94 protein-coding genes, 1 tRNA gene and 1 pseudogene (1 of these 96 running past the window's edge) are annotated in these 115,343 nt (G+C 71.7%); 60 read left to right on the top strand and 36 right to left on the bottom strand.

Features of this window, described 5'->3' with window-relative positions; genetic code table 11:
- From ABZ693_RS12825 to ABZ693_RS12815, 3 genes are all read left to right on the top strand, one after another.
- Positions 1–228, top strand: the final stretch of a protein-coding gene (locus ABZ693_RS12825; RefSeq protein WP_359875889.1) for a hydrolase. The gene continues 435 nt to the left of window position 1, outside the view; only the last 228 of its 663 coding nucleotides appear in the window; its start codon lies beyond the left edge, outside the window; it ends in the stop codon at positions 226–228.
- An 82-nt stretch (positions 229–310) separates the two neighbouring features.
- A complete protein-coding gene (locus ABZ693_RS12820; RefSeq protein WP_359875904.1) occupies positions 311–865 on the top strand; it encodes a DoxX family protein in 555 nt (184 codons plus the stop codon).
- A gap of 2 nt (positions 866–867) precedes the next feature.
- On the top strand, positions 868–2,508 hold the full coding sequence (locus ABZ693_RS12815) for an MFS transporter (RefSeq protein WP_359875888.1): 1,641 nt from the start codon (positions 868–870) through the stop codon (positions 2,506–2,508).
- Between the two features lie 59 nt (positions 2,509–2,567).
- On the opposite strand, the gene ABZ693_RS12810 is transcribed toward ABZ693_RS12815, so the two are convergent.
- From ABZ693_RS12810 to ABZ693_RS12790, 5 genes are all read right to left on the bottom strand, one after another.
- Positions 2,568–3,671, bottom strand: a complete 1,104-nt coding sequence (locus ABZ693_RS12810; RefSeq protein ID WP_359875887.1) for a helix-turn-helix domain-containing protein — start codon at positions 3,669–3,671, stop codon at positions 2,568–2,570.
- 94 nt (positions 3,672–3,765) lie between these two features.
- Positions 3,766–4,518 (bottom strand): carbohydrate ABC transporter permease, encoded by a 753-nt coding sequence (locus ABZ693_RS12805; RefSeq protein ID WP_359875903.1) that lies wholly within the window; start codon positions 4,516–4,518, stop codon positions 3,766–3,768.
- A 110-nt stretch (positions 4,519–4,628) separates the two neighbouring features.
- Entirely contained in the window at positions 4,629–5,543 is a 915-nt protein-coding gene (locus ABZ693_RS12800) for a carbohydrate ABC transporter permease (RefSeq protein WP_359875886.1), read from the bottom strand.
- Positions 5,544–5,604: 61 nt separating this feature from the next.
- Positions 5,605–6,915 (bottom strand): ABC transporter substrate-binding protein, encoded by a 1,311-nt coding sequence (locus ABZ693_RS12795; protein ID WP_359875885.1) that lies wholly within the window; start codon positions 6,913–6,915, stop codon positions 5,605–5,607.
- A gap of 160 nt (positions 6,916–7,075) precedes the next feature.
- Positions 7,076–9,991 carry a helix-turn-helix transcriptional regulator gene (locus tag ABZ693_RS12790; protein ID WP_359875884.1) on the bottom strand — a complete coding sequence of 972 codons (2,916 nt, stop codon included), beginning with the start codon at positions 9,989–9,991 and terminating at the stop codon, positions 7,076–7,078.
- Between the two features lie 524 nt (positions 9,992–10,515).
- On the opposite strand from ABZ693_RS12790, the gene ABZ693_RS12785 reads away from it, so the two are divergent.
- Entirely contained in the window at positions 10,516–11,352 is an 837-nt protein-coding gene (locus ABZ693_RS12785) for an alpha/beta fold hydrolase (RefSeq protein WP_359875883.1), read from the top strand.
- On the top strand, positions 11,349–11,612 hold the full coding sequence (locus ABZ693_RS12780) for a hypothetical protein (RefSeq protein WP_359875882.1): 264 nt from the start codon (positions 11,349–11,351) through the stop codon (positions 11,610–11,612). Before ABZ693_RS12785 ends, ABZ693_RS12780 begins: the two co-directional genes overlap by 4 nt.
- Before the next feature lie 147 nt (positions 11,613–11,759).
- Here ABZ693_RS12780 and ABZ693_RS12775 read toward each other — a convergent pair whose 3' ends face one another.
- A complete protein-coding gene (locus ABZ693_RS12775; RefSeq protein WP_359875881.1) occupies positions 11,760–12,407 on the bottom strand; it encodes a TetR/AcrR family transcriptional regulator in 648 nt (215 codons plus the stop codon).
- 130 nt (positions 12,408–12,537) lie between these two features.
- Here ABZ693_RS12775 and ABZ693_RS12770 point away from each other — a divergent pair, with 130 nt between their 5' ends.
- The gene (locus ABZ693_RS12770; protein ID WP_359875880.1) at positions 12,538–13,989 is read left to right on the top strand and encodes an MFS transporter; all 1,452 of its coding nucleotides are present in this window, start codon (positions 12,538–12,540) and stop codon (positions 13,987–13,989) included.
- Between the two features lie 117 nt (positions 13,990–14,106).
- On the opposite strand, the gene ABZ693_RS12765 is transcribed toward ABZ693_RS12770, so the two are convergent.
- A complete protein-coding gene (locus tag ABZ693_RS12765; RefSeq protein ID WP_359875879.1) occupies positions 14,107–14,679 on the bottom strand; it encodes a GNAT family N-acetyltransferase in 573 nt (190 codons plus the stop codon).
- A 159-nt stretch (positions 14,680–14,838) separates the two neighbouring features.
- Between ABZ693_RS12765 and ABZ693_RS12760 the strand changes: the two genes are divergently transcribed.
- The 5 genes from ABZ693_RS12760 to ABZ693_RS12740 all read left to right on the top strand — a co-directional run bounded on the left by ABZ693_RS12760 (position 14,839) and on the right by ABZ693_RS12740 (position 25,270).
- Complete coding sequence (locus ABZ693_RS12760) at positions 14,839–15,933, top strand: PucR family transcriptional regulator (RefSeq protein ID WP_359875878.1); 1,095 nt, start codon at positions 14,839–14,841, stop codon at positions 15,931–15,933.
- A gap of 485 nt (positions 15,934–16,418) precedes the next feature.
- The gene (locus ABZ693_RS12755) at positions 16,419–18,449 is read left to right on the top strand and encodes a flotillin family protein (protein ID WP_359875877.1); all 2,031 of its coding nucleotides are present in this window, start codon (positions 16,419–16,421) and stop codon (positions 18,447–18,449) included.
- A 208-nt stretch (positions 18,450–18,657) separates the two neighbouring features.
- A complete protein-coding gene (locus ABZ693_RS12750) occupies positions 18,658–23,721 on the top strand; it encodes a DNA repair ATPase (protein ID WP_359875876.1) in 5,064 nt (1,687 codons plus the stop codon).
- 56 nt (positions 23,722–23,777) lie between these two features.
- Entirely contained in the window at positions 23,778–24,467 is a 690-nt protein-coding gene (locus ABZ693_RS12745) for a ScbR family autoregulator-binding transcription factor (protein WP_359875875.1), read from the top strand.
- 116 nt (positions 24,468–24,583) lie between these two features.
- Positions 24,584–25,270, top strand: coding sequence for a ScbR family autoregulator-binding transcription factor (locus tag ABZ693_RS12740; protein WP_359875874.1), 687 nt, complete (start codon positions 24,584–24,586; stop codon positions 25,268–25,270).
- A 95-nt stretch (positions 25,271–25,365) separates the two neighbouring features.
- On the opposite strand, the gene ABZ693_RS12735 is transcribed toward ABZ693_RS12740, so the two are convergent.
- Positions 25,366–26,640: a M6 family metalloprotease domain-containing protein gene (locus tag ABZ693_RS12735; protein ID WP_359875873.1), complete on the bottom strand. Its 1,275-nt coding sequence runs from the start codon at positions 26,638–26,640 to the stop codon at positions 25,366–25,368.
- A gap of 208 nt (positions 26,641–26,848) precedes the next feature.
- On the bottom strand, positions 26,849–27,337 hold the full coding sequence (locus ABZ693_RS12730) for a MarR family winged helix-turn-helix transcriptional regulator (protein WP_359875872.1): 489 nt from the start codon (positions 27,335–27,337) through the stop codon (positions 26,849–26,851).
- Between the two features lie 132 nt (positions 27,338–27,469).
- Between ABZ693_RS12730 and ABZ693_RS12725 the strand changes: the two genes are divergently transcribed.
- A complete protein-coding gene (locus ABZ693_RS12725) occupies positions 27,470–28,285 on the top strand; it encodes a dioxygenase family protein (RefSeq protein WP_359875871.1) in 816 nt (271 codons plus the stop codon).
- Between the two features lie 348 nt (positions 28,286–28,633).
- Positions 28,634–29,635: a sigma-70 family RNA polymerase sigma factor gene (locus ABZ693_RS12720; protein WP_359875870.1), complete on the top strand. Its 1,002-nt coding sequence runs from the start codon at positions 28,634–28,636 to the stop codon at positions 29,633–29,635.
- A 129-nt stretch (positions 29,636–29,764) separates the two neighbouring features.
- Here the strand turns inward: ABZ693_RS12720 and ABZ693_RS12715 are convergent, their stop codons facing one another.
- Complete coding sequence (locus tag ABZ693_RS12715; RefSeq protein ID WP_359875869.1) at positions 29,765–30,721, bottom strand: helix-turn-helix transcriptional regulator; 957 nt, start codon at positions 30,719–30,721, stop codon at positions 29,765–29,767.
- A 61-nt stretch (positions 30,722–30,782) separates the two neighbouring features.
- On the opposite strand from ABZ693_RS12715, the gene ABZ693_RS12710 reads away from it, so the two are divergent.
- Positions 30,783–32,414 carry an MFS transporter gene (locus tag ABZ693_RS12710; protein WP_435842407.1) on the top strand — a complete coding sequence of 544 codons (1,632 nt, stop codon included), beginning with the start codon at positions 30,783–30,785 and terminating at the stop codon, positions 32,412–32,414.
- A 179-nt stretch (positions 32,415–32,593) separates the two neighbouring features.
- Here ABZ693_RS12710 and ABZ693_RS12705 read toward each other — a convergent pair whose 3' ends face one another.
- From ABZ693_RS12705 to ABZ693_RS12690, 4 genes are all read right to left on the bottom strand, one after another.
- Entirely contained in the window at positions 32,594–33,373 is a 780-nt protein-coding gene (locus tag ABZ693_RS12705) for a DUF6227 family protein (RefSeq protein WP_359875868.1), read from the bottom strand.
- Positions 33,374–34,053: 680 nt separating this feature from the next.
- Positions 34,054–34,893 carry an SDR family oxidoreductase gene (locus ABZ693_RS12700; RefSeq protein WP_359875867.1) on the bottom strand — a complete coding sequence of 280 codons (840 nt, stop codon included), beginning with the start codon at positions 34,891–34,893 and terminating at the stop codon, positions 34,054–34,056.
- A 227-nt stretch (positions 34,894–35,120) separates the two neighbouring features.
- Positions 35,121–37,829 carry an ATP-binding protein gene (locus ABZ693_RS12695; RefSeq protein WP_359875866.1) on the bottom strand — a complete coding sequence of 903 codons (2,709 nt, stop codon included), beginning with the start codon at positions 37,827–37,829 and terminating at the stop codon, positions 35,121–35,123.
- A 30-nt stretch (positions 37,830–37,859) separates the two neighbouring features.
- Entirely contained in the window at positions 37,860–39,065 is a 1,206-nt protein-coding gene (locus ABZ693_RS12690) for a low temperature requirement protein A (RefSeq protein ID WP_435842405.1), read from the bottom strand.
- Here ABZ693_RS12690 and ABZ693_RS12685 point away from each other — a divergent pair.
- From ABZ693_RS12685 to ABZ693_RS12670, 4 genes are all read left to right on the top strand, one after another.
- A complete protein-coding gene (locus ABZ693_RS12685; protein ID WP_359875865.1) occupies positions 38,947–40,647 on the top strand; it encodes a recombinase family protein in 1,701 nt (566 codons plus the stop codon). The two genes, ABZ693_RS12690 and ABZ693_RS12685, sit on opposite strands and share 119 nt — an antisense overlap.
- A gap of 407 nt (positions 40,648–41,054) precedes the next feature.
- Positions 41,055–42,683, top strand: a complete 1,629-nt coding sequence (locus tag ABZ693_RS12680; protein ID WP_359875864.1) for a phage major capsid protein — start codon at positions 41,055–41,057, stop codon at positions 42,681–42,683.
- A 676-nt stretch (positions 42,684–43,359) separates the two neighbouring features.
- Positions 43,360–43,764 (top strand): hypothetical protein, encoded by a 405-nt coding sequence (locus tag ABZ693_RS12675; protein ID WP_359875863.1) that lies wholly within the window; start codon positions 43,360–43,362, stop codon positions 43,762–43,764.
- A complete protein-coding gene (locus ABZ693_RS12670; RefSeq protein WP_359875862.1) occupies positions 43,761–43,943 on the top strand; it encodes a hypothetical protein in 183 nt (60 codons plus the stop codon). The genes ABZ693_RS12675 and ABZ693_RS12670 overlap by 4 nt, the downstream gene beginning before the upstream one ends.
- A 91-nt stretch (positions 43,944–44,034) precedes the next feature.
- On the opposite strand, the gene ABZ693_RS12665 is transcribed toward ABZ693_RS12670, so the two are convergent.
- Positions 44,035–45,228 carry a helix-turn-helix domain-containing protein gene (locus ABZ693_RS12665; protein WP_359875861.1) on the bottom strand — a complete coding sequence of 398 codons (1,194 nt, stop codon included), beginning with the start codon at positions 45,226–45,228 and terminating at the stop codon, positions 44,035–44,037.
- Positions 45,229–45,570: 342 nt separating this feature from the next.
- Between ABZ693_RS12665 and ABZ693_RS12660 the strand changes: the two genes are divergently transcribed.
- The 3 genes from ABZ693_RS12660 (at position 45,571) to ABZ693_RS12650 (ending at position 47,711) form a co-directional block, all read left to right on the top strand.
- Positions 45,571–45,801: a DUF7848 domain-containing protein gene (locus ABZ693_RS12660; protein WP_359875860.1), complete on the top strand. Its 231-nt coding sequence runs from the start codon at positions 45,571–45,573 to the stop codon at positions 45,799–45,801.
- 471 nt (positions 45,802–46,272) lie between these two features.
- Positions 46,273–46,728: an NUDIX domain-containing protein gene (locus ABZ693_RS12655; RefSeq protein WP_359875859.1), complete on the top strand. Its 456-nt coding sequence runs from the start codon at positions 46,273–46,275 to the stop codon at positions 46,726–46,728.
- 23 nt (positions 46,729–46,751) lie between these two features.
- A complete protein-coding gene (locus ABZ693_RS12650; protein ID WP_359875858.1) occupies positions 46,752–47,711 on the top strand; it encodes a hypothetical protein in 960 nt (319 codons plus the stop codon).
- A gap of 120 nt (positions 47,712–47,831) precedes the next feature.
- Here ABZ693_RS12650 and ABZ693_RS36165 read toward each other — a convergent pair.
- Positions 47,832–48,281 (bottom strand): annotated as a pseudogene (locus ABZ693_RS36165) (low temperature requirement protein A); the annotation flags it as partial.
- 473 nt (positions 48,282–48,754) lie between these two features.
- Here ABZ693_RS36165 and ABZ693_RS12640 point away from each other — a divergent pair.
- The 10 genes from ABZ693_RS12640 (at position 48,755) to ABZ693_RS12595 (ending at position 59,222) form a co-directional block, all read left to right on the top strand.
- Positions 48,755–50,182 carry an MFS transporter gene (locus ABZ693_RS12640; RefSeq protein ID WP_359875857.1) on the top strand — a complete coding sequence of 476 codons (1,428 nt, stop codon included), beginning with the start codon at positions 48,755–48,757 and terminating at the stop codon, positions 50,180–50,182.
- 218 nt (positions 50,183–50,400) lie between these two features.
- On the top strand, positions 50,401–50,565 hold the full coding sequence (locus ABZ693_RS12635) for a hypothetical protein (RefSeq protein WP_359875856.1): 165 nt from the start codon (positions 50,401–50,403) through the stop codon (positions 50,563–50,565).
- Positions 50,562–52,832 carry a formate C-acetyltransferase gene (gene pflB / locus ABZ693_RS12630; protein WP_359875855.1) on the top strand — a complete coding sequence of 757 codons (2,271 nt, stop codon included), beginning with the start codon at positions 50,562–50,564 and terminating at the stop codon, positions 52,830–52,832. Before ABZ693_RS12635 ends, pflB begins: the two co-directional genes overlap by 4 nt.
- 152 nt (positions 52,833–52,984) lie before the next feature.
- Complete coding sequence (gene pflA, locus ABZ693_RS12625; RefSeq protein WP_359875854.1) at positions 52,985–53,797, top strand: pyruvate formate-lyase-activating protein; 813 nt, start codon at positions 52,985–52,987, stop codon at positions 53,795–53,797.
- 68 nt (positions 53,798–53,865) lie between these two features.
- On the top strand, positions 53,866–55,008 hold the full coding sequence (locus ABZ693_RS12620) for an MFS transporter (protein ID WP_359875853.1): 1,143 nt from the start codon (positions 53,866–53,868) through the stop codon (positions 55,006–55,008).
- Positions 55,005–57,302, top strand: a complete 2,298-nt coding sequence (locus ABZ693_RS12615) for a molybdopterin oxidoreductase family protein (RefSeq protein ID WP_359875852.1) — start codon at positions 55,005–55,007, stop codon at positions 57,300–57,302. The genes ABZ693_RS12620 and ABZ693_RS12615 overlap by 4 nt, the downstream gene beginning before the upstream one ends.
- 8 nt (positions 57,303–57,310) lie before the next feature.
- Positions 57,311–57,910, top strand: coding sequence for a 4Fe-4S dicluster domain-containing protein (locus ABZ693_RS12610; protein WP_359875851.1), 600 nt, complete (start codon positions 57,311–57,313; stop codon positions 57,908–57,910).
- On the top strand, positions 57,907–58,545 hold the full coding sequence (locus tag ABZ693_RS12605) for a QcrA and Rieske domain-containing protein (RefSeq protein WP_359875850.1): 639 nt from the start codon (positions 57,907–57,909) through the stop codon (positions 58,543–58,545). The genes ABZ693_RS12610 and ABZ693_RS12605 overlap by 4 nt, the downstream gene beginning before the upstream one ends.
- Positions 58,542–58,949, top strand: coding sequence for a hypothetical protein (locus tag ABZ693_RS12600; protein WP_359875849.1), 408 nt, complete (start codon positions 58,542–58,544; stop codon positions 58,947–58,949). The genes ABZ693_RS12605 and ABZ693_RS12600 overlap by 4 nt, the downstream gene beginning before the upstream one ends.
- A 57-nt stretch (positions 58,950–59,006) precedes the next feature.
- Positions 59,007–59,222: a hypothetical protein gene (locus ABZ693_RS12595; RefSeq protein ID WP_359875848.1), complete on the top strand. Its 216-nt coding sequence runs from the start codon at positions 59,007–59,009 to the stop codon at positions 59,220–59,222.
- Positions 59,223–59,241: 19 nt separating this feature from the next.
- On the opposite strand, the gene mscL is transcribed toward ABZ693_RS12595, so the two are convergent.
- From mscL to ABZ693_RS12565, 5 genes are all read right to left on the bottom strand, one after another.
- Positions 59,242–59,766, bottom strand: a complete 525-nt coding sequence (gene mscL, locus ABZ693_RS12590) for a large conductance mechanosensitive channel protein MscL (RefSeq protein ID WP_359875847.1) — start codon at positions 59,764–59,766, stop codon at positions 59,242–59,244.
- Between the two features lie 114 nt (positions 59,767–59,880).
- Positions 59,881–60,417, bottom strand: coding sequence for a CpaB family protein (locus ABZ693_RS12585; RefSeq protein WP_359875846.1), 537 nt, complete (start codon positions 60,415–60,417; stop codon positions 59,881–59,883).
- 565 nt (positions 60,418–60,982) lie between these two features.
- A complete protein-coding gene (locus tag ABZ693_RS12575) occupies positions 60,983–61,294 on the bottom strand; it encodes an FmdB family zinc ribbon protein (protein WP_359875845.1) in 312 nt (103 codons plus the stop codon).
- Positions 61,295–61,362: 68 nt separating this feature from the next.
- Positions 61,363–62,667: an MFS transporter gene (locus ABZ693_RS12570; protein WP_359875844.1), complete on the bottom strand. Its 1,305-nt coding sequence runs from the start codon at positions 62,665–62,667 to the stop codon at positions 61,363–61,365.
- A gap of 267 nt (positions 62,668–62,934) precedes the next feature.
- On the bottom strand, positions 62,935–64,491 hold the full coding sequence (locus tag ABZ693_RS12565) for a potassium/proton antiporter (RefSeq protein WP_359875901.1): 1,557 nt from the start codon (positions 64,489–64,491) through the stop codon (positions 62,935–62,937).
- A gap of 260 nt (positions 64,492–64,751) precedes the next feature.
- Here ABZ693_RS12565 and ABZ693_RS12560 point away from each other — a divergent pair, with 260 nt between their 5' ends.
- Positions 64,752–67,607, top strand: a complete 2,856-nt coding sequence (locus ABZ693_RS12560; protein ID WP_359875843.1) for a penicillin acylase family protein — start codon at positions 64,752–64,754, stop codon at positions 67,605–67,607.
- Positions 67,608–67,694: 87 nt separating this feature from the next.
- Here ABZ693_RS12560 and ABZ693_RS12555 read toward each other — a convergent pair whose 3' ends face one another.
- Positions 67,695–68,357 carry a 5-formyltetrahydrofolate cyclo-ligase gene (locus ABZ693_RS12555; RefSeq protein WP_359875842.1) on the bottom strand — a complete coding sequence of 221 codons (663 nt, stop codon included), beginning with the start codon at positions 68,355–68,357 and terminating at the stop codon, positions 67,695–67,697.
- 118 nt (positions 68,358–68,475) lie between these two features.
- Between ABZ693_RS12555 and galU the strand changes: the two genes are divergently transcribed.
- The 7 genes from galU (at position 68,476) to ABZ693_RS12520 (ending at position 74,010) form a co-directional block, all read left to right on the top strand.
- Positions 68,476–69,390, top strand: coding sequence for a UTP--glucose-1-phosphate uridylyltransferase GalU (gene galU / locus ABZ693_RS12550; protein WP_359875841.1), 915 nt, complete (start codon positions 68,476–68,478; stop codon positions 69,388–69,390).
- A gap of 169 nt (positions 69,391–69,559) precedes the next feature.
- A complete protein-coding gene (gene glp, locus ABZ693_RS12545) occupies positions 69,560–70,843 on the top strand; it encodes a molybdotransferase-like divisome protein Glp (RefSeq protein ID WP_359875900.1) in 1,284 nt (427 codons plus the stop codon).
- Positions 70,844–70,900: 57 nt separating this feature from the next.
- Positions 70,901–71,386: a cyclic pyranopterin monophosphate synthase MoaC gene (gene moaC, locus ABZ693_RS12540; RefSeq protein WP_359875840.1), complete on the top strand. Its 486-nt coding sequence runs from the start codon at positions 70,901–70,903 to the stop codon at positions 71,384–71,386.
- A 5-nt stretch (positions 71,387–71,391) separates the two neighbouring features.
- A complete protein-coding gene (locus ABZ693_RS12535) occupies positions 71,392–71,958 on the top strand; it encodes a MogA/MoaB family molybdenum cofactor biosynthesis protein (RefSeq protein ID WP_359875899.1) in 567 nt (188 codons plus the stop codon).
- Positions 71,955–72,578, top strand: coding sequence for a GNAT family N-acetyltransferase (locus tag ABZ693_RS12530; RefSeq protein WP_359875839.1), 624 nt, complete (start codon positions 71,955–71,957; stop codon positions 72,576–72,578). The genes ABZ693_RS12535 and ABZ693_RS12530 overlap by 4 nt, the downstream gene beginning before the upstream one ends.
- Positions 72,579–72,724: 146 nt before the next feature.
- Positions 72,725–73,840 carry a divisome protein SepX/GlpR gene (gene sepX / locus ABZ693_RS12525; RefSeq protein WP_359875838.1) on the top strand — a complete coding sequence of 372 codons (1,116 nt, stop codon included), beginning with the start codon at positions 72,725–72,727 and terminating at the stop codon, positions 73,838–73,840.
- Between the two features lie 96 nt (positions 73,841–73,936).
- A tRNA-Ala gene (locus ABZ693_RS12520) sits at positions 73,937–74,010 on the top strand.
- Between the two features lie 236 nt (positions 74,011–74,246).
- On the opposite strand, the gene ABZ693_RS12515 is transcribed toward ABZ693_RS12520, so the two are convergent.
- Positions 74,247–76,070 (bottom strand): hypothetical protein, encoded by a 1,824-nt coding sequence (locus ABZ693_RS12515; RefSeq protein ID WP_359875837.1) that lies wholly within the window; start codon positions 76,068–76,070, stop codon positions 74,247–74,249.
- On the opposite strand from ABZ693_RS12515, the gene ABZ693_RS12510 reads away from it, so the two are divergent.
- Entirely contained in the window at positions 76,052–77,389 is a 1,338-nt protein-coding gene (locus ABZ693_RS12510; protein WP_359875836.1) for a helix-turn-helix domain-containing protein, read from the top strand. The two genes, ABZ693_RS12515 and ABZ693_RS12510, sit on opposite strands and share 19 nt — an antisense overlap.
- Before the next feature lie 203 nt (positions 77,390–77,592).
- Here the strand turns inward: ABZ693_RS12510 and ABZ693_RS12505 are convergent, their stop codons facing one another.
- On the bottom strand, positions 77,593–78,135 hold the full coding sequence (locus tag ABZ693_RS12505; protein WP_359875835.1) for a hypothetical protein: 543 nt from the start codon (positions 78,133–78,135) through the stop codon (positions 77,593–77,595).
- 187 nt (positions 78,136–78,322) lie between these two features.
- On the opposite strand from ABZ693_RS12505, the gene ABZ693_RS12500 reads away from it, so the two are divergent.
- A complete protein-coding gene (locus ABZ693_RS12500; protein WP_359875834.1) occupies positions 78,323–79,204 on the top strand; it encodes a barstar family protein in 882 nt (293 codons plus the stop codon).
- A gap of 39 nt (positions 79,205–79,243) precedes the next feature.
- On the opposite strand, the gene ABZ693_RS12495 is transcribed toward ABZ693_RS12500, so the two are convergent.
- The 4 genes from ABZ693_RS12495 to ABZ693_RS12480 form a co-directional block, all read right to left on the bottom strand.
- Complete coding sequence (locus ABZ693_RS12495) at positions 79,244–79,732, bottom strand: DUF4265 domain-containing protein (protein WP_359875833.1); 489 nt, start codon at positions 79,730–79,732, stop codon at positions 79,244–79,246.
- Positions 79,733–79,763: 31 nt separating this feature from the next.
- Positions 79,764–80,348, bottom strand: coding sequence for a hypothetical protein (locus ABZ693_RS12490; protein ID WP_359875832.1), 585 nt, complete (start codon positions 80,346–80,348; stop codon positions 79,764–79,766).
- A 250-nt stretch (positions 80,349–80,598) separates the two neighbouring features.
- Positions 80,599–81,414 (bottom strand): hypothetical protein, encoded by an 816-nt coding sequence (locus ABZ693_RS12485; RefSeq protein ID WP_359875831.1) that lies wholly within the window; start codon positions 81,412–81,414, stop codon positions 80,599–80,601.
- Complete coding sequence (locus ABZ693_RS12480) at positions 81,407–82,501, bottom strand: hypothetical protein (protein ID WP_359875830.1); 1,095 nt, start codon at positions 82,499–82,501, stop codon at positions 81,407–81,409. The genes ABZ693_RS12485 and ABZ693_RS12480 overlap by 8 nt, the downstream gene beginning before the upstream one ends.
- Before the next feature lie 233 nt (positions 82,502–82,734).
- On the opposite strand from ABZ693_RS12480, the gene ABZ693_RS12475 reads away from it, so the two are divergent.
- Entirely contained in the window at positions 82,735–83,886 is a 1,152-nt protein-coding gene (locus ABZ693_RS12475; protein WP_359875829.1) for a hypothetical protein, read from the top strand.
- A 42-nt stretch (positions 83,887–83,928) separates the two neighbouring features.
- Here the strand turns inward: ABZ693_RS12475 and ABZ693_RS12470 are convergent, their stop codons facing one another.
- Complete coding sequence (locus ABZ693_RS12470; RefSeq protein ID WP_359875828.1) at positions 83,929–84,420, bottom strand: GNAT family N-acetyltransferase; 492 nt, start codon at positions 84,418–84,420, stop codon at positions 83,929–83,931.
- Positions 84,421–84,480: 60 nt separating this feature from the next.
- Between ABZ693_RS12470 and ABZ693_RS12465 the strand changes: the two genes are divergently transcribed.
- Positions 84,481–85,284, top strand: coding sequence for an exodeoxyribonuclease III (locus ABZ693_RS12465; protein WP_359875827.1), 804 nt, complete (start codon positions 84,481–84,483; stop codon positions 85,282–85,284).
- A gap of 68 nt (positions 85,285–85,352) precedes the next feature.
- On the opposite strand, the gene ABZ693_RS12460 is transcribed toward ABZ693_RS12465, so the two are convergent.
- Positions 85,353–85,955: a MerR family transcriptional regulator gene (locus tag ABZ693_RS12460; RefSeq protein ID WP_359875898.1), complete on the bottom strand. Its 603-nt coding sequence runs from the start codon at positions 85,953–85,955 to the stop codon at positions 85,353–85,355.
- Positions 85,956–86,257: 302 nt separating this feature from the next.
- Between ABZ693_RS12460 and ABZ693_RS12455 the strand changes: the two genes are divergently transcribed.
- From ABZ693_RS12455 to ABZ693_RS12435, 5 genes are all read left to right on the top strand, one after another.
- On the top strand, positions 86,258–87,781 hold the full coding sequence (locus ABZ693_RS12455; RefSeq protein ID WP_359875826.1) for a flavin-containing monooxygenase: 1,524 nt from the start codon (positions 86,258–86,260) through the stop codon (positions 87,779–87,781).
- Positions 87,778–88,779, top strand: a complete 1,002-nt coding sequence (locus ABZ693_RS12450) for an alpha/beta fold hydrolase (protein ID WP_359875825.1) — start codon at positions 87,778–87,780, stop codon at positions 88,777–88,779. The genes ABZ693_RS12455 and ABZ693_RS12450 overlap by 4 nt, the downstream gene beginning before the upstream one ends.
- Complete coding sequence (locus ABZ693_RS12445; protein ID WP_359875824.1) at positions 88,776–89,657, top strand: SDR family oxidoreductase; 882 nt, start codon at positions 88,776–88,778, stop codon at positions 89,655–89,657. The genes ABZ693_RS12450 and ABZ693_RS12445 overlap by 4 nt, the downstream gene beginning before the upstream one ends.
- A gap of 175 nt (positions 89,658–89,832) precedes the next feature.
- Complete coding sequence (locus ABZ693_RS12440) at positions 89,833–90,021, top strand: hypothetical protein (RefSeq protein WP_359875823.1); 189 nt, start codon at positions 89,833–89,835, stop codon at positions 90,019–90,021.
- A gap of 156 nt (positions 90,022–90,177) precedes the next feature.
- Entirely contained in the window at positions 90,178–90,723 is a 546-nt protein-coding gene (locus ABZ693_RS12435; protein WP_359875822.1) for a GNAT family N-acetyltransferase, read from the top strand.
- Here the strand turns inward: ABZ693_RS12435 and ABZ693_RS12430 are convergent.
- Positions 90,666–94,259 (bottom strand): S41 family peptidase, encoded by a 3,594-nt coding sequence (locus ABZ693_RS12430; protein WP_359875821.1) that lies wholly within the window; start codon positions 94,257–94,259, stop codon positions 90,666–90,668. The genes ABZ693_RS12435 and ABZ693_RS12430 overlap by 58 nt on opposite strands.
- Positions 94,260–94,515: 256 nt before the next feature.
- Here ABZ693_RS12430 and ABZ693_RS12425 point away from each other — a divergent pair, with 256 nt between their 5' ends.
- Positions 94,516–95,088: a TetR/AcrR family transcriptional regulator gene (locus ABZ693_RS12425; RefSeq protein WP_359875820.1), complete on the top strand. Its 573-nt coding sequence runs from the start codon at positions 94,516–94,518 to the stop codon at positions 95,086–95,088.
- A 102-nt stretch (positions 95,089–95,190) separates the two neighbouring features.
- Positions 95,191–97,443 (top strand): MMPL family transporter, encoded by a 2,253-nt coding sequence (locus ABZ693_RS12420; RefSeq protein ID WP_359875819.1) that lies wholly within the window; start codon positions 95,191–95,193, stop codon positions 97,441–97,443.
- A 205-nt stretch (positions 97,444–97,648) separates the two neighbouring features.
- Here the strand turns inward: ABZ693_RS12420 and ABZ693_RS12415 are convergent, their stop codons facing one another.
- Positions 97,649–98,035: an SsgA family sporulation/cell division regulator gene (locus ABZ693_RS12415; protein ID WP_359875818.1), complete on the bottom strand. Its 387-nt coding sequence runs from the start codon at positions 98,033–98,035 to the stop codon at positions 97,649–97,651.
- A gap of 150 nt (positions 98,036–98,185) precedes the next feature.
- Between ABZ693_RS12415 and ABZ693_RS12410 the strand changes: the two genes are divergently transcribed.
- The 8 genes from ABZ693_RS12410 to ABZ693_RS12375 all read left to right on the top strand — a co-directional run bounded on the left by ABZ693_RS12410 (position 98,186) and on the right by ABZ693_RS12375 (position 108,400).
- On the top strand, positions 98,186–99,268 hold the full coding sequence (locus ABZ693_RS12410) for an energy-coupling factor ABC transporter permease (protein ID WP_359875817.1): 1,083 nt from the start codon (positions 98,186–98,188) through the stop codon (positions 99,266–99,268).
- A gap of 1 nt (position 99,269) precedes the next feature.
- Positions 99,270–100,031 (top strand): cobalt ECF transporter T component CbiQ, encoded by a 762-nt coding sequence (gene cbiQ / locus ABZ693_RS12405; protein ID WP_359875816.1) that lies wholly within the window; start codon positions 99,270–99,272, stop codon positions 100,029–100,031.
- Positions 100,028–100,834: an energy-coupling factor ABC transporter ATP-binding protein gene (locus ABZ693_RS12400; protein ID WP_359875815.1), complete on the top strand. Its 807-nt coding sequence runs from the start codon at positions 100,028–100,030 to the stop codon at positions 100,832–100,834. The genes cbiQ and ABZ693_RS12400 overlap by 4 nt, the downstream gene beginning before the upstream one ends.
- 106 nt (positions 100,835–100,940) lie before the next feature.
- Positions 100,941–102,182, top strand: a complete 1,242-nt coding sequence (locus ABZ693_RS12395; RefSeq protein WP_359875814.1) for a serine hydrolase domain-containing protein — start codon at positions 100,941–100,943, stop codon at positions 102,180–102,182.
- Between the two features lie 7 nt (positions 102,183–102,189).
- A complete protein-coding gene (locus ABZ693_RS12390; RefSeq protein WP_359875813.1) occupies positions 102,190–102,981 on the top strand; it encodes an SDR family NAD(P)-dependent oxidoreductase in 792 nt (263 codons plus the stop codon).
- 326 nt (positions 102,982–103,307) lie between these two features.
- Positions 103,308–105,014, top strand: a complete 1,707-nt coding sequence (locus tag ABZ693_RS12385; RefSeq protein ID WP_359875812.1) for a hypothetical protein — start codon at positions 103,308–103,310, stop codon at positions 105,012–105,014.
- A 204-nt stretch (positions 105,015–105,218) separates the two neighbouring features.
- Positions 105,219–107,396 (top strand): NAD(P)/FAD-dependent oxidoreductase, encoded by a 2,178-nt coding sequence (locus ABZ693_RS12380; protein ID WP_359875811.1) that lies wholly within the window; start codon positions 105,219–105,221, stop codon positions 107,394–107,396.
- Entirely contained in the window at positions 107,393–108,400 is a 1,008-nt protein-coding gene (locus tag ABZ693_RS12375; RefSeq protein ID WP_359875810.1) for a formyl transferase, read from the top strand. Before ABZ693_RS12380 ends, ABZ693_RS12375 begins: the two co-directional genes overlap by 4 nt.
- 49 nt (positions 108,401–108,449) lie before the next feature.
- On the opposite strand, the gene ABZ693_RS12370 is transcribed toward ABZ693_RS12375, so the two are convergent.
- The 4 genes from ABZ693_RS12370 to ABZ693_RS12355 form a co-directional block, all read right to left on the bottom strand.
- A complete protein-coding gene (locus ABZ693_RS12370) occupies positions 108,450–109,322 on the bottom strand; it encodes an EamA family transporter (RefSeq protein WP_359875809.1) in 873 nt (290 codons plus the stop codon).
- Entirely contained in the window at positions 109,319–109,810 is a 492-nt protein-coding gene (locus tag ABZ693_RS12365) for a YbaK/EbsC family protein (RefSeq protein WP_359875808.1), read from the bottom strand. The genes ABZ693_RS12370 and ABZ693_RS12365 overlap by 4 nt, the downstream gene beginning before the upstream one ends.
- 83 nt (positions 109,811–109,893) lie before the next feature.
- Entirely contained in the window at positions 109,894–111,555 is a 1,662-nt protein-coding gene (locus tag ABZ693_RS12360; protein WP_359875807.1) for a penicillin-binding transpeptidase domain-containing protein, read from the bottom strand.
- A 181-nt stretch (positions 111,556–111,736) separates the two neighbouring features.
- A complete protein-coding gene (locus tag ABZ693_RS12355) occupies positions 111,737–113,491 on the bottom strand; it encodes a dolichyl-phosphate-mannose--protein mannosyltransferase (RefSeq protein WP_359875806.1) in 1,755 nt (584 codons plus the stop codon).
- A 147-nt stretch (positions 113,492–113,638) separates the two neighbouring features.
- Here ABZ693_RS12355 and rsmI point away from each other — a divergent pair, with 147 nt between their 5' ends.
- Positions 113,639–114,514: a 16S rRNA (cytidine(1402)-2'-O)-methyltransferase gene (rsmI, locus tag ABZ693_RS12350; protein WP_359875805.1), complete on the top strand. Its 876-nt coding sequence runs from the start codon at positions 113,639–113,641 to the stop codon at positions 114,512–114,514.
- Between the two features lie 153 nt (positions 114,515–114,667).
- Positions 114,668–115,111: a hypothetical protein gene (locus ABZ693_RS12345; RefSeq protein WP_359875804.1), complete on the top strand. Its 444-nt coding sequence runs from the start codon at positions 114,668–114,670 to the stop codon at positions 115,109–115,111.
- Positions 115,112–115,343 lie beyond the last annotated feature (232 nt).

The following is a 115,343-nucleotide window of genomic DNA, read 5'->3' as shown; positions in this document are numbered from 1 at the left end:
GCGTCCGGCGGCGTGAGCCCGCAGGCCCACGAGCACGCCATCCAGCGCATGGTCCAGGCCGGCGTCGTCCCCGTCACCTGGGTGCAGGTGCTCCTGGAGCTCCAGCGCGACTGGGCCCGCGGCGAGACGTACCTGCCGGTCATGGACGTCGTGAAGGAGCACGCGGGCGCGTACGGCCTCGGCGTGGTCTACGCGCAGGCCGTCATCGGGGAGCACGCCGCCGGCTGATCCGGCCCGTGCGTCAACCACCAGGCCGCACCGGCCGCATACGGGGATAGTCGGGAATCGGGAACAGGCAGGCAATCGGATGATGGACGCGGGACTGCTGGTCCTCCGGGCGGTCATGGGACTTCTCGTCGCCGGACACGGGGTCCAGAAAGTGAGTTTCCGCCTCGGCGGACACGGACTGGCGGGCGGCACCGAGGAGTTCCGGCACGACGGGTTCCGCGGGGGGCGGCTGACCGCGGTCGTCGCGGGGGCCAGTCAGATCGGTGCCGGCCTGTTCCTGGCCGCGGGCCTGCTCACGCCGCTGGCGGCGATGGCCGCCATGGGCGTGATGACGGTCGCGGGCACCGTCAAGTGGCGGCACGGCCTGTGGGTGCAGAACGACGGTTACGAGTACCCGCTGGTCCTCGTTGCCGTCTCCGGCGCGCTCGCGCTCACCGGGCCCGGCCGGTGGTCGCTCGACCAGGCGCTGGGGCTGCCGGCCTGGCCGTGGTGGGTGGTGCTCCCGGCGATCGCGGCCGGGCCGGTGAGCGGCCTGCTCACCCGCGCCGTCCTGCACCGCCCGGTGCCGGGCGGCCCGGCGGCCGAGGGCGCGGCGACGCCCGGCGGCGGCCCGGCCCAGCCCCGTACCCCGGCCTGACCATGACGACGACCTCCAAGCCTCCGGAGCGTGAAGTCACCTCCGCCTGGGCGCCGTTCGCGGTGCGCGTCTTCCGCGCGCTGTGGATCGCGCAGCTCGCCTCCAACGTCGGCAGCTGGATGCAGACCGTGGGCGCGCAGTGGCTGCTGGTCGGGGAGAGCGCCACGCTGGTGACGCTCGTGCAGACCGCGTCTAGCCTCCCCGTCATGCTGCTGGCGCTGCCCTCGGGCGTCCTCGCGGACCGGTTCGACCGGCGCGGGGTGCTGCTGGCCGCGCAGTTCGCCATGCTCGGCGTGTCCACCACGCTCGCCGTCCTCGCGTTCGCGGACGCGCTGACGCCCGGGCTGCTGCTCGGCCTCACCTTCCTGATGGGCTGCGGCACCGCCCTGATGGGCCCGGCCTGGCAGGCGATCCAGCCGGAGCTGGTGGACCGCGCCCAGTTGGGGCAGGCCGCCGCGCTCGGCGCGGTGAACATGAACCTGGCCCGGGCGGCCGGACCGGCCCTCGGCGGCGTGGTCGTCGCGGCGGCGGGCGTCGGCTGGGTCTTCGCCTTCAACGCCGTGTCGTACCTCGGTATCGCCGCCGTCCTCCTGGTCTGGAAGCGGCCCCTGGCCCCGGCCGCCGGGGGCGAGAGGCTGCGCGAGGCGCTGCGGACGGGCCGCCGGTACGTCCGGAACGCGCCCGGGGTCCGCCGGGTCCTGCTGCGCACGGTGCTGTTCGTGCCCGGCGGCGCGGCGCTGTGGGCGCTGCTTCCGCTGGTCGCGAGCCGGTCCCTGGGCCTGGGCCCGGGCGGGTACGGGCTGCTGCTCGGCGCGGTCGGGGTCGGCGCCGTGGGCGGCGCGTTCGTGCTGCCGGCCGTACGGCGCCTGCTCGGGCCCAACGGCACCCTCGCCGCGGGCGCCGTCGTCTACGCCGGCGTGCTCGCGGTCCTGGCCGCGGCCCCCGCCCCCTGGCTCGCGGTCGTCGTGCTGCTGCCCGCCGGACTGGCCTGGATCGGCGTCCTGTCGACCCTGAACGCCACCCTCCAGACCCGGCTGCCCGGCTGGGTGCGGGCCCGCGGGCTCGCCGTCTACCTGCTGGTCTTCCAGGGCGGCCAGGCCCTCGCGGCACCCGTGTGGGGCGCGCTCGCCGCGGGACCCGGACCGGCCGTCTCGCTCCTGACGGCGGCCGGACTGCTGGTGGCCGGCGCGGTGAGCGTGCGCTGGTGGCCGCTGTACGACGCGGACGCCATCGACCCGACGCCGTCCGGCCACTGGCCCGTACCGCCGCTGGTGTTCGAACCGGGCCCGGCCGACGGTCCGGTCCGGATCTCCGTGTCCTACCGGGTCGCCCCGGAGAACCGCGCCGCGTTCACCGACGGGATGGCGCACGTGGCCCGGTCACGACGGCGTACGGGAGCCCTCGACTGGGGGCTCTACCAGGACGGCAACGACCCGGAAGGGTTCGTGGAGACGTACGTCGTCGGCTCGTGGGCGGAGCACCTCGCCCAGCACCGGGGCCGGCTCACGGCCACGGACCGCGAGCACGAGGAACGCGCCCGCGGCCTGCTGATGCCGGGTACGGCGCCGGAGGTGACGCACGCGTTCGACGTCGCCGCCGGGCCGGTGGTGGTACGGCGCGACGCGGCGGAGTCACCGGGATGACGCCCTACGGGGTCCGGCCCCCGGACCCCGACGCCTCACCCCCGGCCTCGGAGGCGGTCTCAGGGTTCGACGAGCTGGACGGACGCCGTCCCCGCAAGCGACGCCTCGCCGCTCTCGCGCCATTCCCTGGGGGACATCCCGTACGCGGCCCGGAACACCCGGCTGTAGTGCGCGGCGCTGGTGAACCCCCACTGGTGCGCCACGGCCGCGATCGTGACGTTCCGGTGGAGCGCGAGGTCGCGCCGGGACCGGTCCAGGCGGCGCCGCTGGATCCACCGGTTGACGGTGGCGTCCTCGTTCTCGAAGAGCTTGTGCAGATAGCGCACGGAGATGTGGTGGGCCTGGGCGATGGCCCGCGGGGTCAGCCCGGGGTCCGCGAGCCGGCGGTCGATGAACGCCTGGATCCGCAGGCGCAGCGCCCGGTTCCCGCGGGGCGGCTCCCCGGCCGCCGCGGTCCGGCCGGTCACCTCGTCGTTGAGGACCCCGAGCAGGTCCACGAGGCCGCGGGCCAGCACCTCGACGACCCGCGGCGGGTACGTGCCGGCCCCGTCCACGAAGCCGCAGAGGAAGGGGGACAGCAGCCCGGCGAGCGGGGTGTCGCTCGGGAGGCGCCGGGCGGTGAGGCGGGCGAGGTCGCACTCCTTCAGGCCCAGGATGTCCTTCGGCAGGATCACGGACTTGGTGCGGGACGGTTCGGGGAGATCCAGCCGGACGGGCCGCCCGAGGTCGTAGACGACGATGTCCCCGGGCCCGAGGACCGCCGTCCGGCCGTCCTGTTCCAGGCGGGCGACTCCCTGTTCCAGCAGTTCGACGACGACGTAGCGGTGCCGCTCGCCCCGGGGTACGCGCAGGCGCGTACGCCGGAGGTCCTGACGGTCGCCGGCCACCGCGACGGACCGGACCCGGCTGAGCGGCCGCACCCGGACCCGGCCGTGGGGCACCCCGTCGGGGACGGGGGCGGGGACGTCCGTGGCGCCGTTCACGTCCCCGAGCGTCCGGGACCGGGGCTCGCGCCGGTACGCGCGCCCGCGCGGGGCGGGCAGGACGGCGGCGAGGTCGAATCCGCGGGGGGCGCGCCCCTCCGGGGTCGTCAGGAGGCCCGTGAGCCACGGGGATTCCATGACGGCCGGGATGTCCAGGATCTCCAGGGTCTCCGGAGCCATGCGCGTGTGCCTTTCGACGGGAGTGCCTTCGTACCCACCGTGCCAGCCGGCCTCGTCCGGCACATCACGTGAACCCGCTAGATAGGCGGACTGCCTATCTGTCGGCTCCCCGGGTCGCTCCGGAGGTGACGAATCGCTGGGCGACGACCAGCAGCAGCGCGGCGGGGACGGACGCGAGGACCGCCGTCGCCATGACGGCGTTCCACTGGCCGGTGTGCGCGCCGAGGTAGTCGTAGACGCCCAGGGTGATCGGCCGGACCGGCCCGGAGGTGGTCAGGGTGAGCGCGAACAGGAAGTCGCCCCAGGTGAAGAGGAAGGTGAAGACTCCGGCGGTGACGAGCGCGTTGACGCTCAGCGGGAGCACCACCGACCGGAACACGCGCAGCCGCCCGGCGCCGTCCATCCGGGCCGCCTCGACGATCTCCCGGGGGATGGTCCGCATGAACGTGTGGAGGACGACGATCGCGAAGGGCACCCCGGCGGTGGAGTCGGCGAGGACGAGCCCGGGGGACGAGTTCAGCAGCCCCAGCTCGGCATATGCCCCGTAGAGCGTGTCGGCGACGACGATGCCCGGCACCATCTGGGTGACCAGGACGCCGAGCAGGACGAGCCGGGTGCGGCGCGCGCGGAGCAGGGTCAGCCCGTACGCGGCCGGCGCGGCGAGCCCGAGGCTGAGCGCCACGCTGCCGAGGGACACCACGAGGCTGGTGACCAGGTGGCCGCCCTGGTCGCGCAGCGCCGTCGCGTACCCGCCGAGATCGGGGGCGGCGGGGAACCAGTCGCCCCGCACGATGCCGCCCGCGGGTTGCAGGGAGGTGTTCACCATCCAGTAGACGGGGAACAGCATCACGGCGAGCAGGACGATCCCGACGACCGTCGACGGCAGGCCGCGCCGCCCCGGCGCGCGCCTCGCCCCGCGCCCCGCGCCGGGCCCCGGCCCGCGCTTCTCCCCACGCCTCACGCGGACACCGCCCGGCCGCCGCCGGCCCGGAGCCGCCGCAGGTGAAGGAGGGCGAACAGGGTCGAGACGGCGATCAGGACGTTGCCGAGCACGGCGCCGTATCCGAACTCGTACCGCTGGAAGGACAGCTCGTACGCGCGCGTGGCGAGGGTCTGTGTGGCGCCGGCCGGGCCGCCGCCCGTCAGCACGAGGATCAGGTCCGCCGTCTTGACCGTGTAGACGACGCCCAGCAGCACGACGACGCGCGCCACGGGCCGCAGCAGCGGCCAGGTGAGATGCCGGAGGATCCGTACCGGCCCGGCGCCGTCGAGCCGCGCCGCCTCGTACAGATGCGGGGGGATGTCCTGGAGTCCGCCGTACAGGAGCGCGGTGGTGAAGGGGACGCCCACCCAGATGTTGACGACGATGACGGACACCAGCGCCTCGGTGGGGCCGGTGAGCCAGGGGATGCCGGACGAGGTGAGGTGGAGGCCGCGCAGCAGCGCGTTGACGGGGCCCGTGTCGGGGTCGAGCATCCACCGCCAGATCGCCCCGGACACCACGAGCGGCAGCAGCCAGGGCAGCAGGAGGAGCGCGCGCAGCGGCCCCGCGAGGGGGAAGCGGCGCTGGAAGAACAGGGCGAGGGCGAGGCCGATCGTGAACTGCCCGAGGACCGATCCGGCGGTGAACAGCGCCGTGTTCACCGCCGCCTCGGAGAACAGCGTGGAGGACAGGACCGCCGCGTGGTTGCGCAGGCCGGTGAAGGGGGCGTCACCCGTGGCGAAGCCGGTGGCGTCGTACCGCCGGAGGCTCATCACGAGGTTCTGGACGAGCGGGCAGCCGAGGAAGAGCAGCAGGTACGCGGCGGCGGGCAGCACGAACAGCCAGGCGGCCGGCCGTTCCCGGGCGCGCCGCACACGCCTCCCGTTCACCCCGGCTGTCCCGGCTGTCCCGGCTGTCCGGGATGGCCGGGGTGACCCGCCCGGCCCGCCGTCAGAGCCCGGCACCGGTCGCGATCCGCTGCGCGTCCTTCAGCGCTTCCTCCGGCGTCTGCCGCCCGGTCAGCGCGGACTGGATCGCCGTGTAGATCCCGGTGGCCGCCTGCGGCCAGCGGACGCCGAGCCGCGCGGTCCGTACGCGCGCGTCCTTCACGCTGTCCACGAAGACGGACATCGACGGGTTCGCCTGGGCGTACTCGGCGGCGACCCCGGCGCGGGAGGGCACGGTGAGGTGCTGGGCGGCCAGGGCGCGCGTGTTCGCGGGAGTGTTCAGACAGCCGAGGACCTGCGCGGCCTTCTTCTGCCGGGCCGTCGAGTCGCTCCGCGGCACGGTCCACACCTCGCCGCCGAGCGGGGTGACCGGCGGCTGCCCGGCCCGGGGGACGGGGACGGGGGCCACGCCCCACTTCAGCTTCTCGTCCGCCTTCAGCGCGGGGATGCGCCACGGGCCGTTGATCATCATGGCGGTCCGGCCGGCGGCGAACTGGTCGTGGACGTCGGCCTGGTTCCAGTTCAGGACCGACGCCGACATCGACCCGCTCTTCACCAGGTCGACCCACAGCCGCAGCGCCTGCGCGGCCTCGGGGGTGTCGAGCTTCGACTCGTCGCCGCCGTTGGACCACAGGAACGGCAGGAACTGCCACGTCCCCTCGAAGGTCGCGTTGGCGTCGACGGCCATGCCGTACCGGCCGGGCCGGGTCAGCCGGGCGGCGGCCGCCCGCAGCTCGTCCCAGGTCCGCGGCACGGCGACGCCGGCCTCGGCGAGCATGTCCTTGTTGTAGAAGAGGGCGACCGTGCTGACGTACGGGGCGAGCCCGTACACCTTCCCGTCGTACGTGCCCGCCGACAGGATGCCCTCGGTGACGTCCCGGGTGTCGATCCCCGACGCGGTGCCGGACGTGGCGCCCTTCGTCGCGCCGTTCAGGGGGCCGAACGTGTCCAGCGGGGCCAGCGCCCCGGTCCGGGCGACCTGCTGGAGGTCGGCGTTGTCCAGCATCAGCAGGTCGGGGAGGGTGTGCGACGACGCCTGCCGCAGCACCTGGGGGACGAGCGACGCCGGCGGGACGCTCGTGTGCTCGATACGGACGCCCGCGCGCCTGCCGCAGGAGGCGAGCGTCTCGGTCCACTGCTGATGCTCGGGGGCGTCGGTGTAGTAGTCGAGCACGGTGAGGGAGGTGGCCTCGGCGTCGGAGTCGTCGCCTCCGCCCGTGCCGCCGGCGCAGCCGGAGGCGGCGAGCACCAGAGCCATCGTCGCGGTCATTCGGGCGGCGACGTGCCGCGCCGGCCGGCGGGCCGGAGAGATCATGCTGGTGCCTTTGCAGAGGAACAGTGGGGGGAGTGCGGGGGTGTGGGGGTGGGGCGCCGGAGCCAGGCCGGACCCCCAGGGGCTCGCCTCTCCGCTTCCGGCCGCATGCATCTTAAGCAGCGCTGTCCGGCCCGTCGCCGGGCGGGACGAGGCCCCTTTCTCAGTCGTCGGGCAAGGCCGTCACCAGGTTGGCGAGCTGCACCCGGGAGTTGACCGACAACTTCCGGAAGGCCGAGGTCAGATGGGTGTTGACGGTGTGTGGGGAGAGGACGAGCAGATCGGCGGCCGACCGGTTGGTGTGGCCCTGGGCGATCAGGCGCGCGACCTTCTTCTCCGAGGCGGTGAGCGCCTCCCAGCCCTGGACGGGACGCGGCCCGGCCGTCACCCTGCGGCCACCCGACCCCCGCACCGCCCCCGATCCCGAGTCCGACCCCGACCCCGACCCCGACACCGTACGGTCCAGGGCCTGCTGCGCCCGTGCCGCGCCGGCGTGGGCACCGGCCTCGGCGAACGTGTCGCGGGCCCGCGCCAGCGCGGCCGCCGCCCGGCTCCGGTCGCCCGCCGCCAGGAGCGCCCGCCCCAGATCCACGTCCGCGTCGGCCCGGACCAGCGGGCGCGGGCCCGCGCCGAGCAGTTCCGTCGCGCGGACGAGGAGGGCGGAGTCGTCCCGTACGAGGCCGAGGGCCTGCGCGGCGAGGCCCGTGGCGGTCGGCACGGCCGGGTTGAGGTCCGCGTACGTCCCGGCCTGCGCCGCGAGGTCCTCGGCGAGCGCGCGGTCCCCGGCGCGCAGGGCCGTGCGCACGGCGGCGGCCACGTACACGCGCAGCAGCCGCCAGCGCATGAAGGAACCCTCCCGCTGGACGTGCCGGATCCGGTCGACGGCACGGTCGAGGTCCCCGTCGGCCTCGGCGTGGATGGCTTCGAGGAACCGTACGGCGGCCGTGTTGCCCGGGTTCGGCTTGGCCGCCAGCCGCTCCCGCGCCGCGTCCAGGTGCGCCCGCGCCGCGTCCCCGTCGCCGCGCAGCAGCGCGATCCGGGAGCGGAGCACCCGGCCGTTGAGCTGCTGGACGGACACCCGCACCTCGTTCTCGAGGCGTTCCATGGTGGCGAAGCCGGCGTCGGCGTCGTCGAGCCGGCCGATCCCCAGATCGTGCTGGCCCTGGGCCCACTGGAGCATCGCCTGCCGGGTCTCCGTGACGTCCCGCGCCCGCGCGAGCAGCCGCTCGGCGGCGGCGAAGTCGTCCGCGTGCAGGTGCGCGACGATCTCCTCGGGGAGGAAGGCGGAGTCGAGGGTGCTCAGGGCGGCGAATCGTTCCCTCGCCACCATGCTCTCGCCCGCGTTCTGCGCGATCTCGCCGAGCCCGGACAGGGCGAGGACGTGCGCCTCCCGGTCGCCGATGGCGAGCGCGCCGCGCAGCGCGTCCTCGCCGGCCTCGCGCGCCGCGACCAGGTCCTGCTCGCGGGACAGGGCGAGCGCGCGCAGGGCGGTCAGCCGCGCCGCGATCTCGGGGGCCACGCTTCCGGTGGCGAGCGCGGCCTCGGCCCGGCGGCGCAGCTCGCCGGCGAGGTCCATGCTCCACAGCGTCCCGCCGAGCGCCGCCTGCAGCCGGCCGAACGTCTCCAGCGGCGGCCGCCCGGCCAGCAGCCGGTCGCCCATCGCCAGGGCCTCCAGGTTCCGGCCGGCCCGGGTCAGGCAGAGGATCGCCTGCTCACCGACGGAGAACCACAACGGGCGTGTCGGCGGTACGAGTTCGAGGGCGCGCGTCATCAGGTCGGCGGCCAGGTCGGGGGTGACGGGCAGCACGTCCTCGGCCGCGCGCCGCAGCAGCGCCACGGCCTCCTCGTCGCCGGGCACGGCTCCCAGGAGGATGTGCGGGACCGCGTCGATCGGCCGGTGTCCGGCGGCGACCAGGATCCGGGCGGCCTCCCGGTGCAGGGCCTTGCGGGCGGACGGGGAGACGTCGGCGTAGACCGCCTGGCGCAACAGGTCGTGCCGGAAGGCCAGCCGGTCGCCGTCGTCGTCGAGGAGACCGGTGCGGACGGCCTCGTCGAGTGCGGTGATCAGCTCCGCGGCGGGCAGGCCGCGGAGCGCGGCGGCGTCCTGGAAGCCGAACCGGCGGCCCAGCACCGCGCCCATCTGCAGGAAGCGCAGGGTGTCGGGGCTCAGGGAGCGGAGCCGCCCGCGTACACCGGTCACCAGCCCCGGGGGTATGGACTCCTCGCCCGAAGTCCCGGTGACGTCAAGGGCGTCGGCTCCGCCGCCGCCCTCGACGGCGGTCGTGGCGGCGGCCCCGTCGCTCCGCAGCCCCGCGAGCAACTCGACGGCCAGGAACGGGTTTCCGCCCGCTCCGTCGAGCAGCTTCCGTACGGGCCCGTCGACGTCCGACCCGAGGGTGTCGCCGGCGAGCTGGGAGACGGCGGAACCGGACAGCGGCCCCAGTGGCAGGGCGACCGTCGGCAGGTTGCCCGCCGCGGCGGCGACGATCTCCTCCGCCGGTCCCGCGGGCTCCGGCCGGCTGGTCAGGATCCACAGCACCGGGGAGGTCCGCAGCCGGGCCGGCAGCTGCTGCAGGACGAACCGGCTCAGCGGGTCGGCCCACTGGACGTCGTCCAGGCTGATCAGCACCGGCGTGCCGGCGGCCCGGGTCTCGATCGCCTCGGCGAGGCGCTCCACCAGCCAGATCCCCTGGTCGTGGTGGCGGGCCAGTTCGGCGAACGCGTCCCCGGACAGCAGCGGCCGGCCGCCGTCGGGGGTGCCGTCCGGGCCGTCGTACAGGACGCCGTCCAGGGCGACGTCCGGGTCGCCGTACACGACGCAGGCCGCGAGCGAGGAGAGCGGCACCAGGTGGTGCAGTTCGTCGGCGCGGCCGACGCAGACGGAGAACCCCGCCGCGCCCGCCTTGGCGGCCGCCTCGGTGAGCAGGGTGGTCTTGCCGATGCCCGGCTCGCCCTGGATCAGGGCCAGCGCGCCGCTGCCGGTGTCCGCGACGGAGGAGATCAGCGAGGCGAGCGTCCGGAGTTCGGCTTCCCGGCCGCGCAGACCGGTACGGGACAGGGGGCCGTCCATGCCTGTCATGCCCGCCCCGCTCCGTCCGTCCTCGACGGGCCCGTCCGGCCTCGTCCGTTCTCGCTGGTCCTCGTCCGTCTTGGTCCGGACGTTGTCTCTCCGTGCACTCTAAACCGTTCCCCGCGTGCACAGGGATCGTGATCATCGCAGGTCAGGGCGCTGCGGTACGGCCGGACAGAAGCTGGACAGATGCCGGACAGAAGCGCGAAAGATGCCGGACAGAAGCGCGAAAGAAGCCGGACAGAAGTGGGAAAGAAGCCGGACGGAAGCCGGGCCGAGGCCGGTCCGGGGGCCTGCCGAGCCACCTCGCACGTCCAGGCAAGAAGCGTGCACACGAGGGCAACACGCGGCGGATCACCCGCCCTAGCGTGAATCTCGTTGGTGCCGCGCACGCCGCGAACGCGGTGAATGCCCGGGCCCCGACCGACGGCGAGAGCCGGCCCCGTCCCCACGGCGGCCGGCCTCGTCGAACCGGAGCACCGTGCCGCGCGTGCGCGCACCGGACCACCGCAGACCGAACGAAGGAAGAGACCATGCCGTACATCACCGTGGGCCAGGAGCACTCCGCCCCCATCGACCTCTACTTCGAGGACCACGGCACCGGGCAGCCGGTCGTCCTCATCCACGGCTTCCCGCTCGACGGCCACTCCTGGGAGCGGCAGAGCGCCGCGCTCCTGGACGCCGGCTACCGCGTGATCACGTACGACCGCCGCGGCTTCGGCCAGTCCGACCAGCCGACGACCGGGTACGACTACGACACCTTCGCGGCCGACCTGAACACCGTGATGGAGACCCTCGACCTGCGCGACGCCGTGCTGGTCGGCTTCTCGATGGGCACCGGCGAGGTCGCCCGCTACGTGGCCCGGTACGGCTCGGCCCGCGTCGCCAAGGTCGCGTTCCTGGCCTCCCTGGAGCCGTGCCTGCTGAAGACCGACGACAACCCCGACGGCGTCGCGCCGAAGGAGTTCTTCGACGGTGTCGTCGCGGCGGTCAAGGCCGACCGCTACGCCTATTACACCGCCTTCTACCAGGACTTCTACAACCTCGACGAGAACCTCGGCAGCCGGATCAGCGAGGAGGCCGTGCGCAACAGCTGGAACGTCGCCGCGCGCGGCGGCTTCTTCGCCGCGGCCGCCGCCCCGTCCACCTGGTACACCGACTTCCGGTCCGACATCCCGGCCGTCGACGTCCCCGCCCTGATCCTGCACGGCACGAGCGACCGCATCCTGCCGATCGAGGGCACCGCGCGGCCGTTCCACAAGGCGCTGCCGGCCGCGGACTACGTCGAGATCGAGGGCGCCCCGCACGGTCTGCTGTGGACGCACGCCGAGGAGGTCAACACCGCGCTCCTCGCCTTCCTGGCCAAGTGACCGCGCCCGCGGGCCCGTTCGGCGGGCCCGCGGCGCCACACTCCTGGGCGCGCCCCGGCCGGGCCGAGGCCGCGCTGCCGGCCGGGTGCGCCCGCCGGATGGGGTCGACCGCTCCGTACCTCACGGTCCGGGTCGACATCGCCTCGTGGGACGAGGAGACGATGAAGCCCGCCCAGCGGGCCGCGGTGAACCGCGCCGACCAGACCGTGCTGCGCGAGGCCGTCACGAAACTCACCACGCTTTACGCGTGCGGGACTTGAGCGCCCCGCGTGCCCGCCGGTCCGTGACCGGGGGTCCACGGACCGGCGGGCCGCTCCACGGTCCGTGGCCTGACGGCCGGGCCGGTCACCCCTCCCGCGCGAGGAGAAGGGCCGCGGCCTGAAGTCCGCCGGTTCCAGGGGGCGGCGTCAGGCGGACTCGGCGCGCCATACACCGGCCCGGGCCGCCTCGGCGGCGCTCCGGGCGGCCGCCACGGCATCCCGGTCGCCGGGTGTGCGGCCGAAGTTGAGCAGGGCGTAGTAGAGCGGCGCCGAGACGGCGGCGATGACGGCGTGCGGATCGGTGCCGGCCGGGATCTCGCCGCGGTCGACGGCGTCGCTGACGCAGCCGGCCCACTCGGCGACGCGTACCTCGTAGAAGCGGTGCAGGGCCCGGGCGGCCTGCTCGTCGCAGAGGGAGGCGGCGATCAGGGAGACGAAGAGGGGTCCCTGGCGGGCGTCGGCGAGGGTCCGCACGACGAGCCGGGCGTTGGCGAGGAGGTCGCCGTCGAGGGTGCCGGTGTCGGCGCGGGGCAGGGAGGTCTCCGCCATGTCGGTGAGGAGGTCGGCGGCGAGGGCGCCGGGGGTGCCCCAGCGGCGGTAGACGGTCGTCTTGCCGACGTCGGCGCGACGGGCGATCTCGGCGAGGTCGAGGGCGGCGAAGCCCTCGGCGGCGAGGGTGTCGCCGGCCGCCTTGAGTACGGCTTCGCGGACGCGCGCGGTCCGACCGCCGGGCCGCACGGTGCCGGCGGGGGCCGCGTGGGCGTCGGCCGGCGGGGGAGTGGAGGGCGTGGGCACGAGGGACTCCTGGGGGCGGCGCGGGCGGGACGGGACCAGCTTATCGGAACTCTGGTTCCCATTATGTCGAACGGGTGCTACCTTCATGGCCGTAACGGAACCCCAGACCCATTAGAGCCGGAGTCCAGTCATGTCCCCGTCACTCGCCACGCCCGAGACCACCCCCGACCTCGCGCACTCTCCCACTCCTCAGCCTCAACCGCCCCACCTCACCGGCCGGTTGAAGCTGATCCTGGCCGTTCTCCTGGTCACCCAGTTCATGCTGGCCGTGGACTTCTCGATCCTGAACGTCGCGCTGCCCGCCATCGGCGACGGCCTCGGCTTCTCGCTCTCCGACCTCCAGTGGATCGCCACCGCGTTCGCGCTGTCGGCGGCCGGCTTCACCCTCTTCTTCGGGCGGATCGGCGACCTGATCGGCCGCAAGAAGATCTTCATCGGCAGCCTGGCGCTCCTGGGCCTCTCCTCCCTGCTCGGCGGCCTCGCCACGTCACCCGAGGCGCTGCTGATCGCCCGCGTCGCCCAGGGCCTCGCGACCGCCGCCGCCACCCCGGCCGGACTCGCCCTGCTCACCACCTCGTTCCCCGAGGGGCCGCTGCGCCAGAAGGCGCTCGGCATCAACGGGGCGCTGATGTCGGCCGGCTTCACGGCGGGCGCGATCCTCGGCGGCGTGCTGACCGACGTGCTCTCCTGGCGCTGGGCGTTCTTCGTGAACGTGCCGGTCGCCCTCGCCGTCGTCGTCATCGCCCCGGCCGTGATCAAGGAGTCCCGCCCCACGGTCCGCCCCCGCCTGGACCTGCCCGGCGCGCTCACCGTCACCCTCGGCCTGCTCGGCGTCGTCTACGGCCTCACCCAGGCCGGCGAACACGGCTGGACCGACGCCCACGCCCTGGCCGGCCTGCTCGGCGGCGCGGTCCTGTTCGCCGCGTTCTTCCTGATCGAACGCAAGGTCGCCGAACCCCTCGTCCCGCTGAAGACCCTCGCCCGCCGCACCGTGGCCTGGGGCAACGCGCTCGGCCTGCTGGCCTTCGTCACCGAGACCTCCCTCGTCTACCTGCTCACCCTCTACCTGCAGAAGACCCTCGGCTTCTCCCCGCTGAGCGCCGGCGTCTCCTTCGGCGTCCTCGGCGTCGGCACCGTCATCGGCGGCCTGATCGCCCCCCGCGTCATCGCCCGCACCTCCACGCGCACCGCGCTGATCGCGGGCGGCGCCGTCCAGGCCGTGTCCACCGGAGCGCTGCTCTTCCTCGGCACGACGACCGGCCCGGCCCTGGGCCTGCTGCTGCCCGCCACCTTCCTCGGCGGCATCGGCAACATGCTCGTGATCGTCGGCTTCATGGTCACCGCCACCAGCGGCCTCCCGGACAAGGAACAGGGCCTGGCGACGGGCCTCGCGTCGATGTCCCAGCAGGTCGGCATCACCCTCGGCACCCCGATCATGTCGACGGTCGTCACCGCCACCACGGCGGGCGCGGCCACGGCCTCCGCCGTCCACCACGGCGTCACGATCGCGATCGCGGTCAACACGGCCCTGGTCCTCGCCGGAGTCGCCCTCGCGGCCTTCTTCCTCCGCCCCCGCCGCTAGTGCGATATCCACCCCCAAACTGGAAGAGGGGCCTGGAAAGCCCCCTCACACCCCTCCCCGACCCCCGCGCCACCGACCACGAACCTCAGCGCACCGCCCCGCGCCCCGCACCCCACCTCACAACCCCAGAACCATCTCCAGCTCCGACTGCCTCACGTCCAACGGATACCGCTCCGTCCGCCCCGTCAGTACGAACCCGCTCCGCCGGTAGAACCCGATCGCCCGCCCGTTCTCCTCGTGCACGAGCAGCGTCAGCCGCTTCGCCCCCGTCTCCTCCCGCGCCCACCGCACGACCTCGTCCAGCATCCGCGCCGCGAGCCCCGCCCCGGTCCCACCGGCGCCCCGATGCCCCGGCTCCAGCCACACCCCCCCGAGCTTCGCCGTGTCCGGCGCCGGCAGGAACCCGTTCATGACGCCGACCCACGCGCCGTCGGGCCCGACCGCCGCGACCCCCACGTTGCCCGGCCCGGCGGCCCGTGTCGTACGGAACCGCCACTCGGACTCGGGGAGGGCGAGCGCGTCGTCGACGGTCTCCAGGTAAGCGAGCGGGGTGTCCCGCAGCATCGCCAGGCGTATGGCCCGGTACGCGGGCCAGTCCTCGGGCTGTAAGCGATGCAGGCTGTAGTCCGGGTTCGGGTCCAGGTTCAGGTTCAGGTTCAGGGCGAGCGATCTTCGCAGGGCACCGCGCACGTGTCAGCGGGACAAGGCCGCCGATATCCGCTGTCCGCGGTTTGACCGTGCCCGGTGCATCCTTTACGACTTCTTAGCGGTCACGTTCAGAGAAGAGAACCGCACGGAATTCGGCGGGCACTCGGCGGGCAGACGGCGGGGAGAGGGCGGGGCGGCACGATGACGGACACGTACGAGCGCGAGCGAGACCGTGAGTACGGGCGTGAGCACGAGCAGGAGCACGAGTACGGGCCGCTGCTGGCGGACGTCGCGGGGAGCGGGCGGCGGCTGACCCGGGACGAGTTGCTGCGGCTGCGGGACTCGGGCGAGCGGGCGGCGGGGGACGGCGAGGCGCTGCGGGCGCTGATCGGCCGCCATCTGGAGGCGGTGCGCACCGCCTGGCCGGAGCGTTCGCTGTCGCGGCGGACCACGCTCGATCTGCTCGCGGTCGTGGAGCAGTCCATCGACGCCCTGTCCGGCGGGTTCGAGCGGGCCCAGCGGCTCGCGGTGCGCCAAGAGGAGGCGGAGCGGCGCGAGTTCATCGACGACCTGCTGCACGGCCGCAGCGACCTGGGCCGGATCGCCGCCCGGGCGGAACGTTTCGGCCTGCACCTCTCCCACGCGCACGCGGTCGCGGTGGCCTGCGGCCCGCGGTCGTACGGCGAGGCGGACCTCGCGCCGCAGCAGGTGGAGCGGGCGATGATCGGCCGGTTCGGCGACCGGAGCATCCTGGTGACGACGAAGGACGGCCGGATGGTGTGCGTCGCGCCGGGCGACCAGCGCGACGTCCTCGCGTACTTCGCGAAGCAGGCGTTCGCCGCGACCGGCGGCGGCCAGGCGGCGGTCGGCCGGTCCCAGCCCGGGGCCGGCGGCGTCGTCCACTCGTACGAGGAGGCCCTGCGCGCCCTGGAGCTCGCCGACCGGCTCGAACTCGACGTGCCCGTCCTGTACGCGGCCGATCTGCTGGTCTACCCGGTGCTCACCCGGGACCGGCAGGCCATGGAGGACCTGGTGGTCAGCGTGCTGGGGCCGTTGCGGGCGGCGCGCGGCGGGGCGGAGCCGCTGCTCGACACGCTGACGGCGTTCTTCGACAGCGGCTGTGTGACCACGCAGACCGCCCAGCGGCTCAGTCTGTCGGTCCGGGCGGTGACGTACCGGCTGGACCGGATCCACCGGCTGACCGGCGCGGATCTCGCCGATCCCACGAGCCGTTACACGCTCCAGACCGCCGTGATCGGGGCGCGTCTGCTCGGCTGGCCGGCGAAGCAGATCTGAGCGCGCCGGCGACGCGGGAACGGCGCGAGGGGCACGCGGGGGCGCGAGACGGCGCTAGAGGGGCGTGAAGTCGGCATAAAGAAGTCGTAAAAACTGCCGGACTCCGGCAATGCGCCGTGCCATGTCGGCACGTCAGAATGGCAGAGGCGAAGGCGCGGAAGCGCCTTCGCTGCCGGGCGCCGGAAGTGTGGAAGGGGAAGGTGGAAACGGCCCGGCGACGGAGCCGGTCGCCGCCTTCGCGTCGTCCGTCCGTCGGGGCGTCATCACGCCTCAGCGCTGTCGCGAACCCGCGTTCTCGCGTATCGCGTACGCACCGTGTCAACAGCTGTGACGTCGGCGCGCACGCTTCCGTTCCCGCTCCTGCCCCCGTCCTCGGTCCCGCCCGCGCTCTCGCGGTCCCCGCGAGCAGCCGACCCGGCGCGTGTCCGTGCGGACGAGCCGTGCGGGGACGACCGTCCTTCTCCGATCGTCAGGGGGGTCCTCACATGGATGCCATCACCTCAGGCCTGGGCGTACTCGTCGTCATGGTCCTGGTCGTCGCCCTCGTCGTCCTGTTCACGATCAGCCGCCTGTTCCGCAAGGTGGAACAGGGCAAGGCGCTGATCGTGTCCAAGATGCGCAAGGTCGACGTCACCTTCACCGGGCAGGTCGTGCTGCCCGTCCTGCACCGGGCCGAGATCATGGACATCTCGGTGAAGACCATCGAGATCTCCCGCACCGGCCGCGACGGCCTGATCTGCAAGGACAACATCCGGGCCGACATCCGGATCACCTTCTTCGTCCGCGTGAACAAGACCGTCGCGGACGTCGTGAAGGTCGCCCAGGCGATCGGCACGGCACGGGCGAGCGACCAGGCCACGCTGCAGGAGCTGTTCAACGCGAAGTTCTCCGAGGCGCTGAAGACCGTCGGCAAGCAGATGGACTTCACCGACCTGTACACGATGCGCGAGGAACTGCGCTTCCGGATCATCGAGATCATCGGCGTCGACCTCAACGGCTACAGCCTGGAGGACGCGGCGATCGACTACCTGGAGCAGACGCCGCTCACCCAGCTCGACCCCGACAACGTCCTCGACGCGCAGGGCATCCGGAAGATCACCGAGCTGACCACGGTCGAGCACGTGCGGACCAACGAGTTCCGGCGCACCGAGGAGAAGGAGATCACCCGGCAGAACGTCGACGCCCGGGAGGCCATCCTGGAGCTGGAGCGCCGTCAGGCCGACGCCGAGATCAAGCAGAAGCGCGAGATCGACACCGTACGGGCGCGGGAGGAGGCCGAGACCGCGCGGGTCGCGGAGGAGGAGCGGCTGCGCGCGCAGAGCGCCTTCCTGCGTACGGAGGAGCAGCTGGGCGTCCAGCGGGAGAACCAGGCCCGTGAGGTCGCGGTCGCCCAGAAGAACCGCGAGCGCGTCATCGCCGTCGAGAACGAGCGGATCGAGAAGGACCGCCTGCTCGAGGTCATCGCCCGCGACCGGGAGACCGAACTGACCCGGATCGCCGCCGAGAAGGAGGTCGAGGCGGAGCGCCGCGAGATCGCCGAGGTGATCCGCGAGCGGGTCGCGGTGGACCGTACGGTCGCCGAGCAGGAGGAGTCGATCAGGCGGCTGCGGACGGTCGAGGAGGCCGAGCGCGAGCGGGCCGCGATCGTCATCGCCGCCGAGGCGGAGGCGCAGGAGAAGCTGGTCAAGGACATCAAGGCGGCGGAGGCGGCCGAGCAGGCGGCCGTCCACAAGGCGGCCGAGGAGCTGACGCTCGCCGAGGCCCGCAACAAGGCCGCCGAGCTGGAGGCCCGCGCCAAGATCCGGCTCGCCGAGGGCATCGAGGCCGAGGCCGCCGCCGAGGGCCTGGCCGCCACCCGGGTCCGGCTGCAGGAGGCCGCGGCCATCGAGAAGACGGGCCGCGCGGAGGCCGACGCGACCGAGGCGCGGCTGCGCGCCGAGGCGGAGGGCCTGCGGGCGAAGGCGCTCGCGGAGGCCGAGGCGATCGGCGAGAAGCTGAAGTCGGAGGCCGCGGGTCTCACCGAGAAGGCCGCCGCCATGGCCGCGCTCGACGAGGCGTCGCGCGCCCACGAGGAGTACCGGCTCCGGCTGGAGGCCGAGAAGGACATCCGGCTCGCCGGGCTCGACGTCCAGCGGCAGGTCGCCGAGGCGCAGGCCACGGTGCTGGCGACCGGTCTGGAGAACGCGGACATCAACATCGTGGGCGGGGAGTCCGTCTTCCTCGACCGGCTGGTGCAGTCCATCTCGCTCGGCAAGGCGGTCGACGGGTTCGTCGACCACTCGCAGACCGCGCAGGCCCTGGCGAAGCCGTGGCTGAACGGGGACGGGGCCTTCACCGAGGACCTGACGAAGGTGCTCGGCTCGCTCTCCACGGCCGACGTGCAGAACCTGAGCGTGTCGGCGCTGCTCTCGAAGGTCATGCGGTCCGGCGTCCTGGACGCGGGGGCGCTCGTCCCGGCCCAGGCCGCGGTTCCGGTCGCCGCCGAGAGGAACGGTGCGGCCCCGGCCGCGAGCTGACCGCACCACCCGGACCGGGGGACACGGGGGACGTGACCAGGGGCCGGGGGAAACCGGGGGCCAGGGGGAGACCCGGGGTCCGGGGGAAACCGGAGCCAGGGGGGAATCGGGGGACGGGGGCCGGGAGGCCGGTGCCGGGTACGGGGGTTCCGGCACCGGCCCCCGGGCCTCCCCGCACGGCGCGGAGGAACGAGAGAGGTACGGCGGGATGAACACCACGACACCCGAGCAGCAGCAGGACACCGGCGCCCGGCGCGCCGCCGCCCACGGAGTCGACGAGGACGCGTACGCGGTGCTGCGCGACCGGCTCACCGCCCAGGCGGCCGAACTCGCCGCCCGTACCGAGGTGTTGAACGAGGCCCGGACCCGCGCCTTCGGCTCCGGCGACCTGGAGCTCACCGGCACCGGGCAGCTGCGGACCGCCGACGCCTGCGTCCTGACGGACCTGGTCGCCGTCGACCCCGCCGCCGGTCTGCTGCTGGCCGGCCGGACCCGCCCGGCCGCCGCCCGGAGCGGCGGCGAGCCGCGCGTCGCCGACGTCTTCGCCCTGTACGACCGGGAGTTCGCCGAGCGGCCCGAGGACGCCGTGCCCGGTCTCCTCGACGACCCGGCCTTCGTCCGCGAGTTCACCGCCCTGCACCGCTACTTCCAGGGCGCCCGGCTGCTCCGCCTGCGCCGTACGGAAGGACGCCTGCTCGCCGTCTTCGGCACGGGCAAGACGAGTGCGGGCAAGGCGGGTTTGGGCGCCGCGACCGGCCCCGGGGGCTCCGCGGACGGTGCCGAGGACCTGCGGGTGCTGCGCTGGGAGGCCGGCCCGTCCGGCACATACCGCTTCATGGACGCCCAGGGCGAGCGCGACCTCGTGGCCCTCGCCCCGCCCGCGCAGGAGGTCGACTGGCGGCAGACCGGCCGCGACGACCACGTACCTGGCCGGCATCCGCACATCTCCCTCGGCGGGCGGCTGTTCGTCTCCACCGTCGGCGGCACGCTCACCCTGAAGACGGCGGACGACACCGAGACCCGGGAGGGCGTGTACGCCGAGCCGGTCGACGAGCCGCTGCAGTCGCTCGCCGACGCCGAGGTCGCCCACGCCTCCGTCGGCCCGCTGCTCCTCGTCCGGGTCCGCCCGTACAAGGAGGAGACCGTCCGCCACCTGGTCTTCCACACCCTGACCGGCGAGACCGTCCGGCTCGACGGCCTCGGGCAGGCGTGCCTGCGGCTGCCCGAGGACCGGGGCGTCGTCTTCCCCGGCGGCTACTGTCTCGCCGACGGCACGGTGCGGACCTTCGACACGGACACCGCCGGGCTCGCGTACGACGGGTCCGTCACCTCCCCGCACGGCGAGGACGTCCTCTACACGTTCCGCGCGCCGGACGACGGGCGCAGCCTGCTGCTCCCGTACAACCGGGTCCGCGAGTCGGTCGACCGCCCGGTCGCCGGGCGCGGGCACGCGCTGCTCGACGACGGCACCATGGTGGTGCTGCGCGCGGGCGGCACGGAGGCGGGCCGGGTGCACACCGCGCAGGTGTGGCGGACCCCGTTCACGGCCGACACCCACACGGCTCCGGCCGGCACCGGCCCGGACGCCGACGGGCCGCTCGCCCGGATCGGCAACGCCGACCTGATCCGCGGCATCTCCGACTGCTTCGCCGTCGCCCGCCTGGCGACCGAGACCACCCCCGCGAACACGGGGGACCACCCGGCCTCCGGCCAGGCGTACGAGGCACTGGCCGCCGCCTGCGCCCGGGCCGCCGACGCCCACCACTGGCTCGGCGACCCGGACACCGGCGACCTGGCCGCCCCGCTCGACGCGGTCCGCGTGACCGCCGGCCAGGTGCTCGCCGAGTTCGAGACGGTGACCACCCTCGCGGCCCGGGCCGCCGACGCCCTCGCGGAGGCCGAGCGCGCGATCACCAAGCTCGTCCGGCAGGTCCGCGGCGAGTCCCCGGCCGGCGCCGAGGAGTGGATCGCCCGGCTCACCGCGCTGCGCCGCGCCCAGGGCCGGCTGCTCTCCGTACGCGAACTGCGGTACGCCGACACCGAGGCCGTCGACGCCCTGGCCCGCCGCACCGACGACGACCTCGCCTCCGCCGCCCAGCGGGCCGTCGCCTTCCTCCGCCGCGACGACGCGTTCACCGCGCAGGCCGCCGAGGCCGACCGGCTCGCCGCCGCCGCGGCCGAGGCCCGGACCGTCGCCGAGACCCGCGCGCTCGCCGAACGCCTCGACGAGCACGCCGCCGGGCTGCGCACCCTCAGCGAGGTCGTCGCCGGCCTCGACATCGCCGACGCCACCGTCCGCACCGCGATCCTGGAGCGGATCGCGGACGTCCTCGGCGGCGTCAACCGGGCCCGGGCCACGCTCACTTCGCGCCGAGCCGAACTCCTGGAGCACGAGGGGCGGGCCGAGTTCACCGCCGAGTTCGCCCTGCTCGCCGAGTCCGTCACCGGCGCCCTCGCCGACGCCGCCACCCCCGAGGACTGCGACACCCGGCTCGGCGCGCTGCTGCTCCAGCTGGAGAACCTGGAGTCCCGCTTCGCGGAGCACGACGGCTTCCTCGGCGAACTCACCGAGAAGCGCACCGAGATCCACGACGCGTTCGCCGCCCGCCGCCAGACCCTCACCGACGCCCGCGCCCGTCGCGCCGAGCGGCTCGCCGAATCGGCCGCCCGCATCCTGGAGTCGGTCGCCCGGCGGGCCGCGCAGCTCGGCGGCGACGACGACGTCCACACGTACTTCGCCTCCGACCCGATGGTCGCCAAGGTCCGCCGCACCGCCGACGAACTGCGCGAACTCGGCGACCAGGTACGGGCGGAGGAGCTGGCGGGCCGGCTCGCGGCCGCCCGGCAGGAGGCCGGGCGCGCGCTGCGCGACCGGGCCGAGCTGTACGCCGACGGCGGCGAGACCATCCGGCTCGGCCGGCACCGCTTCGCCGTCCAGCGCCAGTCGCCCGAACTCACCCTGGTCCCGCACGGTGACACCCTCGCCTTCGCGCTGACCGGCACCGACTACCGCGCGCCCGTCGACGACCCGGAGCTGGCGGCGGCCCGCCCGTACTGGAACCGCGCGCTGCCCTCCGAGTCGCCGGACGTCTACCGCGCCGAGTACCTGGCCGCCCGGCTGCTCGCCGAGCACGGTGCCGACGCGCTCGCCGCCCTGCCCGCCGACGCCGAGGCCGCGGACGGCGCGACGACGGACAGCCTGGCCGCGCTGGTCCGGCGGGCCGCCGAGGCCGCGTACGACGAGGGGTACGAGCGCGGGGTCCATGACCACGACGCGACGGCCGTCCTCGCCGCCGTGCTGCGGCTGCGCGAGGGCGCCGGAGTGCTGCGCCACCCGGCGGCGGCGCGGGCCGCCGCCCAGTTCTTCTGGGCGCACACGGCCGACGAGGAGTCGCGTACCCGCTGGCAGCGGCGGGCCGTCTCGCTCACCCGGGCCCGCGACCTGTTCGGCGCGGCCCCGGCCCTCGACGTGCTGCGCGCCGAACTGGCCGAGGAGACCGGCGACCCGGCCGCCGCCGCGTACCTCGTGGAGGAACTGGCCGCCGCCCCGGCCGGGTTCGCGGTCTCGGCCGAGGCCCGCACCCTCCTGGAGAAGTTCCGCCGGGCCGTCGGCACCACGGCGTACGACGAGGACGTCCGCGCCCTGCCGGACCTCGCCGCCCGCCGCCAGCTCGTCGAGGGCTGGCTGCACGCCTACGCGACCGCCTCCGGCGAGCCGGACGAGACGGCCGGCAGCGGTGTCCTGGCGGAGGCCGCCGCCGTCGAACTCTGCTCCGTACTCGGCCACTACGACGTCGACGGCGCCACCACGGCCACCGTCACCGGCCTGCTCGGCAGCCATCCCCGCCTGCACGGGCGGACGTTGGAGCTGCGGCTCGCCGAATTCCTCCACCGCACGGCCGAGTTCACCACCCAGGACGTCCCGGCGTTCCGCGCCTACCAGCGCCGCCGCGCCGCGCTCGTCGCCGACGCCCGCGGACGGCTGCGCCTGGACGAGCACCGGCCGCGCGTCATGTCGTCGTTCGTCCGCAACCGGCTCGTCGACGAGGTGTACCTGCCGCTGATCGGCGACAACCTCGCCAAGCAGCTCGGCGCGGCGGGCGACGCCAAGCGCGCCGACACCCACGGCCTGCTGATGCTGCTCTCGCCGCCCGGCTACGGCAAGACGACCCTCGTCGAGTACGTCGCCGACCGCCTCGGCCTGCTCCTGGTCAAGGTCGACGGCCCCGCCCTCGGCCGCGCCACCACCTCCCTCGACCCGGCCGAGGCGCCCGACTCGGCGGCCCGGCGCGAACTGGAGAAGATCGCCTTCGCGCTCGCCGCGGGCAACAACGTGATGCTGTACGTGGACGACATCCAGCACTGCTCGCCCGACTTCCTGCAGAAGTTCATCCCGCTCTGCGACGCCACCCGCACCCTCGCCGGGCACGACCTGCGCGGCAAGCGCTTCGCCGTCTGCATGGCCGGCAACCCGTACACCGAGTCCGGCGGCCGCTTCCGCGTCCCCGACATGCTCGCCAACCGCGCCGACGTGTGGAACCTCGGCGACGTCCTGACCGGGAAGGAGGAGGCGTTCGCGTTCAGCTTCGTGGAGAACGCCCTCACCTCCCACCCCGACCTCGCCCCGCTCGCCGGCCGCGACCGCGCCGACGTGGAACTCCTCGCCCGGCTCGCCGCCGGCGACCCGCTCGCCGACCGCTCCCGGCTCCGGCACCCGTACGCGCCCGTCGAGTCGGACCGCGTCCTGACCGTCCTGCGGCATCTGCTCACCGCCCGCGCCACGGTGCTCGCCGTGAACGAGGCGTACATCGACTCCGCCGCCCAGACCGACGAGGCGCGCACCGAACCGCCGTTCCGGCTGCAGGGCTCGTACCGCAACATGAACAAGATCGCGGCCCGGATCTCCCCGGCGATGAACGACGCCGAACTCGCCGCCGTCGTCGACGACCACTACACGGCCGAGGCCCAGACCCTCACCGGCGACGCCGAGGCCAACCTGCTCCGGCTGGCCGCGCTGCGCGGCACCCGGACGCCCGAACAGACCGCCCGCTGGCGGGAGATCGTCGCCGCGACCGGCCGCACCCGCGCGCTCGGCGGCGCGGCCGACGACCCGCTGGGGCGGGCGGTCGCCGCCCTCGGCCTGCTCGCCGACCGGATCGCGGCCGTCGAGACCGCGATCACCCGCGCCGCCGACCCGCGCATGCTGCTCGCGCGGCCCGACGGGCCCGCCCGGCACGCGCGGACGCCGGAGGGCGAGGACGGGACCGGCTGACAGCCGGTGGCCTTATCGTGTCTCCCGACCGTGAGGTACGGAGGGGAGGCGGCGCAGTGGCACGACAGGAACGGGCCATCCGCACACGGCAGAAGATCCTGCTGGCCGCGGCGGGACTGTTCGACGAGGTCGGCTACGAGGCGGCGACGATCGCGGAGGTGCTGCGGCGCTGCGGTGTCACCAAAGGCGCCCTGTACTTCCACTTCACGTCCAAGGAGGAGCTGGCCCAGGAGGTCCTCGCCGCCCAGATCGCGATGCTCCCGCCGGTGCCGCCGCGGCCGCTGCTGCTCCAGACCCTCACCGACGAGGCCCTGGTCCTGGCCCATCTCCTGCGGGTCGCAGATCCGTTGGTGCGCGGCAGCGTGCGGCTCACGGTGGACCAGGGCTCGCCGCACGACGGCCTCGACCGGCGGATCCCGATGCGCGGCTGGATCGACCGCACGGCGGAGGTGTTCACCCGCGCCCGGGCGGCCGGCGAGCTGTTGCCGCACGTGGACATCCCCGCCATGGCCCACCTGTTCACGGCCTCCTTCACCGGCGTGCAGGTGCTCTCCAAGATCATGACGGGGCACGCCGACATGGTCGAGCGGGTCTCGGACCTGATGCGGACGACCATGAGTTCCGTCGCCGTCCCGGGCGTCCTCGTCCGCCTCGACTTCTCCCCGTCCCGCGCGCGGCCCGCCTACGAGGAGGCCCTGCGGGCCGGCGGCACCCGCCCGCCGGCCCCGGCCCCCGCGAGCGAGTGACGTGGTGTCAGAAATCGGGTTCTCCGAGGCCGGAGGCGACTGGGGCGGTTTGTTACAGTGCGCGACATGTGCCACGAAGGCGTGGGCATCCCCAACGGCGTGGTGACGGAGACCTCTTGGCCAGGCAGATGCGGGCGGTACGGACGCGCGACGCCCTCGTCGAGTCGGCGGCCGCGCTCTTCGACCGGGACGGCTTCGACGTCGCCTCGCTCGCGGCCGTCAGCGCCCGGGCCGGGGTCAGCAGCGGCGCCCTGAACTTCCACTTCCCCAGCAAGGTGGAGCTGGCCGAGGCGGTCGTCGCGGCCGCCGCCGAACGGCTCGTCCGGATCATCCGGGACCGCGAGGCGCCGACACTCCAGTCGGTGATCGACGCCAGCCACGAACTCGTCCGGGGCCTGCGCGGCGACGCCGTCCTGCGGGCCGGCTTCGCGCTGAGCGGCTGCCGCCGGGCCCGCCGCCGCTGCGACGCCGCGGGCGACGGCCCCGGTACGGATCTGCGGCGGCTGTGGTGCGGCTGGGTCGAGTCCGTCGTCGCCCGGGCCGAGCGCGAGGGCCAGCTGGCGCCGGACGTGACGGCCGAGGAGGTGACCGAGACGGTCGTCGCGGTCGCCACCGGGCACGCGGTCCTCGGCACCCAGGACCCGCGCTGGCTGGAGGGGGCCCCGCTGACCCGGTTCTGGGCGCTCCTGCTGCCCCGCGTGGTGGGCGCGGCCCGGGCCGGGCTCTTCGTGGCCGCGGGGGCGCGGGGGACGGAGCCGCTCCACCCCCGGCCGGTGGCGGTCACGGTGGGTGGCGAGGTCTGACGTAGGCCGGAAGGCCCGTCCGTACATTCCGATCCCCTGATCCGTTCACCCCGATCCGCACACCCTGACGCGTACCCCCGGAGACGGCCCGGGGATCAGCGCCGGCTCACCCGGACCCGGTAGCCGCCCGACTCCTCGTCCTTGTCGAGGACGGTGATCCGGACGCCGTCGGTCCGGTCGACGAAGGACTCGCCCGGCCCGTACGGGGCGTCCGACAGCTCCGCGTGGACGTTGGGCCGCCGCGTGCAGCCGGCGCTGCCGTGGGTGCTGTCGGTGACGGTGACCGGCCCGTGCCCGGTGTCCACGTCCGTGTCGACCCGGTAGACGAGGACGCCGGGCTTGCAGACCGCCTCGTCGTTGCCCCCGCGGGTGCGCACCTCGACCGCGTACCCGGAGGTGGCGGAGAGCGGCACGAAGATCAGCTTGGGGCCGCCCTCGACGGCCAGCGGGGTCAGCGTGTACGCGAAGTCGCCGGGCCGGGCGGCGCAGTGCACCTGGTCGTTGTCGAGCCAGCCGAGCTTCCACTTGTGCCAGCCCAGCAGGTCGTTGTTGGCCCCCCAGTCCTCCGACATGATGTCCCAGTGCCCGACAGTGCCGCCGCCGTCCGGCGTGTAGAGGTCGGGCAGCCCGAAGACATGTCCGTTCTCGTGCGGCAGCACGCGGTAGCCGGTCTTGCCGTACGCGCCGGAGCCGTCGTCCTGCCGGCTGTAGACGAAGGACGTGTTGGACAGCGCGACCCCGTCGGCGTAGGGCGCCTCCTCGTTGCCGGAGAAGGTGACGGACAGGACGGTGTCCAGGGCGGACGGCCCGGCGTTCGGTGTGACGAGCACGTTGACCAGGTCGTACGCGCTGAAGTCCACCCGCCCGTCGGCCGCCTTCACGATGTCCTCGACGAGCGTGCGGTAGCCCGGCTCGTAGGGGGAGCCGCGCCCGACCGCGTACGACGAGAAGGGGTGGGGCATCCGCAGCCAGTCGGGTATCGGGGCCTCGGCGCGGTAGTGCAGCCGGCCGTAGGAGCTGACCTCGAACCACTGGGCGGTCTGCGGGAAGAACTCGCGGAAGCGGCTCATCGCCGTGCCCTGCCCGGGCGCGTCCGGGAAGTCGACCATCAGGCTGAGGGCCCGTACGGACCCGGTGGAGTGCACGTAACCGGGTGCGGTGGGCACCCCTTCCGACATCTGCACACCCATCGTCGTGGCGATCCGGCACGGCACCAGCGACTCCTTCCCGTGCCCGGTGGCCACCGGCCCCGCGGAGGCGGGGGCCGGGCCGGGCAGGGTGGCGCTGGCCGTCGCGAGGGCGGCGAGCGCGAGCGTGGCCGCCGAGGCCAGGACGACGGGTCTGCGTATCCGACGGCGGGTGTCCTGCATCCGGTCGCCTCTCGCCTGTCACAGACGGTCGACCGCGGGCCGCGCGTGCGGGAGCTCCGGGGTGTGCGGGACGCGCGTGCGCCGCGGGCGCCGCGGACGACGCGGCGCTTCGATCAGCCTGTGACGCGGGGGCCCGGTACGCGCGCGGGGTGGGCCGACCGGGCGATACGGGACGGGGCGCGGGAGCCGGCGTGGGCAGGGGAGCCGGTCAGCGCAGCCAGGGTAGATCGGCGTCCGGGCCCTCGGGCTGGAGCCCCTCGGCGACGGACCGCATGATCGCGCCGAGCTGCTCGGCCTGCTCCGGCGTGAGCCGGTCGAAGAGCGCCTGCCGTACGGCCCCGACGTGCCCGGGCGCGGTCCGGCGCAGCACCTCGGCCCCCTCGTCGGTCAGCGCGGCGAACTGGCCGCGCTTGTCGGAGGGGCAGGTCTCGCGGGCGACCCAGCCGTTCTTCTCCAGGCGGGCGATCGCGTGCGAGAGCCGGGACCGGGTGATCTTCGCGTCCTTGGCCAGCTCGGTCATCCGCAGCCGGCGCCGCGGCGCCTGGGAGAGCTGGACGAGCAGCGCGTAGTAGAGGTGCGGCATCCCGGCGTCGCGCTGCAGCTGGCGGTCGAGATGGTCCTCCAGGAGGGTGGTGGCGTGGAGGTAGGAACGCCAGACGCACTGTTCCTCGTCACTGAGCCAACGGGGTTCGGTCATGGCCCCATGCTACGACCAATCCTTGAAAGTTGAACTAGATCAGGTCTAAGCTGAGCAGAAAGCTTGAACTTTCAAGAGAACTTCGAAGGCCCCCCGGCCCGAACCCGTCACCCAAGGAGGCGGAGGCCCGCCATGGACGCAGCCACCGGCACCACGCTCGACCACCCCACCCCGGCCCCCGCCCGGATGCCGGCCCTCTATCTCTCACACGGCGCCCCGCCGCTCGCCGACGACGCCGTCTGGCCGGGCCAGCTGGCCGCCTGGTCGGCCGGCCTGCCCCGCCCCAAAGCCGTCCTCATGGTCTCCGCGCACTGGGAGGAGGCCCCGCTGGCCCTCGGCGCCACCGAGACCGTGCCGCTCGTCTACGACTTCTGGGGCTTCCCCGAGCGCTACTACCGCGTGCGGTACGCGGCCCCGGGCGCGCCGGCGCTCGCCGAGTCCGTCCGCAAGCTGCTGCGCGCCCCCGGCTCGCCCGTGCAGGACACGCCCGACCGGGGCCTCGACCACGGCGCGTACGTGCCGCTCGTCGAGATGTACCCGGACGCCGACATCCCCGTCCTCCAGATCTCCCTGCCCACCCTCGACCCGCGCCGCCTCATGGACATCGGCCGCAAGCTGGCCCCGCTGCGCGACGAGGGCGTGCTGATCGTCGGCAGCGGCTTCTTCACCCACAACCTGGCCGCCCTGCGGCACGCGGGCGTGCCCGGCTGGTCCGTCGAGTTCGACGCCTGGGGCCACGAGGCGCTCGCCGCGCAGGACGTCGACGCCCTGCTCGATTTCGAACACAAGTCCCCCTCCGGCCGCCTCGCCCACCCGCGCACCGAGCACTTCGCCCCGCTCTTCGTCGCCATGGGCGCGGCGGACGCGGCCGGCGACCTCGACGAGCAGCGCAGCGTCATCGACGGCTTCTGGATGGGCCTGGCGAAGCGCTCGGTCCAGTTCGGCTGACCGTCGCGCGTGCCCTGAGCAACCCGGCGGCGGCCCAGGTCGTCTTCACGGCGGGAACGGAATCCGGAGGCCGCTACTCCAGTGATGTGACCGAGGTCTCACCAGCCCAGCGTCGCGGATCTTCGTCAAGGGGGCGAAAACCCCCTTCACTCAGGCCCTGACCTGCGCGTCCGTGGCTTCCGGGCCCCCCTCCCTCCGCCCTCCCGACGACGCGACGGCGGCGCAGGATACTGCATGATCACGAAAATCCTGTGCCGGGTGGGAATTCTGTCCTGATTCCAGTCGTTGTTTCCGTCGGATGCAGGGCACCCGAAAAGGTGTCGCGACCTACTCAGCAAGGGAGCACGCATGGCAACCCGTGCCGTCGCCCGTCGTCAGTCCTCCGCCAAGAGCGGAGCCGGCCGGGCCAGCAGCGTTCGCGTCGTGGGCGGGGAGATCGCCGACCGCGACCTGGTCGGCATGTACCTCGACGAGATCGCGCGTACGCCCCTGCTCGACGCCGCCAAGGAAGTCGAACTCTCCCAGACCATCGAGGCGGGCGTCTACGCCCGGCAGATCCTCGACGGCGAGGTGGAGACCAAGGCCGGCGGAGCCTCCCGCGAGGAGCTGGAGGCGCTGGTCGCCGAGGGCGAGCGCGCCAAGGACCTCTTCATCAAGTCCAACCTCCGCCTCGTCGTCGCCGTCGCCCGCCGCTACCCGCGCAGCGGCCTGCCGCTGCTCGACCTGATCCAGGAGGGCAACGCGGGCCTGGTGCGCGCGGTCGAGAAGTTCGACTACGCGAAGGGCTTCAAGTTCTCCACGTACGCCACGTGGTGGATCCGCCAGGCCATCACCCGCTCCATAGCCGACCAGTCCCGCACCATCCGGCTCCCCGTCCACCTGGTGGAGGAGCTCGGCCGGATCCGCCGCGTCCAGCGCGAGTTCAACCGCGAGCACGGCCGCGAGCCGGAGCCCGCCGAGATCGCCACCGAACTGGGCTCCACCCCGGAACGCGTCACGGACGTCCTGGACTGGGCGCGCGACCCGGTGTCGCTCAACATGTCGGTCGACGACGAGGGCGAGACGCAGTTCGGCGACCTGCTGGAGGACACCTCGGCGGTCACGCCGGAGCAGTCCGTCCTCACCCTCCTGCGCAGCGAGGAACTGGACGACCTGATCGACAAGCTCGACCACCGCACCGCCTCCATCATCCGGATGCGCTACGGCATCGAGGACGGCCGCGAACGCACCCTCACCGAGGTCGGCAAGGAACACGGCCTCACCCGCGAACGCATCCGCCAGATCGAGAAGCACGCCCTCCTGGAACTGAAGAAGATGGCCCACGACACAGGCTTCGACGCCGTAGCGTGAGCCGCATGAGAAAGCCCCCTCCGCCAGGGAGGGGGCTTTTTTCGTGCCCTCTCCTCCCCACCCCTTTCCCCCCCCACAGGCCGGAAAGTGGCCCCGGACCCGCACCCCTCACCCCTCACCCCGCACCTCTCACCCCACAGACGCCCCCAACCGACCCGCCACCTCCCTCACGTACCCCACCAACGACTCCGGCCCATGCACCCGAAACCCCACCTCCACCATCGCCAACCGCGCCACCAGCCACTCCGCCGAATCCACCGTCCGCACCCGCAGCCGGCACCGCCCTTCCCCCTCCGCCACCGGCACCAGGTGCGCCGGCAACCGCGCCGCCACCACCTCCACCGGCGCCTCGAACGTCACGTCCAGCTCCAGTTCCGGCTGCGCCCGTGACATGGAGCGCGTCATGAACTCGGCCACGTCCCCCGCGGGCAGCTCCCGCGGCGTGTAGCGCGCGCCGGTCGGGAAGGGGTCGCTGACCCGGTCGACGCGGAAGGTCCGCCAGTCGTCGCGCCCGAGGTCGTACGCGACGAGGTACCAGCGCCGCCCGGTGGACACGAGCCGGTACGGCTCGACGAGCCGCTTCGTCTCGGCGCCGTCGCCCGCCCGGTACCCGAACCGCAGCCGTTCCTGCCCGGTGACCGCGCCGGCGAGCGTGGTGAGCGTCTGCGGCGCGACGGTGGCGCCGTCGCCGCGGGTGAGCGGGATCGTGGCGTTCTGGAGGGTGGAGACGCGGTGCCGGAGGCGGGACGGGAGGACCTGTTCCAGTTTGGCGAGGGCGCGTACGGACGCCTCCTCCACGCCTTCGATGGCGTGCCCCGCCCCGGCCCGCAGCCCGACGGCGATGGCCACGGCCTCCTCGTCGTCGAGGAGGAGCGGGGGCATGGCGGTGCCGGCGACGAGCCGGTAGCCGCCGAGTGCTCCCTTGGTCGCCTCGACGGGGTAGCCGAGGTCGCGGAGCCGGTCGATGTCCCGGCGGATGGTGCGCGGCGAGACGTCGAGCCGGTCGGCCAGTTCGCTGCCGGGCCACTCGCGCGGGGTCTGGAGGAGCGACAGCAGATTCAGGAGTCGTGCCGGAGTGTCCGTCATGGCTCCAGGATGAGGGCAAACGAGGACACGACCTGACCTATATGACCTCTAGATTCTTCCTATGAGTTCACAAGCCGCCGCTCAGGCACCGAACCCCACAGCACCCACCGGCACCACCAGTACAACGGGCTCCACCAGCTCCACCAGCTCCACCAGCTCCACCAGCTCCACCGGCACCACCGACCCCGCGGACCGCCGCCGCTGGATCGCCCTCGCGATCGTCATGACCGCCGCGTTCATGGACCTGGTCGACGCCACGATCGTCAACATCGCGATCCCGAGCATCGAGCGGGACCTGGGCGCGACGTTCGGCGCGATCCAGTGGATCACCGCCGGGTACGCGCTCGCGTTCGCCGCGGGCCTGATCACCGGCGGCCGGCTCGGCGACATCTACGGCCGCAAGCGGCTCTTCCTGACCGGCACCGCCGGCTTCACGCTGGCGTCCGCGCTGTGCGGTGTCGCCGCGAACCAGGAGATGCTGGTCGGCTCGCGCCTGCTGCAGGGCGCGGCGGCGGCGCTGATGGTGCCGCAGGTGCTGTCGATCGTGCACGTCACCTTCCCGGCGCACGAGCGCGGCAAGGTCTTCGGTCTGTTCGGCGCGATCATCGGGCTCGGCGCGGTGTCGGGCCCGCTGCTCGGCGCGCTGCTGACCCAGTGGAACATCGCGGGCCTGGAGTGGCGCCCGATCTTCCTCATCAACCTGCCTGTCGGCGTCGCCGCCCTCATCCTGGGCCGCCGCTTCATCACCGAGTCCAAGGCCCCGAAGGCGCTCCGCCTGGACCTGGTGGGCGTCGTCCTGGTGACCGGCGCGCTGCTGATGCTGATCTACCCGCTGACCCGCGGCCGCGAGCTGGGCTGGCCGCTGTGGGGCCACCTGATGATGGCGGGCAGCCTGCTGGTCTTCGGCGCGCTCGTCGCGTACGAGAAGCACAAGGCGCGCAAGGACGGTTCGCCGCTCGTCGAGCTGTCGCTGTTCAAGGTGCCGTCGTTCGCGGCGGGCATCGCCGTCCAGCTGACGTTCGGCGTCGTGATGGGCATCTTCTTCCTGGTCTGGACGCTCTACATGCAGATCGGCCTGGGCTGGAGCCCGCTGAAGGCCGGCCTGACGGGCGTGCCGTTCTCGGTGGCCGTGTCCGTGGCGGCGGGTCTCTCGGTGCAGCAGCTGGTGCCGCGCTTCGGCCGCAAGGTGCTGCAGACGGGCGCCCTGACGATGGCGACGGGCATCCTGATCTACCTCTGGGAGGCCGGGCACTACGGCACCGGCATCGCGCCCTGGCAGATGATCCCGCCGCTGGTGGTGATGGGTCTGGGCATGGGCCTGATCGTGGCGCCGCTGACCGACGCGGTGCTGTCCGGAGTGCCGCGCGAGCACGCCGGATCGGCCTCGGGCCTGATCAACACGACCGGGCAGATGGGCAACGCGCTCGGCCTCGGCCTGGTGTCGGTGGTGTTCTTCGGCGCGATCGACGAGAAGCGGCTCGCGGTGATGCCGCAGGAGACGGGCGACGCGTTCGTCCGGGCGTTCCAGAACTCGCTGGGCTGGACGGTGGCGGTGCTCGCCGCCATCTTCCTGGTGATGTTCGCGCTGCCGGCCAAGACGCGGCAGCACCTGGAGGGCGGCGACGACGAGGAGCCGGGCACGGCCGCGGCGGGCGACGCCGAGGCGGCGAAGGAGCCCGCCCTGGTCTCCTGACGGAGCCCGACAGCCTGAGCGGCTGAGGAACCGAGGGGCGGCGCGCCATCACCGGCGCGCCGCCCCTCACCCGTTCTCCGGCACCCCGCGCCCGGCGCACGCCCCGCACGACGCGCGCCCCCGCGTGATCCCCGCCCCGTCCGGTGCCCGCCCCGCACACCTCGCGAGCGAAGGGGGTGTCAGCGGACCCGGGAGCGGGACTCCATCGCGTCGCGGGCGGCGCGCTCGCTCTCGTACACCTCGCACATGTGCCGGCCGTCGGGGGTCGCCGTGTGCTCGACCTCCCACAGGCTGACCTCGCTGCCGTCGAGCAGCAGGAACTGGTGCTCGTAGAGCGTGAAGCCGGCGTCCCGGCCGCCCTCCAGCGGGCACTGGCGTCCGAGCGCCTGCGTGATGTGGTGCGCGAACGCGAGCCGCAGCCGGCCCGCCATCGCCTCGCCCGGCCGGTCCGCGTTCTCCGCGCGGCGCAGCACCCGGCGGGCGTGGTCGTCGGAGTTGTCCGGCACGTACATCCGGGGCTGGGCGGGTATCGGGCGGGCGAAGAGCGAGCTCAGCAGCTCCAGGTCGCCGTCCCCGGCGGACGGCGTGCCGCCGTCGCGGTCCCCCGACCAGTCGGGCGACGGGCCCTCCGGCAGCCGGGACACGGCGAGCCGGACCTCGGCCTCCTCCGTGTACAGCTCGTGCTGCTCGGCGCCGCCCCGGCCGGAGTTGTGCACGAGCTCCCAGAGGCCCAGCGCGGAGCCGTCGGGGAGGAGATAGGTGTGGCGGTACGTGGTGCGGTGCAGCGCCGCGCTGTGGTGCGAGGAGTACAGCGCGGTGGAGTGGGCCAGGGCCGTCTCCAGCCGCTCGATCACGGAGTCGGGCAGATCGAAGGAGTTGAGCGCCCGGCCGAGGAGTCGCTCAAGGTGGGTCTCGGTCGTCTCGTACGGATCGTGGGAAGGATCCTTCGGATCGTTCAAGAGGGTCTCCAGGCCGTCGCCGCATGTCACTTGGTGCTTGCTCAACGTAGCCCTTGGGGCTGACATCGTGTCCGGCGTTCGGAAAAACGAGGGGGGCACACGACGAGTTCCCGCGCCCCCCGTGCGTCTTCTTCAACTTCCCTTGGTATACCCCCAGTCGGCTTCCGCGGCTAGTCGCCGGACAGCGCGCCGCGCGTGTCGTCCGCGTGTCGTCCGGATGTCGCCCGGTGTTCCGCCTGATCCGGGATACGGGGCCCGGTTCGGCGGCCGGCCGCCGGGTCGTGGCGGCCCTCGGGGTACGCGGGGAATCCGGCTCCCGGACCGGAGCCGCAGGTGAGCGGGGTGGGCGGGGCGCGGACGAGGGCCCGGACGGCCGGTGCGGCGCCCGCCGCGGGGATCACGTCGCGCGCGAACGTCCCCGGCGCGGGCGGATGTTCACGCGCCCCCGGCCCCACGAGGGCGAAGGCCCTGTCCCCGTCGGGGTGGAGGGGGCGGAGCACACGGCGCGCGCGATGCCCGTGTGCGCCGTCTCTGCGACCTTCCGCGCCTGCGCGCGGGGCGGCACCGTTGTGCATCGTTACGCGCGCGTGACCGGCCCGGAGGCCGGCCACGCCCGTCGGCCCACCCGTCGCTCCGTCAACAGGCTGATATTCGGTCATACCGACGGTGGAGTGCCGGGGTCAGAATTTGGGGCCGAGGTACGTACCGCCCGATGCGTCGATCACGGTGCCGGTGATCCAGCGCCCGTCCGGCGAGGCCAGGAACGCCACCGGATCGGCGATGTCCTCCGGCTGCCCCACCCACGGCAGCGCCTGCCCGGCGATCATCAGGTGCTCCAGCTCCGGCACGGCGGCCAGCCGGGCGGTGAGCGCGGCGGTCTCCGTGGGGCCCGGCGCGACCGTGTTGACGGTGATCCGGCGGGCGCCGACGACATTCGCGAGGGTGCGGGTGAAGGTCTCCATCGCGCCCTTCGTCATGGCATAGGCCAGCTCGTCGGCGAGCGCGATCCGGGTGACGCCGGACCCGATGTTCACGATGCGGCCCCCGTCGCGCAGCACCGGCAGAAGCTGCTGCACCAGGAAGAACGGCGCCCGGACGTTGACCGCGAAGAGCCGGTCGAAGCCCTCGACGGTCTCGTCCTGGAGGTGCCCGCCGGAGGTGGCGACGGCCGCGTTGTTGACCAGGACGTCCAGCGGGGCGCCCGAGTCCGCCGTACGCCCGGTGTGCGCGGCGAGTCCGGCCCGTACGCCGTCCACGAGCGTCAGCACCCCGTCGTACGAGGCCAGATCGGCGCCCACCGCGAACGCCCGGCCGCCGGCCGCCGCGATCAGGTCCACGGTCTCCTGCGCGGCCGCCGCGTCCGACCCGTAGTGGACGGCGACGACCATCCCGTCCCGGGCGAGCCGCCGCGCGACGGCCCGCCCGATGCCGCGCGAGGCGCCGGTGACCAGGGCGGTACGGGTGGTGCCGGCCTCGGAGTCGTCGTCGAAGCCGTCGTCGAAGCCGTCGTGGGTCCGCATGGTGATGCTCCTGTCCGTCCCGGGCGTTCGCCGGGAACAGGACCGAGCGTCGCGGGCCCCGCTGACGAACCGCGCACGAGCGGCTGACGGACACCGACGGACACCGACGGACACCGACGACGCACCGGGAGCCAGGTGGCCGGAGGACCGCCGGAGCGCGCCGGACCCGGCGATTCAACGCCCGGGCCCGCTCGTACGGGTCCCGCGGTGGACGACTCGGCGCCTGGTCAGACGGGTGCCGGCAGCCCCGCCCGGCGGGCGACCCGCGCCGCCCGGGCCCGGTCCGCCGCCGCTTCCTCCACCTCGCCCGCGGCCTCGTGGACGGCGGCGCGGCGGACGAGCAGGTCGACGATGTCCTCCGCGACCCCCAGGGACTCGAAGAGGGCGAGGGCCTCGCCGAGGAGCGGCAGCGGGTCGGGGGAGAGCGCGGCCAGGCCCTCCAGCGCGGTCGCCGTGCCCCAGCGCTCGCCAAGGGCCCGGAAGCCGGCCAGCGCCGCGGTGAGCGCGGCCCGCGCCGCCTCGCGGTCGCCCCGTTCGAGCGCCAGATGCCCCTGCCCGGCCTGCCCCAGCGCCCGCGACCACGGGTCGTCCGGCACCGGGAGCCGCACCTCGGGCCCGACCGCCGTGGCCCACAGGAAGGCCGTGAACGGCTGCCGCAGCGGCTCCGCGCGCGTCGTGAGCAACGTGCGCGCCCGCGCGAGGCGTTCGGCGCACGCGCCCGAATCCGGCCCGGTGGCCGGGGCGTTCGCCGCGAGGACGCCCAGCACGTACTCCTCGCCGAGCCCGGCCGCCACCGGGTCGAGCCCGGCCCGGTCGGCCGCGTCGAGGAGGTCCCGCGCGAGTCCGGCGACCTGGCCGCGCAGCCCGCGGAGCCACCAGTACGGGGTGAGCGCGGCCACCAGACGGAGGCCGTCGTCCGGGGCGTGCGCGATGGCCCGGCGCAGGGCGGCGCGGAGGTTCGGCTCCTCGGCGTCGAGCCGGGCCAGCCGGTCGAGCTGGTCCGGTCCGCGCAGCGCGGGGTCGGCGGTCCGGGCGAGGGCCAGGCAGTGGGCGGTGTGCGCGGCGGGCGCCGGGTCGCCGGCGGGCAGCCGGCCGGCCGCGTAGGCCCGTACGGTCTCCAGCATCCGGTACCGGACCGGCTCTGCCCCGCCGTCCACGACCACCGCCTCCACCAGCGACTTCTCGGTCAGGGACGCCAGCAGCTCCTCCGCGTCCGCGCGGTCCGCCCCGCACACCCGGGCCACGGCGCCGGCCGTCGCCCCGCCGCGGAACACCGAGAACCGCGCCGCCAGCCGCTGTTCCACCGCGTCGAGCAGGTCCCAGCTCCACTCCACGACCGCCGCCAGCGTCCGGTGCCGGGCGGGCGCGGTGCGATCGCCCCGCGACAGCAGCCGGAACCGGTCGTCGGGGTGGGCGCGAGGAGCGTCGAGCGGCCCACCCGGCCGCTCACCCGACCGCTCGCCCAGCGGCCCACCCGGCCGCTCACCCGACCGCTCGCCCAGCGGCCGGCCCATGCGCTCGCCCAGCCGGTCGGCCAGCTCGTCGACGCCGAGCGTCCGCAGCCGGGCCGCCGCCAGTTCCAGGGCGAGCGGCAGCCCGTCCAGGGCCGCGCACACCTCCGCTACGCGCGCGTGCCCCGCGAAACCGGGCCGGGCGGCCGCCCCACGCCGCACGAACAACTCCACCGCCGCCTTTGGCGCGAGCGCCCCGAGCGGCAGCAGCGACTCGCCCGTGAGGCCCAGCGCCTCACGGCTGGTGGCGAGGACCCGCAGCGCCGGGCAGCCGGTCAGCAACGCCCGTACCAGCACGGCGGCCTCCGCCACCACATGCTCGCAGTTGTCGACGACGAGCAGCACCGGCCGGTCCGCGAGCGCCCGTACGAGCGCGTCCGGCGCCGCGTCCCGTACCCCGAGGGCGCGCGCGAACGCCCCCGCCGCCTCACCGGCCCCCACCGCCCCCAGGTCCACGAACACCGCTTCCCGCCGCGCGCGCCCCTCCCGTACGCCTTCGAGCGCGAGCCTGGTCTTGCCCGCGCCGCCCGGCCCGACCAGTGTCACCAGGCGCGCGGAGGCCAAGAGAGCGCGCAACCACTCCCGTTCGGGCGCGCGTCCGACGAACTCGGTGAGCGGGGCGGGCAACGGCCGGGCGGCGGGCACGCCTCCCTCGGCGCCCCGCTCGCCCCGCAGGACGGCGAGATGCGCCGCGGCCAGCTCCGGCGACGGATCCGCGCCCAGCTCGTCGGCGAGCGCCCCGCGCACCTCCTCGTACACGGCGAGCGCCCGCGCCTGCCGTCCCGCGCCCGCGAGCGCTCGTATCTGGAGCGCGCGCAGCCGCTCGCGCAGCGGGTGGGCGGCCGCTGCTGCCTCCACCTCCCGTACGAGCGGGGCGGGATCGCCGCCCGAGGCGAGCAGCGCGGCGGCCCACTCCTCCAGGGCGTCGAGCCGGAGGCCGTCCAGCCGGGCGGTCCGCGCCGGGGCGTACGGGGCGTCCCGCACGTCCGCGAGGGCCGGGCCGCGCCACAGCCCCAGGGCCTCCCGCAACAGCTCCTCGGCCCGTACGGGATCGCCGGCCGCGGCCGCCCGGGCACCGTACCCGGCCAGTCGCTCGAAGCGGAGCACGTCCACGGTGTCCGGACCGATACCGGCCCCGCCCCCCGTACCGGTGCCGGTGTCCGGCCCGGTCAGGCGGTACCCGGCGGGGGAGTGGTCGACCCCGTACCCGTCCGGGAGCGCCCGCCGCAGCCGTGAGACCTGGGACTGGAGGGCACCGGCGGCCCCGGCCGGGGGCGTGTCACCGTACAGGCCGTCGACCAGCCGTACGGCCGAGACGGCCCGCCCCGCGTCGAGCAGCAGCAGCGCGAGCAGCGCCCGGACCCGTGGGCCGCCGGTGACGGGCGAACCGGAGACGGTGAGCGGGCCCAGCAGCCGGAACATCATGCGCGGCATTCTCGCCGACGCCCCGTCCCCTCAGGAGGAGATTCGGGCGGTGGTACGCGCGGCGGACCCGGAGGCCGTCAGGGCGACCCCCAGCGCGACGGCCGCGGCCGCGACGAGACCGGCGGCGAGCACCGCCCAGCGCCCCGCGAACGTACACAGCAGGACCGCGAGCGCGGCGACGGGCAGCACGGCCTGCTGAACGAAGCCGGTCTTGAACCGGCGGGCGTGCAGGAGCCACACACAGAGGAGGAAGAGCGCCGAGGGGATGGTCACGGCGGCGGCCGCCGCGACGGCGGACAGGTGCGTCTTGCCGACGGCCTGCTCGACCGCGATCTCGATGCCCGCACCGATGGCGGCGGCCGAGGTGAAGATCAGGAAGTGGCTGTACCCCCACAGGAAGCCCTGCCGGCTGGAGGTGAGCCGGTCATGGGCGGGCACGACGAAGTAGATCCACCAGGCGGCGAAGACGATCAGCAGCCCGCCGGCGGCGATCGGCAGGACCTCGCCCAGGGCGTCGTTCTCGCGCACACCCGACTTCACGGCGACCGTCGCCGCCGCGATCGTCTCGCCGAGCACGATGATCGTGAACAGGCCGTAGCGCTCGGCGATGTGGTGCGGGTGCCACTGGCTGGGCTGGTCCTTCTCCGCGTACACCGGGACGGCCATCTCGGCGAGCACCATCACCAGGAACACCCACGGGCGGGCGTCGAGCGGGGCGATCAGCAGCGCGATCCAGCCGACCTGGCAGGCCAGGACACCGGCCGCGTAGCGGCGGCACAGGGTCCGCTCGACGGGGTCGGCGGCGTGGTGCGCGGCGCGCAGCCACTGCGAGGCGAGGGCGAGCCGCATGACGACGTAGCCGATGTAGACAACGAGGAAGTCGTGCGTCTCGAACGCGCTGGAGACCCCGGCGGCGAGGACGAGGACACCGGCGATCTGGACGAGGGCGACGACACGGTAGAGGACGTCGTCGTTGTCGTACGCGGAGGCGAACCACGTGAAGTTCATCCAGGCCCACCCGTGAGCCAACGGTCCAACACCACTCCCACCTGGGGAAACGGGCCGCAAGGTCACCGAACCCCTTCTGGGGGTGTGATACCGACCTTGAAGGGGACCGATGGAACGCCACGACCGTCCGACGCTGTGTGCGCTGGGCTTCGAGGACGACGAGCTTTCCGCCCTGGGGCTGCGGGACGTACCGACGGGCGACCCGACCAACCTGGCTGAGGCGTACATCAGGCGGAGCAAGAAGAGCGACGACCTTGCCACGCTGCGCGCCCACGTGCGGGACGTATGCCGAGCGGCGCTCAATGACGGGAAGCGTATTCGCCATGTGTGGTTCGAGCAGAAGAGCGCTTCAAAGGCGTACGTGAAGCGCGAGGAATTCGACAACGCTGTTTCCGCCGTGAAGGCTGGTCTGTCCAAGACGCTGTACATCTGGAAGACCGACCGGCTCAGTCGTCGCGGCATGGGACATGTCGGTTTGCTTCTTGACGAGTTCGACAAGCGTGCTGCGCGCATCGTGAGCGTCACTGAGGGGCTGGACTCCTCCAAGGGCTCGCGAATGGTGTTCGCGATTCTCAGCGAGCGGGCACGCGACGAAGCGAAGGACATCGCTCTCCGCACGAAGAATGGGATGGACGCGCACAAGTCCGAGGGCAAATGGATGGGAGGTGTCACGCCGTATGGCCTCTATTGCCTGCGTGGAAAACTTCTCCACGAGGCAGCGGAGTACCCGACGTCAAGGCGAATTGCAGAATTGTTGCTCAAATCTGCGACGCCCACGGAGATTGCAGAGAAGTTGAACAAGGAGAATATCCGGACCCGTAAGGGCAAGCAGTGGCGTGCGCAGACGATAATTCACCTCGCACATTCACCCTCCTGGGCTGGGCTCATCCCGAACCGCGAACGTTCCACCGACGAATTTGGCCAGCCGCTCGACAAGTGGCACCGGGGCGGGGAACCGCTTATGGGGACGGACGGGCATCCGATCAGTTGTGGTGACGGCGTCGTCACGTACGCCGAGTGGGTTCGTATCAATGAACTGATCAGCGGGCGAAGCCGTCCAGGAACCACGATTGGTGACCGCACGCGCGGTATTCGCAAGGCATCGACCATTATGACGGGAATTCTTCGCTGCCCGCACTGTAAGGGGCCCATGGGGAATGGCGGGCGCAATTACCGTTGCCAGGCTCGAATCAGTCAGGGTCCGTCTGTCTGTAAGGGTGTAGCCAGTGAGCGGACCCGGATTGACGACGCAATGGGGATGCTGTGGATCAATCACGTGTTGAGGCTGAGTCCTGAAAGTCCCACAATTCACAACATTGCGCGCCGCTTCTTGAACTATCAAGATCCGGAGAAGGAGGCGCGAAAGCGGGCGGTTTCGGCAGCACTGGACAGTGCGGTTAGCCGTGAATTTCGCCTGAATAAGGAGTTCTTCGTCGGCGGGATGGAGGAAATTCAGTACGACGCTCTGCGGAAAGACTTGGACGCTCAGATCGCCTCACTGAAAGCCGAATTGACGGAATTGGGTAAGGGTGCGAATCTCACGCCTCTCATGAGTTCCGAAGCGTTGGCGGTGCTGTGGGAATCGGAGGGATTGGAAGGGAAACGTGCGCTTCTGTCGGCAGCTCTGAAGAGCGTGACCATTCTGCCCGCGAAATACAAAGGCGATAGGACTCCGATCGCTGAACGGCTGGTGCTGGACTGGCGCGACACAGACGGCATGTCGGAAGACGTTCTTGAAGGCTCACGCAAGACCATGCAGCGCCGCTGGGCGCGAAAGCAGGCGGAACGCCCGGAAGCTCTGAACGTGTAGTCCACAGGCAAGCCCCCGACCGTTCTGCCGGTCGGGGGCTTCTGTATGCCTTGTGCAGCGCCACGCAGCGGCAGGCTTCTGACCTGCGGTATGTGACGTAGTGACGAAGTGACTTGTTTTCAGAACACACATAGAAAACTTATAGGGTAATCCAGGGTCCGAGTCATTTCGTCACAACGTCACCCGCCGCCGTGGCTCGCTGGTCACCGACTCCCTTCATATAGGTAGAGGGGTGCTTACGCCCCTGCGGGACTGCCACGATTCCCCGCCCCCATGAACCCGCCGTGTGCCGGTGGCCTTGATACTCAGGCCAATGCTCACAGTCAGCCCCCTTCCGGGTCGAGCCTCCATTTCGCGTGTGGCAGCGCGTTTTGGTAGCTCCCTGGAAGGGGGCTTTTTGTTTTCCCATGCAGGCACCCATTCAAGCTGCCACTGAGAAGGGAGTCAGCTTGCTTGATATTGAAACCAGGGCGGCGCCACAGCCGCTCGACGCGAACGGTGTCCGAAAGCTGAGCGGGTATGCCGTCGTTTTTAACTCGCCTACCACGATTGGCGCGTTCACAGAATCGATCGCACCCAACGCATGGTCTAACGCTGGCGACGACGTGCTTGCCACCTGGAACCATAATCCGGACAACGTGCTTGGGCGCACGCGCTCCGGCACGCTTAAGCTAAACGTGGATTCCACAGGCATTCACTACGTTGTCGAACTTCCTGATACGGAGCTTGGGCGTAGTGTTCATGAGCTTGTGAAACGGGGCGACGTGTTCGGCTCCTCTTTCACTTTCATCGCTGACGCCGACGAGTGGGACTACAGCGGCGATTTTCCGCACCGCACCGTTACCGCAATGCGGGTCATTGAGCTTGGCCCTGTTCACACCCCCGCGTACCCGGACGCGACCGTGAGCGCCCGCGCACTTGAAAGAGGAAACATGAGCAAGATTGATATTGACGCTGCCCGTAAGGCGTACGTCGAGTCGGAGCGAGCCGCTCAGCTTCGAAATGACCTTCGTTCCGCCGAAGCGTCTGGCGAGAAGCGAGGGGCGGAGCTGGATGAAAAGCGTGCAGAGCTTAACGCGTACGACGTTCAGCGCTCCGCTTCACTTTTCGCTATGAAGTCTCCCTCTGAGCGCTCAGCTATCGGGCGTAAGGCTTCCGCAGGCGATCTCCTCCACGCGAAGATTTCCGAGTCTCGGAATCTAACCTCTGCCGGCACTGCCGGGGCTTTCACTCCGGCGGAGCACAGCAAGTCCTTCATTGACCTGATGGCGCCGAGTTCGGTCGTGCTTTCCAGCGGCGTTAACCGAGTCGCAACTAATTCATCTGAGTGGAAGACGCCGGTTGTCACTTCCGACTTCACCCCGGCCTTCGTCGGTCCGCTTGCCGATCTGCCGACCGGTGGTTTTGCGGCTGAGCTTCTGACCGTGAAGCCCATGAAGATTGCCACTTCTGAAATGCTTTCGAGCGAGTTCGTCAACGACTCGGACGGTGTTTCGCTCAACGCCATCTCCAAGAGCATGCTTCGCACTCTTGCCCTGGGGTTTGACAAGCAGGCTCTTACTGGCACTGCGGGCGCCGACGAGTTCGCTGGAATCATTAACACCTCTGGAATCCAGAACCTTGCGCTCACCGATGAGCCGACCGACCTGTCCCCGTTCGCTGCGGCGTTCGGAATGCTCGAAGACGTTTCGGCCAATCCCAGCGTCGTCGTCATGAACCCGACCCGTTGGGCTCAGCTCCTCGGGCTGAAGGACACGACCGGGCGTCAGCTTCTCAGCGCGGGTGCAGGCTCCGGTACGGACGGCGTCTCGCGCAGCATCCTGGGGGTTCCTGTGAAGGTTTCCCCGTACGTGGATCCGAACACGGTCCTTGTCTACGACGCTTCTGAGATTTACGCGGTCATCCGGCAGGATGCGCGCTTTGAGACCTCTTCGGACGCGGGCTTCTTCAAGGATGGTATCGGCGCTCGCGCCATCATGCGCGCGGCTATCGCCGTTCCGAATGCGGCGGCGGTCGTCAAGATGGCCATTGCGTAATGGTGCTGGGTGAACTGTTCACGGACAGCACCCGACCAAAGTACGTCGAGGTAGGGGCCGGACTTCTCATTGATGGGAAGCCGGTCCCTTCCGGCGTTCGGGTGCGCGTTCCCGCTGACGTTGCTGCATATCTGATCGCACAGCGGTGGGCGCGCGAAGTGGATAGGGGGCATCGAACCCCTAGGGGGGTACTTGAGTGGCACCCGGTGGGGGGTATACCGGGGGTGGGGGTAAACCTGGACGAATGGCCCAGTCATATGCGCCCGCTTTGGATGCGTGCGGAGGGGCGTGTCAAGCGCTCAGCTGGATTGCCGCACACCGTGCCGACCTATTGCGCAAGATGCGAGCGCGTCGCCTATCAGCGTCAGCGCGATGACGCCGAGAGCGCACGTGGTGTTCAGCGGGTTGTGTGCAATCGCTGTATTGAATCTTCAGGGCATGAGTAGGTCGAGATCTCTTCGTCTTCGTGCTAGCGAGTCGAAAGACCGTCAGGCGTGAGCCGGCTTCGAGTGCTTCAGAAAGGCTGCTGCGCCCTCTCCGGCCCTCAGCTTTGCTTCGCGGGGGCGGGTATCGGGTCAGAAGTTCGACGGAATGCGTCCTGGCGATCCCGGCCCCAGCTCGAAAAACGCACGCGTCGCGCAGCCCTTTGCTCGGGGCGACGGAAGGAGGGTTTCAGGTGACCAAGAGCTGTTCAGTTTGTGGCGCGTCGTTCAAGCCAATGAAGTCCCACGGTGAATACTGCGGCAAGCCGTGTCGAGACAAGGCGTATCGGTCCCGCAAGGCCGCTGAGGCGCCGCGTAAGCCCCTCGGAGGCATCCGGGGCGTTCCAGTGCCAGACGATGACCGCGAAGCGCTCAGGGAGCTTTACAGGGCAGCGATCGCCCGCATACTCGCGGACGGGCTTGTCGTTCCCGGGCGGCGCGGTGAAGCTGACGTTGCCCACCCGCTAGCCCGATTTGTTGGGCAGTGGTTTAGCGCCCTGGGGCACATCGCGAAGCCTGCCGACCCCGAGGGCGACGACCTCGACGCGCTGATTGCTTCGCTGCTGAAGAACACGGACGACGAGGGGCGGCGAAAGTGATCCTCAAGAGCGCGACGGCGGAGCTTGCCAACCGGATTGCACGGGCTTCTTCCTCCCACGCCGAAGCGGAGGAACATCCGCTTTTCTCGACGTTTCGTCTTGCGTTCGCCCGGGATTTAGGTCGACTCCCTGCGGGGGCCGATGCGTTCAACGCCGTTAGCGCGCCAGACATCTTCTGAGTACCCCCGCGAATCCCTAAAGCCCCTAGCACCTAGTGACGTCACTAGGTGCTAGGGGCTTCTTTGTTTTCTCGGTCATATGCCTGTGCCACTACAGTTCAGGCATTAGCCCCGAGCGCTTGGCAAGGTTCATCAAGTCCGGTCGGGATCGCTGGTGAAGAATGAACAGCACCCGCAGTACTTCGCGTGCCATCGGGTGGACTTCCGCCATCTGTGGTGAGACCTCGTGGGCGCGTTTCAACGCTGCCTCTGCGCCCCGGATGTCGTTGAGGTCGAGCCGGGCGCGGGCAGTGTCGATGCACAGTCGTCCGATGCGGCTAGCGCCTAGCCCTGCGGGTGGCGTTCGCATCAAGGGTTCTGCCATCTCTGATGCCTTGTCGGGGCGCCCGAGTTCAACGTGTGCCGCTAGTTCGTAGAGCGCAGCGTTTCCGGGGCCGAAGGTGAGGTTGTGCCGCAACACATCGCCGCCCGGGAAGCGTTCGGCAAAGACCTTCACCTGCTCGTGGTGGGCAGCCCAGGCGTTGTGGTCCTTCGCGCGACTGGCGAGCACTACGCCCCGAAGATGCAGAGAACCGAGCGCTACGGCCGCCTCAGGGGTGCCCGTACGGCCGCCTTGCTCGTAGCGAACAATCGCCCGGTCCACGATCGCTAGCCCGTCGCTGTACTCGCCCGCCGACTGGTACGTGCCCGCCTCATTCCATGCGGCCCCCGCTTCCGCCTCGGGGTTCCACGTGCGCTGTGCAGCCCACTGCTGACGGCTCACGATCATGTCGGACAGGTCGGCTTGTCCGAGCCGGTGGGCGACTGCGTACGCGCACCCGTATAGGTCGGCAAGCTGCCCCCACGCTGTCGCATCGCCGCCCGCCTGGAGCGCGACGGCGGACGCCTGTTCCAGAAGCTTTGGAAGCTTACGCAATAGCTCCAAGTAGCGCGTGTCTGCGCGCAGTTGGGCTGCGTCTGCCAAGTCGACGGCAAGCTTGCCGAGTGGGGGGACGTCCTCCCTGGGAAGCGTGTGCCGGCGCACGGTCGACCGCAGCGCGTCGAGGAGCCCTTGGGCTTCCCCAGGGTCGCTGAACGGCGTTCCGTAGATGCGGGCTGTCGTGACGTTCATGGCCTTTGCCGCTTGGGCCACGGTGGGCGGGGTGGCCGTGCGTGTGCCGTCTTCGATCTTGCGGAGGAGCGACGCCGAGATACCCATTCGCCGCGCTAGGTGCTCCTGCCTCCATCCGAGGGTTTTGCGTAGTACCTGGATGTTCTGTCCGGCGGTGGGCGCTGAATCGCTCATGTAGCCAAGTCTCCACGTTGCCCTGTACGCCGTCACTCCAACTCCCTTGAGATGCACGGCGCATGTGGCACTTTTGTGTTAACTGATCTTGGTCGGCTCGCGTTGACTAGGTGTCAGTTGGACGACGCACCGAGGAGGGTCCGGAATGAGTCTCAAGCCTGACGCCAAGATCGGCCACGCGCGGCCGATCTTGTGTGCCGTCTGCGAGACCCTGTGCAAGCGGCAGGATCAGGCCAGGAAGGGAGGGGACTTCTCGGGGGAGGTTGACGCCCGAGTCCTCTACCGGCGTCACATGCTGAACAAGCACGGTCAGCGACTGCCCTCAGCTATCTGAGAGGGAGCATGACGACGGTATTCCAGTTCGCTGCGCACAAGATCGCGAAGGCTCCGGAGAGCGAAGCGACCATGACAGCCCACTGCCTGACGCCTGGGTGTGGGTGGACGCTGGCGCCTTCTGCGGACTTCGACGCGGCCAGCGACGCGGTCATGACCCACACGGGCTTGAACGCCACCCACACCACGTTCGTCCGTGAGTGGTCGGACGTGGCGGTCGTGCGGCGTCTCGACACCTAAGCCCCGGTCCGGTGAGTTTCGTTTGGTCGCGGTTCCTCACCGGACCGGCCCCGCCCCGCGCGTTCATCGCCCCCGACAGCGCGCGGAGCACCCCCGGACCGGCGGTCTTCTTCTCCTTGTCCCGCCGGGTCGGTCCAGCTCCGCCTACCTCTTGCCTGTCCGTCGGGAGGTAGGCGGAGCGCCCAAGTCCCGGTCCGGTGGTTTTCTTCGAGGTCTACCGCCGGACCGGTCCGCCCCGGTACGGCCCTGCGCTGGGGAGTTCAGGCCGCACTGGGTCGCCCCGGCTCTTCGCCCCACACCGAAGAGCCGGGGCCCCTGCCGGGCGAAGCCGAAATTCGATGCTCTCTAGCACGTTATTCGGAATCCCGGCAGGGGTGGGCCTTGAATCCTTGGGCGTAACTAGTACCCCACAGCATAGGTTGAGCCATCGTCGCAAGCGCCGGACGTGCTTGCCCTGTCGAAAGGGTGCGTATGAAGAAAATTGTTGCCCGCGTATGGAAGCTCATTCGCGGCCCCCTGCAATGGCGGGTGCTGTGGTTCGCGCACGCCAAATTCATGGTCGGCGTGACAGGCGTGGTGCGCAACGAGGCAGGAGAGGTTCTGCTGCTCAAGCACCGCATGTGGCCAGCCGATCGCCCGTGGGGACTGCCCACCGGCTATGCGATCAAGGGTGAGGAATTCCCCAAGACCATCGTTCGAGAGGTCCGGGAAGAAACCGGCCTCGCCGTTCACCCGGGACGCCTGGTTCAGGTGACCAGCGGCTACAAACTCCGTGTGGAGATCGCCTACGAAGCGCTCCACGTGGGGGGAACTATCAAGCTCGACAGCTTCGAGATTCTGGAGGCGAAATGGTTCAGCCCGGACGCGCTCCCGGAAGGGATTCAGGAGTCTCACATTCAGCTCATCAAGGCGGGCGTGGCGAGTTAGCAGCGCTGGCCCCGAACGAGACGGTGACCGGCCCCCGGGCCCTGGCGGCGCTGGAAGCCATGCGTGCCGATGCCTCCCCGCTCACCAGTAGGCACCCGGACCACGTGTTCCTTCCCTTGAGTGAACTCCTCGCTAACTGGGAGGAGTTGGGAGTCGGCACCTCTTCCTTCCGTGCTGGCGTCGAGCTGGCTGGCCGTCGGTACGCGGGGTACGGGCTCGGGCGAATGCTGCCGCTCGATCGCGTGTTGGTCGGCTGTGACTCCTCGCGCGCCGGGGCTTTCGGCGGTTTCCACCATCCGGATCAGGGCTACCGGCACTTCCAGATGGTGGCTGTCATCACCATGTACGGGCCCATGGGAGGCCGCACCCCCGAGACTCCCTCGCTGGCCCTTCTGGACCTGCTGCGCGCCTACGCGCACGACTGCCTTCACTACGGCTCGCGTCGGCGGTACGTGGACGTGGCGGGCGCGCCCGTGCGCACTCAGTACGGGATCAACTTCCGCCGGACCAACGGGCATTCGTACTCGCCGGCCGACAAGCAGGGAAGTCGGCACACGCGAAATCTCGGGATCGTCATGGAGGGCGCGTGTGACAGAGAGGCGCGTTCAATCGCTCGGCACACAGCGGAGCGCTTCGGCGTGTCGGAACCCTCGGACGCTCTCAGCGGGCTTGCGTTCCGGGACGTGACGGGCACGCTGTCGAACGGTGACACGTGCGATGCGGGCGCCCTGGAGAGCGAGGAGAGGGCACGCTACGTGGCGTCCCTCAGAGGCTACGAGCGGGGCGTGAACCGCCGCTACGCGCACTTCCTGGAGGAGTTCGCCCCCGGGGAAGAGCGCGAGTGTCACTCCCTGATTCTCGAAGCCATGATCAGCGGCGGCATGTACACGCTGGGGGCGTGGCTGGATGAGCGGCACGGCCCCGGAACCTTCATGGGCCTGTTCCGCAGCCCTGGGTACTTCGATCCTGGCCTGACCGCGTAAGCGGCGACCACCTGAACCGCCCCCGCCCGTTCCCTACCTGTCCGGGGGATGGGCGGGGGCCTTGCGCATGTGTCCCCGCTGGTCAGACGTCCCGCGATAAGGTGTTGGAGCGTTGGTTCACGCCCACCAGATGGCCCAGAACACCATCAGGTAGTTGAGGATCCCGGAGCCGGTGTGTCCCTCGACGACCGCGTGGACGAGTTCGAACCCCGCCTGCGCGACCGCGACGACGAAACAGAGGTCGAAGAACAGCTCCAGCGGCGTGGCGACCCGGTGCTCCTCGTCGCGGGGCCGGGCGGTGAGGGGGAGGAAGGGCGGCTGCGTCATGCCCTCATGGAACAGCAGAGTCCCACGCGCCCCGGCGCACGCGGCGCGAGCGTTTCGCTCCAGGACTCCTGTTGGGCCCCCACGGACAAGCGCGCGCCCGGCTTCGGTCGCGGGGTCGTGGAGTCGCGGGGTCGCCGACGGGTCGGTGGGCTGACGGGCCGACGGACCCACGGACCGGTGGGCCGTCGTGGCTGCCGTCCCGGAGGCCGGCCTGACCGTTTGACCTCCAACCCGGGACCGCAGCCCTTGACGCCCCTTCCCTGAGCGGAGGACCGGGGCCGTGACGCCGGTGTCGTACGCCGTCACGGCCCCCCGTGCCACGTTTCACGTTACGCCCGCCCCCAAGGCCGGCCACCCCGCCGCCCGGCCCTCCTTCCTGGGCCACAAGTCCCTTTCCCGGGGCCCCCACACGGCAGCGGGGGAGGGGGGCCTCGCTCCCGTCCGGGACGACGCATCCACCCGTACGCCGCCGGTGCCGCGCCCCGGACCGCCAGGGCCGACCGACCCCGTACCCGAGGGGGTTTCCGTCCCCGCCCACGGGCCGCCCTGCCCGAGCCGACCGTCCCCGAACGTCTGTCCTACGTCCCGGAATTCCCAGGACCAACGCCCGCGCCCCCGGCGTCGATCGGCTCTCACGGCCCCCGGTCCACGAGCGGAGCCTGGAAGGGCACAGCCAGCCCCGTTCCGGGGATGTTCAGGGAAGTCAGGGAAGCGCCATGGGTTCCGTCATCCACAGCACCCGAACCAAAGACGGGCCCGTACCCGTCTCGTACGACACGGACCAGTACCGGCCCGGCAGGGCGATCACGGACTGGGAACCGGAGAACGAACTCTTCTGGAAGTCCTTCGGCAAACGGGTCGCCGCCCGCAACCTGTGGATCGCGGTACCCGCGCTGCTCGTCGCCTTCGTGGTGTGGCAGGTGTGGTCGGTCACCGCGACCAACCTGAAAGACGTCGGCTTCTCCTACTCCACCTCCCAGCTGTTCTGGCTGACGGCCATCCCCGGCCTGACCGGCGGCACGGCCCGGATCTTCTACACCTTCCTCGGCCCGATGGTCGGCCAGCGCCGGTTCACCGCCCTGTCCACGGCGGTCCTGGTCGTCCCGCTGATCTGGCTGGGCATCGCGATCCAGGACCCGGCCACCCCGTACGGCGTGATGGTGGCCATCGCCGCCCTCTGCGGCATCGGCGGCGCCAACTTCGCGTCCTCCCTCGCCAACATCGGCTTCTTCTTCCCCAAGGCGAAGAAGGGCAGCGCGGCCGGCATCAACGGCGGTCTCGGCAACCTCGGCGTCTCCGTCGTCCAGCTCCTCACTCCGATCGTCATCACCTGGTCGGTGATCGCGATCGGCTCGGCCCAGCACAAGGCCGACGGCACCGCCGTCCACCTCCAGAACGCGGCCTTCATCTGGGTGCCGGTCCTCCTCGTCCTGGCCGCCGTCGCCTGGTTCGGGCAGAACGACCTGAAGGTGGCCTCCACCCCGTTCAGCCGGCAGAAGATCATCTTCAAGCGCAAGCACACCTGGCTGATGACCTGGCTGTACGTCGGCACCTTCGGCTCCTTCATCGGCTTCGCCGCCGCCCTGCCGATGCTGATCAAGACCACCTTCCCGGACTACTCCGTCGCCACCTACGCCTGGATGGGCCCGGCGGTCGGCGCTCTCTCCCGGTGGGCGGGCGGCTGGATCGCCGACAAGTGGGGTGGCGCGCGCGTGACCATCCTGTCCTTCGTGGGCATGGCGGCCGCCATCGGCGGTGTCATCTCCTTCCTTCCTCCCTCGGGTGGTGACGGCGGTTCGTTCCCCGGCTTCTTCCTCTGCTTCCTCGCGGCCTTCTTCTTCTCGGGCATCGGCAACGGCTCGACCTTCCGCCAGATCCCGGTGATCTTCCGCACCACCAGCCTGAACGGGCTGACCGAAGGCACCCCGGAGTACGCCGGGGCCCTGAAGCAGGCGGAGATGGAGTCGGGCGCGGTGACCGGCTTCACCTCGGCCATCGCCGCCTATGGCTTCTTCTTCATCCCGGCCCTCTTCGGCTCGGTGGCCGTGACCAGCGCGATGTGGGGCTTCGTCGCCTTCTACCTCAGCTGTGTGGTCGTGGCCTGGTGGTTCTACGCCCGCAAGAACGCCGAGGCTCCCAGCTGACGCTCCTTGCGGGGCAACGCCGGCCGGTCCGGGCCGGGACGGGTAACACACCCGCCCCGGCCCGCTTCGGCGTTTCCCCCCGCCCCCGCCCCCCAGCCGTCGCGACCGGTCCGCGAACGGCCCCACCCATGCGGGGCCTTCGCACAGGTCCGGAACAGGACCAACGGCCTTCCACAGGTGCCCAATGCCGCCCCCTTTGCCCGCTCCACCGGAGTGCAATGGAGGCAGGCAACGAGCTGGAGCGAGCGTCCTCGCCCCCGCGCACCCGCACCCCTGCGGGCCACCGGTCCCTCGGCCCATCGGTGCTCCACCACACCGGTGCGACGACGGGGCGACAGGGCGACGCGACAGCGATCGAGAGCGAGAAGGCGGTGCGGCTGTGACGGCGACCCCTGCGGAATGCACGGTGAACGAGCGGGCCTGGAAGGGCTTCAAAGGCGGCCTCTGGCGGGACGCCATCGACGTCCGCGACTTCATCCAGCAGAACTACACCCCCTACGAAGGCGACGCCTCCTTCCTCGCCGGCCCCACCGACCGGACCCGCGCCGTATGGAAGACGATCACGGACAAGTTCCCGGAGGAGCGGGCCAAGGGCGTGTACGACGTCGCGTACGACATTCCGTCCACCATCACCGCCCACGCCCCCGGCTACATCGACCGCGACAAGGACCTGATCGTCGGTCTCCAGACGGACGCCCCGCTCAAGCGCGCGATCATGCCGAACGGCGGCTGGCGCATGGTCGCCGGCGCCCTGCGGACCTACGGCTACCCGGTCTCCGAGCGGCTCGAAAAGGTCTTCACCGAGTACCGCAAGACCCACAACGCCGGTGTCTTCGACGCCTACACCCCCGAGATCCTCGCCGCCCGCAAGGCCGGCGTCGTCACCGGACTCCCCGACGCCTACGGCCGCGGCCGCATCATCGGCGACTACCGCCGCGTCGCCCTCTACGGCGTCGACCGCCTCGTCGAGGTGAAGCGGGAGGAGAAGAGCGAGCTCGACTCCCTTCCCGCCGGCGACCGTTCCCTGGAGGAGACCCTCCGGCTGCGCGAGGAACTGGCCGAGCAGATCCGCGCCCTCGGCGAGCTGAAGACCATGGCCGCCGCGTACGGCCACGACATCTCCGGCCCCGCCACCACCGGCCACGAAGCCATCCAGTGGCTGTACTTCGCCTACCTCGCCGCCGTGAAGGAACAGAACGGCGCCGCGATGTCCCTCGGCCGCACCTCCACCTTCCTCGACGTCTATCTGCAGCGCGACCTCGCTGCCGGGCACATCGCCGAGGAGCAGGCCCAGGAACTCGTCGACGACTTCATCATCAAGCTGCGTATCGTCCGCTTCCTGCGCACCCCCGAGTACGACGAACTCTTCTCCGGCGACCCGACCTGGGTCACCGAGTCCCTCGCCGGCATCGGCGAGGACGGCCGTCCGCTGGTCACCCGGACCTCCTTCCGCTATCTGCAGACCCTGTACAACCTCGGCCCGGCCCCCGAGCCGAACATGACCGTCTTCTGGTCGCCGCGACTCCCTCAGGGCTTCAAGGAGTTCTGCGCCCGCGTCTCCATCGACACCTCCTCCGTGCAGTACGAGTCGGACGAACTGATGCGGCCCCGCTTCGGCGACGACACCGCCATCGCCTGCTGCGTCTCCGCGATGCCCGTCGGCAAGCAGATGCAGTTCTTCGGCGCCCGGGTGAACCTCGCCAAGACCCTCCTCTACGCGATCAACGGCGGCCGCGACGAGCGGTCCGGCCTCCAGGTCGGCCCCGACACCGGCGCCGTCACCTCCTCCGTACTCGACTACGACGAGGTGCTGCGCAAGCTCGACGCACAGATGGACTGGCTGGCCGGCGTGTACGTCCACGCGCTGAACGTCATCCACTACATGCACGACAAGTACGCCTACGAGCGCGTCGAGATGGCCCTCCACGACCGCGACGTACGCCGCACCATGGCCTGCGGCATCGCCGGCCTCGCGGTCGCCGCCGACTCGCTGTCCGCCATCAAGTACGCCCGGGTCACCGCCCTGCGCGACGAGACCGGCCTGGTCACCGACTACGACATCGAGGGCGACTATCCGGCGTACGGCAACAACGACGACCGCGCCGACGAGATCGCAGTCCGGCTCGTCGAGGAGTTCATGCGCAAGGTGCGCGCACACCCGACCTACCGGAACGCCGAACACACCCAGTCCGTCCTGACCATCACCTCCAATGTCGTCTACGGCAAGAAGACCGGGAACACCCCAGACGGCCGCCGCGCCGGCGAACCGTTCTCCCCGGGCGCCAACCCGATGAACGGCCGCGATACCCACGGCTACGTCGCCTCGGCCCTGTCCGTCGCCAAACTCCCGTACCGGCATGCCGAGGACGGCATCTCGCTGACCAGCACCGTCACCCCCGACGGCCTGGGCCGCACCCCCGAGGAACGGATCACCAACCTCGCCGGTGTCCTCGACGGCTACACGGCCGGCGACGGCTTCCACATGAACGTCAACGTCCTCAACCGCGAGGTGCTGACGGACGCCATGGAACACCCGGAGAACCATCCGCAGCTCACCATCCGGGTCTCCGGATACGCGGTGAACTTCGTCCGGCTCACCCGCGAGCAGCAGCTCGACGTCCTGAACCGCACCTTCCACGGCTCCCTCTGATCCCGGGGCCGGTCCCGCACTCCGGCTCCCCGCCGACCGCGCGGTCTCCGGGGCCCGTATCCCTCACCCTCACCCGGGCCCCGGAGCCGCGCGCACCTCCCCCTCATGTCTCCGCACGTCTCTTCGCTCCTCTTTGGACAGGAGGCCCTGCCATGGCCGCCGCACTCACCGGCTCGGACCTGCCGCCCCTACCCGCCCCTCCGGCCACCCCGGCCGCCGCGGCGACCCACCGGACCTCCTCGGGATTCCTGCACTCCTGGGACCTGTCCACCGGCGTCGACGGCCCTGGTACCCGCTTCGTCGCCTTCCTCTCCGGCTGTCCGCTGACCTGCCTGTACTGCCACAACCCCGACACCTGGCGGATGCGCGACGGCACCCGCACCTCCGCCGACGACGTGATCGCCGAAGCGGGCAAGTACACCCGCTTCATCGCGGTCTCCGGTGGCGGGGCCACCGTCTCGGGCGGCGAACCCCTGCTCCAGCCCGTCTTCACCGGCGAACTGCTGCACCGCATGAAGCACGAACTCGGACTGCACACCGCCCTCGACACCTCGGGCTTCCTCGGCGCCCGCGCCACCGACGCCCTGCTGCGCGACACCGACCTGGTGCTTCTCGACATCAAGTCCTGGGACCCGGACACGTACAAGAAGGTCACCGGCCGGCCGGTCCAGCCGACCCTGGACTTCGCCCGCCGTCTCGCCGGCCTCGGCAAGGAGGTGCACGTCCGCTTCGTCCTCGTCCCCGGACTGACCGACGCCCCCGCCAACATCGAGGGAGTCGCCGCCTTCGCGGGCGGCCTCGGCAATGTCTCCCGTGTGGACATTCTCCCCTTTCACAAGCTCGGTGAGGCGAAATGGCGGGCACTCGCCAAGCCGTTCCCCCTCCGTCACCTCCCGACGCCGACCCCCGGCCAGCTGAATGCCGCACGGGCGGTCTTCCAGGCCCACGGGCTGTACGCCGTCTGAGCTCCCGCGCTCACCCAACTGAATCGCAAATCGGGCGAAAGGGTGATCTGCCGCCCTAAGGTGGCCGCGTGATCGAGCCCCAGCAGGCCTCCGCAGAGCCCCCGCCCGCCCCGGCCGCATCCCCGCCGATCCCGGGGGACCGGCCACCGCAGACCCCCGCGCAGGTGCGCCGCCGGGCCACCCTCGCCGGGGTCGCCGTCTCCGTCCTGCTGATCCTCGCGATCGTCTTCGGCAGCCGGCTGCTCCGCGACTTCGACTCCGCCCTCCTCCCATACGCGGTGGCGACCGTCTTCCTCGCCTTCGGCGTCGCCTACCGCTACACCGTCTGGGTCTCCGCCCCCGGCGCCAGGCGCCTGTTCACCCAGGGCTGGCGCGCCTTCTTCTCCCCCCGGAACTTCCGCAAGGCACCCACCGCCCTGCCCCGGATGATCGCCACCTACCTCGGCTTCCAGAAGTTCCTCGGCGCCCGCTCCCACGGCCGCTGGGCCGCCCACCAACTGATCTTCTGGGGCTGCGTCCTGGCCGCCCTGATCACCTTCCCGCTGACCTGGGGCTGGTTCACCTTCACCTCGTCCACCGGCTCGGGCCCCGGCTACGAGATGCGTATCTGGAGCTTCAAGATCATCGGCTTCGACTCGCTGAACGTCGTCGGCTGGCTCATGTTCCACGGCCTGGACATCGCCGCCGTCCTCGTCATTCCCGGCGCCTGCTACTTCCTGTGGCGCCGTATGAAGGACCGCGGCGCCATCACCGGCCAGCGCTTCGGGTACGACCTGGTCCCGCTGATCGCCCTCATCGTCATCTCCGTCACCGGTCTGCTGCTCACCTTCTCCTCGATCTTCCTGCACGGTGGCGGCTACCAGTTCCTGGCGATCCTGCACATGGTGGCGGTGGTCTTCACCCTCATCTACATCCCCTTCGGGAAGTTCTTCCACATCGTCCAGCGGCCCGCCGCCGTCGGCATGCAGCTGTTCAAGTACACCGCCCGCCGCAAGGACGGCACGCTCGCCGCCGACGGCTCCGGCGCGGGCCTGCTCGCCTGCCGCCGCTGCGGACAGCCCATCGACACCACCTCCTACGTCGAGAACCTCCAGGGCACCATGCGCGACCTGAGGCTCGACTTCGACACCTGGGCCGAGTACTGCCCCCGCTGCAAGCGCGTCCTGCGGGGCAACGCCTACCTCGCGCACGTCAAGAAGGGCTACAAGTGACCTCCCCAGTGCCCCTTGACCCGTCCGTCGCCCCGCCCGGCACCCGTGAATTCCGCGACGCCGGCGGGATCCCCGCGGACCGCTGGCACGCCGACCAGAACGGCGAGACCCTCGTCCCCACCCACTGCTGCTTCTGCGGCGTGCAGTGCGGCATGTATCTCCGGGTCGACCGCGGCGGCAAGGTCTTCGGCGTCGAACCGCGCAACCACGACATCAACCGGATGCGCCTCTGCCCCAAGGGCATCAACGCCTACCAGCAGGTCAACCACCCCGACCGGCTCACCGCCCCACTGATGCGGCACAACCGCGACCAGCCCTTCCGCGAAGTCGGCTGGGACGAGGCCCTCGACTTCACCGTCGCCGAGATCCGCCGCATCCAGACCGAGTACGGCAAGGACGCCTTCGGCCTGCTCGGCGGCGCCAGCCTCTACACCGAGAAGACCTACCTCGTCGGCAAGTTCGCCCGGGTCGCCCTCAAGACCCGGCACGTCGACTACAACGGCCGGCTCTGCATGGTCTCCGCCGCCGGCGCCAACAAGCTCGCCTTCGGCATCGACCGGGCCGGCAACCCGTTCTCCGACATGCTCCTCACCGACTGCCTGCTCATCGCCGGCTCCAACGTCGGCGAGTGCTTCCCCGTGATGACCCAGTACGTGTGGGGAGCCCGGGACCGCGGCGCCACCCTGATCATCGTCGACCCGCGCGAGACGGCCGTCGCCCGCACCGCCGACATCCACGTCGCCCTCAAACCCGGCACCGACTCCGCGTTCTTCAACTCCGTCCTCCACGTCGTGGTCGCCGAGGGCCTCACCGACGAGGCATACCTGGCCGCCCACGCCACCGGCTGGGACGAGGTGAAGCGGACCGTCGCCGGCTATCCGCCCGCCCGCGCCGCCGAGATCTGCGGCATCCCCGAAGAACAGATCGTGCGGGTCGCCCGGGTGTTCGCGGGTGCCGGCAAGGCCATGGCCTGGCACGCCCGCGGCGTCGAACACCACTCCCAGGGCGTCGAGAACTGCCTGTCGATCATCAACCTGTGCGTCGCCACCGGACACATCGGCCGCCCCGGCGCCGGCTACGGCACCCTCACCGGCCAGGGCAACGGCCAAGGAGGCCGCGAACACGGCCAGAAGTCCGACCTGCTGCCCGGCGGCCGCTCCATGACCAACCCCGAACACCGCCGTCAGATCTGCGAGATCTGGGGCATCGACGAGTCCGAACTCCCGCCCGCCGGCACCTCCATGATGGAAATGGTCTGGCAGATGCAGCGCCACGAGATCCGCGGCCTCATCGGCATCTGCAACAACCCCTTTGTCTCCCTTCCCCATTACGCCACCGTGAAGGACGGCTACGACACCCTCGAATTCCACGCTCAATTCGACTTCTTCCTTTCCGAGACCGCCGCCAACGCGCATGTCGTCTTTCCCGTCACCGTCTGGGCCGAGGACGACGGCGTCATGGCCAACGCCGAGGCCCGGGTCGTCAAGCACAACAAGGCCCAGGAACCGCCCGCCGGAGTCCGCACCGACACCTGGGTCATGTGCGAACTGGCCCGCCGGCTCGGCGCCGGCGACAAGTTCGACTTCCCCGACTCGCGCTCCGTCTTCGAGGAACTGCGCGTCGCGTCGGCCGGCACGGTCAACGACTACTCCGGCATCACCTACGAACGGCTGGAGGAGACCGGCGGCATCGTCTGGCCGTGCCCCTCCGTCGACCACCCCGGCACCCCCCGTCTCTTCGAGGACGGCCGGTCCTACCACCCCGACGGCAAGATCCATATGCAGGTCGTCGAATGGCACCCGCCCATGGACCCGTACAGCGAGGAATTCCCCTTCTCACTCACCACCGGACGCACCGTCGCCCACTACCTCTCCGGCAACCAGACCCGCCGCCTGGGCGCCCTCGTCGAACAGACCCCCCGCCCCTGGGTCGAGGTCCACCCCGCCCACGGGTTCCGCAACGGCGACCCGGTCCGCGTCGTCACCCGCCGTGGCAGCGAGGTCTTCCCCGCTCTGGTCACCGACGCGATCCGCCCTGACACCGTCTTCATCCCGTACCACTGGCCTGTGCCGACTGCAGCCAACGCGCTGACCATCGATGCCCTCGACCCCCGTTCCAAGATCCCCGAGTACAAGGTCTGCGCCGCCCGCATCGAGGCCGCCGAGAAGGTCGACGACGTTCCCGCGCCACCCACCGGCCCCGGCCGGCTCGCCTATCCGGAGGCCCAGGTGTCCCGCGTCGACCCCCTTCCGCCTACGTCCCCCCAGGGCCGTGGCACCTCGGAAAGGAGCTGACGCCGCACATGATGGGACGCACGATCTTCATCGACCCGGGCCGCTGCATCGGCTGCCAGGCCTGCGTCTCCGCCTGCCGCGAATGCGACTCCCACCGCGGCAAGTCGATGATCCACCTCGACTACACCGACGAGGGGCACTCGGTCGCCTCCCTTCCCACTGTCTGCATGCACTGCGAGGACCCGGTCGCCCCCTGCGCCGAGGTCTGCCCCGCCGACGCGATCCTGGTGACCGCCGACGGCGTGGTGCAGCAGGCCGACACCACCCGTTGCATCGGCTGCGCCAACTGTGTCAACGCCTGCCCCTTCGGAGTCCCGAAGATCGACCTCCAGGCGAAGCTCCAGATGAAGTGCAACCTCTGTTACGACCGCACCGCCTACGGTCTCGCCCCCATGTGCGCCACCGTCTGCCCCACCGGCGCCCTCTTCTACGGAACCCTCGACGAACTCCGCGCCGAACGCCCCGGCGTGCAGGTCGCGGACTCCTTCACCTTCGGAGCCACCACCATCGCCACCGGAGTCGCGATGGTCGTCCCGGCCGACAAGGTCCAGTGGCCCGTGCCCGGCGGCCTGCCCATCGTCGAAGTCAACGGAGTGGATGTCCGATGAGTCTCACCGAACAGCCACCCGCCGACTCCGGCCCGGACCCGGACCGGACCGACGCGGCCCACCAGGCGCTCCGCGACCGGATCGCCGCCGACTCCCTCTCCACCCGCCGCGACTACCTGCGGATCGTCGCCACCGTCTCCGGCGGCCTGGCCGTCGGAGGGATCGGGGTGGCCTCCGGCATCCTGCACCGGCACGGCGACAGCGCCACTCCTCCCGAACCGAAGAAGGTCGCCGACCGTCTCCAGCCCGGTGAATCCCTCGCCTTCCGCTACCCCGGTGACGAGGACCGGGCCATCGCCGTCCGGATGACCGACGGCACCCTGCGGGGCTACTCGGCCGTCTGTACCCACCTGGCCTGCGCAGTCCTGTGGCGCAAGGAACGAGGCAGCGAGGGCGAGCTGTACTGCCCCTGCCACGAGGGCATCTTCGACCCCCGCACGGGAGGGGTCGCCCAGGGCCCGCCCCCGCGGCCCCTGCCGAAGGTCGTGCTGATCGAGCGGATCGACGGCAGCGTGTGGGCCATCGGCACCGCCCGCTCGGGCGAGAGCGCCGAGGAAGGGCTGTGCCGCGAGCAGGACAACGCCTTCCGCTTCTGCCCCGGCGGCACCGGCGCCGAGAGGAGCGAGCGGACGTGACCGACACCCCGTTCCCCAGGGACCCGGGCGCCCCCGACCCGCCACGCGACACCGAACCGCGGCCCGCCTACACCCCCGGCAGTGCCGAGCCCCGGCTGAACCGACCGGTCCACGAGCGCTACCCCCAGATCCGCCCCACCAGCGGCTACGGGGACCCGCGGATCCGGCACACCGGTCCCGGACCCGGTGCCGGCTCCGAGCAGGAACCCGAGCGGTCCTCGAAGCTCTCCGCCCGCCTGGTCCTCGCCCTCACCGTGGTCGTCGGCCAGTTGTGGGGCCTGACGATCGTCGTCGAGGAATGGATGACCGGGAACACCGGTACCGCCTGGTGGGGGGCCGGCTTCCTCGTCCTGTCGTTCCTCGTGGTCCTCGGCCTGTGGTTGCTCGACCCGAAGGACCGGTGAGCGCGCGCCCGCGGATCGGGCCCGGTCGGGGCGGGTGGCCGGGCGTACCCTGAGAACATGAGCACCGCCCCCGCCCACGGTCCGCGAGCAGAGAATCGGACCGGCTCCGTACCCGCGTCACGGCCGAGGCCGAAACTGATCTTCGACGATCCGCTGGACCAGCAGTCCGCGGACGACACGGACCGCGGTTGGGGCGAGCGGCCTCCGGCCGGCGACGACAGCGCCGCCGACCTCGCGCGCTTCCTCGACGAGAAGCCGCCGCACCACCTCTGACACCGGCGCGAGCCGCCGGTCAGGAGGTGGGGTGCGTCCCCGTCCCTCCGCCGGCACCGCCGTCCGAGCCGGTCCCGGTCCCCGTGATCGGACCGCGCTGCGCGACCAGGTGGTCGCGGATCTCCTTGAGTACCTCCAGCTCGCTGACCTCCAGGGTCTCCTGGACGCCTTCCTTCAGCTTGTCGTGCGCGGCACGCTTGGCGAGGATCCTGGCCATCGGCAGGACCATCAGGAAGTACACGACGGCCGCCGTGATCAGGAAGCTGAGGACGGCGCTGAGGACCAGACCCCACATGATCGGGATGCCGCTGACCGCGTTCCCTGCCTGGTCCACGACGCACGGGCCCTTGAGGCAGGACCGGTAGCTCTCCAGATCCTTCGTGCCGAACGCGCCGACGAGTGGGTTGATGACCCCCTTGACCACCGAGTTCACGATGCTGGTGAACGCGGCACCGATCACGACGGCGACCGCCAGGTCGATCACGTTCCCGCGCATCAGGAAGGCCTTGAAGCCTCCCATCAAGCTCTGCTTCTTCTCGGCCACCGAAGTGCCTTTCGTCGCGTGTGCTGCCGTATGCGGAGCCATGAGGCCATGACCGGCGCAGAGGCGTCCAATCCGTACGCACGGGACGGTAAGGTGGCAGGCAGTCAGTGCGAATCAGCACAGTGTCACCGCCAGTGGGGAGGAGATGCCCGCCCCGGCGAGCGCGGCCGCCGTCTCCCGGGGAACGGAGAGGACGATCAACGCCCCGCCGTCCGCACGCGTCTCACCCGGGCGGGGCACTTCGGTCACTCGGGCGCCCGAGGCCACGACGCGGGCCTCGCCCCCGCCGCCCATCGAAGCCGCGGGCGCGGCGATCACGTCCACCCGGTCGCCCGGCCTCAGCAGCCGTACGGTCTCGGCGTCGGCGATCCGCACCGGAGCGGACACCAGTGGCACGGGGGCCGGCCGGTGCCGTTCCCGCACGGGCGGGGGCGGGGAGTGAGGGGCCAGGCCCTCGGCGCCGGTCGCGCCGGTGGCCGCGAGCGCGGCGGCGGTCATCGCCAGGACCGCGGCGGGGGCCCGCCGCTTGCGCCGCAGTGCCCGGCTCAGACGGAGGCGTGCGCCGCGCACCCGCAGCGGATCGAAGGGCGGCACCCCGCGGGGTGCGGGGACCGAGGTGCGGGTGTGAGGGAAGCAGGAGTCCGTGGTCATCGCGCAACCGCCTGTCGTGGACGAGCCGTTCACCGGACCGTCCGGCGAACCGAGCTCACCGTCCCGCATCCGTCGAGATCCCGCTCCAGCCTGTGGACAACTCGGCGATTGTGGATAACTACCTCACCCTGGCGAGCGATTGCCGCCGCGGGGCGCCATCGGTGACGCTGGAGCCAGTCCGGTTCCCGCGGGCCGGCCGGCATCTCGGCTCGCGTGATCAGGGCGGTTCGATGTCCGGATGCCATCCGTCATGGACCCGCGTGCACAGGCGGTCCCGGTCGAGGGTCGCGGGCCGTGCTCCCCACCGCGGAGGAGAGCACGTCGCGCAGCCGTTCTCCGTCCCCGCCGAGCACGCGGTACGTCGGTGTGCGAGACGCCGTCCCCCGTCTCCGCGCTCGCGTCCAGGTCCGACACCAGTGGGAGAGAGGTGCGCCAGAGTCACGATTGCCGGGCGAGAAAGGCCTCGGGGCGGCCGGTCACGCCGACCACCGGCCGGCCCGCGAGGCAAACGCCCGATGCCCCACCGCGCGGCGCGGCAGGGCATCGGATGGATCAGAAGCGGCGGTCAGGCCGCCGAGGTGCTCGACGAGGTCGTGGACTTCGAGTCCGAGGAGGACGAGGAAGACGTCGACGACGTGGACGAAGAGGTCGACGAAGGCGAAGAGGACTTCGACGAGGCCGACGTGCTGCTGGACGACGAGCCGCGGCTGTCGTTGCGGTAGAAGCCGGAACCCTTGAACACGATGCCGACCGCGGAGAACACCTTCTTCAGGCGTCCCTTGCAGTTCGGGCACTCGGTCAGAGCGTCATCCGTGAACTTCTGCACCGCCTCGAGGCCCTCGCCGCACTCGGTGCACTGGTACTGGTAGGTCGGCACTTGTCTTCCTCCTGGCACTCACACTCATCGAGTGCTAACGACGATCCATAGTGACGTATTCCGTCGGTTCAGTCCACCGACACAGGAACTCGGTGACCGATGCCACGTGCCGTGACCCGGCCCGAATCCCGGGGCTTCAGGTGCCCGCGGAGGGCGACCAGGGTGGCCAAGGCGAGCACGGTGCCCCCCAGCGGCACCAGGAAGCCGGTGCTGGCGCCGTGGGCGTCGGCCAGCTGTCCGGCGACCGTGACGGCTCCGGCCTGGCCCAGCGCCACGGCGCCGGTCAGCCAGGTGAAGGCCTCGGTGCGCGCGGAGGCCGGGACCAGGGTCTCGACGATCGTGTAGCCGGTGATCAGCGCCGGGGCGATGAAGAGGCCCACGACCAGACCGAGCGCCCCGAGCAGCGGGGCGGAGTGCACGGACCACAGAAGGGAGGCGGTGATGGCCAGACCGGTGTAGCCGAGGAGCAGCCGGCGGCGCGGGCCGATGTTCCAGGCGACGGCGCCCATGGCGACACCGGCGAGCATGTTGCCGGCCGCGAAGACGCCGTAGAGCACCCCGTTGATGCCCGGGTTGCCGATTTCCTCGGAGAAGGCGGTAAGGGAGACCTGCATTCCGCCGAAGACCGAGCCGATACCGAGGAAGGCGATGGCGAGAACTCGGACGCCGGGCACCGAGAGGGCCGAGCGGTGCGGCTCGGCGTCGGCCTGGCCGGCGGCCAGACCGTGCGGGGGCTGAGTGCCGCGCTGGGCGGCGAAGAACAGGCCGCCGATCAGGGTGAGCGAGGCCTCGGCGATCAGGCCGGCGGCCGGGTGGACGCCGGTGCACAGGGCGGTGGCGAGGACGGGGCCGATGACGAAGGTGAACTCGTCCGTCACCGACTCGAAGGCGGCGGCCGTCGGAAGCAGCGACAGGCCCTTCGCGGACTCCTCGCCCGGGGAGGTGCGCCCGAGGATGGCCGCCCACCGGGCCCGGACCATGGGTCCGACCTGCGGCACCGAGGCACCGGCGGGGACGGCCGCGAGGAACAGGGCCCACATCGGGGCGCCCGCGAGAGCGAGTGCGACGAGAAGGGAGACGGAAGCGGAGTGCACGAGCACGCCGGGCAGCAGGACGGCCCGCTGGCCGAAGCGGTCGGCGAGCTTGCCGCCCTGCGGGGCGAACAGCGCCATCGAGACACCGGTCACGGCGGCGACGGCACCGGCGCTGCCGTAGGAGCCGGTGGTGTGCTGGACGAGCAGCACGATGCCGATGGTCAGCATCGCGAACGGCTGCCGGGCGGCGAAGCCGGGGAGGAGGAAGGAGAGCGCGCCGGGAGTGCGCAGCAGCTGCCCGTAACCGGGCCGCTTCTCGGAGACGACCGTGGACGCCACGGTCCATGCCTTTCTGCCGCCTGGTAGCGGTCCGTGCACAGGGGCGCGGGGTCGCCGAGAGCTGTCCTCTTGCGCGGAACTGCGGTAGATACCGGGCTCCACGGTGGAGACGCCACGGCCGCCATACGGTCGCGCCAGCTCTGCGTCAGGCAGAGTTGGTTCGATCAAGTGTTCCTTCATGGTACAGCGGGAGAGGGCGCCCTCCCGTGGGGGAAAGCGCCCTCGCGACGTGGGGTGCCCGGGCTGTCGTCCGGGCGGCGTGCGGGCTCAGTCGGAGCCCTTCCGGAACGGGTTCCGGAAGGGGCCCTGCTGTTCCTTGATGACGAGGGCCGTGGAACCGCCGGAGCCGAGCCAGCCGGCGAGCTTGCCGCCCTGGTCGACCGCGCGCAGTCGGTTCTCGGTGGCGTCCCGGACCGGGTCGGTGGCGACGACGAGCAGTTCGTCGCCCCGGCGCAGCACGGTGGAGGCGGCGGGGACGAAGCTCTTCTCGTCGCGCACGACGAGGGTGACGGCGGCCCCGGCGGGCAGCCGGAGCTCGGAGACCTCGACGCCGTGTATCCGGGAGCCCTCCGGGATCGCCACGGACAGCAGGTGGCCGCGCAGCCGCTCCAGGGGCGCGGACTCGACACCCAGGTCGTCGGCCTCGGCCCGGTGGCCGATCTTGAGGGCCTTGGCCAGCCAGGGCAGGGTCGGGCCCTGGATCAGGGTGTAGACGACGACCAGCACGAAGACGATGTTGAAGATCCGCTCGCTGCCCGTGACCCCGGACACCATCGGGATGGTGGCGAGGATGATCGGGACCGCTCCGCGCAGGCCGGCCCAGGACATCAGGGCCTGTTCCTGCCAGGGGATGCGGAAGGGGAGGAGGCTGACGAAGACCTCCATGGGGCGCGCGACCATGGTGAGGACCAAGCCGATGATGATGGCCGGCCAGAAGTCGTTGAGCAGCTCGTGCGGGGCCACGAGCAGGCCGAGCAGGACGAACATGCCGATCTGGGCGATCCAGCCGAGTCCCTCGGCGAAGCCCCGGTTGGCGGGGGCGTGCGGCAGCTTGGCGTTGCCGAGCACCATCGAGGCCAGGTAGACGGCCAGGAAGCCGGAGCCGTGGGAGATCGCTCCGGCCGCGTACGCGGTGATGGCGATGGCCATGACGGCGATCGGGTAGAGGCCGGAGGCGGGCAGGGCGATGCGGCGCAGTCCGAAGGCGCCGACGATGCCGACGGCCAGGCCGACGGCGGCGCCGATGGCCAGTTCCAGGGCGATCTCGCCGACGAGGACGTACCACGAGTCCATCGGTCCGACGGTGGAGAAGGCGACGACCAGGATGACGACGGGGGCGTCGTTGAAGCCGGACTCGGCTTCGAGGACGCCGGTGACGCGGCTGGGCAGCGGCACCTTGCGCAGCACGGAGAAGACGGCGGCGGCGTCGGTGGAGGAGACGACGGCGCCGATGATGAGGGCCTGTCGCCAGTCCAGGCCGACGAGATAGTGAGCGGCCGTCGCCGTGATGCCCACGCTCACCGCGACGCCGACGGTCGACAGCATGACCGCCGCGGGCAACGCGGGTTTGATCTCCTTCCACTTGGTGCCCAGGCCGCCCTCGGCCAGGATCACCACCAGTGCGGCATAGCCGATCACCTGGGTCAGTTCGGCGTTGTCGAAGGCGACGTTGCCGATGCCGTCCTGTCCCATGGCGACCCCGATCCCGAGGTAGAGCAACAGGCTGGGCAGCCCGCTCCGGGACGAGATCCGCACCGCCGCCACAGCGATGAGCAGGACGAGCGAGCAGATGAGCAGGAGTTCATTGAGCTGGTGGACAGTCAGTGGCCGTTCCTTCCCCTCGGGCGCAGCCCGGTCCGCTGCCGGATCGTTCCTCCGACGCTGAACACAGGTACTTCGTTACCTTACCTAATCTTTAACGTGTTCTTGACGCCTTCTTGATGACTGATCGCACATCAGTACGGGTGGGTACGGTTCTCTTCCTGATACCGCGTCCGGGGCCTCCGGGCGCTGCGCCTAAGGTTGCTCCCGTACTCCAGGACCACCCTGTACTCCAGGACCACCCTGCCCCTCGAAGGACAGCGATGCCCTCCAACACGACCGCGCCCCCTGCCAAGAAGAAGGGGCGGCGCGCCCGTCTGATCGTCCTCGCCCTGGTTCTCGCGCTGGTCGCGGGCGTCGGATACGGCGCGTACTGGGGCGTCGACACCGTCCGGGGCTCGTACCCGCAGACCACCGGCACCCTCAAGCTCGACAAGCTCTCCGCGCCCGTCGAGGTCAAGCGCGACTCCTACGGGGTCCCGCAGATCTACGCCGACAACGAGGCCGACCTCTTCCGCGCCCAGGGCTACGTCCAGGCGCAGGACCGCTTCTACGAGATGGACGTCCGCCGCCACACGACGGCCGGCCGCCTCTCCGAGATGTTCGGCAAGAGCCAGGTCGACACCGACGCCTTCCTCCGCACCCTCGGCTGGCGCCGGGTCGCGCAGGAGGAATACGACAAGGTTCTGTCCGCGGACACCAAGAAGAACCTGCAGGCCTATTCCGAGGGCGTCAACGCGTACCTCAAGGACCGTGCCCCGTCCGACATCTCCGTCGAGTACGCGGCGCTCGCCCTCACCAACGACTACACCATCGAGCCCTGGACCCCGGTCGACTCGGTGGCCTGGCTCAAGGCCATGGCCTGGGACCTGCGCGGCAACATGCAGGACGAGATCGACCGTTCCCTGATGGCCACGCGCCTCAAGCCGGACGAGATCGCGGAGCTCTACCCGGACTACCCGTACGGGACGCACCAGCCGATCGTCGGCAAGGGCGCCGTCGACAAGATCACCGGCAAGTTCGACCCCGAGGCCGAGTCGACGACGCAGGACACCGGCACCGGTACGGGCACCGGCACCGGAACCGGTACGGGCACGGTCGGCACGGGCACCGGGACCGTCGGAACGGGCACGGGCACGGGCACCGGCACCGTCGGCACCGGCACCGGCACCGGCACCGGCACCGGCACGGGCACCGGCACCGGCGCCCAGGGCATCCAGTCCCAGCTCTCCGGTCTCTCTGACGTCCTCGACGCGGTCCCGGCCCTGCTCGGCCCCAACGGCAACGGCATCGGCTCGAACTCCTGGGTCGTCTCCGGTCGGTACACGACCTCCGGCAAGCCGCTGCTCGCCAACGACCCGCACCTCGCCCCGATGCTGCCGTCCCTCTGGTACCAGATGGGCCTGCACTGCCGTACCGTCTCGGCCACCTGCCGTTACGACGTCGCCGGCTACACCTTCTCCGGCATGCCCGGCGTCATAATCGGCCACAACAACTCGATCGCCTGGGGCTTCACCAACCTCGGCGCCGATGTCACCGATCTCTACCTGGAGAAGGTCGGCACCGACGGGTACGTGGTCGACGGCAAGACCAAGCCGTTCCGGACCCGCGAGGAGACCATCAAGGTCGCCGGCGGCTCCGACCGCACCATCACCGTCCGCTCCACCGAGCACGGCCCGCTCGTCTCCGACCGTTCCTCCGAGCTGGAGAAGGTCGGCCGGTCCGCCCCGGTGGGCAACGCCGCCCCCGACCGCGGCACCGGTTACGGCGTCTCGCTGCGCTGGACCGCGCTGCAGCCCGGCAAGTCGATGGACGCCGTCTTCGAACTCGACCGCGCCAAGGACTTCACGTCGTTCCGGGCCGCGGCCAAGGACTTCGAGGTCCCGTCCCAGAACCTGATCTACGCCGACACCGAGGGCCACATCGGTTACCAGTCGCCCGGCAAGATCCCGGTCCGCAGCGACGCCAAGGGTTATGACGGCACCCTGCCCGCGCACGGCTGGGACTCCTCGTACGACTGGAAGGGCTACATCCCCTTCGACGAGCTGCCCTACGAGTACAACCCGAAGCGCGGTTACATCGTCACCGCCAACCAGGCCGTCATAGACGAGAAGAAGTACCCCTACCTCCTCACCCGGGACTGGGGCTTCGGCTCGCGCAGCCAGCGGATCAACGACCTCATCGAGTCGAAGATCAAGGACGGCGGCAAGATCTCGCCGGACGACATGGTGTCCATGCAGATGGACAACCGCAGCGAGATCGCGACCCTGCTCAACCCGCTCCTGCTGAAGGTCGACATCGCCGACCCGCAGGTCCGTGAGGCCCAGAAGCTCCTTGAGGGCTGGGACTACACCCAGGAGCCGGACTCGGCGCCCGCGGCGTACTTCAACGCGGTGTGGCGCAACGTCCTCAAGCTCTCCTTCGGCAACAAGCTACCCAAGGAGATGCGCGTCGACGGCGAGTGCATCAACGTCCGTGTCGCCGACGAGACCGGCCCGGTCGACGAGCAGAACAAGCTGGTCCGCGAGTGCGGCCAGCGCGACCCCGACTCCGCGCAGCCGGACGGTGGCGACCGTTGGTACCAGGTGGTCCGCCCGCTGCTCAAGGAGGAGAAGAGCCCCTGGTGGAAGACGCCGGGCGACCGGCTCAACGCCCCCACCGAGACCCGTGACCAGCTGCTCGCCCAGGCCATGAAGGACGCCCGCTGGGAGCTGACCGCCAAGCTCGGCAAGGACGTTTCCACCTGGAGCTGGGGCCGGCTGCACCAGCTGACCCTGAAGAACCAGACCCTCGGCACCGCCGGTCCCGGCCTCGTCCAGGCGCTGCTCAACCGCGGCCCGTGGAACCTGGGCGGCGGCGAGGCGGCGGTCGACGCGACCGGCTGGAACGCGGCCGGCGGCTACGACGTCATCTGGGTCCCGTCGATGCGGATGGTCGTCAACGTCGGCGACTGGGACAAGTCCCGCTGGATCAACCTCAGTGGTGCCTCCGGTCACGCCTTCAACACCCACTACACCGACCAGACGGACAAGTGGGCCAAGGGCGAGATGCTCGACTGGGTGTACGGACAGGGGGCGGTCGAGGCCGCCACCCAGGACACGCTGAAGCTGGAGCCGTAAGGGGCCTCAGCCTCACGGCCCCGGCCCCTGGGGCTCCCGCCTTCAGGGCTCCGACTCCCAGGGCTCCAGCCCTCACGGCTCCAGGCCCTACGGCCTGAAACGCCGGACCCCCTCTGGGGTCACCACCGCGTGCACGGGGTGGTCGTGCGGTTCCTCCGGGACCCGCGCGACCACCTCGTTCGCGTACAGGAGCACGACCAGGGCCGGATCCGTCCCGGCCCGTACGAGCCGGGCGAGGACCCGGTCGTACGAACCGCCGCCCCGCCCCAGCCGCATGCCGCGCGCGTCGACCGCGAGCCCCGGCAGCAGTACCGCGCCGGCCTCGCGCACCACCTCCGGGCCGAGCCGCTCGCCGACCGGTTCGAGCAGCCCGCGGCCCGCCTTCGCGAGGCGGTCGGACCCCTCGTACACGGCCCAGTCGAGGTCGTTGTCCGGCAGCAGGACCGGCAGCAGGACCCGTACGCCCCGCGCGCGCAGCGCGTCGAGGAGCGCGCGCGTGCCCGGTTCGCGCCCCACGGAGACGTACGCGGCGACCGTGCCGGCCTCCGCGAGTTCGGGCAGTTCCAGGGCGCGTTCGGCCAGGGCCGCGGCATGGCGGTCGCGGTCGTCGGCGCTCAGCCCGGCGCGGGCGTCGAGCAGGGCGCGGCGCAGCGACGCCTTGCCGGCCGACGGGTCGAGTGGGTCGAGTGGGTCGAGTGGTCCGGCAGGGGATCCGGTGGAGGGGTCGACACTGCTCACTACGGCTCGCATTCCTCTGATTCCTCAGATTTCCCGGGTACTTCCGAAAGCGGACGGTAGTGGTACGAGCGTCGGGAAAGCTCATCGGAGCCCCGCCTTCCGCCCATACCGAACGGCTAGGGTGCTCCGCATGACTCAGAAGCCTTCTCTCACCAAGGCTGTCATCCCGGCCGCCGGCCTTGGCACCCGGTTCCTGCCGGCCACCAAGGCGACGCCGAAGGAGATGCTGCCGGTCGTCGACAAGCCGGCGATCCAGTACGTCGTGGAGGAGGCCGTCTCGGCGGGTCTGTCCGACGTCCTGATGATCACCGGCCGCAACAAGCGCCCGCTCGAGGACCACTTCGACCGCAACTACGAGCTGGAGGAGGCCCTGACCCGCAAGGGCGACGGCGAACGCCTCGCCCGGGTCCGGGAATCCAGCGACCTGGCCACCATGCACTACGTACGCCAGGGCGCCCCGCGCGGCCTCGGCCACGCCGTTCTGTGCGCCGCGCCGCACGTCGGCGACGAGCCGTTCGCGGTCCTGCTCGGCGACGACCTCATCGACCCGCGCGACCCGCTGCTCGCCCGCATGGTCGAGGTGCGCGAGCGGTTCGGCGGCAGCGTGATCGCGCTGCTGGAGGTCGACCCGTCCCAGATCCACCTCTACGGCTGCGCCGCCGTCGCCCCCACCGGCGAGTCGGACGTCGTGAAGGTGACGGATCTGGTGGAGAAGCCGGAGCGTTCCGACGCGCCCAGCAACCTCGCCATCATCGGCCGGTACGTCCTCGATCCGGCCGTCTTCGCGATACTGCGGGAGACCCGGCCGGGCCGCGGCGGCGAGATCCAACTGACCGACGCGCTGCAGAAGCTGGTCCAGGACGAGCGGGCCGGCGGCCCGGTGCACGGCGTCGTCTTCAAGGGCCGCCGCTACGACACCGGCGATCGGGGGGACTATCTGCGCGCCATTGTCAGACTGGCGTGTGAACGTGATGATCTGGGGCCGGACTTCCGCACTTGGCTCCGCGGTTACGTCAGCGAGGAGATGGAGCACCTTGAGCAGTAGCACGGCACCGTCGGACCACGGCCCCGGCGAGGACGCGACCGGCGGCGCGACGGATGACACGACCGGCGCGCCCCGCGCGACCGACACGCCCCATGGCGCGAGCGGCGACGCGACCGGCGACGCGACCGGCGGCACCCCCGGCGACCCCTGCGCGGGCCCGGCCCGGGACCTGTGGACCGTCGACGAGCACCTCGCCGACATCCTGGCCGCCGTCTCCCCCCTGGAGCCCATCGAGCTGCAACTGCCCGACGCCCAGGGCTGTGTCCTCGTCGAGGACGTCACGGTGCCGGTCGCGCTGCCGCCCTTCGACAACAGTTCCATGGACGGTTACGCGGTCCGCGTCGCCGATGTCGCCGGGGCGAGCGAGGAGTTCCCCGCCGTCCTGACCGTGATCGGCGACGTGGTCGCGGGCGCGGGCGCCCTGCCCGAGGTCGGCCCCGGCCAGGCCGCCCGGATCATGACCGGCGCCCCGCTGCCGCCCGGCGCGGAGGCCGTCGTCCCGGTCGAGTGGACCGACGGCGGTACGGGCGCGGAGGCCGGTGCGACCGGCACCATGCGCCCGGCGAGCACCGCCCCGGAGGGCGCGGCCGGCGAGGTCCGCGTACACCGCCCCGCCGAGGCCCGCGCCCACGTCCGGGCCCGCGGCAGCGATGTCAAGGCGGGCGAACTGGCCCTCGCGGCCGGCACGGTCCTCGGCCCGCCCCAGATCGCGCTGCTGGCGGCGATCGGCCGCGGCAGCGTCCGGGTCCACCCCCGCCCGCGCGTGGTGGTCCTGTCCACCGGCAGTGAACTGGCCCAGCCCGGCGAGCCGCTGAGGGAAGGGCAGATCTACGACTCCAACAGCTTCGCGCTGGCCGCCGCCGCCCGCGACGCCGGAGCCCTCGCCTACCGGGTCGGCGCGGTCGCCGACGACGCCGAGTCGCTGCGCGCCGCCATCGAGGACCAGTTGGTCCGGGCGGACCTGCTCGTCACCACGGGCGGGGTCAGCGTGGGGGCGTACGACGTGGTGAAGGAGGCGCTGACGGCGGACGGGGAGGTCGACTTCCGCCGCCTCGCGATGCAGCCGGGCAAGCCGCAGGGCTTCGGCATGATCGGCCCCGACCACACCCCGCTGCTCGCGCTGCCGGGCAACCCGGTCTCGTCCTATGTCTCCTTCGAGCTGTTCGTACGGCCCGCGATCCGCGCCCTCATGGGCCTCGGCGACCAGCCGGACGAGCGGCGTCCGTGGCTGCGGGCGGCCGTCGCGGGGGACCGGGTGCTGTCCTCGCCGGCCGGGCGCCGGCAGTTCCTGCGGGGGACATACGACGCCGGGGCGGGCACCGTCACCCCGGTGGGCGGCGCCGGTTCGCACCTGATCGCCGCGCTCGCGCACGCCGACGCGCTGCTCGTCGTACCCGAGGAGGTGACAGAGGTGAAGCCGGGTACGGAGCTCGAGGTGGTCCTCCTCGGCTGAGGGGCGCATGGTGGGGGTACGGTGTCGTCCCACACAGCGACCGGGAGTGTCACCGCCATGAGTACGCAGCAAGGACTCACCCACATCGACGAGGCGGGGGCGGCCCGCATGGTCGACGTCTCCGGGAAGGACGTCACGGCCCGCACCGCCCGCGCGAGCGGACGCGTCCTGGTGTCGCCGCGTGTGGTCGAGCTGCTGCGCGGCGAGGGCGTCCCGAAGGGTGACGCGCTCGCCACGGCACGGATCGCCGGGATCATGGGCGCGAAGCGGACCCCGGACCTGATCCCGCTCTGCCACCCGCTGGCGGTCTCGGGCGTGAAGCTGGACCTCGCGGTCACGGACGACGCCGTGGAGATCCTGGCGACGGTGAAGACCACGGACCGTACGGGCGTCGAGATGGAGGCCCTGACGGCGGTGTCCGTGGCGGCGCTGACCGTCGTCGACATGGTGAAGGCGGTCGACAAGGGCGCGGTCATCACCGACGTACGGGTGGAGGAGAAGACCGGCGGCAAGTCGGGCCACTGGACGAGGAGCGAGGCGTGACCGGCGTGCACCAGGGCGACCAGCGCGATCAGGGTCAGGGCGCGGACATCGGCGGCGCTCTGCTCGCCCCGTACTCCGCCCTCGTCGTCACCGCCTCCAACCGGGCGGCGGCCGGCGTCTACGAGGACAAGGGCGGTCCGCTGATCGCCGACGGCCTGCGCCGGGCGGGCTTCGCCGTGGACGACCCGCGGGTGGTGCCGGACGGCGCGCCGGTCGCGGCGGCGTTGCGCGCCGGGATCGACGCGGGCTACGACGTGATCGTCACGACCGGCGGTACGGGCATCTCGCCCACCGACGAGACCCCCGAGGTGACCCGGAACCTCCTCGACCGGGAGATCCCGGGCATCGCGGAGGCGATCCGGGCGTACGGCCGGGACAAGGTGCCCACGGCGGCGCTCTCGCGCGGCCTCGCCGGTGTCGCGCGGAAGACGCTGATCGTCAACCTGCCGGGCTCGACGGGCGGGGTACGGGACGGTCTCGCTGTCCTCACGCCGCTGCTCGTCCACGCCGTGGACCAGATCCGCGGCGGCGACCACCCGAGACCGGCGGCGGAAGCGGGCCCGGCGTCATGATGCCGTCCTGGCCCGTGGTCCTGGCGGACGGGGACGTGCTGCTCCGGCCGATGAAGATGCGCGACCAGGCGGCCTGGCGTGAGGTGAACCGGCGCAACCGCGAATGGCTGCGCCCCTGGGAGGCGACCGTCCCGCCGCCCGGCCCGGGCGGCCCGCTGGCCCAGCGCCCCACGTACCGTCAGATGGTGCGCCATCTGCGGGCGGAGGCGAACGCCGGCCGGATGATGCCCTTCGTCATCGAGTACCAGGGAAAGCTGGTCGGGCAGTTGACGGTGGCGGGCATTACCTGGGGCTCGATGTGCTCGGGACATGTTGGTTATTGGGTGGACAGCGCGGTGGCCGGGCGGGGCGTCATGCCGACGGCGGTCGCGCTCGCCGTGGACCACTGCTTCCGTACGGTCGGACTGCACCGCATCGAGGTCTGCATCCGCCCGGAGAACGGCCCTTCGCGGCGGGTCGTGGAAAAGCTCGGCTTCCGGGAGGAGGGGCTGCGGCCCCGCTATCTGCACATCGACGGTGCCTGGCGGGACCACCTGGTCTTCGCGCTGACGGCGGAGGAAGTGCCGGAGGGGCTGCTGCGGCGCTGGCATCAGGCCCAGACGCGCCGTCAACCTCATTAATTCCAATAAGTGTTCGAATTCCAAGCGTGATTGACCGGCGTTCGGTCTGGATAATCTGAAAAAAGTTCAGTGATATCAGCCAGATCGTGCGACACACCGGCCCAATTGGGCGATGCCCTCACCCGAACCCCTCTACCGTGTGAGGCGTGAGCAGCAGCGGCCTCATCTACGCAGTCATCGTCGGAGCCTGGGCCGCCTACCTGGTGCCGATGTGGCTCCGAAGGCAGGACGAGCTGAACGAAGCTCGTCCGACGGAACGCTTCAGCACCGCCATCCGGCTGCTGTCCGGACGGGCGGGCATGGAGCGTCGTTACGCCAAGGAGCTACGGGACCGGGAGCGGGCGGGCGACGGCACGACGGCCGACGTGGACCCGGACGCGGCGACGGAGCATCTCAGCTCGGTCGACGTCCGGGGCTTCTGCGCGCCCGCGGCCAGGACGGAAGCGCGTCTGGAGATGCCCGAGGCGGTCCCGGCGGCCAGGAAGGTCCCGGCGTCGCCCGCGGACGCGCCGGCCTCCAAGGCGGCGGGCACGGCGGGCGTCGCGGGACCGGGGAAGCCCGTCCGGGACGCGAAACCGAACGCGGCGGCGGCCGAACGGGCCCGCCGCGGCAAGGTCCTCGCCCGGCGCCGGCGCACCACGGTGACCCTCTTCCTCGCGTTCACGATCGGCGCGATCGTCGCGGCCGTCGGCGGCCTCGCCTTCCTGTGGGTCCCGGCGGCCCCGGCCGTGCTCCTGAGCGCGTACATCGTCTACCTGCGGGCCCAGGAGCGGCGGCGCTTCGTCTACGTGATGGACCGGCGCAACGCCGAGGCCGCCGCGGCCCGGCTGCGCGAGAGCCGCCGCGCCGTCGCCCCGACCCCCGAGCCGGAGCCCGCACCGGCCGCGGTCCCGGCGCCCGAACCGATCGTCTCCCCGCAGGAGGCCGACCGCCGCGCGCTGGTCGAGCAGACGGACCACGCGGAATGGGTCGACCAGCAGCGCGAGCGCGGCCCGGCCCGCGGCGACAGCTGGAACCCGGTCCCGGTCCCGCTCCCCACGTACGTCACCGCCCCGGTCGCCCCGCGCGCGCCGGGCGGCGTCGACGTGACGGACCCGGAGACCTGGAGCGCGGCCCGCTCCTCCGCGGCGGCGCCCGAACCGGCCCCGGCCCCGCACCCGCGCCGGCGCGCCACCCCCCAGCGCCCGCGCCGCGACCACGGCCGCACGCCGCTCTTCGACCAGTACGCGGACGACGACCGCCCCCGCGCGGCCAACGAATGACCGGCCGTCCCGGGGGCGCGACGGCCCCCGGCTGACCAGGGCGGGAGCGGATTTCCGACTCCGCCACTCGGGATGCTAATGTTTCACACGTCGCAAGGGCCTGTGGCGCAGTCTGGTAGCGCACCTCGTTCGCATCGAGGGGGTCAGGGGTTCGAATCCCCTCAGGTCCACAGACACGACTGTTCTTGAGTTAGCTCGGGAATGGTGACGAGATCCCGTCCGATCGAAAGATCGGACGGGATCTCTGCGTTTCCGGGGTCTGTTCGAGGTGTTGTTTGAGCGGGGTCGGTGCCGGAGTCGGTTGCCTGGCGGCCGTCAGCCTGAAGTTTTCGGGGTGGTTCGGATGCTTGGGGTGTCCTGGGGCTGTCGGCGGGCATGCGCGATCCCGACCGGTGGTGCAGACGTGTCAGGCGGTCTCGCGGATTTCCTGCCCCGTGGGCGGAGGCAGCCCAGTGGCGTCGGGTGGCCGGGCTGCCGGTCCGGCGATCGCGGCGAGTTCGTGGGTGGCAACAGCTTCTGCGGTCCCAGTGGTCTGTTGCCAGGTGAAGAGGATGTGCAGGTTGATGCTGCAGATCATCAGTGCGAGCAGAATGGTCTGCGCGACCCGGCCGTGAGCGAGGCGCTTGATGGGGTCGGAGATGTCGATGCCGTGGCTCTTGGCCCTGCCGTTGAGGCCCTCGATGTTCGCTCGCTCGGGCCGGTAGGCATCCTGCCAGGTGGGGTGGAGGTAGTGCCGGTCTTGGCGGAACTTGTCGAGTTTGCCGAGGTCGCCGGGCCGGACGGTGATCGTGGGCTTCTGGCAGATTCGCGGCAGCTCGCCTTTGGGCAGGGGGCGGAGCCGTTCGCCTTGGGGGATCGGGACGGTGGGTTTGGCCGCGCTGTGCGCGGCGGTGGCCCGATTGCTGGTGAGGTCCACCACGGCCGGCCGTGGTGCCAGGACGCGGTGGACCTGGTTGAAGCGGGGGCACGACACGGCGGGGGAGGGTCCGCTGGCCGGGCACTGGAGCCTGATCGCGCCCCGTTCGTTCGCGGACTCCTTGAGCTTGAGGAAGTACGGCTCCCGGGATGCGATCAGATCGCGGAGCTCGCTGCTGTCGTCGATGCCGCGTACAGCTTTGTCGTCGAGCCCTGCGGTCGCGCGGGCCAGTGCGTCCGGCATCGCGGGGCAGGCGAGCGACCCGTCGACGAGAAGGGCACCCTGGTGAGTCCCCTGGACACCCCGGTGCTGCTGCTTGTAGTCGAGGACCAGCTGGTAGCCCATGGTGCGAACCGGCTGGGCGAAGTGCTCGGTGATCTGGTCGGTGTAGGCGCGGTCGGCCGCCAGCAGACCTGTGGGGAAGCCGAACGGGGCAAGCTGGGCGAGGGAGTGGACCGCGTTCGGGCCGATGCGTTTGCCTGGGGTGTCCAGGACGAGGCCGAGCGCGAGCTGCGGATGACGGCTGACACGTTCACCTGCCTGCCGATGGCCGCCGGGGTGACGTCGGCTGGCAGCGACCAGGAGGCTGGCGGAGTGTCCGAAGATTCCTTCTTCGGAGCCTCCGCAGTAGTGCCAGCCGGCGGTGAGTTCGATGGAGGCCAGGCCTCGTCGTTCGCGGGCCGGCTGGTGCCAGGCGGGAATCGGGGTGGTGTCGGCGGCGATGTCGCCCCGCCAGCCCTTGAACAGGCCCCGGCGGTGGGCGAGGCGGACGGTGATCAGCACCAGACGGTCACTGACCTCCTGCAGAAGCTCCCGCCGACGTGTGTGCTCGGCGTCTGCGTCCTCCCAGGCAGCGGCCACGACTGCGGCCTCGTCCGCCGGCAGCCGACGCCGCCGGTCACAACGCAAGGGGTCGAGGGCGGTGGTCAGCCGGTCGAAGGAGCGGTAGACGCGGCGGGAGAACGCGATCCTGGCATGGTCGTCGGCACGGCAGGCGTCCGGGACGCCGAGCCACGACCGCGCGGGGGCACGAAGCTCATCGAGCAGCACTCTGCAGACGTCCGCGAGGCTGGCGCTGCGGTGATAGTGCAACGCCAGCAGCAATCCCACCAGCACGGTCCGGACCGGGAGCCCCTTCGGACCTGGACGGCCTTGCAGCTCGGGGTCGATCAGCTCAAGCACTCCGGACTCGTGCAGAAGTGCATCGAGCTGGCCGACCTTCGACTCGGGGATCTCGAAGGGGGCATCGGTGACAGACCGTGGTCGACACCTTCTGATCTTCTCCGGGTTCCGCCATGCCCGGGGCTTGGTCACCTCTCCTCCGCGCCCCGCAGGAGCCGGGCCGCGGTCACCTCGTCCACGGGCGGCACCAGGTGCTGCCAGCGGGCCAGGGAGGCGGCGGAAGCCAGTCCGGCTGCCTGGGCGATCAGATGGTGATCGATATGCGCGCGCATCAGCTCGACGATCCACGTCGCCCGCAGCCGGCCCACCGACATCGCGGGCAGATCTTGCGGCGGCCGGTGGATCAGGGACCAGGAGCCGATCAAGTTCTTGGAGTACTCGACGGTCCGCCTCGGCCGGAACAAGTACCCGCCACCTGCCCTCTCGGCCAGCTCACCCAGAACCGGGTCCCAGGCGGCCCGGGCGACAAGCGGGACCAGCCGCTCGACGCCCTTGTGCAACAGTGGCCCGTTCCGGCGAGGGCGCCGCAGATCGATGCCTCGACTGGCGGCGACCTCCTTCGGGGTCAGTCCCAGCCCGGCACCCAGCCCCAGCAGTGCGAGCGCGTCTGTCCTCTGCTGACCGGACAGATGAGTCGCCCAGTGCCGCAAGCCCGCCAACTCGGATGCTGTGTAGGGCTGGTAGGGGCTGGCCTCGGCATGCATCCGGGCCGAGGGCGCCTCGCCGCGCTCGCTCCAGGCCAAGGCGTCACGTACGCGCAACAGCCACGTCCGGTACGTCCGTACCGACGACGGCTCGATGTCCCCGGTCCGCGAGAGCACGAATGCGTCGATCGCCTCGTTGCGCAACCATGCATCTGCGGACCGCTCGATCCCCAGCGCCTCTGCCCACAGTGCCAGCCTGCCGACGACGTGCAGCAGCCGCTCCACGTCATAGGGCACGGCCGTCACGGCTGCGGTAACGACCGACCGCACCAGCGGCGCGACCTCGGCCCAGGCGGGCGGAACGTTCTTGGGCCGGTAGCGGGTGATCTTCGCGGACGTGACGGGATCAAGGACCACGGTCCATGCATACCGGCTGGACAAGCAGCCATTCCACAGCTGATCGACTTCAACGGACAGGATGGTGCGCGCATGGTCGGCGGACGCGCCCGCGCACGCTCCCCACGGGAGCTGACCGATAATCCGGAAGCCTGGCCCGAACAGCCGAGCTCCGACGTCGCTGCCGAAGCGGTGCGCCTCATCGCACGCACTCTCACCGCGGTCCTGGGCGACCGGGGCCTGAGCCTGCGTGCGACCGCTGCCGGCTCCGGAGTGAACAGGCAGGCCGTCGCCGATCTTCTCGCGGGACGGTCCTGGCCGGACGTGGCAACGGTTGCCCGCCTCGCCCACTTCACCGGCGCCAACCTGTGGCCGCACAGCATTAACATCGATCGGAAGAGAACGCATTGAGCCTCGATCCACGCCCGAAAACGCCAAACAGCGATCGGGCATGACGAAGTTCGCGGCTCCGCGCATCGAGGGGAGAAGACCTCCATTACCCTCGAACACGCGGGAGCCACCTGCCAGACGGGCGCTCACGCACCCGGCACCGCCGAGAGACGCCAATCGACTCGGCGGTGCCACCTCAAACGCCGCGCGCTCGCGGCCCCGGTTCACCCCTGAGCGTCCCCCTGCTGCTGATCACCGGCATCGGTCGGAGCGATCGCGAACCAGGCCGTCGGGCCCTCCACTACCCGGCCCTCCTTCACCAGCCGCTTCAGCCGAGACCGAGTGGTCTCCACCCGCCGCCCCTTCGACGTGTCCGAGACGTCCTCGCCGATCGCCGCAGCGATGTCCTGCACCTTCATCGACCGCCCAGCTCCCGCCAGCAGCACCAGCATCCGCTCGCGCGCCTCTTCCCACTCCAACGGGGCGGTAGACGCGGACCCGCTGGAAGGTACTTCTGCGTCGGCAAGCTGGGAATCGGAGGCAGGGCCATCCGCCACCGGCTCGTCCGCAGGGACCTCTGGTGGCTCTTGCGTGACGTCGTCGCCCTGGTTGGCGTACTCCTCGACGGCCAGGGACAGCAGCGTCTCGCGTGTGATTGTCAGGTGAGCCAGCCGTTCCTCGACGACAGCGATCTTCTCGCGCAGTGCAGCCAACTCACCACGAACGACCGCCTCTTCCTGATCCAGACGCTTGAACAGTGACGTCACACCGGCCCCTCCTTCACCCGCCAACCCCAGAACCCGATGGCACTCCAGGCCCCAGCCAAACGTAGGGGCGGGCGCAGCAAGATCGCAGAGGGTGACCGCAGATGCCCCCAACCGACCGCATGTGATCGCCTTGCGATCGCACCCCTCCGACCGACGACAGCACCCGTTCGCACCGTAGGGTCGGAACATGCCGACCGAAGACCTCCCGGCCACCACGGCCAAGCACTGGCAGGACTGCACGGACGTGTACGACTTCCTGGACCAGATCCGTCTCCGGCCCGGCATGTGGTTGTCCGGCGGCTCACTCCACGATCTGCAGACGATGCTGATCGGCTATCAGGTAGCCCTCGGCGTGCACTCCATCGACGACCCCTGCGACTTCTGGCATGGCGGAGTCTTCAGTCAGTGGCTCGGGACACGGCTCGGCGGCAACAGCCCGCTCGGCTGGGCAGCCGACATCGAACGCAACACCCCCGACGGCTCGACTCCCGTCGAAGAGTTCTTCCATCTCCTCGACGCCTACCGGAGCGACGTGGCGCAGAATCCGACGCCACCCGATACGACTATTCGGCTTCCCGGCATCGAGTACATGATCAACACTTTCGTCACCCTCTTCTGGCGCAAGCGTCTCCTCACACAGGCGACCGAACGTCTCGAAGAGCGCGGCTTCCGTGTGATCCGTCTGGGAGCCGGCCAATGGAACACGGAGCGAGACATGCACCGTGCCATAGCCGCGGCCCTGGACTTCCCCGACTACTACGGGCACAACCTGGATGCGCTCAACGACTGCCTTGGCGACGTGGCCTGCTACGGCGGCTACGACGATGCTCCCGAGGGCACCGGGCTGGTCCTCGTCTTCTCTGACTATGACCGGTTCGCGGCAACCTGCCCCAGGGCGGCGCAGGTCGTCCTGGACATCATCGCCGACCAGGCCCGCCAAGCGGCCGTACTCCAACGACGCTTCTTCAGCCTGGTCCACAGCAACGACGCCAACATCAAGTTCGAACCTGTCGGTGCCATGCCCGTCATGTGGAACAGCGACGAGTGGCTCGACGCAAACCGTCACTGAGGACAAGCCTCGGAGTGCAGACGCCCGCTGCGGCAGTCCTTACTCCGTCGTCGTAGCCCTCCAAGCAGCAGTGACGCACCCTTCTTCCCAGTGCCACCACTCCTTCGCCTCACCGTGCTCCAGGAGCTTGCGGATCCGCTGCAGGTCCGCCTGCGGCGGGATATCGAGCGCCACCATCCCGTACCGCTCGATACCCTCGCCCGTCGTGCCGAGCTTGTGGAAGATCTCCAGGACGCTTTGCCTAGCAGCAGCTGATCCGCTGTCCTTCAACACGATCAGCCGGATCGTGCAGTTCTCCGAGGCTCGGACCGTCTCTCCTGCCCAGAGGAGACCTTCGCTGTCGGGCTCCACCTTGATGATGTCCCCGCTGGCAACTCCACGTACGAACCACGGCGTGTTATCCAACCGCACCGTGCCGTCACCGAGATCCACCGCCCACAGGCTCTCGACGCTCGCCGGCGGCCAGCCGTCCTCGTCCACATCCATCCGGAAGTGGACCTTCACATGGTCGCCACTGATGCTCGTCACACCACCATCATCCACAGGGGACGATCATCGTTCAGATGAGGCCCATGAAGTCGAGAAGGAACCACTTCTCGTACTCATACCGCTCGCGAAGTGCGAATGTTCCGTCTTCCACGAGATTCTTGCCGTCCCACCACCATCGTGGCTTCGAATCGAGAGCCTCTGGATAGTTGAAGAGCTCGTGGGGAAGGGGTTGCTCATCGAAGTTGCTCGGGGGCATCCAACCCTGTTCGCCGACGATGACGCCCGCGACGGCATCGGCCGTGAGTACGAAGTCGGGACTTTCGTCGTCGTTGAACGTAAGCCGCCATTCGCGCTCGTGCAGCCAATCGGCGGATCCGGGTTCGTAGCGCACTCGCCGACCGCGGAATCGGGCTGGCATTCCATCAGTCGCGAGCAACTCCTCGTCTGAGAGATAGAGCACGGGCCGGGCACCAGCGGCTATGAGAGCCTCGCGGTCGAGGAGAAGCGCCCACGGCTCGTACGGCCCGCGCGGGCCAACACCGTCGCGAAGCAGGACCCGACGAGCGGCATCAGAGGGCTCGCCCAGGCAGACCACAGCCTGGCTCTGGCGGTACGGCACACTCCCGCGAATCTTTCCCTCACGGAGGATGCCCACCAGTCGATCCTCGGCGGTCCCGTTTGCATGAGCCGGGGGATGGTCATCGCTGCTTCGTGGGCGTCCCGTGAAGTGAACGAGAGTGCCGGGAAGGTCAGGGTGAACGCCTACGCCGGGAGAGGGCCTCATATGTCTCCTTCACGGACTCAGGGCAGCAGAATACGGTCAGCGGCCCAGGACCTTGATGCGTGAGCACGTTGGGACTTCGTCGTTTCCGCGTGCCGCTCGATGCGTCTGGTGACCGGCGCGGTCATTCGGCGAGGTTGGGAAGCACTTTCCACCGGAGCCAGGCCAGCATCTGGTCGAGCAGGTGCACTGCCCGTTGCCGGGCAGGGAGTTCGCGTGGGGTGGTTCTCCAGTAGGAGGAGGTCAGCTCGTCGACCCGGGTGTGGAGTGCCTCTTCCGGGGCGGTGCCAGTGAGCAGTGCGAAGCGGAGGAAGCCGGAGAGCGGCCGGCTGTCGTGCAGGTCCTCTGCCAATGCTCCCGTTCGTTCCAGCAAGGGGAATGACGCCGGCTCCTCGGGGAAGCTGGCGCAGAGGGCGGCCAGAGCGAGGCGGACACCCAGGGACGCGGTATCCCAACGGGCCGCCAGTTCTGGAAGCGTCCGCCGGACGGCTGCGCGTGACCGGGCAGCTGCGGCTGGATCAGTCTGCGGGTGCTGCCGGGGCCAGCAGTCCGCCGTGAGGCGGTCGGTCTCGGCGGCGATGTGGAAGAGGAGAGTCGTCAGGCTGGCTCGCTCATCAGCCGGAACGCGCTCGTCGGAGGCGAGGGCGGCCACCATGGGCACCGCCTGTGCGGTGTACGCGTTGCTGATGCCCTGGTGGTGGATGTCGTTGTAGAAGTCGCTTGCGAACTCGCGGTCTGAGGCGAAGGGCCCGAACTCCGGACCGAAGAGCAGAGCACTGTGCGGCGGCCGCTCGTCGGTAGGTATCCGATCGGTCACCACGGACCGGAAGATGCGCCGCAGACCGGGCTCGAAGCACTCGTCCCGGAAGCGGTCCGCTGCCGGTCCGCAGTCCGCCGCCGCAGCATCCCACTCCTCCGGGGGCGGGAAGGCATCAGCCATCGAATCTGATCCAGGGGACGTCGAACTGCCCGAGAGGGCGCAGGGCGCTGCGGTGGAGGGCGCCGATGCTGACGGCGGCTTCGCCGTCCTCTCCCGGGCCGTCCGAGAGTGCGACCACGATGCCGGGGCCGGCAAGGAAAGTCGTCGGATCGAGTGGTGCCATGAAGGGCCGCAGCGGGACGTCCCGCAGCACGGAGCGGAGCAGGGGGACGATGTCGTCGGCGGAGGCGACGGCCTGTGCGAGATAAGGAGCACTGAAGGTCGCCTCGTGCAGAACGAACTGGAGCAGGAACCTGCTCAGCGGCTCCTGCTCGGGCAGTGCCTCGTCGTCCCGGACGAGCAGGACGGTGTGCTCTCCGTTCTCCGTGTCCGGACGGCGTGGGCAGCACCATGACCAGCATCCCTGCCCCTCGCAGGCGAACGAGAAGTGCTCCTCGCCCCGGCCACACCGGTCGGGCTCCGGTTCGTGCACGTAGTTGTGCGAACCCAGGATTCCCGGCCGCTCTTCGGCCAGGCGGTAGAAGGCAGCCAGCGCGGCCGGCACGGCCTCCGCCGACGTGTTGATGCTCGGTTGTCGGGACCGGGCGAACCACGACTCGACGAACAGCGTCAACGCCTCCTGTGGACGCGCCGCCACGAGATCCACCCACGTCGGTGTGGGCAGTACCGGATCGGGAGCGGAGGGCCGGACCACCTCCAGCACCCCGCTGGCCAGCGGCTCGATGAACTCGAACTCGTAGCGGCCGGGCCCCCAGTAGCGGAACTCGGCTCGTCCGAGCAGCAAGCAACCGATACCGACCCTGATGGCGATGCTCACCGGCCGCTGCCGGAGTTCGTCGAAGCTCCAGACGTCCCGGTAGCCAGTTAGCGCCTCGCTGATGTCTGCGGGTACCTCGCCGACCAGACGGAACTGGTCCCGACTCCAGACGCCGCTGGACGCCGGGTCGTCATTGGCGTCGGCGATGATCTGGATCTCCGTGGCACCGACGATCAACGAGGCGCCGGTCAGGTCGAACCTCGTGGCATCAGGACCGAGCCGGTCCAACAGCGCACCCTCATCGACCCGGACCGGGCTCCTCTGCGGCATCCCGGCAGTGTACGTGGGAAACGATCACCGGCAGGGTGGGGAACGATCCTTGAACGCCTGCTTGCACCGCTGGTCAGTCCCACTCGTGAACACCCGACAGACGCCAAGAATCCCGCCCGATCACACGATCGGGCGGGATTCTTGTCGTTCCAGGGACGATCGGGCAGCTCTTCCTTTACCGTGCTCGCTGTCGTGGGCCGTGCCCTGAGCGAGGGTGGGGGAGTTAGTCGGGCATGACTCGCCGCGACGCCTCTTCCGCCCTGTATCCGTTCCACGAAGAACCGATGGTCACGCTGGTTCCGCTTCGCCGGATGCATCTGTCGAGCGAGGCGGAAGAGGTGTACGTGTCGGCGGCCGACCTTGCGATGCTGGCCGCCACACCTGATGCGGCGTCGCGTCTGCGGGCGCGACGCGGTTTTCTCGGTGACACGTCGGCCAATCTGCAATTGCGGGAGATCGCCCGGCGGTGCCCGGAAGAGTTCGGAGCGGTGGGCACCATCGTGCTGGGGGCCGGCAGCGTGTTGACGACCGCCGCTCCTGAGGAGGGGCGGCCGTTCAACGAGGTGCTCCACGCGTACGGGGTGGAGTGTTTCGACGGGTTCCAGCGGCTGAGGATCATTGCCGAGGAGATGGCCACGACGCATGACCCGGGGCGCCTGGCGCGAGCGACCTTCCGCGTGGAGATCCATCACGGGCCCGACAGGGATGCCGTGCGGCGGCTGCATTGTGTTGCGGGTCGGCTCGTCAATGAGCCGACCGCCCAGGACGGGCTGCTGCGGTGTCCGAATATCCGGGGCCTCATGGACGCCGACTGGGAGGGTGTCGGCTCGTTTCACCCCCAGCGGGGCGTCGTGGTCGGGCCGCGGCGTGACCTGCTGACGATGCCGACGGTCACCCGCGCGCTTGCCTGCCTTTCGGGCGCGTCCACTCCGGAGGCGGCGTACCTGGCGGCGACGGAGGGCGGGTTGCAGGAGCTTTGGGGAGCGATCGGCTCCCCGCTCTATTTGAGCGTCTTCCATGACCGCGTGATCCCGCTGGGGGTGAAGCGGGCCGTCGAGGCGTGGGAACGCGCGCGTAAAGCACTCGACGACATGCCGGCCTCGAAGAAGACGGGGCTTGGACATCTGATCAAGTACGCCCCGGACCTGATCTGCTGGTCGGCCTGTCGAGCGGTCCTCCCGCCGGAGCAGCTGCATCGGGCGAAGTCGAAATTCGACTGGCACCGTGCCATCCACGACCAGTTGCCCGCTGCCACCCAGCGGGTGGCTGGCGAGCTGGTGCAGCGGTATGGCGATGTCCGGAACGCGCGAGGCGGCAAGGGCACCTACGTGCAGCAACTGGATCAGTACGACGTGTGGCTGGACATCCTCGCGCCGGGGATGTGACGTGGCTCTCGCCGCGGCACATCCCTCGGGTCCCTCGGGCTGTTACAGCGGCTTCGCGTAGCAGAGGCTGCTGTCGTACGCGCGGTAGTAGCCGAACTTCGGGCAGGGCTCGTAGCCGCTGGAGGTGTAGAGGGCGATGGCCTCCGGCTGGGCCGTGCCCGTCTCCAGGACCATGCGGGTGCGGCCCGCCGTGCGGGCGTCCGACTCCAGGAGGGCGAGGATGCGGCGGGCGAGGCCCAGGCCGCGTGCGCCGGGGGTGACGTACATGCGCTTCAGCTCGGCGTCGCCGTCGGAGTAGCCCTCGCCGTTCTCGTCCTGGGTGCGCCAGCCGCCGGAGGCGACCGGGGTGTCCGACGAGTCGTATGCCAGCAGGTAGAGGCCCCGGGGCGGGGCGAACATCGTGGCGTCGAGCGGGGTGAGATCGCCCTCGCCGTCCTCGTCCTCGTCCGCGTAGCGCTCGGCGTACTCCAGCTGGACGGCGTCGTTGAGCTTGACCGCGTCGGGGTGGTCAAAAGAAGTCGGGCGGATATTCATTCGGTAAATCGCACTTCTGTTCGTTCACGTGCCGGCCGGAGGTGCCGGTATTCTCCCGGGATGCTCACTGTGACCAGCGTGAATGTCAATGGTCTGCGTGCCGCCGCCAAAAAGGGCTTCGTCGAGTGGCTGGCCGGCACCTCCGCAGACGCGGTCTGCCTCCAGGAAGTGCGCGCCGAGGAGGCTCAGCTGCCGGCCGAGGCCGGTGCCCCGGAGGGCTGGTACGTCACTCATGCCCCCGCCGCCGCCAAGGGGCGGGCCGGGGTCTCGCTCTACACGCGGCGCGAGCCCGACGCCGTACGTGTCGGCTTCGGGTCGGACGAGTTCGACGGGACGGGCCGCTACATCGAGGCCGACCTGCCGGGCGTCACCGTCGCCAGCCTCTATCTGCCCTCCGGCGAGGTCGGCACCGAGCGGCAGGACGAGAAGATCCGCTTCATGGCCGAGTTCCTGCCGTACCTGAAGGGGCTTCGGGAGCGGGCCGCCGCCGACGGGCGCGAGGTCGTCGTCTGCGGCGACTGGAACATCGCCCACCAGGAGGCCGACCTCAAGAACTGGAAGGCCAACCAGAAGAGCTCCGGCTTCCTCCCCGAGGAGCGGGCGTGGCTCGGCCGGGTCCTCGACGAGGGCGACGGCGGGTACGTGGACGTCTTCCGCGCCCTCCACCCCGACCAGGACGGCCCCTACTCCTGGTGGTCCTACCGGGGCCGGGCCTTCGACAACGACAGCGGCTGGCGCATCGACTACCAGATGGTGACGCCCGGGCTCGCCGCCAAGGCCGTCAAGGCGGAGGTCGAGCGGGCCGCCACGCATGCGGAGCGCTGGAGCGACCACGCGCCCGTCACCGTCGTCTACGAGCTGTAGAGCGCCGGAGCCCCGCTCTGGCCCGCGCCCCCGGCCTCCGCGCCCCTGGCCCGCGCCCTCGGCGTGCGTCAGGGGCGCAGGCGCCGGTCCAGGGCGAGGGAGAGTTCCGCCTCCACCACGCTCTTGGCCAGCGGGCGCAGCCGTCGCGCCTCCTCCGCGCCGAGCAGGTCGGTGAACAGTTCCGCCAGCGCGTCCGCGTGCTCGCGCACCCGTCCGCCCGCCTTCAGGACGGCGGCCAGCGGGACGCCCTCGCGGACGAGGGCGGCGGAGACGTCCAGCAGCCGGCGGCTGATGTGGACGATGTCCTCGCCGTCGGTGGCGAGGTAGCCGAGGTCGAGGGCGGCGACCAGGTTCTCGGGGGTGGCCTCGCCGGCGAAGTGGTCGGCGAGTTCCTGCGGAGTGAGCCGGACGGGCTCCTCCTCGGTGGGCGGGCCCAGTTCGAGGACCTCGCCGACGTTCCGCCCGGACTCGAAGGCGGCGGTGAGGTCCGCGATGCCGTTGAGGGTGTGGCCGCGGTCGAGCAGGGCGGCGATGGTGCGCAGGCGGGCCAGGTGGTGTTCGTCGTACCAGGCGATCCGGCCCTCGCGGCGCGGCGGCGGGATCAGTCCGCGTTCACGGTAGAAGCGCAGCGTGCGTACGGTGATGCCGGCCGCGGCGGCCAGGTCGGCCATCCGGTACTCGCGTACCGGGTCCGTCGTCCCCGCCGCCGTTCCCGCCGTCTCCGTTCCGGGGGCCGCCGGTCCCGCCGCCCCCGCTCCGGAATCGGGCGGCGCCGGTGCGGTCGCTCCTCCCGCCCGTCCGGCGTCCTGTCCTGGGGCCTGTTCTCCCGATCGTTTCGCCACGACCGTCAGCCTATGTTGTACCGCCGGTAACTTCCCTCGCCCAACCCCTACCGCTCGGTATGCGGGTGCCCTACAGTCCAATCGTGCCAGTGATCGCTGGCGGAATCTTGGCCGGGCGCACGGGAGGCGGCGTGGCGAAGCACGAGCACGTACGAGTGGCGGTGATCGGATCGGGATTCGGCGGCCTCGGAGCCGCCGTCCGGCTGCGCCGCGAAGGCATCACCGACTTCGTCGTCCTGGAACGGGCCGACTCCGTGGGCGGCACCTGGCGGGACAACGACTACCCCGGCTGCGCCTGCGACGTCCCCTCCCACCTCTACTCCTTCTCCTTCGCGCCCAACCCCGACTGGCCGCGCACCTTCTCCGGACAGCGCCACATCCGCGCGTACCTGGAGCACGTCACCGACACCTTCGGGATCCGCCCGCACCTGCGCCTGAACCACGAGGTCACGCGGACCACCTGGAACGCGGACGAGCTGCGCTGGGACATCGAGACCAGCCGCGGCACCTTCTCCGCCGACGTCGTCGTCTCCGCCACCGGCCCGCTCTCCGACCCCAGGATCCCCGACATCCCGGGGCTCGACGGCTTCACCGGCAAGGTCTTCCACTCCGCCCGCTGGGATCACGACTACGACCTGACCGGCAAGCGCGTCGCCGTGGTCGGAACCGGCGCCTCCGCCATCCAGATCGTCCCGGCGATCCAGCCGCGGGTCGCCCGGCTCACCCTCTTCCAGCGCACGCCCCCGTGGGTCATGCCCCGCGTGGACCGTCCCATCAGCGCCCCCGAGCGCTGGCTGCACCGGCAGCTGCCGTTCACCACGGCCGCCCGCCGCGGCATCCTGTGGGGCATCCGCGAGCTCCAGGTCAGCGCGTTCACCAAGCGCCCCGACGAGCTGGGCCTGGTCGAACGGCTCGCCAAGGCCAACATCACCCGCGCCGTGAAGGACCCCGCGCTGCGGGCCAAGCTGACCCCCTCGTACCGCCTGGGCTGCAAGCGCATCCTGCTGTCCAACGCGTACTACCCGGCGCTCACCCGCCCCAATGTGGACGTCGTCGCCTCCGGCCTCAAGGAGATCCGCGGGAACACCGTGGTCGCCGCCGACGGCACGGAGAGCGAGGTCGACGCGATCGTCTTCGGCACCGGCTTCCACGTCACCGACATGCCGATCGCCGAGCGGGTCGTCGGCGCGGACGGCAGCACGCTCGCCGAGCGGTGGAAGAACGGCATGGAGGCGCTGCGCGGCGCCACCGCCGCCGGGTTCCCCAACTTCATGACGATCATCGGTCCCAACACCGGCCTCGGGAACTCCTCGATGATCCTGATGATCGAGTCCCAGCTGAACTACATGGCCGACTACCTGCGCCAGCTGGACGCGCTCGGCGGGCGCGCCGCCCTCGCCGTCCGTCCCGGTGCCGTCGACGGGTGGAACCGCCGGGTGCAGTCCCGGATGCAGCGGACGGTGTGGAAGGCGGGCGGCTGCGACAGCTGGTACCTCGACGCCAACGGCCGCAACACCACGCTGTGGCCCGGCACGACCTATGCGTTCCGGCGCGAGACCCGGACCGTCGATCTCTCCGAGTACGAGGTGCTGCGCGCCCCCGTCCCCGCGGCGGCGTCCGCCGCCGGCTCCCGCGCGAAGGAGGCGGTCCAGTGAGCCGCGTGACCACCCGGGCGACCGGGATCCCGCCCGTCCGCACGTCGATGGTGACCTCCGCCGACGGAGCCACCCTCCATGTCGAGGAGTACGGGCCGGCCGGCGCCCCCGCCGTCGTCCTCGCCCACGGCTGGACCTGCAACACCCGCTTCTGGGACGCGCAGATACGGGACCTCGCCACCGACCACCGGGTCATCGCCTACGACCAGCGGGGACACGGCGGCTCGCCGGCCCCGGCTCCGGTCGCGGGGCTCGGTACGGGCGGCGGCCGGGGCTACTCGACCGAGGCGCTCGCCGACGACCTGGAGGCCGTGCTCGCGGCCACCCTCCGCCCCGGCGAACGGGCCGTCCTGGCCGGCCACTCCATGGGCGGCATGACCATCATGGCCGCCGCCCGCCGGCCGCTCCTGCGGCAGCACGCGGCCGCCGCGCTGCTCTGCTCGACGGGGCCGGCGCGGCTGATCGCCGAGTCGCTCGTCGTACCGCTGGGTCCGGGCGGTCTGCGGACCCGGCTCACCCGCGCCATCATCGGCGCGAAGGCGCCGCTCGGGCCGGTCACGCCGGTGTCCCGGAAGATCCTCAAGTACGCGACGATGGGCCCGGCCAGCCCGCCCGAGCGGGTCGACACCTGCGCGCACATCGTGCACGCGTGCCCGCGCGGGGCCCGTTACGGCTGGTCGCAGGTGCTGGCGACGCTCGACCTCGACGCGGACGTACGGGAGCTGCGGCTGCCGGTGGCCGTGGTCGTCGGCACCGCCGACCGGCTCACCCCGCCCGTGCACGCCCGCAGGCTCGCCGCCGCGCTGCCACACTGCACGGGCCTGACCGTGCTCCCGGGGATGGGGCATATGACACCTGTGGAGGCCCCGGAGGCCGTCACGGCGCGGATCCGTGAACTGACCCTCACGTACCTGGGCGTGAAGCAGGACGACGCGGGTGCGGGCGCGGCCACGGCCGCGGAAACGGACGGACGCGAGAACGAGGAGGCAGGGGCATGAGCAGGGTCAGCCTGGAGGGACAGGTCGCGGTCGTCACCGGCGGCGCCCGCGGTGTCGGTGAACTCCTCGCCCGCAAGCTCTCCGCGCGCGGCGCGAGGGTCGCGCTGGTCGGCCTGGAGCCGGAGCTGCTGAAGGAGGTCGCCGGGCGGCTGCACACCGAGGCCGACTGGTGGCACGCCGACGTCACCGACCACGTGGCGATGGCGCGGGTGGCGGCCGAGGTGAAGGAGCGGTTCGGCAAGGTCGACATCGTGGTCGCCAACGCCGGTGTCGCGGCGGGCGGCCCGTTCGTGGACTCCGACCCGGTCGCGTGGCGGCGGGTCATCGAGGTCAATCTGATCGGCGGCGCCGTGACCGCGCGGGCGTTCCTGCCCGTCCTCATGGAGTCCCGCGGCTACTTCCTCCAGATCGCCTCGCTGGCCGCGATGACGCCGGCGCCGATGATGACGGCGTACTGCGCCTCGAAGTCGGGCGTCGAGGCGTTCGCGCACAGCCTGCGCGCCGAGGTCGCGTACAAGGGTGTGCGGGTCGGGGTCGGTTATCTGTCGTGGACCGACACGGACATGGTGCGGGGCGCCGACCAGGACGACGTCATGCGGGAGTTGCGCGGCCGGCTGCCGTGGCCGGCGAACCGCACGTATCCGCTCGGTCCGGCCGTGGAGCGGATCGTCGCGGGGATCGAGCGGCGCTCGGCCCATGTGTACGCGCAGTGGTGGCTGCGCGGGATGCAGTCGAGCCGCGGCTATCTGCCGGGCGTCATCGCGGCCGTGGGTCAGCGGGAGATGCGGCGCTTCGAGCCGCGGCTCGGGACGGTGTCGACGGGCCTGGTGGGCGCGGGCGGCGTGGCCGACGAGCGGACCCGCGCCGAGCGGACGTGACGGCCGCGCCGTGAGCGCCGACGACGGGTCGGGAGGGCGCCGGAGACCGGCCGCCGCGGCCATGACGCTGCGTGTCTGATCGACATGCGCAGGGTGAAAGGCCGTGTCAGGCTGGTCAAGGCCCTAGGGGGCGCGACGCCCCCTCCCCCCTCACACCCGTCTAGGAGTGAACTTCATGGGCATCAAGGACCAGTTCCAGGACAAGGAGCGGGAGCTCCAGAACCGGACCCGGCAGCAGATGGGCAACGCGAAGGACGAGGCGTCCGAGCGTGCGTCGCAGGCCAAGGGCCGGGCGCGGCAGGGCCGGAACAGGCCGCAGGGCGGCCAGGGCGGTCAGGACGAGCCGCGGGACCGCCGGGCCTGAGCCCTGTCCTGTGAGCGAGGCGCACCCGGGACGCCGGGTGCGCCTTCGTGTGTCCGCGGCCCGGCGCGGGGGAGTTGCGGTATGACCATCCGACTTTGAGTGGGGCCTGTGGATAACGTGCTGCACGGAACCGGCGGGATACGTACCGTGATCCGCATGTCCGTCACAGAACTCGCCCTTGAGCGACTGCGATCCGACCACGCGCCCGCCCTGCTCGTCTTCGAGCGGGAGAACCGGGCCTTCTTCGCCGCGTCCGTGCCCGACCGCGGGGACGCGTACTTCGACGCTTTCGACGCCCGGCACCAGGCCCTGCTCGACGAGCAGGAGACCGGGGCGATCGCCTTCCATGTGCTGGTGGCGGGCGACGGGGAGATACTCGGGCGGTTCAATCTCGTCGACCTGGCCGACGGGGGCGCCGAACTCGGCTACCGGGTGGCCGAGAAGGCCACCAGGCGCGGGATGGCGACGACGTGGGTACGGGAGTTGTGCCGCCTGGCCCGCGAGGAGTACGGGCTGACCCGGCTGACCGCCGTCACCACCCTCGGCAACGGCCCGTCCCGGGCGGTGCTGACCCGGGTCGGGTTCGGGGCCGTCGGCGGGGTGACCCTCCGGGCCGGGGGCGACGCCGACGAGCCGGGGATCGCCTACGAGCTGGACCTCGGCGGCAGCCTGGGCCGGGAGCGGTCGGGCACGGCCTCGTAACCGGGCGGGCTCGCGGCCGGGTTCTCCTCCAGCAGGGCCAGCGCGACGATCACGGCGTCGTCGAGCTGGGCGTGCCGGCCCTCGGCCCAGTCGAGCGGGGTGCGCAGGGCCGCGAGGTCCGGTGACACGCCCTGGTTCTCCACGGACCAGCCGTACTCGGGGAACCAGGCCGCGTTCATGGGGACGGTGATCTGGGTGCCGTCGCCCAGCACGTGACGGCCCGTCATGCCGACGACACCGCCCCAGGTGCGCTGGCCGACGACGGGTCCGAGCCGGAGCAGTTTGAAGGCGGCGGTGATCATGTCGCCGTCGGAGGAGGTGGCCTCGTCGGCGAGGGCGACGACGGGGCCGCGCGGAGCGTTGGAGGTGTACGAGACGGGCTGGGCGTTACGCGTGAGGTCCCAGCCCAGGATCCTGCGGGTGAGTTTCTCTATGACCAGCTCGCTGATGTGGCCGCCGGCGTTGCCCCGGACGTCCACGATGAGGGCCGGCCGGGAGACCTCCATGCGCAGGTCGCGGTTGAACTGGGCCCAGCCGGAGCCGCCCATGTCGGGGATGTGCAGGTAGCCGCAGCGGCCGTTGCTGAGCTCCCGGACGACGGCGCGCCGTTTGGCCACCCAGTCCTGGTAGCGCAGCGGCCGTTCGTCGACGAGGGGGACGACGGCGATGCGGCGGGAGGGGCCCTCGCCCTCGGCGGGGGTGAAGGTGAGTTCGACGGTGGTGCCGCCCGTACCGGAAAGGAGGGGATAGGGACCGGCGACCGGGTCGACGGGGCGGCCGTCGACATGGGTGAGGGCCGCGCCCTCGCGGATGCCCGTGCCGGCGAGCGGTGAACGGGCCTTGGAGTCGGAGGAGTCGCCGGGCAGGATCCGCTTGACCGTCCAGCCGCCGTCGCGGGGCAGGAGGTTGACGCCGAGCAGACCCTGCGCGCGCTGGTATTGGGGCGGGCCCTCGTTGCGCCGTGCCGGGGTGACATACGCGTGGGAGGTGCCGAGCTCGCCGAGGACTTCGCGCAGGAGGTCGGCGAATTCGTCGGGGGAGGCGACCCGTTCGACCAGGGGCCGGTACTGGTCGAGCACGGCCGTCCAGTCGACGCCGCCCATGTCCGGTTCCCAGAAGTAGGCGCGGATGATCCGGCCCGCCTCGTCGAACGCCTGACGCCACTCGGCGGCCGGGTTCACCTCGTGCACGATGCGCCGCAGATCGAGGTAGACGGTCGAGTCGGCGTCGCCCGGCTCGGCGGCGGGCACGGCCCGCAGCTCGCCCTCGTCGACGACGACCAGCCGGGAGCCGTCGCCGCTGATCGCGAACCAGTCGAGGTGGCCGACGAGTTCGGTCTTGCGGGCCTTGGGGATGTTGTAGTGCTCCAGCGTGGGGCGGGGGGAGGGATCGGACGGGTTGGCGAAGGTCTCGCCGAGGGCGCCGGAGATCGGCCAGCGCAGCCACACCAGACCGCCGCCGGCGACGGGCTGGAGCGCGGAGTACTTGGACGCGGTCACGGGGAAGGGCGTGACCCGGTCGGGGAGTCCCTCGACCTCGACGGTCACCGTGCCGTCCCCGGCGCCCGCCTCCTCGTCGGCGGGGTCCATGCCGCCGCCGGCGGGCCGCCCGTCGGGGAGCAGCGCGAAGGGAGAGGGAGTCGCGGAGGACAGCGGTACGAGATAGGGGCGGCAGCCCAGTGGGAAGGAGAGGTCGCCGGTGTGCACGTCGTACACCGGGTCGAAGCCGCGCCAGGAGAGGAAGGCGAGATAGCGGCCGTCGCGGGTGAAGACCGGGTTCTCGTCCTCGAAGCGTCCGTTGGTGACGTCCACGACGACACCGGCCCCGGTGCCGGAGATGCGGGCCATCTTGATGGAGCGCAGGGAGCGGCCGATGCCGGGGTGGGACCAGGTGAGCCAGGCGCCGTCGGGGGAGAAGGCGAGATCGCGGACGGGCCCGTTGACGGACCGGATCAGCTCGGTGACCCGCCCGCTTCCGGCGTCCGAGGAGTCGGCGGCGCTTCCGGAGTCGGCGGGGTCGGCAGAGGCGGCGGAGCCAACGGGCTCACCGGCAGATCCGGCAGATCCGGCAGATCTGGCAGGCTCGGCGGAGTCCGCGGGCGTGTCCGGGGCGTCGGCGCCGGCCTCGGCTTCCTCGGGCTCCTTGTCGTCCCCGTCCTTGTCGTCCTTGTCGTCGTTGTCGTCCTTGGCGGCGTCCCCGGTGTCCGGGACGGTGCCGGAGTCGTCCGGCAGGGAGCCCGGGGTGGTCTCGGGCAGGGAGAGGGAGGTGACGCCGGGTTCCTCGGTGAGGTCGAGAAGGAGGAGACGGCCGTCGTTGGAGGCGATGGCGAGGCGTTCGCCGTCGGGGTCGGAGACCAGTTCCTCGACCCGGCCGAGGACGCCGGAGGCGAGCCGGCGGGGTGCGCGGTCGCCGCTGGCGCGGGGCAGATAGGCGACCTCGACGGCGTCCTCGCCGTCGGCGTCGGTGACGTAGGCGACCTGTCCGCTGCTGCCCAGCATCTCGGGCAGCCGGACCCGTACGCCGGGGGTGTCGGCGATGGTGCGGGCCGGGCCGTCGCGGTGGGTGAGCCAGTAGAGGCTGCCGCGCACGGTGACGGCGCTGGCCCGGCCGGTCTCGTCGACGGACAGGCCGTCGACGTGGTGGGCGGCCGGCACCTGGTAGGGGCGCCGGCCGGTGCGCGGTCCGCCGAGGCGTACGTCGATGCGGCGCGGCCGGGCGTCGGGGCTCAGGTCGTCGACGACCCACAGGTCGCCGGCGCACTGGTAGACCACCCGCCGCCCGTCGCTGGACGCGTTGCGGGCGTAGAACTCGTCGTGATCGGTGTGGCGGCGCAGATCGGTGCCGTCCGGGAGACAGGAGTAGAGGTTGCCGATGCCCTCGTGGTCGGAGAGGAAGGCGATCCGGGCGCCGCCGTGCTCGCCCACGGGCGTGGTCACGAACAGGGGCGCCTCGATGTGGCCGCCGAGGTGGGGGAGGAGCCGTTCGCCGTGCAGCCACAGCCGGCCCATGGCGCCGCCCCGGTAGCGCTTCCAGGAGGCGGGCTCGTGCGGGGGCGTGCCGGAGAGGAGCAGGGTGCGGCGCTGTCCGTCGAGGTCGGCGACGGCGATGTCGGAGACCGGGCCCCAGGGCATCCGGCCGCCGGGGGAGCCGTCGGTGGGCACGGTGTAGGCCCACGAGTAGTAGGAGAAGGGCTGGTTGTGCGAGGAGACGGCAAGGATGTCGCCGTCGGGCGACCAGCCGCACACCCGGGCGTCGGTGGATCCCCAGTAGGTGAGCCGCCGTGACGGCCCGCCGTCCACGGGCGCGAGGTGGATCTCCGGATCGAGGCTGCGCCAGCTCGTGTAGGCGATGTGGCGTCCGTCCGGCGAGAAGCGCGGGTGGCCGATCCGGGTCCGGTCGACGGTGACCCGCCAGGCCCGTTCGGGCCGGTAGCCCTCCGGGACGAGCGGCGCGACCCAGAGGTCGTCCTCGGCCGCGAAGCACAGCAGCTCGCCGTGGAGGTGCGGGAAGCGGAGGTAGGCGCGGTCGTCACTCACGTCCTCATGCTTTCCGCGCGAAGGGGGTGCGGCAACTCGTACGTCAGTTTCATCGTTCCCGTTCGGGGTGTGGTTCAGGACACGTACGAAACGGTTTCGTTTCGCTGGGGGTTTGCGGGTATCGTCGAGCCGTACGAGTACGAAACCGTTTCGTTCACCGTGGCCGTCCCCCTTGCCCCGGTGCCGATAGGCTCGGGCTCGACACCCACCCGCCAGCCCATCCGTCCCGGACGGGACAGGGACCAGGAGGCCGGACATGGCACGCAGCAGGCTCACTCCCGAACGGGAGACCGAGCTGTACGCGGCCGTGCTCGATCTGCTCCGCGAGTCCGGGTACGACGCGCTCACCATGGACGCGATCGCCGCCCGTACCCACTGCAGCAAGGCCACCCTCTACCGGCAATGGGGGAGCAAGCCCGAACTGGTCGCCAAGGCCGTGCGCCACGACCAGCCGGTCTCGCTCACCCGGGTCGACACGGGCACGCTGCGCGGTGACCTCATCGCCGGTCTGGAACTGTCCGACGACTGCCAGATGGAGCGGGACTCCGCGCTGATGCGGAGCCTGATCCACGCCGTCCACCACAACCCCGAACTGCTTCAGGCGCTGCGCCACGCGCTCATCGAGCCGGAGATCACCGGAGTCGACGAGATGCTGAAGCGCGCCGTCCGGAGAGGCGAGGTCGACGCCGGGAACCCGGCGCTGAAGCTCGTCCCGCACATGATGATCGGGGCGTTCATCAGCCGCCCGCTGATCGACGAGAAGCCGGTGGACCTGGAGTTCCTCCGCGCCTACGTCGACGCCGTCGTGCTCCCCGCACTCGGCGCCTGACACCGCCCTCCCCACCCATCCGCACCACCTGACGTCGCACCGCTCACGCCGTCGGGCCGGCTCCCCATGCCCTGACCCCCTCAACACCGGGAGTACGCCCCCGTGGCCACGTTCCTCTACAAACTCGGCCGGTCCGCCTTCCGGCGCCGCCGACTCGTCGCCCTGCTCTGGGTGGCGCTCCTGGCGGTCGCCGGAGTCGGCGCCGCCACCGCGCCGACCGCGACCTCCAGTTCCTTCTCGATCCCCGGCACCGAGGCCCAGCGCGCCTTCGACCTGCTCGAAGAGCGCTTCCCCGGCGGCAGCGCCGACGGCGCCACCGCCCGCGTGGTCTTCAAGGCCCCGGACGGCCAGAAGATGACGGATCCCGCGAACAAGGCCAAGGTCGAGCGCACGGTCGCCGATCTGAAGGCCGGTTCGAAGGAGATCGCGCAGGTCGTCGACCCGTACGCGGCGCAGGCGGTCTCCCAGGACGGCTCGACCGCGTACGTCTCCGTCGCCTACAAGGTCAACGGGATGGAGCTGTCCGACGCGAGCCGCGACGCGCTCAAGGAGACCGGCGAGAAGGCGCAGGGCCAGGGCCTGACCGTCGAGATCGGCGGCGACGCGCTCCAGAGCATGCCGGAGACCGGCCCCGGCGAGGTCGTCGGCGTGGTCATCGCGGGCATCGTGCTCGTCATCACCTTCGGCTCGCTCGTGGCCGCCGGACTGCCGCTGCTCACCGCGATCATCGGCGTCGGCATCGGTGTCGCCACGATCACCGCGCTCGCCAGCGCCCTCGACCTCGGCTCCACCACCTCCACGCTCGCGATGATGATCGGCCTCGCGGTCGGCATCGACTACGCGCTCTTCATCGTCTCCCGCTACCGCGCCGAGCGCGCCGAGGGCCGGGAGAAGGAGGAGGCCGCCGGGCGGGCCGTCGGCACCGCCGGTTCCGCCGTGGTCTTCGCCGGTCTGACCGTGGTCATCGCCCTGGTGGGCCTGGCCGTCGTCAACATCCCGATGCTCACCAAGATGGGTATCGCCGCGGCCGGCACGGTCGTGATCGCCGTCCTCATCGCGCTCACCCTCATCCCGGCCCTGCTCGGCTTCGCCGGCGACAAGGTCATCGGCCGCAAGCAGCGCAAGGCCCTGGCCGACGGCACGACGGACGACCAGGGATCCAAGGGAGCCAAGGGAGCCAAGGGAGCCGACGGCGGCAAGGAAGGCAAGCCGAACGCCGGTACCCGCTGGGCCCGGTTCGTACTGCGCCGCCCGCTGCTCGTGCTGCTCGTCGGCGTCCTCGGCCTCGGCGCGATCGCCGTACCGGCCGCGTCCCTGGAGATGGGTCTGCCGGACGACGGCGTGAAGCCCACCTCCACCACCGAGCGCCGCGCGTACGACCTGCTGTCCGACGGCTTCGGCCCCGGTTTCAACGGCCCGCTGCTCCTTGTCGTCGACGGCGACAAGGCCGCCGCCGACCAGGCCGTCTCCGCGATCAAGGGCCTGGACGGCCTGGCGTTCGTCACCCCGCCGACCCCGAACAAGGCCGGCGACACCTCGATGATCACGGTCATCCCGGAGGACCGCCCGTCCTCCGCGGCGACCGAGCAACTCGTCCACGACATCCGCGACGCGACCGGCGACAACGTCCTGGTCTCCGGCGCCACCGCGATGAACGTCGACTTCTCGCAGAAGATGAACGACGCCCTGCTGCCCTACCTGGCGCTCGTCGTCGGACTCGCCTTCCTGCTCCTCATGGTGGTCTTCCGGTCGGTCCTGGTCCCGCTGAAGGCGGCCCTCGGCTTCCTGCTCTCCGTCGTCGCCGCCCTCGGCGCGGTCGTCGCGGTCTTCCAGTGGGGCTGGCTCGGCGGCGTCTTCGGCGTGGAGCAGACCGGTCCGATCATGTCGATGATGCCGATCTTCATGGTGGGCGTCGTCTTCGGTCTCGCCATGGACTACGAGGTCTTCCTGGTCACGCGGATGCGCGAGTCGTACGTCCACGGGGCACGTCCCGGCGAGGCGATCGTCGACGGCTTCCGGCACGGCGCCCGGGTGGTCGGCGCCGCCGCGGTGATCATGATCGCGGTCTTCTCCGGCTTCATCGGCTCCAGCGAGCAGATGGTCAAGATGATCGGCTTCGGTCTGGCCGTCGCCGTCCTCTTCGACGCGTTCGTGGTCCGCATGGCCATCGTCCCGGCCGTGCTCGCGCTCCTCGGCCACGCGGCCTGGTGGCTGCCCAAGTGGCTCGGCCGCGTGCTCCCCAACGTGGACGTCGAGGGCGAGGGTCTGGTGACGGCCGGCGCGCCGGCCGGGGCGGCGCACCAGGGCTCGGGCTCGGAAGCGACCGAGAAGGAGCTCGTCTCCCACCGGCGATGACCCGACGATGACCCGACGCTGAGCCGGCGATGGCCCAGCGATGACCTGGTGAGAACTCTGTGAGAGGCCGGGTGTCATCCCCCGGGTGATCCGCGTCCGCGGATCACCCGGGACCCTCCGCTCCGGAGCCGCCGCACGAGCGGGCGGCCGGCTCCGGTCGCGCGCCGGGCCCGTGGGGACGGGGACGCGGTGCGGTCGTACGCCGTCAGTGCGCCGGGATCGGCGCGCCGGCGGCGTACGTGTGTCTGAGGAAACGGGTGAGGGTGGTCGTGTCGAACTGCACCACCTGGACGCCGTCGGCCGTGTGGAACTCGACCACCGTCTGGACCCGCCCGCACGGCCACACCCCGATGTCCCCGCCCCGGGCGGGGGTGCGCAGCCCGGTCTCCAGGAGGGTGCGCGGGAAGGCCCACTCGACGTCGTCGGGGAAGCCGAAGCGGACGGTCTCGGGTGCGGTGCCGGGGTCGTAGCGCAGCCGGACCGGCACGGTCCGGACGAGGGGCGTGTCGCCCGTGATCAGGCCCTGGGCCTGGTCCGCGACCTCGGGGCCGGTGGCCACCGGGGGGTGCTCGGCGCGGGGTATGCGGGGCATGGGGGTACTCCTCACACTCGTACGCGTCATTCCTTACCTCTTACCCCGCTTTGCTCGAACGCAAGCCCGAGCGGAGTGGGACCTTCCGGGTGCTCTTGTCCCGTCCGCGCTCTTGCAAGTCATTCGCAGGAGCGCTCTATCATGCCGGTTGTGCATGTACCTGACGGATTCATCAACGCCCCCGTATCGGCCGCCGCCGGTTTCGTCGCCGCCGGCGCCGTCGCCGTCGCCCTGCGCGGAGCCCGTAGAGAACTCGGGGGTACCTCCGGTGCCGAAGGCCACGGGGGAGAGCGGACGGCTCCGCTGGCCGGGCTCGTCGCGGCCTTCGTCTTCGCCGTCCAGATGCTCAACTTCCCGGTCGCGGCCGGCACCAGCGGGCACCTCCTCGGCGGCGCGCTCGCGGCGATCCTCGTCGGGCCGTACACCGGCGTCCTGTGCATCGCCGTCGTGCTGCTCATGCAGGGCGTCCTCTTCGCGGACGGCGGGCTGACCGCGCTCGGCGTGAACGTCACCGTCATGGGCGTCGTCACCGTCGTCGTCGCGTACGCGCTCTTCCGCGGCCTGGTCCTCGTGCTGCCGCGCACCCGCCGCTCGGTCACCGTGGCGTCCTTCGTCGCCGCGCTCGTGTCCGTGCCGGCCGCGGCCACCGCCTTCACCGCGATCTACGCGCTCGGCGGCACCACCGACGTGCCGATCGGCAAGGTCCTGACCGCGATGGTCGGCGTCCACGTCCTCATCGGCGTCGGCGAGGCCGTCATCACCATGCTCACCGTCGGCGCGGTCATCGCCGTCCGCCCCGACCTCGTGCACGGCGCCCGCGGCCTGACCACCCCGCTCAAGCTGCGCGTCGGCGGCGAGCTCGTCGACGCCGCGCCGGCCGCCCGGCCCGCCGCCGCGGCCGCCCGGTCGCCGAGGAGGCTGTGGATCGCCGGCGTCGTCACGGCCCTCGTCCTCGCCGGTTTCGTCTCCTTCTACGCCTCCGGGAGCCCCGACGGCCTGGAGAAGGTCGCCGCCGACAAGGGCATCGACGCGCAGGCCAAGCCGCACGCCGCCGCGGACTCCCCGCTCGCCGACTACGGCGTGAAGGACGTCTCCGACGCCCGCCTCTCCGGCGGTCTGGCCGGGGTGATCGGCGTCGGCGCGACCCTGGCCGTCGGCACCGGCGCGTTCTGGGTCGTCCGCCGCCGCCGTACCGCCGACCGGACGGCCGCCTCCGCTTCGGAAACCGTCTGACATGGGCGCCGGACACGCGCACAAGCTCTACCGGCAGGGCCACTCACCCGTCCACGCCCTGCCCCCGCACACCAAGCTCGCCGCCGTCTTCGCCTTCGTCGTCGTGGTCGTCGCCACGCCCCGCGAGGCGATGTGGGCGTTCGCGCTGTACGCCGTCCTGCTCGGCGTCGTCGCCGCGAGCGCCCGCGTGCCGGCCGCCTTCGTACTGAAGCGGCTGCTCATCGAGGTGCCGTTCGTGGCCTTCGCCGTGCTCATGCCGTTCGTGGTGCCCGGCGAGCAGACGACCTTCCTCGGCGTCTCGCTCTCCGTCCCCGGACTCTGGGGCGCCTGGAACGTCCTCGCCAAGGGCACCCTCGGCGTCGCCGCCTCCGTCCTCCTCGCCGCCACCACCGAGCTGCGCGCCCTCCTGCTCGGCCTCCAGCGGCTCAGGCTGCCCCCGCTGCTCGTCCAGATCGCGTCGTTCATGATCCGCTACGGGGACGTGATCACCGACGAGATGCGGCGGATGTCCATCGCCCGCCGCTCGCGCGGCTTCGAGGCGCGGGGCGTACGGCACTGGGGCGTCCTCGCCAAGTCCGCCGGCGCGCTCTTCATCCGCTCGTACGAGCGCGGGGAACGCGTCCACCTCGCCATGGTCAGCCGCGGCTACACCGGCAGCATGCCGGTCATCGACGAGGTCACCGCGACCGGCGCCCAGTGGCGGTACGCCGCCGTCCTCCCGCTCACCGCTCTGCTGATCTGCCTTCTCGGATGGACGCTATGACCTCCCAGCCCACGGACCGCTCGGCGGACCTCCCCACGGACCTCCCCGCCGACCATCCCGCCGACCACCCCTCCCTCGACGTGCGCGGTCTGGCCTATGCCTATCCGGACGGCCACCAGGCCCTCTTCGGCGTGAACCTGACCGTCGGCCGCGGCGAGCGGGTCGCCCTGCTCGGCCCCAACGGCGCCGGCAAGACCACCCTCGTCCTGCACCTCAACGGCATCCTGACCGGCGGCGCGGGCGGCGTCACGGTCGCCGGCCTGCCGGTGGAGAAGCGGAACCTGGCCGAGATCCGGCGCCGGGTCGGCATCGTCTTCCAGGACCCCGACGACCAGCTCTTCATGCCGACCGTCCGCGAGGACGTCGCCTTCGGCCCGGCGGCGGCCGGCCTGCGCGGCGCCGAACTGGAGGCCGTCGTGCACAAGGCGCTGGCCCGGGTCGGCATGGCGGACTTCGCGGACCGGCCGCCGCACCACCTGTCCTTCGGGCAGCGGCGCCGGGTCGCGGTGGCGACCGTCCTCGCGATGGAGCCGGAGATCCTGGTCCTCGACGAACCGTCCTCCAACCTGGACCCGGCCTCCCGGCGTGAGCTGGCGGACATCCTGCGCACGCTGGACGTCACCGTCCTCATGGTCACCCACGACCTGCCGTACGCGCTCGAACTGTGCCCGCGCTCGGTGATCCTCAGCGAGGGCGTGATCGCGGCCGACGGGCGGACGGCGGACATCCTGACGGACGAGGAGCTGATGGCGCGGCACCGGCTGGAGCTGCCGTACGGGTTCGTGCCGAGCTCCGTCGCCTGATCCCGTACGCCCCGGTCCCGAGGCTCGTCACCAGGCCCGGAATCGGCGGCCGTCCCGTTCCGTTGCACCATGGAGGGTCGTACGTACGAGAGGAAGCGTGGGCCGGATGGACGTCCAGGGCACGGTGGCGGCGGGCTTCGAGCCCGTCAGGGATGCGTTCCGGCGCAACTTCGACGAGCGGGGAGAGCGCGGCGCGGCCGTCTCCGTCTACCGTGACGGCACGAAGGTCGTCGACCTGTGGGCGGGCGCCAAGAACGCCGACAGCGCAGACAGCGCAGACAGCACCGACAGCACCGACAGCACCGACAGCACCGACAGCACCGACAGCACCGAGGGTGCCGGCATACCGTGGACGGCGGACACCGCGCAGGTCGTCCGGTCCGCCACCAAGGGTGTCGCCGCCGCCGTCCCGCTGCTGCTCCACCAGCGCGGCCTGCTCGACCTGGACGCCCCGGTCGGCGCGTACTGGCCGGAGTTCAAGGCGGCCGGCAAGGACCGGGTGACCGTACGGCAGCTGCTCGCGCACCGCGCGGGCGTGCCGGTCCTCGATCGTCCGCTGACCCTCGCCGAGGCGATCGACCTCGACGCCTCCACGCGCGCGATCGCCGCGCAGGCCCCCGTCTGGGAGCCCGGCACCGCGCACGGCTACCACGCCCACACCTTCAGCTGGCTGATGTCGGGCCTGGTCCACCGGGTCACCGGCCGCACGATAGGCCGCTTCGTCGCCGAGGAGATCGCCGCCCCGCTCGGCCTGGAGCTGTGGATCGGGCTGCCCCCGGAGGAGACCCACCGGGTCGGCCGGGTCGGCGAGGTCCCGGAGACCGAACCGGCCGACAGCCCCGCGCTGAAGCTGCGCCCCAAGCCGTCGGTCGTCGCCGCGTACCGGGACCCGCGGTCGCTGACCCGCCGGGCCTTCGACGTCATCGAGACCCGCCCCGACGAGAACGACCCGGCCTATCTGGCCGCCGAACTCCCCGGCTCGGCGGGCGTCGCCACCGCCCGCGCGCTGGCCCGTTTCTACGCGGCGACGCTCGGCCCGGTCGACGGCGGGGGCGCGCGCCTGCTCGCCCCGGAGACCGTCGCCCTGGCGCGTACGGAGGAGTCGGCGGGCCCCGACCGGGTGCTGGTCGTCGGCACCCGCTTCGGCCTCGGCTACATGCTGCACGGCGCCGCTTCGCCGCTGCTGGGCCCCGGCTCCTTCGGCCACCCCGGGCGCGGCGGCTCGCTGGGCTTCGCCGACCCCGAGTCGGGCATCGCGTTCGGGTACGTCACCAACGGCATGCGCAAGACGGTCACGGCCGATCCGCGCGCCCAGGCTCTGGTGCGGGCGGTGCGTTCGGTGCTGTGATCGCTCCATGACACAGCCACTGATACGGGAGCGGTTCGAAGGTCACTCGGCGCTGGTCACCGGCGCCGCCCGCGGGATCGGCGCGGCGATCGCCTGCCGGCTCGCGAGCGAGGGCGCCCGCGTCCTCGTCACCGACATCGACGAGGACGGCGCCCGGCGGACCGCCGCGGACCTCCCCGGCGCGCTCGCCGCCCGCTGCGACGTCGCCGACCAGGCGTCGGTGGACGCGGCGGTCGCGTATGCCGCGGAGTCCTTCGGCGGCCTGGACGTCCTCGTCAACAACGCGTTCGCGCAGGACGTCGCCGACAGCGAGCGCTTCGAGGAGGAGCGGGAGGAGAGCTTCCGCCGCCAGTTCGAGGTGACCTTCATGGGCGCGGTGCGCTGTGTGCGCGCCGCGCTGCCGCTCCTTGAGGCGGCGGGCGGGCGCGGGGCGGTCGTCACCATCGGCTCGGTCAACGCCGAGGCCGACTTCGGCAACCACGCCTACAGCGCCGCCAAGGCCGGCCTCGGCTCCCTCACCCGCACCCTCGCGGGCGACGCCGCGCCGCGCGGGGTCCGCGTCAACCTGGTGCACCCGGGCACCATCGCCACCCTCGCCTGGGCGGGCCGCGAGAAGGACCTGGAGCGCCTCGGCGAGCGCGTCTACCCGCTGGGCCGGGTCGGCACCCCGGAGGACATCGCGGCCGCCGTCGCGTTCCTCGCCTCCGCCGACGCCTCCTGGATCACCGGCATCACCCTCCGCATCGACGGCGGCCTCCTCGCCGTCCCGACCCGCTTCTCCGAGATCCTGGCGGACTGACCGCCGGGCCCGCCGGGCCCTGTCCGGTACCGGTCGGCGCGCGTACGACACGTACCGACCGGTGAAGCCCCCGCCCCACCGCTGCCGCACCCGTGGCATCCCGTGGCGCCACCCGCACCACCACCCGCACCACCGCCCCCACCAGGACCCTCACCCCCACGATCCCGCTCCCGCCCACCCGTACCGCTCCGGCCCGCCCATCGATCACATCGAGTGAATCGGGTAAGCCGGGTGGGCGTCCGGCCCGGTCGTGGGGTGGGGGTGTTGCGGGCATGGTGGAGATACGGCTGGGGCAAGGCAGCGAGGATGACGGGCAGGTGCGGATAGTGAGCGCGGTCGAAGTGCCGGAGCACAGCGGGGCGGAGATCCCGGCCGGGCCGGGGTTCCCCGGGACCTGGGACGTGGCGGTGCCCGGGGTCGGCGAGGTGACCTGGGAAGGCTTCTACACCGGGCCGTACCGGCTGGACCCGGGGGAGATCGACGGCATCTGCCGCGCGCTCCTCGGCATCGGGCCGGAGGAGGTGCCGGATGCCGCCGGTCGCGAGCTGCGGCCGTACGTGTCGGACGGCTCGCCGGTCGTGTCCGTCGTGCTGCACTCCGCGACCCCGATGCTGAAGTCGCTGGAGGCCGACCTCGACGACACGGTCAACGGGCGGGTCGCCGACGACGTCGCCACCTACGTCGAGACCCGCGCGGTCAGTCTCGCCCGGCCCGGCGACCTGGTGGTGGGCCGGACCGCGCCGTGGCGGGCCGCCGCCGCGCTCGCCGCCGAGACGGACGGCGTCGAGCTCGTCGAGGTCCCCGGGATCGAGTACTACTACCTGTCGCACGCGCTGCTGCGGCTCGCCGCCATGGAGGGCGAGCGGTCGCCGGTGCTCGCGCGGCTGATCGACACCGTACGGACGCGTCCGCAGACCCTGGTCCGGCTGTACGCCGTCGACCTGGAGATCCAGATCTTCCTGCTCTACCTGAAGCGCGCCGCCGGGGCCCCGGCCCTGCGCACCGACGCGAACAGCCCCGAGGTGGGCAGCTACTGGAACACCAAGGCCCCGCTGCACCCGACGGTCACCGACGCGGCCGCGCTGTCCGTGGCGGACCTGGCCCCGTACGAGGTCATGCGGGCCGAGGCGGCGGTGGCGCCGCTCGGCCGTCGGCTGGGCGTGCGGTGTCCGGTCGTGCCCGGGTACGCGATCGACGGACGGCGGCCGGACATCGAGGCCGTCCACGCCCAACTGGTCACGGCGGGACGGCTGTTCGCGGAGCGGTACGGGATCGTACGGGGCTGCCTCAAGCCGTCGGAGGGCGGCGCCGGCGCGCGGATCGTGCCCGGGCTCGACCTGACCGACCCGGTGACGCTCGCCCGGCAGGCGGAGCGGGTGTGGCGGGCCCAGGAGACCTTCGTCCTGGAGGCCCATGTCGACTACCTCGACTCGCCCCTCGCGCCCGGGGTGTTCCTCTCGCCGTCCGGGCACGTCCGGGACGGTCACCTGGCGCCCGGCCTGACGCTCCAGCTGACGAACGGCACCTCGTGGCAGGGCAACGTGTTCTTCGAGGAGGAGTACGCCGGACAGGTCGGCCTGTCGGCCGCCGCGTACCGCACCGTCCGCGACGCCCTCGCCGAGCTGCGCGACGGCTTCGCCGGGCAGGATCTGAGCGTGGTCACGGCCGGGTTCGACTTCGCCGTCGGACGGCTCGGCGGCCGCTTCGGGGACGAGGCGCAGGTGGTCCTCCAGGACCCCAACCTCTCCTCGCACGGCGCCGAGTACCTGCGCTTCTTCCGGGACCGGGTGCTCGAAAAGGGCGGCCCGGGCTGTGCCGTCACCCAGGTGGTCGATCCCGCCCTGGACCTGCGGGCCCTGCGCGCCCGCACCGACGGCCGGCCGCCCTGGTCGGAGGTCATCAGCTCCATCCCGGGCCGCTGGGGCATGCTCGCCGTCGCCGCGGACTCGCCGCGGGAGGCCGCCGCGCGGATGGCCGCCTGGCACGACGCCTGGACCGAGGCCGGACTGATCCGGCCCGCCCCCCGGCGCTGAGGATTCGGCGCCGGGCACCGGCGCCGGACGCCGACGGTCCACGCACCGTCCGTACGCGGGGTTCGGGTACGGATTCGTGCACGTGGGCGCGTGGGGGCAGCCGAAAGCGGTCTTGTCCCCGCGCCTCACGCGTGACTACAGTCCCTTCCCGCACGGGCAAGACCACGAGGACTGTCGGCACTACGTTCGATGGGACGGGTCACCATGCGATTTCTCATCATCTGCTCGGCCACCGAGCCGCCGGACGGCGTCCTGGGCGGCCCGGTGCTCTACCGGCCGGATCTCGGCACGGCGGACGACGTCACCCTGGCGGAGGCCCTGCGCGCGGAGCGCCCGCACGCCCTCGTCACCGACCGCGCGCTCGGCCCCGATCCGCTGCGGGAATGGCGGCGCGCGATGCCGGACGATCCCGTCGTGATCGTCCGGTGCGGACGGTCACGGGACGGGGATCCGACGGGCCGGCCCGATCACGTGACCGCGACCGCGACCGCGACCGCGGACGGGGACGGGGACGTGCCCGGGGACGCCGACGCGCACGCGGTGGCGTACGGCGTCCCCGTGCTCTCCGTCGCCGCGGCACCCGTCCCCGACGGGCCCGGCACCCGCGGCCCCGACGAGGCCGGCGTCCCGCTCCCCGACGCGACCGGCGCCCCGATCATCGACGCGACCGGCGTACGCATCCCGGACGGACTCCCGGACGGCGGCGCCCCCGTGATTCCCCCCGGAATCGCCGAGGAGACCCTGGTCAGAGCCCTGGGGGCGGCCGAGCGCTTCCTCCAGCGACGGGCCCGGCCCGCCCGGCCACCGGGAACCGCGTCCCGGACCGGACCCCGGCCCCCCACCCGCCCGGAGACGGTCCTCCTCGTCGGAGCCGGCGTCGTCAACCTGGTCACCGCGCAGCGGCTCCGGAGCGCCGGGTACGAGGTGTCGGTCGTCGAGGCCGGACCCGATCCGCGCGCCGGTGCCCCCTGGCACACGTACGGGACCTCCCGAGGCGGCGGCAACGCCCGGATGTTCACGCTCACCGAGATGGACGACTACCACGCGAAGTCCCCGTCCGACACGGCCAGTCCGTCCGTCTTCGACCGGCCTCCCGACGACGACTGCGGCTGGGACGTCCGCCGCCGCACCGGGCCCGCCCCGGACGCGACCGCACCCGGACCCCTTCCCGCCGGGCCCGCCCCGGACGCGACGGAACCCGGATCCCTCCCCACCGGACCCCTGCCCACCGGGCCCGCCCGCGCCGAGGAAGCCGCCGCCCGCGCCGACGCCGAAACGGCGTGGGTACGCGACTTCAAGAGCGTCCCCCCATGGCTCGCCCGCACCTACAACGAGGACATCTTCGCCCTCAACCGCCGGGGCGAACGGCTGTGGCGGCGGTGGATCGACACCCGGCCCGACCTGTTCGCGGACGTCCGGCTGAGCCACGGCATCCTGCGGCTGTACGAGGACGCCGGCCACCTGGAGGAGTCCGCGCGACGGCAGGACCACGTCGGCGCGACCCTCGCCCGGTACGGCTCCGAGGAGGTCCGCGAACGGTTCCCCGCCCTCGCCGGGGCGGTCCCCGACGCGTACGCGGGCGGCATCATGGTGCGCGGCTTCACCCTGACCGTGCACGACTTCCTCGCCGCCCTCCTCGACTCGCTCCAGGCGGGCGGCGCGCGGCTGCACTTCGACTGCCGCGCCGACCGGATCCTGCGCACCCGGCACGGCGACGTCAGCGGGGTGGTCACCCCGTACGGGGTGCACCGCGCCGACCACTACGTGGTGTCCCCGGGGGTCACCGGCGGGGCGCTCGCCCGGGACGTGGGCGCCCTCGGGCAGGTACAAGGGGTGCTCGGCTGCTGGGCCTCGCTGCCCGACCTCGCTCCCGGACTCGGCCACTCCCTGAAGGTGGGCCGGCGCGGCCACCTCACCGAGGACGCCAACATCACCCTCGGCCGCGACGAGACCGGGGACCGGGTGCTCATCGTCGGCTCCGGTTACGGCTGGACGGGCGGAGACCCGGAGAACATCGACGAACGGCACCTGGACCTGGTGCACGCCGCGCTCGCGGACACCGCGCGCCGGCTGTTCCCGGCGGCGTACGAGGCGGGCGGCGGCGAGGAGGGCCTGCGGGCGTCCCGCCGGCACTGCGTCCGGCCGTGGACCGCGACGAACCTGGGCCTGTTCGACCTGGCCCCCGCCGAGGACGGGGTCATGGTCCTGACGGGCGGGCACAACACCGGCGGGTTCGCGCAGGCGCCCGTCATCGCGGAGGCGGTGCTGAGCGCGCTGCGCGGCCTCTACCACCCGATGCACACGCTCTACCACCCGGACCGCGGCCACCGGGTGCTCGGCCCGCCGGCCCCGGACCCGCGCGAGAGGCAGGCGAGTCAGTGACGTCCACGAACGAACAGCCGGACACGGCGGCCCCGTTCGACCCAGGCCGGCCCGGACCCGGACCCGGACCCGGACCCGGATCCGACCCCGACCGTGACCCCGATCGCGACCCCGGACTCGGCCCCGGCCCGGACCCGGACCCCGACGCCGGCCCCGGCACGGTGGAACTCCGCCGCGTCATGCCCGCCTCCGGCGGCCCCGGCACCCGGCTCCGCGTGGTGCTGCTGTGCTCGGACGACCCCCTCCACACGTACCTGAGAACCCTGCTCGCCGCCCGCCTGGACCTGGTGGCGACCGTCCTGGAGCCGGGCGACGCGCAACGCCGCCGGCAACGGCGCAAGCGCCGCCACTACGACCTCGCGGCCCGCCGCTACCAGGAGTGGCGCAGCCGGATCACCGGCCGTTCGCGCCGCCGCGCCCGGTTCTTCGACCGGCTCGCGGAGGGCCTCCCGCCGGTCGGAAGTCCTTGCCACACGGTCGAGTCCGTCAACGACCGGTCGGCCCGCGAACTGGTCGCCGAACTGGCGCCGGAACTCACCGTGGTCTGCGGCACCATGATCCTCGGCCGCCGCCTGCTCACCTCGACGCCCGGCGTCATCGTCAACCTGCACGGCGGCTGGCTGCCCGAGTACCGGGGCAACCACGGCTACTACTTCGCCTACAAGGCGGGCGACTGGGAACGCGTCGGCGCCACCCTCCACCTCGTCGTCCCCACCCTCGACACGGGCCCGGTGCTCGCCCGGGTCCGGCCCGAGACCCGGCCGCGCGACACCGACGAACGGCTCTCCGCGCGCGCCGGCCAGCTCGCCGCGCTCCGGCTGGTCGAACTGGCCCTCGCGTACGAGCAGGGCACGACCCTGACCGCCGTACCGCAGCCCGACCGGGGCACCACGTACCGCCACCGGGACCGCACCCCCACCGGCGAGCTCTTGCTCTGGCTGCGCCGCCGGGCGGGCCGGCACCGGGTCCCGGTCCGGCCCGCCTACCGGGACGGCGGCACCTGACCCCGGGGGCCTGACCTCGGGGCGCCGGAGCCCCAAGGCCGGGCGCGGCTCAACTCCCGTACAGCATCAGCCCGATGCCCACCACCATCAGTCCCGCCGCCGCGACCCGCGGACCGCCGAATCGTTCCTTGAAGAGGACCGCGCCGATGGCCGCGCCGACGATGATGGACGACTCGCGCAGCGCGGCGACGGGCGCGAGCGGGGCGCGGGACTGGGCCCACAGGACGAGCGCGTACGCGGTGACGGACAGGGCGGCGGCGAGCAGTCCGCGCGCGGCGTCGGGGCGCAGGGCGGGCCACAGCGCGGAGCGGTGCTTCACCAGGGCGTAGGCCGGTACGGCGAAGCCCTGGACGAGCATCAGCCACGCCATGTAGCCGAGCGGACTGCCCGCCGCGCGGACCCCGACGCCGTCGACGACGGTGTACGCGGCGATCGTCAGGCCCGTCGCCCCCGCCGCGATCAGCGCCGGCCAGGCGGCAACGGCACCGGTCCGCCCGCCGGGATCGGGCGTGCCGCGGATGCCCCACAGCGCGAGCCCCGTCAGCCCCGCGCAGGCGACCGCGACGCCCGCGAGCTGCCCGGCGTCCGGGACCTCGCCGACGAACAGCGCGGCGAGCAGGGTCACCACCAGCGGCGCCGTACCCCGTGCGACCGGATACACCTGGCCGAAGTCGCCGAGGGTGAAGCACCGCATCAGCAGGGCGTAGTACCCGAGGTGCAGGACGGCGGAGACGAGCAGGTACGGCCAGGCGCCGGCCGCCGGGAAGGGGACGAAGCAGGCGGTGAGCGCGCCGATCAGCGCGCCGCCGCCCGCGATGAGGGTGAACGAGAACAGCTGCTCGCGGATGCGGGCGGCGATCGCGTTCCAGCTCGCGTGCGTCACGGCGGCGGCCAGCACCGCCGCCGCGACCAGCGGTGTCACGCGGTGCGCTCGCGCACGTCCACCAGGGTGCCGCCCGCGTGCGCGACCAGCGACTTCGGGTCCAGCGCGAACACGGTGTGCGGGGTGCCCGCGGCCGCCCACACCACCTCGTGGTCGAGCAGCCCCTGATCGGCGAGGACCCGCGTCCGGGTGCGGTGCCCGAACGGCGGGACGCCGCCGATCGCGTACCCGGTCGTCTCCCGGACCACCTTGGCGTCCGCCCGGGTCACCGCCGTCGCGCCCAGCTCGGCCCGGACCCGCTCCAGGTCCACCCGCGACGCCCCGTCCATGAGGACGAGCACCGGCTCCCCGTCCGCCGCGAAGATCAGCGACTTCACGATCTCGGCGGCCTGGCAGCCGATCGCGTCGGCGGCCTGCTGGGCGGTCCGGGTCTCGTCGGGGAAGCGGCGCACTTCGACGTCGAGGCCCAACTCGGCGAGGGCGGCGGCGAAGAGGGGGTGGGCGGCGGTGGCGGGGGTGTCGGTCATGGCCGCACGCTAGCGGTACGTGTACGAGGCACGCGACGCTTTTCGCCCCTGCCCCGCCCCGGAGCCCTTCATGTCACCCGGAACTAGCGGGCGTTGAGCACCTTCGCCACCAGCGGTCCGGCCGCGTCGCCGCCGTGCCCGCCGCTCTGGACGAAGGCCGCCGCCGCGAGGTCGTCGGCGAACGCCGTGAACCAGGAGTCCGACGTCGCCTGCCCGTCGGCCTCGGCCGAACCGGTCTTGGCGCCCTTGTCCCCGCGCACCGACGCCATGGTCCGGGTCCCGGTGCCGTAACTCGCCGTCGCCGTCAGCCGCATCATGTCCCGCAGCTGCCGGGACACGGCGGCCGGCATCTGCCGCTCCGCCGTGGCGAGGGTGCGGTTGTCGACCGAAGGCGCCACCAGATACGGCTGCTTGAAGACGCCGGCCTTCGCGGTGGCGGTGATCGAGGCGATGTTCAGCGGGTTCATCTGGACGGTGCCCTGGCCGATGTACTGCTCAAGGGCCGCGGCGCCGGTCGCCTCGGGGACCGAGCCGTCGACCGAGAGGATGCCGGTCTTCCAGTCCAGGCCGATGCCGAAGACCTCCTTGGCCTCCCGCGCCAGGCCGTAGTCGTCGCCCTCGATCCGCTCCACGTCGTCGATCTTCTTGATGAAGGCGGTGTTGCAGGAGCGGGCGAAGCTCTTCGAGAAGGGCGCTCCGTCCATCGAGAAGCCGTTCAGGTTGCCCATGGACCGGCCCATGTACATCGCCGTCGCCGGACACTCCGCCACCTGGTCCGCCTTCACCAGGCCCTTCTCCAGGAGCAGCGCCGCCGTGACGATCTTGAACGTGGAGCCGGGCATCTTCTTGCCCTCGAACGCCGCGTTGAACTGTCCCGCCGAGCTGTTGGCGACCGCCCGCACGGCACCGGTGGTCGGCTTGATCGCCACGACCGACGCACTGGTGTACCGGCCCACCTCGCGCTCGGCCACCGCCTGCACGTCGGCGTCGATGGTCGTCTGGAGCTTGCCCGCCTTGCCCTTGGCGAGGACGAGCAGCGGAAGGTCCGGCACGTCCGGGTCGCCCGAGTCGACGACCAGCTCGATGCCGGGCTCGCCGCCCGACGTCGACCCGTACCGCTCGCGCAGCTGCGCCAGGATGGGCCCAAGGGACGGGTACTTCTCGGCCGTCAGCACCCGGCCCCGGTAGTCGACGGCCTCGATCGCGCCGGTCTTCGCCCCGCCCGTGCGCAGCGTCGCCGTCTTCGACGTCAGCTTCGGGTGCAGCACGGTCGGGAACCAGTCGACCAGCGGCCGTCCCGTCGTGTTCCCGCGGACCACGGTGAGCTCGGACGTGTACGTCAGGTCCTTGGTGACGCCCTCGGCCGAGACGGTCGCCTTCACCGTGAACGGCACCGTCGCCCCGTTCGCCGGGCCCGGGGTGATCGTCGCGGCGGTGACCTTGGCGTCCTCCCGGAAGCCGGTCAGCGCGGGACCGGCCGCGACCGGGTTGTTCGTCAGCTGTGCCGCCTGGTCCGCCTCCCCGGTCGCCCAGGCCGCGAGAAAGTCCTTGGAGGTCGCCTTCACCTCGTCGGCCGTGACCGGCCCCGTCTTCTTCGCCCCTCCGCCGGACCCGGACCGGCTGGTGACCGTATCGTCGCCGCCGCCCGTCAGCCCGTTGTAGAGGTTGTACCCCCCGTACCCCACTCCGCTCGCCACGACGACGAACACGCCGCCGACGATCGCGACCTTGGCCCCACTGCGCATGACGCGCTCCCTCCCCAGGTGTATGGCCCTTGCGGAATCCGGTCTGATCATCGGACCGGATTCCCCGGGGAACCCTACGAGCGCCTTCTCGACGTCATGAAGCGGGGGAGCTGATCGTTACGTGAACGCGATCGTGCCGGGGCCCCGAATTCCGGGCCCCGGCACGATCGCGATCATCGATTCACACCCAGGTGTCGAGCCACATCCGATGCCGCCACGCGTCCAGCGGAATGGGCGTCCCGGTATACAGCGGCCAGAAATAGATGAAATTCCACACGATGAGCAGAACCAGCACTCCAGCGCCCACCGCACCGAAAGTCCGGCGCCTTTCCGAGGAGCCCGGCGGTCCCACGATCGCCCCGATCATCATCGCCACCGCGAGACACAGGAACGGCACGAACACCACCGCGTAGAAAAGGAAAATGGTGCGTTCCTGATACAGGAACCAGGGCAGCCAGCCGGCCGCGATGCCGCACAGGATGGCGCCCGCGCGCCAGTCGCGGCGGAAGGCCCAGCGCCACAGCACGTACAGGATCGCGAAGCAGGCCGCCCACCACAGCAGCGGGGTGCCGAGCGCCAGCACCTCCTGGGCGCACTTCCCGCCCGCGTCCGTCGGGCAGCCGTTGACGCCGGGGGAGGGCGACTCGTAGAAGTACGAGACCGGGCGGCCGAGGACGATCCAGCTCCACGGGTTGGACTGGTACGTGTGCGGCTCGTGCAGACCGACGTGGAACTGGTAGACCTCGGTCTCGTAGTGCCACAGGCTGCGCAGCCAGTCCGGCAGCCAGCTCCACGTCCCGCCGCCGGTCAGCCGATCCTGCCGCTCCGCCCAGTCGCGGAAGTAGCCCTTGTCGGTGACCAGCCAGCCGGTCCACGAGGCCACGTAGGTGACGATCGCGACCGGCACCACCGACACGAACGCCGGCACGAGATCGCGCCGGGCGACCGCCGCGTACGGGCGGACCGCCCCGGCCGTACGGCGGGCGCCGAGGTCCCACGCGACCGTGAGCAGCCCGAACGCGGCCATCACGTACAGGCCGTTCCACTTGGTGCCGGCGGCCAGACCGAGCAGCACACCGGCCGCGAGCCGCCACGGCCGCCAGCCGAGGTTCAGCGTCCGCGCCACCGTCGCGTCCGGCCGCAGCAGCCCCTCCTCGTCGACCGGCAGCGCCCCGGCGAGCCGGGCCCGCGCCCGGTCCCGGTCGATCACCAGCGCGCCGAACGCGGCGAGCACGAAGAACATCAGCACCAGGTCGAGCAGCGCGGTGCGGCTCATCACGAAGTGCAGGCCGTCCACCGCGAGCAGCAGACCCGCCAGACAGCCCAGGAAGGTGGAACGGAACAGCCGCCGGCCGATCCGGCACAGCATCAGCACGGACAGCGTGCCGAGCAGCGCCACCATGAAACGCCAGCCGAGCGGCTCGAAGCCGATCAGCTTCTCGCCGAGTCCGATCACCCATTTGCCGACCGGCGGATGGACGACGTATCCGGGATCGGTCGGCACGAGCACCGAGCCGGGGTCCTGGAGGATCGTCTTGTCGATGTCCTTGGGCCAGGCGCCCTCGTAGCCCTGGTTGATCAGGGCCCAGGAGTCCTTGGCGTAGTACGTCTCGTCGAATATCACCGCGTTCGGATGGCCGAGGTTCCAGAACCTCAGCACCCCCGCGACCAGCGCCACGAGCAGCGGGCCGCCCCAGGCGGACAGCCGCACGAGCCGCTCGGCCGTCGCCGGGGAGATCCCGAGCATCGTCCAGACGCGGGGCGAGGGCCGGGTGTACGGCGGGACGAGACGTTCCCGCAGGCCGACGGCGAGCGGGCCGGCGGCGGGCGGCCGGTAGCCGAAGCGCCGCAGCCGGTGCGCCCACGAAGAGGGCTCTGCCACGGTCGGTGCCATGGGGTGCGGACCCTCCAGGGCCTCGGGTGCGGTACTGGTCATCGCGCCATCGTAGGGAACGTGTCCGGGCGCGGTCGCCTGCCCGGGCGGGCCGGATCCGACGCGGGCCCCCGGGGCGGCGCCCGCGCGGCCCGCTCGGAACCCGGCCGGACTGGGAGGAACGGCGGCCGGGCTGGGAGGATGGCCGGTGTGACTGGAACGCTCGTACTCGCAGGGACCCCCATCGGCGACATCGCGGACGCCCCGCCCCGCCTCGCCACCGAACTGGCGCGCGCGGACATCGTGGCCGCCGAGGACACCCGCAGGCTGCGCGGCCTGACCCGGGCACTCGGCGTCCACACCGAGGGCCGCGTCGTGTCCTACTTCGAGGGCAACGAGTCCGCTCGTACGCCCGAACTCGTCGAGGCGCTGACCGGCGGGGCCCGCGTGCTCCTCGTCACCGACGCCGGGATGCCGTCGGTGTCCGACCCCGGCTACCGGCTGGTCGCGGCCGCCGTCGAGCACGACATCAAGGTCACCGCCGTGCCCGGCCCGTCCGCCGTCCTCACCGCGCTCGCCCTGTCCGGGCTGCCCGTGGACCGCTTCTGCTTCGAGGGCTTCCTGCCCCGCAAGGCGGGCGAGCGGCTGTCCCGCCTCCGCGAGGTCGCCGCCGAGCGCCGCACCCTCGTCTACTTCGAGGCCCCGCACCGCCTCGACGACACGCTCGACGCGATGGCCGAGGTCTTCGGCACCGACCGGCGGGCGGCCGTCTGCCGTGAGCTGACCAAGACGTACGAGGAGGTCAAGCGCGGACCGCTGGGCGAGCTGGCCGCCTGGGCGAAGGAGGGCGTACGCGGCGAGATCACCGTCGTCGTCGAGGGCGCCCCGGAAGCCGCCCCGGCCGAGCTGGACGCGGCCGAACTGGTGCGCAGGGTGCGGGTGCGCGAGGAGGCGGGCGAGCGCCGCAAGGAGGCGATCGCCGCGGTGGCCGCCGAGGCGGGCCTGCCCAAGCGCGAGGTGTTCGACGCCGTCGTCGCGGCGAAGAACGCCGCGGCCACCGGCGAGGACCGGCCCCGCGAACGGTAAAGGACTAACCTGAAAGGCAAAGCGGAACCCCGCCGGATGGGCCGGGCGAAGCACCTTTTGGCAAGGAAACGCCAAAGCGCGGCCATGGTTGTTCCGGCGCTGATGCGCTTCCCCTCGAAAGGGCGTCCACTGGATCAGTGGAGAGGAGCTGGAATGAGTGAGATCACCGGCACCGGAACGTCCGTCGCCCACGAGGCATATGCCTTCGCTTGTATGCGATGCGGTTACGGATGGGAGCAGGCGTACGTCATCGAGCACCACGTCGACGCCCGCGGACACGCCTATGTCGTCTACAAGGCCGACGGAGAGCGGGTCCCATCCCCGCTGTCGAAGCCGACCTGCATGAACTGCGGCAGCCACGTCGTGCGCATCATGCGCGCGGGCCAGGTCTCGTCGGTCCTCGACCTGATGGCCCCGCGCGAACGCCACCACCGCGGAGCCCACGCCACCCGCCCGGTGTCCCCGGCCGGCCCCATCGGCCAGGAACTCACGGAGGAGCCCGCGGACGAGCCCGTCCCGGCCGACCCGGACCAGCCGCCGGTCCCGCACCACTGGCACCTGTCCGACCTGCTCCACCCGTTCCGCCCCCGCCGGTAACCCCGGCGCCCCGGCGCCCGTGTTCCCCAGTGCGCCCCCTCCCGCGAGGGAGGGGGCGCACTGTCGTCTTTCACCCCTCCCGCATTCCCAGGGGCGGGAGCCGGCCCACGACGGCCACCCCACACGAACCGCGGCCCTAGGGCCTTTCTTTTGGATCTTGCTGGGCTCGCGTGCCCCGGCACGCGCGCTCGCCGCGTTGTCGTCGGTCGCCAACTCCCCCGTAGCCCTTCGG

The organism is Streptomyces laurentii, assembly GCF_040635425.1.
Taxonomy (GTDB): Bacteria; Actinomycetota; Actinomycetes; order Streptomycetales; family Streptomycetaceae; genus Streptomyces; species Streptomyces laurentii.
The sequence above is the reverse complement of the archived record's forward strand: the minus strand, read 5'-3'. Positions and strand labels throughout refer to the sequence as shown.

Excerpts from the sequence above, each read along its gene's own strand:
- ABZ693_RS12820 (WP_359875904.1), top strand. The coding sequence starts at position 311 with ATGGACGCGGGACTGCTGGTCCTCCGGGCGGTCATGGGACTTCTCGTC.
- ABZ693_RS12815 (WP_359875888.1), top strand. The coding sequence starts at position 868 with ATGACGACGACCTCCAAGCCTCCGGAGCGTGAAGTCACCTCCGCCTGG.
- ABZ693_RS12810 (WP_359875887.1), bottom strand. The coding sequence starts at position 3,671 with ATGGCTCCGGAGACCCTGGAGATCCTGGACATCCCGGCCGTCATGGAA.
- ABZ693_RS12805 (WP_359875903.1), bottom strand. The coding sequence starts at position 4,518 with ATGCTGTTCCCCGTCTACTGGATGGTGAACACCTCCCTGCAACCCGCG.
- ABZ693_RS12795 (WP_359875885.1), bottom strand. The coding sequence starts at position 6,915 with ATGATCTCTCCGGCCCGCCGGCCGGCGCGGCACGTCGCCGCCCGAATG.
- ABZ693_RS12790 (WP_359875884.1), bottom strand. The coding sequence starts at position 9,991 with ATGACAGGCATGGACGGCCCCCTGTCCCGTACCGGTCTGCGCGGCCGG.
- ABZ693_RS12785 (WP_359875883.1), top strand. The coding sequence starts at position 10,516 with ATGCCGTACATCACCGTGGGCCAGGAGCACTCCGCCCCCATCGACCTC.
- ABZ693_RS12770 (WP_359875880.1), top strand. The coding sequence starts at position 12,538 with ATGTCCCCGTCACTCGCCACGCCCGAGACCACCCCCGACCTCGCGCAC.
- ABZ693_RS12760 (WP_359875878.1), top strand. The coding sequence starts at position 14,839 with ATGACGGACACGTACGAGCGCGAGCGAGACCGTGAGTACGGGCGTGAG.
- ABZ693_RS12755 (WP_359875877.1), top strand. The coding sequence starts at position 16,419 with ATGGATGCCATCACCTCAGGCCTGGGCGTACTCGTCGTCATGGTCCTG.
- ABZ693_RS12750 (WP_359875876.1), top strand. The coding sequence starts at position 18,658 with ATGAACACCACGACACCCGAGCAGCAGCAGGACACCGGCGCCCGGCGC.
- ABZ693_RS12735 (WP_359875873.1), bottom strand. The coding sequence starts at position 26,640 with ATGCAGGACACCCGCCGTCGGATACGCAGACCCGTCGTCCTGGCCTCG.
- ABZ693_RS12730 (WP_359875872.1), bottom strand. The coding sequence starts at position 27,337 with ATGACCGAACCCCGTTGGCTCAGTGACGAGGAACAGTGCGTCTGGCGT.
- ABZ693_RS12725 (WP_359875871.1), top strand. The coding sequence starts at position 27,470 with ATGGACGCAGCCACCGGCACCACGCTCGACCACCCCACCCCGGCCCCC.
- ABZ693_RS12720 (WP_359875870.1), top strand. The coding sequence starts at position 28,634 with ATGGCAACCCGTGCCGTCGCCCGTCGTCAGTCCTCCGCCAAGAGCGGA.
- ABZ693_RS12715 (WP_359875869.1), bottom strand. The coding sequence starts at position 30,721 with ATGACGGACACTCCGGCACGACTCCTGAATCTGCTGTCGCTCCTCCAG.
- ABZ693_RS12710 (WP_435842407.1), top strand. The coding sequence starts at position 30,783 with ATGAGTTCACAAGCCGCCGCTCAGGCACCGAACCCCACAGCACCCACC.
- ABZ693_RS12700 (WP_359875867.1), bottom strand. The coding sequence starts at position 34,893 with ATGCGGACCCACGACGGCTTCGACGACGGCTTCGACGACGACTCCGAG.
- ABZ693_RS12695 (WP_359875866.1), bottom strand. The coding sequence starts at position 37,829 with ATGATGTTCCGGCTGCTGGGCCCGCTCACCGTCTCCGGTTCGCCCGTC.
- ABZ693_RS12685 (WP_359875865.1), top strand. The coding sequence starts at position 38,947 with ATGGAACGCCACGACCGTCCGACGCTGTGTGCGCTGGGCTTCGAGGAC.
- ABZ693_RS12690 (WP_435842405.1), bottom strand. The coding sequence starts at position 39,065 with ATGTACGCCTCAGCCAGGTTGGTCGGGTCGCCCGTCGGTACGTCCCGC.
- ABZ693_RS12680 (WP_359875864.1), top strand. The coding sequence starts at position 41,055 with ATGCAGGCACCCATTCAAGCTGCCACTGAGAAGGGAGTCAGCTTGCTT.
- ABZ693_RS12665 (WP_359875861.1), bottom strand. The coding sequence starts at position 45,228 with ATGAGCGATTCAGCGCCCACCGCCGGACAGAACATCCAGGTACTACGC.
- ABZ693_RS12660 (WP_359875860.1), top strand. The coding sequence starts at position 45,571 with ATGACGACGGTATTCCAGTTCGCTGCGCACAAGATCGCGAAGGCTCCG.
- ABZ693_RS12655 (WP_359875859.1), top strand. The coding sequence starts at position 46,273 with ATGAAGAAAATTGTTGCCCGCGTATGGAAGCTCATTCGCGGCCCCCTG.
- ABZ693_RS12640 (WP_359875857.1), top strand. The coding sequence starts at position 48,755 with ATGGGTTCCGTCATCCACAGCACCCGAACCAAAGACGGGCCCGTACCC.
- ABZ693_RS12635 (WP_359875856.1), top strand. The coding sequence starts at position 50,401 with ATGGAGGCAGGCAACGAGCTGGAGCGAGCGTCCTCGCCCCCGCGCACC.
- pflA (WP_359875854.1), top strand. The coding sequence starts at position 52,985 with ATGGCCGCCGCACTCACCGGCTCGGACCTGCCGCCCCTACCCGCCCCT.
- ABZ693_RS12610 (WP_359875851.1), top strand. The coding sequence starts at position 57,311 with ATGATGGGACGCACGATCTTCATCGACCCGGGCCGCTGCATCGGCTGC.
- ABZ693_RS12605 (WP_359875850.1), top strand. The coding sequence starts at position 57,907 with ATGAGTCTCACCGAACAGCCACCCGCCGACTCCGGCCCGGACCCGGAC.
- ABZ693_RS12595 (WP_359875848.1), top strand. The coding sequence starts at position 59,007 with ATGAGCACCGCCCCCGCCCACGGTCCGCGAGCAGAGAATCGGACCGGC.
- ABZ693_RS12585 (WP_359875846.1), bottom strand. The coding sequence starts at position 60,417 with ATGACCACGGACTCCTGCTTCCCTCACACCCGCACCTCGGTCCCCGCA.
- ABZ693_RS12560 (WP_359875843.1), top strand. The coding sequence starts at position 64,752 with ATGCCCTCCAACACGACCGCGCCCCCTGCCAAGAAGAAGGGGCGGCGC.
- ABZ693_RS12555 (WP_359875842.1), bottom strand. The coding sequence starts at position 68,357 with ATGCGAGCCGTAGTGAGCAGTGTCGACCCCTCCACCGGATCCCCTGCC.
- galU (WP_359875841.1), top strand. The coding sequence starts at position 68,476 with ATGACTCAGAAGCCTTCTCTCACCAAGGCTGTCATCCCGGCCGCCGGC.
- moaC (WP_359875840.1), top strand. The coding sequence starts at position 70,901 with ATGAGTACGCAGCAAGGACTCACCCACATCGACGAGGCGGGGGCGGCC.
- ABZ693_RS12530 (WP_359875839.1), top strand. The coding sequence starts at position 71,955 with ATGATGCCGTCCTGGCCCGTGGTCCTGGCGGACGGGGACGTGCTGCTC.
- ABZ693_RS12510 (WP_359875836.1), top strand. The coding sequence starts at position 76,052 with ATGCCCGGGGCTTGGTCACCTCTCCTCCGCGCCCCGCAGGAGCCGGGC.
- ABZ693_RS12500 (WP_359875834.1), top strand. The coding sequence starts at position 78,323 with ATGCCGACCGAAGACCTCCCGGCCACCACGGCCAAGCACTGGCAGGAC.
- ABZ693_RS12485 (WP_359875831.1), bottom strand. The coding sequence starts at position 81,414 with ATGGCTGATGCCTTCCCGCCCCCGGAGGAGTGGGATGCTGCGGCGGCG.
- ABZ693_RS12480 (WP_359875830.1), bottom strand. The coding sequence starts at position 82,501 with ATGCCGCAGAGGAGCCCGGTCCGGGTCGATGAGGGTGCGCTGTTGGAC.
- ABZ693_RS12475 (WP_359875829.1), top strand. The coding sequence starts at position 82,735 with ATGACTCGCCGCGACGCCTCTTCCGCCCTGTATCCGTTCCACGAAGAA.
- ABZ693_RS12470 (WP_359875828.1), bottom strand. The coding sequence starts at position 84,420 with ATGAATATCCGCCCGACTTCTTTTGACCACCCCGACGCGGTCAAGCTC.
- ABZ693_RS12465 (WP_359875827.1), top strand. The coding sequence starts at position 84,481 with ATGCTCACTGTGACCAGCGTGAATGTCAATGGTCTGCGTGCCGCCGCC.
- ABZ693_RS12460 (WP_359875898.1), bottom strand. The coding sequence starts at position 85,955 with ATGGCCGACCTGGCCGCCGCGGCCGGCATCACCGTACGCACGCTGCGC.
- ABZ693_RS12445 (WP_359875824.1), top strand. The coding sequence starts at position 88,776 with ATGAGCAGGGTCAGCCTGGAGGGACAGGTCGCGGTCGTCACCGGCGGC.
- ABZ693_RS12440 (WP_359875823.1), top strand. The coding sequence starts at position 89,833 with ATGGGCATCAAGGACCAGTTCCAGGACAAGGAGCGGGAGCTCCAGAAC.
- ABZ693_RS12435 (WP_359875822.1), top strand. The coding sequence starts at position 90,178 with ATGTCCGTCACAGAACTCGCCCTTGAGCGACTGCGATCCGACCACGCG.
- ABZ693_RS12425 (WP_359875820.1), top strand. The coding sequence starts at position 94,516 with ATGGCACGCAGCAGGCTCACTCCCGAACGGGAGACCGAGCTGTACGCG.
- ABZ693_RS12415 (WP_359875818.1), bottom strand. The coding sequence starts at position 98,035 with ATGCCCCGCATACCCCGCGCCGAGCACCCCCCGGTGGCCACCGGCCCC.
- cbiQ (WP_359875816.1), top strand. The coding sequence starts at position 99,270 with ATGGGCGCCGGACACGCGCACAAGCTCTACCGGCAGGGCCACTCACCC.
- ABZ693_RS12400 (WP_359875815.1), top strand. The coding sequence starts at position 100,028 with ATGACCTCCCAGCCCACGGACCGCTCGGCGGACCTCCCCACGGACCTC.
- ABZ693_RS12395 (WP_359875814.1), top strand. The coding sequence starts at position 100,941 with ATGGACGTCCAGGGCACGGTGGCGGCGGGCTTCGAGCCCGTCAGGGAT.
- ABZ693_RS12390 (WP_359875813.1), top strand. The coding sequence starts at position 102,190 with ATGACACAGCCACTGATACGGGAGCGGTTCGAAGGTCACTCGGCGCTG.
- ABZ693_RS12380 (WP_359875811.1), top strand. The coding sequence starts at position 105,219 with ATGCGATTTCTCATCATCTGCTCGGCCACCGAGCCGCCGGACGGCGTC.
- ABZ693_RS12365 (WP_359875808.1), bottom strand. The coding sequence starts at position 109,810 with ATGACCGACACCCCCGCCACCGCCGCCCACCCCCTCTTCGCCGCCGCC.
- ABZ693_RS12360 (WP_359875807.1), bottom strand. The coding sequence starts at position 111,555 with ATGCGCAGTGGGGCCAAGGTCGCGATCGTCGGCGGCGTGTTCGTCGTC.
- ABZ693_RS12355 (WP_359875806.1), bottom strand. The coding sequence starts at position 113,491 with ATGACCAGTACCGCACCCGAGGCCCTGGAGGGTCCGCACCCCATGGCA.
- ABZ693_RS12345 (WP_359875804.1), top strand. The coding sequence starts at position 114,668 with ATGAGTGAGATCACCGGCACCGGAACGTCCGTCGCCCACGAGGCATAT.